We start from the raw sequence: 115,343 nt of genomic DNA on the forward strand, positions 1-115,343 counted from the left end.
GATGGCAACAGCCTGATCGTAAAGAGCGTCTGCTTCGCCGCCACCAGCACCACCTTCAGCGCCGAGAGTCAAATCACCATCTTCTACAACGCCTCCTTCTAGGATGCCTTCAATGTAGTTTGGTTCACCTTGCGCCTTCAGATGATCGACCACGCGATGCACTTCTTCGTCAGAAACAAACGCACCGTGCACACGTACCGGCAAGCCAGTACCTGGTGGCATGTACAACATGTCACCCATACCCAGCAATGCTTCCGCGCCCATTTGATCCAGAATCGTACGGGAGTCGATTTTGCTGCTGACCTGGAACGCAATACGCGTTGGAATATTTGCCTTGATCAAACCTGTAATCACATCTACAGATGGGCGCTGTGTCGCGAGAATCAAGTGGATACCAGCTGCACGTGCTTTTTGAGCAATACGTGCAATCAACTCTTCCACCTTCTTGCCGACGACCATCATCAGATCGGCCAACTCGTCGATGATGATGACGATGGTAGGCAATTTCTCCAACGGTTCCGGCGCATCCGGCGTCAGGCTGAATGGATTCGGAATCTTCTGTTCGTTCTTTTCTGCTTCTGCGATCTTGGTGTTGTAACCAGCCAGATTACGCACGCCCAATTTACTCATCAGCTTGTAGCGGCGTTCCATCTCGTTGACGCCCCAGTTCAGCGCGTGACCGGCTTGACGCATATCGGTTACAACTGGTGCCAATAGATGTGGAATACCTTCGTAGATCGACAGTTCCAGCATCTTCGGATCGATCAGAATCAGACGCACTTGATGCGGATCGGATTTGTACAACAACGATAGGATCGTCGCGTTAATACCGACTGATTTACCGGAACCAGTCGTACCAGCTACCAGCAAATGCGGCATCTTCGCCAAATCGGCGACTACCGGATTACCGGCGATATCCTTACCAAGCGCAATGGTCAGACTCGATGAACTGTCGTTGTAAACCTTGGAACTGACGATCTCGGTCAAACGCACAATCTGGCGCTTCGGATTAGGCAGTTCCAGTGCCATGTAATTTTTACCGGGAATCGTCTCGACCACGCGGATCGACGTCAGCGACAGAGAACGCGCCAAGTCACGTGCTAGGCCAACAATCTGGCTACCTTTAACGCCAGTGGCCGGCTCGATTTCATAACGCGTCACAACCGGTCCTGGATACGCCGCGACCACTTTGACCACGATGCCGAAGTCCGAGAGTTTTTTCTCGATCAGACGGCTGGTGAATTCCAGCGTTTCTATGCTGACAGTTTCCTGCGATTGCGGTGCTTCATCCAGCAAAGACAATGGCGGCAGATTCGTATCCGGCATATCGTTGAAGAGGGAAACTTGACGTTCTTTTTCTACGCGTTCCGATTTCGGTACAGCGACGATTTGCGGCTCGATACGGATAGGCGGCGCATCGACGATTTTTGCACGTTCGTTGACGACCACTTCTTCGCGCTTGACGGCAGCAACAACGCCGACCTTGCGATCTTCGCGTGCACCGTACAGATTACGGATAGCCTGGAATACAAACTCGATAGATCCACCGATACGTTCAGCCACGCCTAGCCACGAAACATGAAAGAACAGGCTGAAGCCAAGACCGAACACCAGCAGCAGCAACAAAGTTGCGCCCATGAAGCCAAATGCATTTTGTGCGGCATTACCGATCAATTCGCCCAGTACGCCGCCAGGTGCACGCGGCAATTCTGCTTTCATAGAATGCATGCGTAGATATTCCAGCGCCACGCTGCCTATCATCAACAGGAAGAAGCCTATGCCGCGAATCAAACCTTCCTGATGATGCTCAGGCTCTGGTTCTTTTTTCAGTAAAAACCGTTGCGACAGACGGCGATAACCGACCCATACCAAGCGCAGCAAAAATACGCATAGCCACCATGCAGACAAGCCAAAAATAAACAGCAGCAAATCAGCCAGCCACGCGCCAGCACGACCGCCGACATTATTCAATTTCGATACGACATTGGCATGTGACCAACCCGGATCAACTGGGGAATAAGTAAGGAAAATCAGGATCAGGTAAAGGGTGACGGCCGCAAGAATCAACCAGCGCGCTTCGGACAAAAGCCGCACTAGTCTGCCCGGTAATGGAGGGGCTTTTGTGGCGTCGGTCTTGCGAGTATAGGCTTGGCTTGTTTTTGTCATAAATCCAGACGCGGTAGCGTCAATAGTCAACATGCACGAAGCACCGCGGATAGCGCGGCAATCGGCGTAAATACAGAATAAAAGCTGAAGTAATCGCCGTTTCTGGCTGCCGCCCCTGCTGGAACGGCTGGTTCGTCTATAATCTTAACCAGTTTTTCCCTGTTACACCGAATAATTCAAGAACAGGTTGAAATTTGATGCTGTGGCGACATATATAAGCGACCAGCAACAGGTTTTACTGTTACAGATAGCATTTTTACTCACTCTTTTTACGATTACTTATCTCAATGTCCAGCGCAAAACATGCCCACGTTTTAATTCTCGGCTCCGGCCCTGCCGGTTACAGTGCTGCAGTCTATGCCGCACGTGCCAATCTCAAACCGGTATTGATTACCGGCGTCGAGCAAGGCGGTCAATTGATGACCACAACCGATGTTGAAAACTGGCCAGGTGATCCGATGGGCGTGCAAGGCCCGGAACTGATGCAGCGCTTGTTGCAGCACGCCGAGCGCTTCAACACTGAAGTTATTTTCGATCACATCCACACCACTAAACTGGATGAAAAACCAATACGCCTGATTGGCGACGCTGGCGAATATACCTGTGACTCACTGATCATTGCAACTGGTGCTTCAGCGCAATATCTTGGTCTACCGTCTGAGCAAGCCTTCATGGGCAAAGGCGTATCCGCTTGCGCTACCTGCGACGGCTTCTTCTATCGCAACCAGGAAGTCGCCGTCATCGGTGGCGGCAATACGGCTGTGGAAGAAGCGCTGTATCTGTCGAATATCGCCACCAAGGTGACCGTTGTGCATCGTCGCGACAAATTCCGTGCAGAAGCCATTCTGATCGACCGCCTGATGGCCAAAGTCGCTGAAGGCAAGATTGAAGTCAAATGGAATTCCACACTGGAAGAAGTCACAGGCGACGACAGTGGTGTAACCGGTATGACCATCAAATCAACCGCGGATGGCAGCATCACGCCTATCAAATTGCACGGCGTCTTCGTCGCGATCGGCCACAAACCGAACACCAGCATTTTTGAAGGTCAGCTGGATATGAAGAACGGTTACATCAAGACAAAAACCGGACTCGAAGGCATGGCGACAGCGACCAGCGTACCCGGCGTATTTGCTGCGGGCGATGTACAGGATCACGTCTATCGCCAGGCCATCACCAGCGCCGGTACCGGCTGTATGGCTGCACTGGATGCGCAACGCTATCTGGAAGGCCAGGAGTAAGCATTTCGTTTGCCGCATGCACATGGCGTGAGCCTGTTCATGCGGCAAATTGCTTAGTTTAGCGATCAGCCACATCATTCAGGAAGTAATGTCATGCCTGCCTCAATCAAGGATTTTGCTGCACTCAAATCTTTGCAGAAGGATTTGAAGAAGCAGGAAGAAGCCCGCAAAATCGCAGAAGCAGAACGTCTGCAAGCAGAAAAAACTGCACAGCTGGAAGCCGACTTATTCCGCCGCAGCATAGGCGACGTCGCACCACTAACACCATCTGATAAATTAACCGCAAGCAGCCCTCGCCCACTTCCCATCGCACGCCACCGTATCGCGGACGAGCAAGCAGCATTGCGCGAATCGCTGTCCGACGACTTCACCGTCGAAACCCTGCTCGATACCGATGATGCTCTGAGTTATGCCCGTAATGGCATCGGGCCGGATGTCATACGCAAGCTTAGACGCGGACACTGGGTGATCCAGAGTCAACTTGATCTGCATGGCTTGCGCACCGATGAAGCACGCGAAGCATTAGGTGAGTATTTACGGAATGCCGTCAAACGCGGCGTACGTTGTGTACGCGTCATACACGGCAAGGGACTAGGTTCTATTAATAAAGAACCCGTATTGAAGAATAAAGTGCGGAATTGGCTTACACAGAAAGACGAAGTCATCGCCTTTTGCCAGGCCAAGGCGGCCGATGGCGGCGCAGGCGCTTTGATTGTGCTGCTCAGGGCTAGCTAAGGCTTAGCCCCATCACTCCGAACCGATGTTCGGAGTCGACATTCACAGCAATAATTTCCCTACTTAGACGGCATCAGCGCCTGTTTCGCCGGTACGGATGCGGATTACCTGCTCAACTGCCTGCACGAAGATCTTGCCGTCGCCGATTTTGCCGGTGCGCGCAGCCTTGATGATCGCTTCGATTGCCTGCTCTACGCCAGCATCGTCTACCACTGCTTCAACTTTTACCTTAGGCAGGAAATCGACTACGTATTCCGCACCGCGGTACAACTCGGTATGACCTTTTTGACGACCGAAGCCTTTGACTTCGGTGACGGTCAAGCCGGTTACGCCTACTTCGGCCAGTGCCTCGCGCACTTCATCCAGTTTGAATGGCTTGATAATTGCGGTAACTTGTTTCATCGATACTCCCATTAAATTAATTGTGCACTTGCATTAGTCTACGCCGGAGAGCCCATAGCCCGAAAGCTTTTTGTGCTGTCATTCGCGGAATTTGGATGTAATCGGATAACGCCAGTCGCGCCCGAATGCCCGGTGCGTGACACGGATACCGACTGGCGACTGACGCCGTTTGTATTCGTTGATCTTGATCAAGTGAGTGATACGCGCCACATCCTCCTGGCGATAACCGGCCGCGATGATATCTGCACCACTTTGGTTCTCTTCCATATACATTTGCATGATCGCATCCAGCACGTCGTATGGCGGCAGCGAATCCTGATCGGTTTGATCCGGCCGCAATTCAGCCGATGGTGCACGCGTCAAGATACGATCCGGAATCACGTCGGAGACCGTATTGCGATAGGTGCACAAGCGATAGACCAGCGTTTTGGCAATATCCTTGAGCACCGCAAAACCACCCGCCATGTCGCCGTACAAGGTGCAATAGCCAACCGCCATCTCGCTCTTGTTACCAGTCGTCAGCACGATAGAACCATGCTTGTTCGACAAAGCCATCAAAATGGTGCCACGTATGCGCGCCTGAATATTTTCTTCCGTCGTGTCCTGCTTCAAGCCTTTGAACTCATCGGCCAGCGTACGATTGAATGCCTCGAAACAATCGTTGATGCCGATCTCGTCGTAACGGACGCCGACGCGCTTGACCATATCGCGTGAATCGACCCAGGAAATTTCAGCCGTGTATGGCGATGGCATCATGATGGCGCGTACTTTGTCCGCACCTAACGCATCCACTGCAACCGCCAACGTCAATGCAGAATCGACACCGCCAGACATACCGATCAAGGCACCCGGGAATCCATTTTTACCGATGTAATCACGTACGCCGAGTACCAAGGCTTTGTAGACTTGCGCCTCAACCGACAGCTCTTCCACGATCGTGCCATCAACTGGCTGCCCACCTTCGAATTCGATGATCTGCAAATCTTCCACGCAATGCTGCAATTGCGCACGCGTCTCACCAGACTGGTCCAGCACAAACGAATTACCGTCAAAAATCAGTTCATCCTGTCCACCAACCAGATTCGCATACACCAGACTCATGCCGTGCACGGTGACATTCGCATGCATGACATCGATGCGCAGATGCTGCTTGTTCATGTGGTACGGTGAACCGTTAGGCACCAGCAGCACTTGTGCGCCCGCTTCTGCCGCACGTGCAGGTGCATGCGGGAACCATGTGTCTTCACAGATATTGATACCGAAGCGCACACCTTTTACATCGAATACCAAAGGCTGATCGGCAGAAGCGAAGTAGCGTTTTTCATCGAACACTGTCGCATTCGGCAAATCGTGCTTGCAGTAAGTACCGCTAATCTTGCCGTTGAGCAGAACCGATGCGGCATTGAAGCGTTGTCCCTCTTTTTCGAATGGATGACCGACGACTACGTGTACATCTTTCAACGATGCCAGATCGCTTGCAAGCGCGGCCAACGTTTCCGAGGTTTTTGCGTAGAATGACTGACGCAGCAATAAATCTTCTGGCGGATAACCGACCAACGATAATTCTGGTGTTAATACGATGTCTGCGCCTTGTTCAGCGGCGCGACGAGAGAATTCAGCAATCTTCGCACGGTTACCGGCGAGATCGCCGACGGTGCTGTTGATTTGAGCGATAGCAACTTTGACTGTCATGACATGAATAACGATAAATGAATGAACGTGAATCTGCGGATCTAGCTAAACCACTTGTGAACTTATCTACTAATTATCGCACGCGTATCGTTTCTTCTCTTTCAGAAATTGGCCAGCCCGTATGGGATGCGCTGGTGCAACTGCAAGCCGACGCCAATCCCTTCCTGTCATTCGCCTTTCTCGATGCGCTGCATGAGAGCGGATGCGCCTCGGCAAAGTCCGGCTGGCAACCACAATTCCTGACAATCTGGCGCGAAGAAAAGGATCAAGACGAAGAATTGGTCGCCGCGCTGCCTTTGTATGCCAAGACGCACTCCTACGGTGAATATGTGTTCGACTGGGCATGGGCGGATGCTTACGAGCGTAATGGCCTCGACTATTATCCCAAGCTGCTGTCGGCCATTCCTTTCACACCAGTGACTGGCAGTCGCCTACTAGCACGCGATGCAGAAGCCAGAATCGCGCTCATCGCAGCCATCACGTCCATACAGGAAAACAATGCGTTCTCGTCTACCCACATCCTGTATCCGCCACAGGAACAGGCTGAATTGCTGCGCGAAGCGGGGTTTATGCTGCGCGCTGGCGTGCAATTTCACTGGCTGAATGCCGGTTACCGGGATTTTGAAGATTTCCTGAATACGCTGGAACGCAAGAAGCGCAAGAACATCCGCAGCGAACGCCGCAAGGTACAGGAAGCTGGCGTCAACTTCCGCCACATTTCAGGCCATGACGCGACCGAAGAAGACTGGATATTTTTCAAGCGCTGCTACGACCATACCTACGCCGCGCATCACTCAACACCGTATCTGAATCTGGATTTCTTTCTGCGCATAGGCGCGACGATGCCACAGAATATTTTGCTGATCGTTGCAGAACAAAACGGCCAGCCTGTCGCCTCATCGTTACTGATCCATGACAAACAAACCGTGTTCGGGCGCTACTGGGGTGCGTTGACGTATATCGATTGCCTGCATTTCGAGACTGCCTACTATCAACCGCTGGAATTCTGCATCACCAACAAAATGGCTTGTTTTGAAGGCGGCGCGCAAGGTGAACACAAGATGGCTCGTGGCTTCCTGCCGCAAAAAACCTGGTCAGCACATTGGCTGGCGCATCCATCCTTTTCCAATGCAATTGAAGAATTTCTGAAAAGAGAAACCGGCGGTATCGAATCCTATATGGGCGAATTAAACGAGCGGAATCCATTTAAGTTATAAATAGTGTTAATTCTGAGCAACTTTTCATGGTGAGTGCTTGTCAGTCTCTCAAGCTCAAGGCATGCTAGCTGCACAATGACACCCAGCACACCTCTTCCAAACGACAGCACGCAAACCAGATTGATCCGCATCGGACGTTTTGCCATCAAACATGAGCTGGGACGAGGTTCCATCGGCGTGGTCTATCTGGCGCACGATCCGATTATCGACCGCGAAGTGGCTATCAAAACCTTCCGCAGCCGCTTGTCACTGGTGGAAAAGAAACAGCACGAACAGCACTTCATCAACGAAGCACGCGCCGCCGGACGACTCGCTCACCCCAATATCGTCACCGTTTACGAAGCCTCCAGCGAAGGTGACTCGACCTATATTGCGATGGAATATCTACAAGGTCGCGAGCTGAACAAACTGCTCGATGCAGGCCATCGCTTTACAGCTGAGGATGTTGCCTCCATCAGTTGGAAGATCGCCGATGCACTGGATCACGCACACAAGAACGGCGTCGTGCATAGAGACATCAAACCTGCCAATATTTTTCTGGTAGCGGATCATCAACCGAAAGTTGTCGACTTCGGCATCGCGCGTGCACCCAATAGAGTCTCGGATCAGGCGCACAAAGCCGAAGAGCCTTACACGCTGTTCCACGACAATATTCTGGGAACGCCCAATTACATGTCGCCAGAACAGGCAATGGGGCAAGCAGTCGATGCACGTACCGATATCTATTCATTAGGTGCCGTCATGTATGAGATGCTGACTTTCCGCAAACCATTCCAGGCCGCGGATACCGATAAGTTATTGCATCAAATCGCATTCAAGGCGGCACCTGATGTACACACGATACAGTCGAACGTGCCATTGGCTTTATCAAAAATCGTCGCTAAAGCGATGAGTAAAAAGGCTGATAAGCGCTATCAAAATGCAGAGGAAATGGCGCTCGATATCAAGCGTTATCTGACGCGCACGCGACGCGAGCACGAACGCAAACCCAAGGCAGAACGTTCCGAACAACCAGCCAATGCGCCTACATTCCAGCAATCCAGATTATTCTGGCCAGTATGCGGTGTGGTTATTGCGGTCTTGATTGCAGCTTATTCATTCTGGACGCACTGAGCACTTGCCTCGCCTCATATAGATACGATTTCTGTTCTGGCAATTGGCTATCGCCAGTCGTTCATCTCGGCATGCAACTTGTATATTCGAATCGTATTAAACTCTCGGGTTTAGAGAAGTTGTCTTTGCCATGAGTCCCACCGATATTCTGATTGCCCTCGCCATAGTAAGTATTTGGGGGCTCAACTTCGTTGTCATCAAAATCGGTTTGCAAGACTTCTCGCCGATTTCACTCACAGTGCTGCGCTTCTTTTTCGCTGCTTTTCCCTTAGTATTTTTTATCAAGCGCCCCGCCATTCCATGGCGTTTGCTCTGCGCATTCGGCCTGTTCCAATTCACACTGCAATTCACCTTATTATTCTCAGGTATGCAACTTGGATTGACGCCGGGACTGGCCTCACTTGTCATGCAATTGCAGGTATTTTTCACGATAGGATTCGCCATCCTCTTCCTCGGTGAAAGACCACGAATCACACAATTACTGGGTGCGCTCATTGCATTTAGCGGCATGGCTTTGGTTGCCTACAATTTGGAAAGCAAGGCAACCTTGATTGGCTTCCTGCTCGTCATTACGGCCAGTTCATGTTGGGCTACAGCCAACATCGTCACCAAGAAAATCGGCAAGGTGAATCCGCTGGCATTGATGGTCTGGGGTTCGCTGGTAGCGCTACCACCACTGATTGTCGCGTCCTTGCTCATGGAAGGCGCAGGCGTCTGGGTCACGGCTGCACATCACCTCAACTGGCGCGCCATGGCGAGCGTCTTGTATCAAGCCTATCCGAATACCATGTTTGCCTTCGGCGCCTGGGCAGTGTTGATGCGCAAATATCCGACTGCGACCGTCGCACCGTTCACTCTATTGGTTCCGGTCATCGGTATGTTTTGCGCGGCGTTGATATTGGACGAAGCCTTGCAATGGTGGAAAATCGTCGCCTGCATGCTGGTGCTGGGCGGCCTGGCATTCAACCAATTCGGCCAACGTTGGTTGAGCGGCAAAGCGAGTCGCTAAGAAAGAATCAGGCAATAAAAAAGCGCACTTCGCAGTGCGCTTTTTTTATTCACAAACCTGTGAATGCGGTATTTTATTTGCTAGCGTTTTTCTTGTACGCTTCAACGCCAGACATGATTTCTGCCTTGGCTTCATCTGGACCGACCCAGCCTTCAATCTTGACCCATTTGCCTTTTTCCAGATCTTTGTAGTGCTCAAAGAAGTGCTGGATCTGTTGCAAACGCAGATCATTGATGTCTTCAGGTTTTTGCCAGTGGCTGTAGATAGGCAAGATTTTATCGATAGGCACAGCCAGCAATTTTGCATCGCCGCCAGCTTCATCGGTCATCTTCAACATGCCAATCGCGCGGCAACGAACAACTACGCCTGGATACAGTGGAAATGGTGTAATCACCAATACGTCAACCGGGTCACCGTCGTCGGACAGAGTTTGCGGAACGTAGCCGTAGTTACACGGATAGTGCATCGCGGTGCTCATGAAACGGTCAACAAACATCGCGCCCGACTCCTTGTCAACTTCATACTTGACCGGATCGGCGTTCATAGGGATTTCGATAATGACGTTAAAGTCGTTCGGCAAATCTTTGCCGGCAGGAACGTGATTCAGACTCATGTTGTTTTCTCAAAAGTGGGAAGTTGGTGCAGCAAGCCCTAGATTATAGCGGCTTTCAGCGCCTTGCTTGAACCTGCCTTGATGATGATGCTTAGTGGAAAACTACCGAATATCATGCAAATCGTGGCGCAATAAGGCGGGAACAAGGAAGAAACAGGTGCATGCAAGAGCGATGCACCCGTTGACAGAAACTACAAAGTCGTTGCAATCGCACATTGACGGTAATGCGATGCGGCCTCTTCATCGTGATTCAGGGCCTCATGCAATTGCGCCAGTTTCAAATGCACTTCTTGCAACATACGCGGACTGCTTGCATCGGATAGCGCTTGCTCCAGATGACGTTGCGCCTTTCCCCACAAATTTTGTCGTAGGCACAAGGTACCTAGCGTCAATGCCAGATCAGGATCGCTAGGATGTTTTTTCATCCACTCTTCGCAACGCTCAATCTGCGCCAGCAACGCAGGCGAACCTTCAAGTGCTGCCGATGCGCGATATGGACGCAACAAACGATCATCCCATTCTACGGCTATCGCTTTTTCAACAATCGCGCGCGCATCGTCATGCAAGCCGCGCTGATTGAAAGCATCTGCGCCATGCATAGCCACATACGGTTTCACGCGATCTTCTGCTGGAATCGCCCACCATATATTGCGCAGCGATTCCGCATCGTTCGATGGATTTTTCAATAAATCCTGATAAGCCAGTTCACGCAGACGCGTCGACAAGGCTGGATGCAAGGCATTATTCTTGTCCAGCGTACGCACCAGACGCAACACTTCCGGCCAGTTGTTCGCACGTTGGTTGGCCTTCAATGCCATACGCAAGGCGTGGATATGACGCGTGCCGTTGGCGTTCAATTCCTTGACGACATCCAGCGCCAATTCCGGCTGACGTTCATCGACCAGCAATTCGATCGCTGTCATCAAGCGCGCCGTTTTCAGCGTTTGATCTTCTTCCACTGTCGCCAGCCATGTATCGCGACGTTCGGTCTGCTGCATGCGATGCGCTGCGCGTGCAGCAATCAGCGCGGCCAAGCCGGCATTGTCCGGCGATTCCGTTGCACGCATCGCAGCTTTTTCAGCATGGCCGAAGCGACCTTCAAAATACGATTTCAGGGACTCACGCAGGGCTTGATTACCTTTGCGCTCCTGTTTGTCACGACGATAGGCGGCGACCTTGCCTGGCATTTTTTGCGCTACGCGTATGGTCTTCAACAAGGCATAGACCACGAAGAACGACAGAACGGACAGCAGGATGAAAAAATTCAGCGAGAGGTCAATCCGATATGGCGGGTAGAAAAACACCACATTACCGGGATTGAAGCGCGCCACCACCGCCAGTCCGATGGCAGTGGCAAACAGAACGAGAAGCCAGAGAAATATGCGCATATTAAAAACGGTAAGCAATCATTGTTGTTTTAAAAGCCGACCTTGAAACCCAGCTCTATGCTGGATCAAGGCTTCGCTTTGAAGTTACGAACTGCGTTCAAACTTTCTGCCAGCGTCGGCATCTCAATTGCCAGATTGCTCGATTGCACTTGCTTCAACATGGCTTGCACAGTTTGCGTTTGCTTGGCACGGGTATCGAAATACTTGCTGATGCTGTCTTGCGACGCAATCATGTCGCTGCGGAAAGCAGATTCATTACGCGACAATAAAGCCAGACGCGCATTGAGCAAACGCAGCTTCAAATTCTCACGAGCGTAATAAGCTTGGGTTGGTGACAGCAATAAAGCGTCTGAGGTATCAACGCTACGTACGCGTATCAATTGCTGTATCTCGCCCCACATTTCGCTACTCACACTTTCCCATTTGGCTTTGGCAACTGGCCACCAATCATTCGCGGGAGCTGCTTCTTCAGCCGCTGTGGCTTTTGCATTCTTTGCATGCGGCTTGACTGGCACAGGACGATTCTTCGGTTCGCTTGCAGGCAAGGCCGGCTGTTCATCCGACAGCAAAGGCATGGTGTCAATCTGACCGATCACGCTATCCAGACGCAAGGCAATACCGGTCAAGTCCAGACTAGGCAAGGCTTTCAGGCGCGCGATGTCGTGTCCGATGGCACGACGTACATTGACGAATTGTGGCGAATCAGCACGCGACAGACGCGCATCAGCATTTTGCAGAGCGATCAACGCACCTTGTACATTGCCGGCCAATTGCAATTGCTGGCTGGCGGTGGACAACACTTGTTCGATTTCAGCCAAGGCCCAATCATCGCGTTTCTTGAACAGATCCTGATACAGCTGTTCCAGCGCCAGTTGCTGGCTTTGCGCTTCGACCTGCTTGCTTTCCAGTACGTTGACCTTGGCTTGCAGCTCGGTGACTGTTTCCTGCGCCGCTTTGACGATGACCTTGGTTTCGGTATTGATGGCATCGCCGCTCTGGATACGACGAGCAACTTCGGTACGGACGGTAGAAAGCTCTTCGCGCGATACCCACCATTGCGCTGCGAGCAATCCAGCCAGTATGACTAGCGCCAGATAAATCAAGCGCTGACGCCCTGTGCCGGCATTTTTGGAAGATGGCGTATCGCTATTCGAATTCACGCCATTGGATGGTGCCGCAGCCGGATTTGGTTGCGGCGTAGAGTCTGGAGTTGTTGGCATATCGTTCATGAGCAAGATTGTAACGCGGCTAACAGCCCATCGTCGCCTGATCTGGTAAGGGTAATATTGCTGAAACCCAGCAACTGCGCGGTTTCTGCGATGCGAACGTGCGATACGATTATTCTTTGTTGTTGCATTTTTGCGACGCTCCCAGTTTCATCGAGTTGCGCAACCATCTCCGTCAGGAAGCGCAAACCTTCCGAACTGGTCACGATCCAATCGTTCTGACAAGCCAACAGTCGTTTCAGTTCGCCGCGTCGTGCATTATCGAAAATCGGCGCCACACGGCGATATGCCGCCACTGGTGTCACTTGCGCGCCGGCAGCACGCAGCGCATCGCCCAGCAGTTCCCGTCCGGTTTCGCCCCGCACGATCAAAACCTGCTTGCCACGCAGGGCGTCCAGATCGAGCTCGGCCAATAATGTTTGCGAATCGGTACGATCAAGATCGGTGGGGCTGATGATCGTACTGTTATGCGCCGTGGCACCGTGACTGGCCAAGGCAGCACGACTGCCCTCACCAACGACGGCCAGCGGAATATGGCGTGGCCAATCTGGACGTGCGGCGAAAGCCGCATCAATCGCATTAGGACTGACGAAGGCTATCAGCGCGTATTGATCCAAATCGCGCAATACATTCTGCAATGAAGTCGGATCATCCAGAGGCAAGATTTCCAGCAAGGGGAAAATCACTGCCTCCCGCCCCAGCTCAGTCACGCGCTGCGCCAGCGCATCGGCTTGCGCCAATGGTCGTGTAATGACTACAAACTCAGTCATCCCCGGCTGCATCCGTTTTACACAAAGCTAATATCGCTTCAGCATCCTGCTGCTGCAAGGCATCGGCAATCTGACGGCCCAGCACTGCAGGTTCATTGGCTGCGCCACTGAGATCGGCGCTGGCAATTTTGGAACCGTCCGGCGTCGCGATGATGGCGCGCAAACGCATCGTGTCGCCTTCTATCGTCGCAAATGCGGCCAATGGAATCTGGCAGCTACCACCAAAATTCCTGGAAACTGTACGTTCCGCAGTCACAGCCTGCGAAGTCGCTTCATGATTGAGCGGTGCCAGCCATTCTTTCAGGTCGGCACGGTCAGAATGGATTTCAATCGCCATTGCGCCCTGCCCTGGTGCCGGCAGGCTTTGCTCTGGCGGCAGATACGCGCGTATGCGTTCTTGCAAACCCAGACGTTTCAAACCAGCCGCAGCCAGAATAATCGCTGCATATTCGCCTGCATCCAATTTCCCTAGGCGACGGTCCAGATTGCCGCGCAAGGGACGGATTACCAAATGCGGATAACGTGCAGCGATCAGGGCTTGGCGGCGCAGGCTGCTGGTTCCCACGACAGCGCCGTCGGGCAAGGTTTCCAGCGACGCATGGTCGTTGGAGACGAAGGCATCACGTGGATCTTCGCGTTCCAGTACGGCTGCCAGCTCAAAACCTTCCGGTAAAGTCATGGCCACATCCTTGAGCGAATGCACCGCAATATCGGCACGGCGCTCGGCAATCGCGACTTCCAATTCCTTGACGAACAAACCCTTTCCACCCACTTTGGAAAGGGTGCGATCAAGAATTTGATCGCCGCGTGTTGTCATCCCTAGAATCTCTATCACGCACTGCGGATATAATATGGCTAGTTTTTCGCGCACATGCTCGGCTTGCCACATGGCTAAACGACTTTCGCGCGATGCGATGATTAATTTTTTCGGGGGTGGAAATTTCAACACGGCTTCTTTCGATTTTCTGTCGGGAGGCTGGCGAACTTGATGAAGTAATTGATTTTCTACAAGTTCGGCACGCTTTCAATGCCACCACAGTATCGGTGACATCGCAGATTTTTGAATCATGAATTCCTGGAAATTTTAGCATGCGCCTCTGTATAAAACTTCGTACTACTCCACCCTTATCACTCTGAACAAGCTGATTGCACTCTTCCAATATGGCAAAACAATTGAAATCCTCGCCTCGCGCGATCTCTCCATCGGCAAATAAAGACGCACCGCTCAAAGAAGATATTCGTTTGTTGGGACGACTGCTCGGCGACGTATTGCGCGACCAGGAAGGTGATGCAGTATTCGAAGTCGTAGAAACCATCCGTCAAACCGCCGTGCGCTTCCGTCGCGAAGCCGACGTGCAGGCTGGCGCTGACCTGAACAAATTGCTGAAGAAGCTGACGCGCGAACAAACCATTTCCGTGGTGCGTGCGTTCTCTTATTTTTCGCATCTGGCCAATATCGCCGAAGATCAACACCACAACCGTCGCCGTCGCGCGCATTCGCTGGCAGGCTCTGCGCCGCAAGAAGGTAGCGTCGCGTATGCACTGGAGAAACTGCATGGTGCGGGCGTTTCCGGCGCTACGGTACGTAACTTCTTCAAAGATGCGCTGATTTCGCCAGTACTGACGGCACATCCAACCGAAGTGCAACGCAAGAGTATTCTCGATGCGGAACATGACATCGCACGCCTGTTAGCGCAGCGCGATGCCCCGATGACAGCCAAGGAACTGGCTGCCAATACCGAAAGACTGCACGCGCTGGTCACGACTCTGTGGCAAACACGCTTGCTGCGCTATTCCAAATTATCGGTCGAAGACGAGATCAACAATGCGCTGTCTTACTACCGCATTACCTTCCTGCGTGAACTGCCGGCCTTATACGAAGATATCGAATCAGAAATTGCCGAGCAATATCCACAGCGTGCAAGCGCAGCCAATGCACAACGCGAACAACACTCTTACGTACAAATGGGGAGCTGGATCGGCGGCGACCGTGATGGCAATCCAAATGTGAATGCCGACACCATGGAACTGGCACTGGCACGCCAATCGACGACCATACTCGAGTTCTATCTGGAAGAAGTGCATGCGCTGGGCGCAGAGTTACCTGTTTCGACCTTCCTCACTGGCGTGAGCCCTGAAGTGCAGGCACTGGCAGATATCTCACCGGACACTTCCGAACATCGTGCGGATGAACAGTATCGCCGCGCATTGATCGGCATCTACGCACGCTTGGCAGCAACTGCTCGCGCACACGGCGCAACCAATCTGATGCGCAAGGAAGTTGGCCCAGGTGCGCCTTACGAGAGCGCAACTGAATTCTCCAAAGATCTGCAGACACTGGTTGACTCGCTCAAAGCACGTCACGGCGCTGCCTTGATCAAACCGCGTCTGGCACCGTTGCTGCGCGCTGCAGAAATTTTCGGCTTCCATTTGGCAACGCTGGATATGCGCCAAAGCTCAGACGTACATGAACGCGTTTTGTCTGAATTGTTCAACCGCGCACAAGTAGAACAGGCATACGCCAAACTGCCGGAAGAGAAAAAAGTTGAGCTGTTGCTGGCTGAACTGGATAAACCGCGCCTGCTGTATTCACCGTATATCGACTACTCCGACGAAACCAACTCCGAACTGACGATCCTGCGCGCGGCGCACAACATCCGTGAGCGCTACGGTGCACGCGCCATTCGCAACTACATCATTTCGCACACAGAAACTGTATCCGATTTGCTCGAAGTGTTGCTGCTGCAACGCGAGACTGGTTTGCTGCGCTCCAATTCGGACAAAGCCTCCGTCGGCGAAGTGGAATTGATGGTGATTCCTTTGTTCGAAACCATTCCTGATTTGCGCGTAGCTGCAAGCATCATGGAACAAGTGATGGCCATTCCGCGTGTGCGCAAGCTCATCGCCAAGCAAGGTCATCTGCAAGAAGTCATGCTCGGTTATTCCGACTCCAACAAGGATGGCGGCTTCCTGACATCGAACTGGGAACTGTACAAAGCTGAAACCGAGCTGGTGCAAGTTTTCAACCATGCTGGCGTCAAACTGCGTCTGTTCCATGGTCGCGGCGGCACAGTCGGTCGCGGCGGCGGACCAAGCTACGAAGCAATTTTGGCGCAGCCTCCAGGTACCGTGAACGGCCAGATTCGTCTAACCGAACAGGGCGAAATCATTGCGTCAAAATTCTCCAATCCAGAAATTGGTCGCCGCAATCTGGCGCTACTGGTTGCCGCTACGCTGGAAGCCAGCCTGACACCATCACCATCCGATACCAAGTCGGCGAAAAAACTTGCTGAATTTGAAAGCGTGATGGATGAATTGTCCGAACTCGCTTACAAGGGCTATCGCAATCTGGTCTACGAAACACCAGGCTTTACCGACTACTTCTTCTCGGCCACGCCGATTGCAGAAATCGCTGAACTCAATATCGGTTCGCGTCCTGCGTCACGCAAGGCATCACGTAAAATTGAAGACTTGCGCGCGATTCCATGGGGCTTCTCATGGGGACAATGTCGTTTGCTGTTACCGGGTTGGTACGGTTTCGGCAGCGCCATCGAACAATGGCTGGAGCAAGGCGAGAACAAAGCAAAACGCGTTGCCACTCTGCGCGCGATGTTCAAGGAATGGCCGTTCTTCGTCACCTTGTTGTCGAACATGGACATGGTTTTGTCGAAAACCGATCTCGCTGTTGCATCCCGTTATTCGGAAATGGTGGTCGACAAGAAGCTGCGTAACAGCATCTTCAAACGCATCGTTGGCGAGCACGAACGTACTTCGGCATGCCTGACTCTGATCACCGGCAAGAAAGAGCGTTTGGCCAACAATCCATTGCTGGCACGCTCGATCAAGAATCGCTTCGCTTATCTCGATCCGCTGAATCACTTGCAGGTTGAACTGATCAAACGTCACCGTGCAGCAATGCGTGACGGCAAAGTGGATGATCGCGTACGTCGCGGTATTCACTTGTCGATCAACGGTATCGCTGCCGGCTTGCGTAATACTGGCTAAGGATACTCAGCCAAACAAAAAGGGAAGCACATGTGCTTCCCTTTTTTATTCAGAGTCGAAAACTAACGCACCAGCGCTTTGACCCCCGCCCACTGTCGCCGTGAAATCGGCAGACGATCATCGATATGACGCAAGATAACTTGCCATGATTCCTGCGTTTTATCGCCGTCGCTCTCCGCGTCCACAATTTGCGCGCCACGCTCTACACCAACGATGGCATCACGTGCCACCAAGGCATTGCGGTGCACACGTATGAATTGCGCAGCAAACTCCTGTTCCAGCGCGGATAACGATCCCTCAATCAGATACTCGCGTTCTCTGGTGCGCAAGGTAACGTACTTCGCTTCCGCTTTTAAATAGAGCACATCGATCACCGGCACCAGCAACAAACGCCCTCTTTCCTGCACTGAAAAATTCTTGCGTGTTACTTGCATCGTGTTCGCGACTTCGGCGATCACCTTCTTCTGCGCACCTGCATTTTGTTTCAATGCACCAACACGCCGAATCGCATCTGCCAAACGCGTGGCGCGCACTGGTTTCAGCAAATAATCAAAGGCATGTACTTCAAATGCCTTCAGCGCATATTCGTCATACGCCGTCACAAAAATAATCGCCGGCCCAGCCGCATCGTTCTGCGCCAGATGCGCCGCCAGTTCTATACCCGTCATGCCCGGCATTTGCACATCCAATAAAACGATATCCGGCGATAGCTCAACTATCCTATCCAGTGCCTGCTGCGCCTGTGCCGCCTCACCTACCAGTTCATGTGGGCATTCCGCTGCAATATCCGACAACAAAGTAGTCAAGCGTGCACGTGCCGGTGCTTCATCATCGACGATCAGAATACGCGGCATCATGCGCCCGCCTTTTGATACGGCAGATAAAGATGCACTTCAAATTGCCCGTTCGTCACCTGCGTCGTCAATTGCGCCTCCATATCGTATAAAAGCGTCAGGCGTTCGCGTATGTTATCCAATGCCATGTGATTGCCTGTCGATATTACGTCGGCATGAAATGGGTTCGTCATCACGATCTCGATGCGATCACGTATGCGACTGATCGCTATCATGATCAGCGCTGTTTCAGGAGATGGTTCGACGCCATAGTGCACGGCATTTTCCAGCAATGGTTGAAGCAGCAAGGCCGGTGTTTTCGCCTTCTGCAAGGTGTCGCCGGAAATACCATCCATATCCCATTTAACTTGCAGGCGCTCACCCAGTCTGATTTTTTCAATCGACAAATACTGCATGCCTATCCTGACCTCATTGCCCAGCGTCGTGATATCACGCGCATCGCGCATCAAGACGCGGAATAGATCAGCCATATCTTCCAGTGTGCTTTCCGCACGGCGCGGTTCGGTGCGAATCAAGGACAACACGGCATTCAAACTATTGAACAAAAAGTGCGGACGGATACGTGCTTGCAATGCCTGCAAGCGTGCTTCTGCCAACGCAGGTGAAAACGCACGTGTACGCAATTCAAAATAGTGCTGCAAGGCGATACCGAACAAAGCCGCGCACACCACGCCTTCCATTGCCGACAAGCGACTCAAGCTGGTCATAAAAACATCATCGTTGAGCAGATAATGAATAATCAGACCGGTAATTGCGCCCGGCACCAAGGCGCAGGCAAGGCGCTGCCCCCAAGGTGGAATCGAGCGTATTCCTCGCCGCAAGCCGCACAGTGCAAACAAGGACGATAGGCAAGCCAGCTCCACCAGCATCGATGCTTCGACAAAAGCCAGCAAACCAGCTTGCACGCTACTCGCACCTATCAACATAACCGCCAGCACCACACCATTAACGAACAGCAAAGATCTGACCATGATGCCTATATTGCAACAGTCCGGTATCACGTTCTCAATGACGGGGATGGGCGCGGAATCTGGCAAAGGTGGCATGGATGAAGGATTAATCGCGGCTGGAGTGGGATTGCGAGGTTGGCTTGTTCTATAATCGCGTATTCATTAGGACCCAATTATGACAGCACAACTCTCCAAAAAGAGCGAGGCCTGGTCGGCACGCTTTAACGAACCCGTTTCCGATCTGGTCAAACGTTACACCGCCTCGGTATTTTTCGACAAGCGTCTCGCTTATGTCGACATCCAGGGATCACTTGCTCACGCAGAGATGCTGGCGCACCAGCAGATCATCAGCCAAGCAGATCACGCTGAAATCCAGCGCGGCATGGCGCAAATCCAGGAAGAAATCACTTCCGGCAAGTTTGAATGGCTGCTGGATCTGGAAGACGTCCACCTGAATATCGAAAAACGCCTGACCGAACTGGTCGGCGATGCCGGCAAGCGCCTGCACACCGGCCGTTCGCGTAACGATCAAGTCGCAACTGACATCCGCCTCTACGTTCGTAGCGAAATCGACAATATCGTCGGCTTGTTGCGCGATCTGCGCCTGTCTCTGCTTGATCTGGCTGAACAACACGCAGATACCATCCTGCCTGGCTTCACCCACATGCAAGTAGCGCAACCGATCACTTTCGGTCACCACATGCTGGCTTATGTAGAAATGTTCAGCCGTGATGCAGAACGCATGCTGGATTGCCGCAAGCGCGTCAATCGCCTGCCATTGGGCGCTGCTGCTCTGGCTGGCACCACCTTCCCTATCGATCGCGAGCGCGTTGCGCGCACTCTGGATTTCGAAGATGTTTGCCACAACTCGCTGGACGCCGTATCGGATCGCGACTTCGCGATTGAATTCTGCGCCGCTGCTGCATTGATCATGACGCACGTCTCGCGTATGTCGGAAGAATTGGTCATCTGGATGAGCCCGCGCGTCGGCTTCATCGATATCGCTGATCGCTTCTGCACCGGTTCGTCCATCATGCCGCAAAAGAAAAATCCGGACGTTCCAGAGCTGGCGCGCGGCAAGACCGGTCGCGTCAATGGCCATCTGATCGCTTTGCTGACTTTGATGAAAGGCCAGCCACTGGCCTACAACAAAGACAATCAGGAAGACAAAGAACCATTGTTCGATACGGTTGATACTGTGGTTGATACCTTGCGCATCTTCGCTGACATGGCGCGTGGCATTACCGTCAAACCGGAAGCAATGCGCGCCGCCGCTTTGCAAGGTTATGCAACAGCGACCGATCTAGCCGATTATCTGGTGAAAAAAGGTCTGCCTTTCCGTGATGCACATGAAGCAGTTGCTCATGCCGTACGCGCCTGCGTCGATCGCGGTATTGATCTGAGCGATTTGACGCTGGAAGAAATGCACGTCTTCTCAAAATTGATAGAAGCCGACATTTTCGAAGTACTGACACTGGAAGGTTCAGTCGCAGCACGTAACCACATCGGTGGCACCGCACCACAACAAGTGCGTGCAGCCATTGCGCGACACCGTACAAAACTGAGCTGATACCAGGTTCAGCTTTGATCGAGCATGCTAGTTCTCACCGCATGTTCGATCTTTTCAGCAATACATCTACTCGCAAGCTTACAAACATTACAGCGACGCCCCATTTTGGGGTGTCGCTGTAATCGTATTGATGCAGATTTTTATTCGCTAACTCCCCCTGTTTATGCTGTTTTCGTAATGTTCGCGTCAGCTACACGCTGTATCATCTGCGCCTGTAAAAATAGGATATGTGTGTACCCAATAAGAACTCCTTTAGTAAAAAATCGCATACAGGATGTCTTATACTCACCTAGCCTTAAAAATGTTGTCGCAAGCGATAAAAATAAAAAGCATGCGCTTATGTTCTGTCTAATTTCAATCTGGAGACAAAAATAATGTCTTTTTTACTATCGCTATCGCGATTCATTGATAACCTCAATGAAAAAATAGGTCACGGCGTCAGTTGGGCTTTGTTGCTCGCCGTCCTCATCTGCACCGGCAATGCCGTCATGCGCTACGTTTTCAATATCAGCTCCAACGGCTGGCTTGAGATTCAATGGTATTTGTTTGCTGCCATTTTTCTGCTGGCAACCTCTTACACGCTGCGTCGTAACGAGCACGTACGTATCGACGTTATCGTCGGCCGTTTTTCCAAACGTACACAAATCTGGATCGATCTGATTGGCTTCATCCTGTTCTTGATGCCAGCAACGCTGTTGATTCTGTATTACTCCATTCCTTACGCACTGACCTCTATCGAGAATCAGGAAGTCTCCAGCAACGCCGGCGGCTTGATCGTCTGGCCTGCAAAAATCCTGATCCCTATTGGTTTTACCATGTTGGTCTTGCAAGGCGTGTCGGAAATCATCAAACGCATCGGCTTCCTGCAAGGTAAAGTCCCTGCTAGCGTATTCGACAAGCAAGTCGCTACGCCGGAAGAAGAAATCGCGGCGATCAAAGCTGCAAATAAACTTAACTGATCGCCAGGAAAAAACATGACTGAATTTCTTATTGCGAATATGGCGCCGATCATGTTCGGCGCGCTGGTGGTATTTCTACTATCCGGCTTCCCAGTTGCATTCTCATTAGCAGCCAATGGCTTGTTCTTCGGCCTGATGGGCATTGAATTAGGTTTGTTGAAACCTGAACTGCTGCAAGCATTGCCGAATCGTATTTTCGGCATCATGGCTAACGACACACTGCTGGCGATTCCATTCTTTACCTTCATGGGCTTGATTCTGGAACGCTCAGGAATGGCCGAGGATCTACTCGATACGATTGGCCAATTGTTCGGTCCTCTGCGTGGTGGTGTGGCATACGCGGTTATTTTTGTCGGCGCTTTGCTGGCAGCAACAACCGGTGTGGTCGCTGCTTCCGTTATCTCGATGGGCTTGATTTCCCTGCCTGTCATGTTGCGTTACGGTTACGATAAAAAAATCGCTACCGGCGTGATTGCTGCGTCAGGCACTTTGGCGCAGATCATTCCGCCGTCGCTAGTCTTGATCGTCATGGCCGACCAATTGGGTCGTTCCGTCGGCGATATGTACCAAGCTGCTTTCGGTCCAGGTTTGATGCTGACAGCGATGTATGCCGGTTATGTGTTGCTTATCTCGCTGTTCAAGCCTAAATGGGTTCCTGCCTTGCCACTGGAAGCGCGTAATCTGCGTCAACCAAACGGCAACAGCGGCGTAGTCTCTCTGCTCGTTTTGATCGTTGCGACTGTTGCTGCCATTTTTGTCATCGAAGAAATCCTGTTGGCCAGCAATCCTAAATTGCATGCCGACGAAGGCACGATCTATGCAGCAACATTGGGTATCGCTGGCGCATTCCTGATCGCATACATCAACCGCAAAATGAACATTGGCCTGCTGTCGAAAATGGCAGAAAAAGTCGTGTTCGTACTAGTTCCACCGCTTGCGCTGATCTTCCTGGTGCTGGGTACCATTTTCGTCGGTATTGCAACACCGACTGAAGGTGGTGGTATGGGTGCTTTCGGCGCCATCATATTGGCACTGATGAATCGCCGCTTATCGTGGAGCTTGTTGAAACAAGCGATGAATTCGACTTCACGCCTGTCCTGCTTCGTGCTGTTCATTCTGATCGGCTCCAGCGTGTTCGGTCTGATCTTCCGCGGCGTCAATGGAGATCTGTGGGTAGAACATCTGCTGACCTCCTTGCCAGGTGGTACGGCCGGCTTCCTGATCGTGGTCAACATCCTGTTCTTCGGCCTCGCCTTCTTCCTCGACTTCTTTGAGTTGGCCTTCATTCTGGTACCGCTGGTTGGTCCAGTTGCCGACAAGATGGGCATCGATCTGATCTGGTTCGGCGTGCTGTTGAGCGTGAACATGCAAACCTCGTTCATGCATCCACCGTTCGGCTTCGCACTCTTCTATCTACGATCAGTCGCGCCGAAAGAGGTCAAGACCTCGGATATTTACTGGGGCTCGGTACCGTTCGTATTGATCCAGGTAATTATGGTGACCCTGATCATCGCCTTCCCGAAATTGATTTCAGTCGATTCAAAAACCGATATGCATGAAAAGATCGAGTTGAAGATCGATATGGGACAAGACGAATATGAACAAGAGGCTCCAGCCGAATCAACGGATCCAGCACATCCGGCTGCAGAAACAGATGAAACACCGCAGCTAAACTTCTCGACTGAAGAACCAGCCAAGAAGTAACAGAATCTCCCCCTGACAATCCCGCATGATTCTTTATGCGGGATTTTTTTCGTCTATAGAAAAGTGATGTTCTATCGCTCAAGAAAAATGAGCATCACAAATGTTCAGACAATAAAAAACCCGCAGAGCAAGCTCTACGGGTTTTTTATCGAACAACAAGGATTACTTGCGGCCGATCATGAAGTTCTGAATCGGTGCTTCAGCAACCGAGAACCATTGGTTCTCATCTTGACGGAAACGTTTCCACGGTTCGTAAATCTTCTTGAACTTGGCATTTTTCGCTGCTTCTTCATCCATGACTTCGGTTGCTGCCTTGTAGCAAGCTTCCATAATCGGTTTGGAGAAAGTACGCAGTTTGACGCCGTTCTTCAGCAAACGTGCCAATGCGGCTGGATTACGTGCATCGTATTCCGCTTGCATGACAACGTGAGCTTCGTACGAAGCGGCTTCGATAGCTGCCTGATACGACTTAGGCAGTTTTTCCCATTCCTTGATGCCGATGTAGAACGACAGTTGCAAGCTTGGTTCCCACCAGCCTGGTGTGTAGTAGAAAGGCGCGACTTTGTTGAAGCCAAGCTTTTCATCATCGTAAGGACCGATCCATTCTGCTGCATCGATCGTGCCTTTTTCCAGCGCTGGGTAAATGTCGCCACCAGCGATCTGTTGTGGCACCAAGCCGAGGCGTTGCATCACGCGACCAGCGAAACCGCCGATACGCATTTTCAAGCCTTGCAGATCTTTAACTTCTTTGATCTCTTTACGGAACCAGCCACCCATCTGGGTACCGGTATTACCGCCCAGGAAGTTGACAATGCCGTAGTCCTTGAAGAAGTCACGGGTCAATTGACGACCGCCACCTTGGTCGAACCAAGCGGTTTGCTGACGCGATGTCAGACCGAACGGTACAGCGCCGTCGAATGCGAATGTAGGATCTTTACCAAAGTAGTAGTAAGACGCGCTATGGCCCATTTCAACCGTACCGGCTTGTACTGCATCCATCACTTGCAATGCCGGGACGATTTCGCCGCCAGCAAAAGGACGAATGTTGAATTTGCCATCGGTCAATTGGGCAACACGTTTGGTCAATACATCAGCTGCGCCGTAAATCGTGTCTAGCGATTTAGGGAAGCTGGATGCCAGACGCCAGTTGATTGTTGGGTTGGCTTGTGCAAAAGAAGGTACGGCAACCGCGCCTACTGATGCACCAACTGCTGCTTTCTTAAGGAATGAACGACGTTCCATTTTGTCTCCTGAGTGATTAACGACAACACCTGTTTGAAATTTGTTTACCGATAAAATCAGTACTCAAATTTCATTAAAAAAACCAAGTTGTAAGTGTGACGTAAGCTGTTCGAAGTAGAAAAATTCTTCATGCTTTACGCTATAAACAACTGGCATAACCATACTACGAAAACGTCGTATTAACCACCAGCAACCACCATATTTTCAATCAACACCGAACCCGTTTGCTTGGTTCCGCGCACCAAAGTATCTGCGCCAATCGCAACGACCTGCATGAAGATATCTTTCATGTTGCCGGCGATCGTGATTTCTTCCACTGGATATTGGATCACGCCCTTCTCGACCCAGAAACCGGATGCGCCGCGCGAGTAATCGCCGGTCACATAATTCACGCCCTGACCCATCAATTCGGTTACCAGCAAACCGGTATCGAGTTTCTTCAGCATCGCCTTGAAATCGTCAGTCGATTGTGTCAACGAAGATGTCATTGAAAGATTGTGCGAACCGCCTGCATTACCTGTGGTTTGCATACCCAATTTACGCGCCGAATAAGTCGACAGGAAGTAGCCTTGCACCACGCCGTCTTTGACGACATCGCGACGGCTAGTTCTCACACCTTCCTCATCAAATGGCGAAGAACCGACCGCGCCTATCACATGCGGGTCTTCCGTAATTTGCACATGCGAGGCAAAAGCCGATTTGCCGAGTGAATCCAGCAGGAAGGTTGATTTACGATACAAGGCACCACCGGAGACTGCCTGCACGAATGCGCCCAGCAATCCAGCTGCGAGTGGCGCCTCAAACAAGACTGGGCATTTGCGTGTATCGATCTTGCGTGCGTTCAAGCGTGCCAATGCACGCTGCGCTGCGTAAATGCCAACCGCTTCCGGCTTGGCCAGTTTCTTCGGATCGCGCATAGACGTATACCAATCGTCACGCTGCATATTGCTGCCTTTACCAGCGATAGGCGCAACAGAAATCGTGTGACGCGAATACGGATAACCGCCGATAAAGCCGCGCGAGTTGGCCGAAACAAAGTGCGATTGCTGTGCGTAGACGCTGGCACCTTCGCTATTGGTTATGCGTTTATCAACAGCAAACGCAGCCGCTTCGCCACGTTTCGCCAATTCAACCGCTTCTTCGGTCGAAATCAGCCACGGATAGCAGAGTTGCAAATCGCGTGGATTACGCTCCAGCATGTCTTCGTCCGGCAAACCGGCACAATCGTCTTCTGCGGTGAAACGGGCAATGTTGTACGCCGCCTCAACCGTATCCTTCAAGGCTTGCTGCGAAAAATCGGAAGTACTGGCATTACCGCGACGGACATGGCGCTCTTCGCCCAGATAGACCGTGACGCCCATGCCTTTGTCCTTATTCTGTTCTATCGTTTCCACGCCGCCTTTACGCACGGAAACAGACAAACCGCTGCCCTCATTGATCTCTACGGCCGCATTGGATGCGCCTTTTTCTTTCGCATAACGCAACACATCCTGCGCAAGTTGCTTTAATTGATCTTGACTATGTATAAACACTGATTCGCTCATGAGGGTCGTTTTCTTCGGAAATACCTATAAAACAGTTATCATAGCAGTCGTTTACAGAATGGCTTAACGCCTTATCAAATCAGATCATGCCAAATCCTAACCGAGGCTCCTGCGGGTTCCAATCCACCGAATTCGAACAGGAGTACGAGCGCCCGTCCAAATCCGAGCTCAAACGCCAGATGACCGCCCTGCAAAAACTGGGAGCGGAGCTGATTGCAGAGCCGCGCGACCGCGTTAAACGCGTGCCTATGCCGGAAGACGTACGCGATGCCATCCTCGAATGCCAGCTGATCAAGGATCATGAAGGCCGTCGTCGTCAGCTGCAATACGTCGGCAAGAAGATGCGCACGCTGGAAGAGCACGAACTCGCCGCCATACAAAAAATGCTCGATAGCTGGAAAGGCGCCTCGAAGTCCGAGACAGCCTCCCTGCACGCAATCGAACGCAAGCGCGATAAATTGCTGAGCGACGACAAGGTATTAACGCAGTTGTTAGCAGATCATCCACACCTGGATGCGCAACAACTACGCACCTTGATTCGTAACGCGCGCAAAGAACAAGCGGAAAACAAGCCGCCTAAGGCTTATCGCGAAATTTTCCAGATTCTGAAATCATTGCAAGCACCTGCTGAGCAACCTAAGGACGAAGAAGACGATGTCGAAGAAGACTAATCCAGACGAATTAAAAATCGGCCTGGTGTCGATTTCCGACCGTGCCTCTAGCGGTGTATACGAAGACCAAGGCATTCCAGCCTTGCAAACATGGTTTACTTCGGCACTGACCAGCCAGTGGCAGATGGAAACTCGTCTGATTCCAGATGAACAGTTCGCAATCGAACAAGCGCTGATCGAGTTGGTTGATGTGGAACACTGCGATCTGGTTATCACCACTGGTGGTACCGGCCCCGCTCGCCGCGACGTCACACCAGAAGCAACCATTGCCGTCGGTACCAAAGAGATGCCAGGCTTTGGCGAACAAATGCGCCAGATCAGCCTGCACTTCGTACCGACTGCGATTCTGTCGCGTCAGGTAACGGTGATTCGCGAAACGGAAGGTCATGCAGCGCTCATCATGAATCTGCCCGGCCAGCCAAAATCGATCAAGGAAACCCTGGAAGGTTTGAAAGATGCAGACGGCAAGCAAATCGTCGGCGGCATCTTCGCTGCAGTGCCTTACTGCATAGACCTGATGGGCGGCCCGTATATCGAAACCAACGAAGCCATCTGCAAAGCCTGGCGTCCTAAGCACGCCATTCGCCCTGCCAAATAATTTTTACACTCTCCAGCAATCCGCTCATAGACACCATGACCTTAGAAACCGTCGAAATTGAAACTGCACCCAACCCAACCGTTTCCATCATCTGGATGCATGGCCTAGGCGCCGACGGCAACGACTTTGTTCCTATCGTCAGAGAATTGGATTTGAGCGGCTGCCCTGGCATCCGTTTCGTCTTCCCGCATGCGCCTGAAATTCCTGTCACCGTCAACGGCTTCCGTGAAATGCCAGCTTGGTACGACGTCGTCGTTACTGAATTTGGTCGCGAAGAAGACGAAGCAGGCTTGCGCGCATCACAAGTATCCATCAACGAATTGATCGAGCGCGAAAAAGCACGCGGCATTGCTGCTGACAAAATTCTGATTGCTGGTTTTTCGCAAGGTTGTGCAATGACCTTCCAGGTCGGCCTGCGCTATCCGGAACGCCTCGGCGGCCTGCTCTGCCTGTCTGGTTATGTACCTATCGATACCACGCTCGAAGCTGAAGCCAGTACAGCCAACAAAGACATCCCTATCTATTACGGCCATGGCCGCGGTGATCAAGTCATCCCTATCACGCGTGCACAACGCTCGCTCAGCCTGTTGCAAGCACTGGGTTACAACGTTGAGTGGCATGAATACAATATGCCGCACTCGGTCTGCGGTCCGCAGCTTGACGACATCTCCAACTTCCTCAAACGCGTATTGAACTGATACGACTGAATAAGTCGAGATACAAATAAAAAAGCACGCTTGAAGCGTGCTTTTTTATTGTCCTAAGCTGACGTCAGTAGCAAATTTATTTAAACACCACCGTCTTGTGTCCGTTGAGCAAAATGCGATGCTCGACAAAGTATTTGACCGCACGCGCCAACACCACGCACTCCACATCACGACCAATAGCCGTCAAGGTAGCTGGATTCATCGCATGATCGACACGCTCTACGTCTTGCTCAATGATAGGACCTTCATCCAGATCGCCCGTCACGAAGTGTGCAGTAGCGCCTATCAGTTTCACGCCACGTTCATGCGCCTGATAGTAAGGCTTCGCACCTTTGAAGCTAGGCAGGAAGGAGTGATGAATATTGATCGCGCGTCCCTGCAAGGCTTTGCACATTTCGGGCGACAGAATTTGCATGTAACGCGCCAGCACGACCAGATCGATCTCTGCGCCCTTGGCGATTTCCAATACACGCTCTTCTTGCGCACGCTTGGCTGATTCCGGCGCACCGGCGGCCAATGGCAAATGATGGAAGGGAATGTTGTAGCTCGCAGCCAATTGATAAAAATCAGTGTGATTGGAAACGATGGCTGGAATTTCTACCGGCAGCAGACCGCTTTTGTAGCGGAACAGCAAATCGTTCAGGCAATGACCGATCTTGGAAACCATCAGCATCACACGCGGCTTTTTCTGTGCATCGTGTAATTGCCAGTTCATCTGCATCGTATCGGCCAGCGCGGAAAAATTACTGCGCAAGGTTTCATCGCTCAGCGATTTTTCTTCTGCAGAAAAATACACACGCATGAAAAAAAGCTTGGACTGTGCATCGCCAAACTGCGCCGACTCAATGATGTTGCAACCGTGTTCGGCGAGGAAACCCGAGACGCGTTGAACAATGCCGCGTTGATCCAGGCAAGATAAATTAAGGATGTATTCCGGATGCATGATAGTGGTCCGACTGACTAAGGAAGCGCTTGAGCATCAAGCGAGGCCATGCATTGTCGCACGGCTTACTATCAGAGACAAAAACTGGATGGAAATCGAACGGCAACAGCCCATTGTCAGCACCCATGCAGGTGCCGACAACAGGCATCAGGATTACCGTTGAGGATTAAACGCTTTTTGCTACCGCTAATCCTTTAGGTGGCGTCATCGTACCGCCGACTTGCACATCACCTGCAAGTTGTCCGCCTTCTTCGATTACGACATTGCCGTAACGGATTTTGCCGGAGACTCTGCCGGATGCATAAATCACCAGTTTCTGGCGCACAGTCAGTTCACCATCGAAGGTGCCATGAATCTCGGCGATATCGATGCCGGCTGAACCTTTGAACGATCCATCCTTGGCAATCTGGATCACGCGCGAATCCATCGTTGCTTCAACAAAACCTTCTACCACCAAGGTGTCGCAATCGGTGATCTCAACGCCCTTCAGTTTAATGTTCGGGCCAACAATCAGCTTGCTGCCCACTTCATTGATGCTGGCTGCTGGCGCTTGGCTTGGTGTATTGAAACCACCAACAGAAGAAGATGGTTTATTAAAAGCGGAACCGGACGTGCTTGAATTTGACATAGAAGATGATGAGTTAGCGGTGCTCAGCGGTGGGTTTGGCGTATTGGATTCTCGCTTGCCAAAAAGCGTGTCAGATCGAAGCATGAAATCTCCTGAAAATAATTGTCGCAATGACGTAATAAAAATTGAGTGAATACGCTTGCAGCGTCAGCAGACCATCGCGCGTAACGACGTTGCGGCAACTCTGTTTTGCGCTCTGGAAATACAACTTGTAAATGAGCAATGCCCACTACGTCGCATAACCACCGGTTGGTGTGTCAGTCGTTTTTAAAGTTCACATTTGTTACATTTTTATTAAAAAATTTATCTGCTTAAATTTTAGGCAGATAAATTTCCTCATCACATAGCAAAAGAAATACGCATCGACATAAAAAATACGTCACCTCATGACGCATAAAATATTTACACGATGGTGAAAAAATTACACCCTTCAAAAAAACACGTCTCAATAAAAGCTATCTTTACAAACAGCTCGGCCTGTCACACAAGCGTTACATACGCAGTCCATACTCAAAATCGCACTACGCTTGACAATTACCCCTCAACAAGTAATCTAGTGCTGACCAATAAAAATAAATTCTCAGGGAGAGAACATGACTGACACACAGGCCTTCCAGGAAATGCCAGAGGGCAATCCTCAACCATCCAATGCAGCGATACGTTTTTCATTCAGTGGGACAGGCGGTGAATACTTCCGTATCTGGATCGTCAATCTACTGTTTTCCATACTCACACTTGGCATTTATTCCGCCTGGGCCAAGGTGCGCAGAACCAATTACTTCTATAACAGCAGCAGCGTCGCCGGATCGAGTTTTGAATACCATGGCAATCCGGTAGCAATCCTGAAGGGACGCATTATTGCTGTCCTCCTGATCGTGATTTACAACCTGGCATTTGAGATGTCGGACATCATTGGCTTATCAAGCGTTCTTGTGATGATGCTGGTTGCTCCGTGGCTGATATGGAAAAGCCTGCAATTCAAACTGTATAACTCCAGCTATCGTGGTATCCGCTTCGGCTTCCGCGGCCAGTTGAAACACGTATACAGGGTATATTTGCTGTTACCTATCCTGACCATGCTCACGGCCTTCATACTTGCGCCGTTTACACATCAACGCATGAAGAAATTCCAGCATGAAGAAAGCCGATTTGGCACCAGCCATTTCTCTTTTACCGGCCCAGTTGGTAAATTTTACAAAGCCTATCTATTGGTCTTTGCCATCTGGTTGGCTGGCATCATCGTCGTCTTGCTCACAATCGGTAGTTCACTGTTTGCACTCATTACTGCCGATGGCATGGATCGTGACGATGCGGCTAATGTCGGTATGGGAATTGCGGTCATCCTCATACTCGCACTTTATGTATGGACGCTTGTACTTTCTCCGATTTTTTCTGCATTGATCCAAAACCTGATCTGGAACAATACGCAGCTCAGTCAACATCGCTTCCAAAGCGATATGAAATGGGGCCGGATGGCCTTTATCGTCATTACCAACATCATCGGCATCATCTGTACGCTTGGTCTGTTTTTGCCGTTCGCACAGATACGTGCGATGAAGTATCGCGTGGAATCGATGTCGCTCATTCCTGATGGCAGCCTGGAAAATTTCATCGCAGCAACGAAAGAGCAAGTATCAGCAACTGGTGAAGGCCTTACTGATTTACTCGACTTTGATTTGTCGCTGTAATCGGCATTGCCTGCAATGAGCGCCATCACGCAGATTCCCGCACTCTATTACGACGGCAAAACGTCACGCGCACATCACGTGACCTTGTCAGTAGATGCGGGGATTGCTACACTCGCCGGCGATGTCGAGCGTCATTGCGCCATCAGCGATTTACGCGTATCCGAACGTGCACGTAATACCAGTCGTAAAGTCACCTTTCCGGACGACGCTTATCTGGAGATCAATGACGCACATACATTCGACTCCTTGCTTGCCGATACCGGCCATCAAGACTCTCTGGTCGTACGTATGCAGCAAAGTTGGCGCGGGACGATCATTGCCGTTCTCGCCACGCTGGTCGTGCTTACCTTCGGTTATTTATATGCATTGCCGCTTGCCGCCGAAGTCATAGCCAAAGCCTTGCCGGAAAAAGTCGAACGCTCCATAGGCGGCGGTATGCTGGACTTTCTCGACAAACGCATACTCTCGCCCAGCCAGTTACCGATCGCGCGACAGCAAGCGATTACAGAGCAATTCAAGCGACTCATACCACCCAAGGAAGGTGTACCGGATTACACGATCATTTTTCGCAAAAGCGAGATCGGTCCGAACGCATTTGCACTGCCGTCAGGACAAATTATTTTGACCGATGAATTGGTGAAGTTAATGAATGACGATGCGCAAATCATGGGAATACTGGCGCATGAGCTTGGACATTTACACGAACGTCACCTGATGCGACGCCTGGTGCAAAGCTCTGCCATCGGTGTATTGGCAACGGTCATCTTTGGCGATGCCTCCGCGATAGTGGCGAATATTCCAACGCTGCTGCTGGATATGAAGTATTCGCGTGATGCGGAACGTGAGGCAGATGATTATGCGATCGCCATGATGAAGGCGAATGGCATTGCCCTCTCGCACATGGCAGATGGCTTTGAAAAACTGAAGAGTAAAACCAGCGAACCATCCTCGCCTTACTTATCCACACATCCATCAACCACGGAGCGGATAGAGCACATACAGAGCGCACAGTAATCTGTAAGCACTGAGAAATATGAGGACGAAAAAAAAGCTGCCAGATCGGCAGCTTTTTTCATTTCAAGTGATTTAGTTACGAACCACTTTTTTGTACTCGTTGGTACGGGTGTCGATTTCAATGATGTCATCGCTGCTGACAAACAACGGCACTTGAACAGTGTGTTGATATGCTTCAACTGCGTTTTCAATGCGTGCTTCTTTCAACACGTTACCGGAAGTATTGCCCTTGACTGCTGGCTCGGAGTAAACGATCTGACGAGCAACGGTAGTTGGCAATTCGACAGAAATTGCTTTGCCGTCATAGAAAACCGCTTCGCATTCCATGCCGTCTTTCAGGTAATGCAGTGCATCACCCAGGTTTTCTTCTTCGATTTCGAACTGATTGTATTCTTCGTCCATGAACACGAACAATGGATCAGCGAAATAGGAATAAGTCACAGGCTTTTTATCGAGAACAACGACGTCAAACTTGTCGTCACCGCGCATGACGTTTTCTTGCGGGCTGTTCGTCAGAAGATTTTTCATCTTCCATTTGTAGGTAAAGCCAGTGCGGCTCGAACCGTTAACATCGGAGCGCAATACGATCATAGGCTTGCTATCGATCATAATGATATTACCAACGCGAATTTCTTTTGCAGGTTTCATAGTGTACGTAAAAAGTGGGTTGCATAAAAATCAACTGTCGCCTCTTGGCTTAAAGCGCCACAAGCTCACGTTTGATCGAATTCGGTATAAATTAGCCCGATATTATACCGTCTTCTTGGCATATTCTTAGCGTAGCGTACGAGCGAACTGTATCAAATTACTCGTCATATCCCCGTTTTTCAGCATTTCCTGCTGCCATTCAGTGGTTCTGCTCGCAATTTTAGACATATCCGTCTGAAATGACGACCATAGCGCGGACCAATCCGCTGACGTATTGGCACCCTCCGTACTTATGCCATTCCAGACCAAAGCAAGGTCAATCAAGCTTTCAATATCGACGGCATAGCGCTGCAAAAATGCACGTAGTTTCTTGTGATGCAAGTTTTCATCTTGCGGATAGATATGCCAGATGAAGGGCTTGCCTGCCCACTGCGCACGCACCCAGGAATCCTCACCACGCACAAAATTGAGATCGCAAGCCCATAAAAGCTTGTCGTAATCCGGTTGAGGCACAAAGGGCAATACGCGTACAGTAAGCGCGCCACGTGTAAGTACGGCTCCCGCCTTGGCATCCGTCCCAAGAAATGTCTGAACTGCCTCGCTGGCAACGCCTTCCGGCACCAAGCAAGTAATCCCCGTGCCACCACTCTGCCATACATCGAATAATGCCGAGACTGGCGCGTGCGGATAACAAAACAAGGACACCTTGGTCGACGCCATTTCTACTGACGTCACACCAAATTGCGCAAGAAACGCCGCCATCGCCGCCTGATCGGATTGGAATTGCTGACGTTCTTTTTCCAAAGACGACTCGCGCAGCAAACCACCTGTCTTGCTGGTGAAACCAGGGAAGAAGAAATGTTTAGTCAAAGACAAGCGTGGATGTGGCGAAGGCAAAGTATGGCAACCCTCGACCCATTCTTCCGCAGTCAAACCTTCCAGGTTCAGCCACACTGGACGCGGATTGCACTCTGCCATCGCAGCAATATAGCCCGGCGGGATATCGCAGGCGAAAAACTCAATGACGATATCGGCAATATCGCTGGCAGCAAACACGCCGTCTTGATTGCGCCAATGCCGTACCGTCACATCAGCGACCTGCTGCTCTTCTACGTTGAGGACAACGTCTGGGCAGATGCGCTGAAAGCTAGACAAATCATCTACCCACAAGGTCACGGCAATGCCGTGCTCTTGTTGCAGTTGTCGCGCGAAGCGCCAGCAGATACCGATGTCGCCGTAGTTATCGACGACCCGGCAAAACAAATGCAAGGTTTGTGGAAAGCTCATGCAAACAGTCAGAAATTTAATTCACGCATGATAAACGAAGTATCAATGCGCGCCTGCTGCATCCGCCCCACCAGCTGCTTTGCTGCGCTTGGTAATCCAGATAAAACCGATCAGGCACAGGAACATGATGCCGGACATCCAGAACAAATCAGTTGCCGCCAAGGTACTGGCTTGCACCGTCATCTGCCTATCTATCACCGCCCATGCAGCCTGCTCCGACATTCCACGTGCCATCAAGGTACTCACGGCTTGTGTAAAGGCAGGATTATGTACGCCGGTATATTCAGCCAACTGCGCATGATGCAGAATCGTGCGGTTATCCCACATCGTCGACATCACAGAAGTACCGATACCGCCAAACATAATACGCACGAAGTTAGACAAACCTGCTGCTGCCGGAATCTTGTCTGGTGATTGACCGGACAGAATGATGGACGTCAACGGGATAAAGAACATCGCCATCGCCGCGCCTTGAATCACGGTAGGAATCATCAAGGTCATCATGTCCACATCTTGCGTGAACTGTGCCCGCATGAAAAACACCACCGAGAAAATCAAAAAGGCCGTCGTCGCCACCCAGCGCGCATCGATTTTTGGCAATAACTTACCAACGATAGGCGACAAGATAATCGCAAAAATACCAACCGGCGCCATCACCTTGCCTGCCTCCGTCGCGGTGTAACCGATCTGCGTTTGCAACCACAAAGGCAGAATTACCAAGCTACCGAAGAACAAGCCGTAGGCCACCGAAATCGCAATCACACCACCGCTAAAGTTGCGGCCCTGGAACAAGGATAAATCCACCACCGGATGCTCTTCACCGATTTCCCAAATAATGAAATAGATGAAAGACACCACCGCAACCGAAGCAAGAATAATGATTTCGCCAGAATGGAACCAGTCCAGTTCCTTGCCCTTATCCAGCATCAATTGCAAGGAACCTACCCACAACACGAGTAAGACCAGACCGACTTTGTCGATCGGCAGTTTGTATGTTTTCGATTCACGTTCGCGATAGATAGACCACGTTGCCCATGCAGCAAAAATACCGATAGGAATATTAATGTAGAAGATCCACGGCCATGTGTAGTTGTCCGATATCCAGCCGCCCAACAGCGGCCCCATAATCGGCGCCACCAGCGTCGTCATACCCCAGAACGCTAGCGCCATCCCGCTCTTCGCGGGCGGATAACTGGAAAGCAGCAAGGCTTGCGACAACGGAATCATCGGCCCCGCCACCGCACCCTGCAAGACACGCGCAGCAATCAAAATTTCAATGCTAGGCGCAAAGCCACACAGGCAGGAAGCCAGCACAAACAACAAGATGGAACTGATGAACAGGCGCACCTGACCGATACGTTGCGTCAGCCAACCTGTCAGCGGCACCGAAATCGCATTCGCAACCGAGAACGAAGTAATGACCCAAGTACCTTGTTGCGGCGAGACACCCAGATCACCTGAGATCGCTGGGATCGAGACGTTCGCAATCGACGAATCGAGCACGTTCATGAACACCGCCAGCGACAAAGCCAGGGTGCCTATGATAAGTGGCGTGCCGCTCAGTGGCGGCAACGCAGCGCGAGGAGTAGCGCTCATGGTTTAGTGTTTGCCTGTGGTCGCAGTACTGTTGCTGTTCGTTGCAATGATTTGCGCAACGCGCGCAGCAGCTTGATTGCCTGCATCATCGAACACAGCCGTTTGATAAACCGGCTCAGTGCGTGGTGCTGTCGTCGAGGTCAAGGAAGTGCCTTCCGATTTGGCGACATCCACTTCAACCTGCATAGACAAACCTACCCGCAATGGCCGCTCTTCCAAATCTTTAGGATCCAAAGTAATCCGCACTGGAATACGTTGCACTACCTTGATCCAGTTACCACTCGCATTTTGTGTAGGCAACAGGGCGAAGGCTGCGCCTGTCCCTGCTGAAAGACCAGCAACCTTGCCATGATAGGTAACGCTGCTGCCGTAAATATCAGAAGTTAATGTGACCGGTTGACCGATACGCATCTTGGCAACTTGTACTTCCTTGAAGTTGGCATCAACCCACAAGGCATTCAGCGGCACCACCGACAACAAAGGCGTACCCGGTGCAACACGTTGCCCGACTTGCACAGAACGCTTGGCAATATAACCTGTGATAGGTGCCAGCAAGGTATTGCGTGACAAAGCCAGATAAGCAGCTTGTACCTGCGCTGCGGCGCGTTGCACATTAGGATGCTTAGCAACCGTTGTACCTTCGGTCAATGCTTGGTTCGATGTCAATTGATCGCGTGCTGCTTGCAATGCGGATTCAGCCGCAATGAAGGCAACGCGTGCATGCTCCAGATCTTCTTTTGCTACGGCACCGGTACCGCTCAATTCCTGACGGCGTGCCAGATCATCACGTGCACGTGCAACATCTGCTGTGCGTTGTGCTACAGCTGCACTCAGTGCACCGTTGTTGACGAATAAGGTGCGTACTTCACGCACAGTCTGCGCCAATTGTGCTTCAGCTTGATCCAATGCAACTTGCGCATCACTATGATCCAAATCAACCAAGGGCTTACCAGCTTTTACCAACTCTGTATCGTCAGCATGAATCGCGATCACAGTACCGCTCACTTGCGGTGTTACCTGCACCACATTGCCGGCAACATAAGCATCGTCAGTATCTTCAAAGTGACGCGCATAAATTGCCCACCAGATTCCATAGGCAATCAACAAGAGCGCCAGCAGGACCGACACCGCGATGAGGCGGCGACGACGTTTGCCGTTGGTATTAGGAGTTTCGGCTTCTTTTACTTCTGGGCTGGTCGTATTCATGATGCACTTCTCACGGAGGTGGAAACATTCGAGGGATTGGAGTTTTCTTTTTCAAGACCTTGCGTCTGCGCGTCGAAACCGCCGCCCAAGGCCTTGATCAAACCGATACGCAAGTCACTGCGGCGCGCCTGTGAATCGAGATCGATACGGCGCTGCGATAACCATGTCATTTGCGCTGACAGTACGGGCAACATATTGGTGGTACCGACACGCTCACGCTGTTGCGCCAGTTTCAGATTGTTGGCTGATGCTTGTGTTGCCAATTGCTGCTGTTCACTTTGCAGCGCCGCAGCACGTGACGATTGCACTTGATCAGCCACATCATGCAAAGCTTCAGTTAAAGTCTGGTTATACATCGCGACCAAACCATCGTAGGAAGCAACGCGACCTTTCAGATTGGCGCGCAGGGAACCGCCATCCAAAATCGGCAAACGAATGGCGGGGCCGATACCAACGACGCGGCTACCGCTATTCAACAAATTGCTCAAACCCAAACTGGAGAAACCGGCAAAGGCCATGATGTTGACGTTAGGATAGAACTCGGTTTTGGCAGTATCGATATCGCTTTGTGCTGACTCAACATTCCAGCGTGCAGCAACGATGTCAGGACGACGTCCGAGCAAGGTCAGTGGCAATGCATCTGGCAATGCAATCGCTACTTCGGAAGGTAATGAAGGACGTTCAATTTGCAGACCACGATCCGGACCTTTTCCCAGCAGTGCTGCCAATTGATTGCGCGTCAAGGCAATCGCTTCATTCAATTGCGCACGTTCGGCGCGCAGACTAGCGAGTTGCTGATGCGTTTGTTGATTATCTGTTTGGGTATCTAGGCCGACTTTAAAGCGCAGCTTGGTCAGGCGTTCGATGTTTTCACCAACCGCCAATTGCTCCTGATTCAAATCCAGTTGCGCATACTGGCGCGCCAATTGCACCCAGGCACGCGCCACTGCAGTAGAAATCATCAAGCGCGCATTGTATTGCTCGGCCTGCGCGGCCTTCCCTGCTGACAAGGCACTACGCAATTGGGCCGCATGCTTGCCCCAGAAATCGAAATCGTAAGAAAAATTCAGCGACAGTTCATTGTCCGATTTGTACTCGCCACCCAATGGCGGCGGAATGATGCCGTTCTCGGTATAACGCTGATATGTGCTGCTGGCATTGGCAGACCACGATGGACGGGCACTTGCGCTGGCAGCATCAGCAGCTGCCTTTGCACCGGCGACACGCGCTGCGGCAACTTGTAAATTAGGATTACCTGCGATGGCTTCATCGACCAATGCCTGCAAAGGTGCGCCACCGATAGTTTGCGCCCAGGAAGCATCAGGCCATAGACCGCGCTGTTCTGGCAAGGAAGAAGTCGTTGCATAGTCTGCAGGCTGATTCAGATTCGCGCTGGTGTCGATGCCTTTAAAACTGGCGCAGCCGCTAAGCAAGACAGCAGCACAACTGGCTGCGATCATGCCACGGAAAGAATTTTGGTTTAAACCAGCAGAAAAACGTACAAGGTTTTTCATCATTTGCTCCTGTCTTTCACTTCCTTGCTAACGACTTCCGATGCAGCGCCGTATAACAATTTGCGCAGCAAGCTTCTGAGCGTATTCACTTCTTCGCCACTGAACTCGGCAAAGTTTTCATTGAGCACGCCTACATACAAATCAGGTAATTTATCCGCAAGCTCGACACCCTCTTCCGTCAAACGCAGATTGATCACGCGCCTGTCATCACCACGCGGCATGCGTTGAATCAAGCCACGCTTTTCCAATCTGTCGACCATGCGGGTGATAGATGCCGAATCGATATACAACTCTCGCGATAACTCTGCGGCAGTCGAGTAATTCCCTGAATTCAACATCAGCAACATGCTGCCTTGGGCGTGGGTAATGTCATGCTGCGCCAAATCGACATCGACCGCTTTCGCCAGCTTGGTACGAGCACGCGCCAGCAGGTAACCAACGCTTTCTTCTACGCACCAAGACCCAGACGGGAAATTTTTTTCAAATTTATTCATATACATGCTCAATCAATAACTGCTTAAGTCAATAACTGCCTAAGCAGCCAATTTATCAGCGATTTTATTTTGAAGTGCAAAGAAACCGTTAAAACCAGCCGGATTTAGAATAATTTTGCATGTGTGATGCCAAAAAATGATCAGACTGTCATCTCTTTACAGGCAAGTCACAGCGCTGGACATGCACTAATGACATCTTGGACAGCGGTATTTCAGGTTTGCTCGATAAAAGTCGGAGCAATTCGATTTATCCACCGAGTCTGATTCAGCACGCGAGTTGGCATTTGCATCGCGTGCCCTGGAACCATAAAAATCCATCAGGCCAGATCATGTGGAACCCATTTCTGCACTGCGACACACACGCATGAAAAACCCGATATGTTCGGCGACTTCGATAATGATTTGAAAGTGCATGCACCGCTTGATGCAACGCGAATGATGAGCCTCTATCAAGAAAAATCGAGGCTGCCATAAAAAGACGCTGCGGGCTCACAGCAATATTGTGTACGTCTGAAGAAATAGCTTACTGATTAGCGAAGACAAAACGCTAACGAGCAATTGCATCACCTGCCATGAAAACAATTATCTGCAGTTGCGTGACTTAAAGCGTTCGTGAGAGTTTGTGTAGCAATTCGATATTGAATTGAATAACAGCCAAAACGAAAAAAGCCCTGATATTCAGAGCTTTTTTCATGTCAAAAAAAAAAACGCCACGCATAAACGTGGCGTTTTTAACTTGGCGTCCCCAAGGGGATTCGAACCCCTGTACTCACCGTGAAAGGGTGATGTCCTAGGCCTCTAGACGATGGGGACAGAAACCTGTCCTTGATACTGACCTTCGCAAATTTGACAGTGGCGATAAACAGAAGCCCGCGCACTGATTCTTTGCGTTCCAACCTTGAATGAAAAAAGCCCTGAATAATCAGGGCTTTTTTCATACCAGACGAATCTGGAATTTGGCGTCCCCAAGGGGATTCGAACCCCTGTACTCACCGTGAAAGGGTGATGTCCTAGGCCTCTAGACGATGGGGACAGAAACCTGTCCATACTGACCTTGTACTACTCTGCACTTTGCTGGTGGAGGTAAGCGGGATCGAACCGCTGACCTCTTGCATGCCATGCAAGCGCTCTCCCAGCTGAGCTATACCCCCTCTTGCGCAGAAGCGAGATTATAGCAAAGCCTTTCTCTCTCTGTAAATGCCCTTTTGCAAAAATATTAAAGATATTTTGCGAGACGGGCTAATACGACCTCGCGGCCGAACAATTCAACCACCGCATCGATCGATGGTGTTTGTAATTGTCCAGTGATCAGTAAGCGCAAAGGCATAGCCAATTGCGGCATCTTTAACTGATGTGACGCCAGCACTTCTTTCAGTGCGATGGACAATGCTTCCTTGCTCCACGTCACTGTCTTCAGTTGATCTGCATATTGCACCAGCGCCGGTTTGATCGCATCGGTCACGTGTTGCGTCAACAATGCTGCATCAGGTGCAGGCTGACGATAGAACAGCATGGCTGTTACAGCCAGCTCATTCAATGTCTTGACGCGCTCTTTCATTAAGGCGATGACCGCTGGCAGATCAGGCGCATTATCAAACTGCGCACCCAGGCCTTCCATCATCGGCTTGATCAATCCAGCCAGACGTGTGTTGTCTGCTTGCTTGATATAGTGATTGTTGATCCAGTCGAGTTTTTCCGGATCGAATTGCGCAGGCGATTTGGTTAAATGATCTAAGTCGAACCATTGTGTGAATTGCTCCATCGAGAACACTTCATCGTCACCGTGGCTCCAACCCAGACGCGCCAAGTAATTGAGCATCGCTTCCGGCAGATAACCTTGTGCCGGATAATCCATCACGCTGACTGCGCCGTGACGTTTCGATAACTTCGCACCATCGGCACCCAAGATCATAGGCAAGTGACCGTAATGCGGCAACTCAGCGCCTAGCGCTTTCAGAATATTGATCTGACGTGGTGTGTTGTTGACATGATCGTCACCACGAATAACGTGGGTGATCTTCATATCCGAATCATCGACTGCCACGCAGAAATTGTAAGTCGGTGTGCCATCAGGACGCGCAATCACCAGATCGTCCAATTCGCGGTTGGAAATCGTGATTTGACCTTTAACCACATCCAACCAGGTTACATCGCCTTCAGTCGGATTGCGGAAGCGCACAACCGGCTTACGATCAGCAGGAATCACCGGCAAGGTTTTGCCAGCCTCAGGACGCCATGTACCGTCGTAGCGCGGCTTTTCGCCGGCAGCGCGTTGACGCTCGCGCATCGCTTCGACTTCTTCTGGTGACGAATAACAATAGTAAACAGTACCAGCAGTCATCATTTGCGCGATGACTTCGCGATAGCGATCCATGCGCTGCATCTGATAGAACGGACCTTCGTCGTGATGCAGACCTAACCACTCCATACCTTCGATAATCGCCTGTACGGCTTCCGGCGTGGAGCGCTCAAGATCGGTATCTTCGATACGCAAAACAAAGGTGCCGCCGAAGTGGCGAGCATAGGCCCAGGAAAAAAGTGCGGTGCGCGCACCACCAACGTGGAGATAGCCGGTTGGGCTGGGAGCAAAACGTGTACGTACTGTCATGGCAAATGAAAACGGCTTTGGAGTGCCAAAGCCGTCCTGTATAAAAACGCTATTTTACCGCGTCGCCACTGGTATGGAACAGCATCAACAGCAATATCGGATGCCAGTTCATATAGATTACTTCCTGACAATCACATGACTATATATAGAGCATGTCTGCGTCAACCCGCGCGGCACTGCTAAAATTACGTCTTTATTACCTTATTGATCGCAAGCACCGCCTTATGAGTAATCCATCGCCGCGCAAATTGTTCGTTACAACCGCCCTCCCATACGCCAACGGCGCATTCCATATCGGTCACATCATGGAATACATCCAGGCCGATATCTGGGTGCGGTTCCAACGCATGCAAGGCAATCAAATTGATTTCGTCAGTGCCGACGATGCGCATGGCGCGCCTATCATGATCGCGGCAGAAAAAGCCGGACTCACGCCGCAGCAGTTCGTCGCCAAGATCGCCGCCGGTCGCAAACCGTATCTGGACGGCTTTCATATTACTTTCGACAACTGGCACTCGACTGACGGCCCTGAGAATCATCAGCTGGCGAAACAGGTTTATCTGGATCTGAAAAAAGCAGGATTGATCGCGACCAGAACAGTCGAGCAATTCTTCGACCCGGAAAAAAATATGTTCCTGCCGGATCGTTACATCAAGGGCGAATGCCCAAAATGTCACTCCAAGGATCAATACGGCGACAACTGCGAAGTCTGCGCTGCAGTCTACGCACCTACCGATCTGATCAATCCGTACTCGGCATTGACCGGTTCCACACCTGTACTCAAAAGCTCGGAACATTTCTTCTTCTCGCTCTCCGACCCACGTTGCGTCGCGTTTCTGGAAGAGTGGATCACGGGTAACGACGTCGATGGCAAGCCACATCTGCAAGTGGAAGTCGCCAACAAGGTCAAGGAATGGTTCTCCGTTCGCAGCAATCCGGATGGCACGACTAGCGAAGGTTTGGGCGACTGGGATATCTCCAGAGATGCGCCTTATTTCGGTATTGAAATTCCTGATGCACCGGGCAAATACTTCTATGTATGGCTGGATGCACCTATCGGCTACTTGGCATCGTTGAAGAACTTGCTCGACAAGCGTGGCGAAAATTTCGACATCTATATGGCTGATCCTGCGCTTGAGCAAATTCACTTCATCGGCAAGGACATCGTCAACTTCCACACATTGTTCTGGCCAGCCATGTTGAAATTCAGCGGCCGCAAGACACCTAACAAAGTGTTCGTGCACGGCTTCCTGACCGTCAACAACGGCGAGAAGATGAGCAAAAGCCGCGGCACCGGTTTGGATCCACTGAAGTACCTCAGCCTGGGCATGAATCCAGAATGGCTGCGTTATTACCTGGCGAACAAGCTCAATGCACGCAACGAAGACATAGATTTCAACCAGGAAGATTTCATCGCACGCGTCAACAGCGACCTGATCGGCAAGTACGTCAACATCGCCAGCCGCGCTGCCGGTTTTATTGCGAAGAAATTTGATGGCCGTGTTGTCACCGACTGGGCAACTGCTGACGATGCCTTCATCAGCAAATTGCGCAACGTCGCACCAGAAATTCAAGCTTTGTATGACCAGCGCGAATACGGCAAAGCCCTGCGCGCCATCATGGAACAAGCCGATGCCATCAACGCTTACGTCGATGCCAACAAACCGTGGGAACTGGCAAAAGATCCAGCCAAGAGCGCTGCACTGCAAGAAGTGTGCAGCCGTCTGCTGGAAGCCTTCCGCATCCTGACCATTTATTTGAAGCCGGTCTTGCCTGAATTAGCCAAGCAAGTTGAAGCATTGCTCAACATCGCACCGTTGCAATGGGCTGACGTCAACACACCGCTGCCGAATGCGCATCAAGTCAATCCATACACGCATCTGATGACGCGTGTAGAACCGAAGATGCTGGATGCCCTGTTCGATATGCCTGCAGTTGTGAATGCAACCGTAGGCGTACCGACAGCGGCGACCAATGACGAAGAAACAAACAACTCCACCATCGAAGCACTCGCGCCGGAAATCAAGATCGATGATTTTGCAAAGGTCGATCTGCGCATTGCCAAGATCGTCAATTGCGAACACGTTGAAGGCTCAGACAAATTGCTGCGTTTGACTTTGGATGTAGGCGAAGGTCGCTTGCGCAATGTCTTCTCTGGCATCAAGTCGGCCTACAAGCCGGAAGACTTGATCGGCAAACTGACCGTGATGGTCGCCAATCTAGCACCACGCAAGATGAAGTTCGGCATCTCGGAAGGTATGGTGCTCGCTGCATCTGCCGCTGATGAGAAAACCAATCCTGGCATCTACATCCTGAATCCATGGCCAGGTGCTGAGCCGGGCATGCGCGTCGGCTAAGGATCGCGCCTAGGTTGGATGACGCCATGAGTATGCAGATACGTGAAGCAACACTGCAAGATGCGCAACTGATTGCTGATCTGACCCGCGCAACGTGGGCTGGCAAAGTTGCAGCCAGCTCCAGCGGTCATCGCGAAACAGCAGAAGCCGCCACTAATCATTTGCAAGTCGGTGGCGGATTTATTTTGCTGATCAATGATCAAGCTGTCGGTTCGGTACGCTGGTTACCGCTGCCCGATCAACCAGGCACATGGGAAATGCTGCGCATGAGTGTGTTGCCCGCCTATCGCGGCGCAAACTTGTCGCAGCAGTTGATCGAAGCAGTAATACAGCAAGCTTGCCTTGAAGGCGTAACAGAACTCAGGTTGGCAGTACGTGCCGATCAACCACGCTTGCTCGATCTGTATTCCGCATACGAATTTGAAGAAGCGCCGGAGCTTGAATACACACACGCCAATCCGCTGGAAGCCGCACCTACCGTCATGCGGCGCATACTCAAATCCTGAGTCACATATCGAAGGCCAGAATTACTCAAGAGCATAGCTCCCGAACGGCCGTGATCGTCATCTGATGTCACGGCCGTTGACATAGTGAGCCTTACTTTTCCGCTTGCGTTTTATCCAGCCAGGCCAGCGTATCGTCCAATACCTGATCGGACAAATCCTTGTCATCAACCAAACGTGACAGCATCACGGCGCCGACCATCGTAGCCCATGCACCGACCGCAGCCTGCCGACGCTCAAGTGCAGTTTTACCCGACGCGGTCTGACTGAAATTTTCAATTCGATGTTTCACACTATCGGTCAGCGTATGCCGGGTGGCATCTGAAGCGCGCACCGCCTCGGTTCCCAGACTTGAGAACACACAACCAAGACCGGGATTATCACGATGCTCGGTACTCAAGTAGTGCGCGGCAAAATCCATCATATCCAGCACAGGCGCATCTTCCGCACGGAAAGGTGCCAGCGCATGCGCGCAAGTCTGTGCAATCAAATCATCTTTTGAAGCAAAGTGACCATAGAAGGCACCGTGCGTCAGCCCGGCCGCCTTCATGATTTCAGCCACTGTCACGCCCTCAAAGCCGCGCTCGCGAAACAATGTAGCAGCGGCATCGAGTACGGCCTGTCGGTTCTCGGCAACCTGTTCCCGACTGATCTTCATGGCAACTCCTTAATTTTTAAATTCACTTGAAATTAATGCTTGACACTATACATTACAATCATCATGATTACATTCATGATAGTCATCATGATTAAATAATTAGTTGTTTTACCTTCTTCGTAGCCCCACACCAAGGAATCAACATGAACCAGAAGACCCGCGATACCCAAGTAACAACAGCCCTGATCACAGGCGCATCCACCGGCATAGGCGCAGTGTATGCAGACCGCCTCGCGCGCCGTGGCCACAATTTAGTACTAGTGGCACGCAATGGCGCACGCATGGAAGCATTGGCCGCTACCCTGCGTCAGGAAACCGGCGTTAACATCGAAATCATCGTGGCCGACCTGACCAAACCGACCGATCTGGCAAAAGTAGAAGCGCGTCTACGCGAACAACGCGATGTAGGCATCCTCATCAATAATGCCGGTGCTGCCGCACCCGGCGGCTTTGAAACCTCGGACGTCGAAGCACAAGACAATCTGATCAAGCTCAATGTCACCGCCCTGACCCGACTCGGTGCTGCCGTTATTCCACGCTTTCTGGCGCAAGGACAAGGCACGATCGTCAACATTGCTTCGGTAGTCGCTCTGGCGCCGGAATTTCCACTCGGTGTGTATGGCGCGACCAAGGCTTATGTATTGGCTTACTCGCAAGCATTGCAGAACGAACTAGGTGCGCGCGGCGTCTATGTGCAAGCTGTACTGCCAGCAGCTACCCGTACCGAAATCTGGGAGCGCTCGGGACGTGACCTCGCAGAGATACAAGGCTTAATGGAAGTCGATGAATTAGTTGATGCGGCGTTGGTAGGTTTTGATCGTGGTGAATTGATCACGATTCCACCATTGCCAGATGCAGCGCAATGGGAAAGCTTCAATGCAGCGCGTCAGGCGATGCTGCCCAACTTTGCACAAACACATGCCGCGGCACGCTATCAAGCCTGAGTAAGTGAAGTCTCAGTAAAAGGCAACCGTGCCACGCACATTTAGTACGTGACACGGTTGATCATAATGATGATGGCGCTAAGTTAGCTCAAGATTCAAGATTCAAGATTCAAGATTCAAGATTCAAGATTCAAGATTCAAGATTCAAGATTCAAGATTCAAGATTCAAGATTCAAGATTCAAGATTCAAGATTCAAGATTCAAGATTCAAGATTCAAGATTCAAGATTCAAGAACTTACTCGACAGGCAAATGCCGTTAGCCGTAAGTTGGATCGGATACAGAAGTGCTGGTTACCTTGCCACTACCAATATCGAAATGCACATTGAAGAAACGCTCGGTAGCCGGTCCTTCCAGATAGCGCCAATCCCATACTTCTTCACTCTTCAAATTGAACTTGCCAACAGTGCGCGGTCTGCCCAGCTTGCGTCGTACTTCATCCCGACTCATGCCGACTTTGATCGTCGCAAAATTTTCTGCAGTTAATACCTGTGTGTAATCGAGCAACTTGCCTTGTGTATCGATGTCGACCATATAGGTACGATGACCGGCTGGTCCTTTCGGATATTCCAACGTGCGTATACCGCTTTCTTCTTCCCAGGTAATTTCCGGCTCGCCCATCGCGCTGCGCACATCAGCTTCTGTCGATACGCCTTTCGTCAATTTTTCCAAACCAAACTCCGCTCCAGTGTTATCACAACCCAGCATCAGCAAACTACAGAAGAAACCCAATAAGGCACGCATCATTTTTCTCATTCTTGCCTCCTATCAGCGATGAGCCAGGATTTTTATTGCCTAAAACACATTTCAGCACAGAAGTATCGCATTGATGCGAGCAAAATGATGCCGGATTGACATATCTGAGACAGTTGCCTTTTCCTTGAAGGAATCACTGATAGACGATGTAAAATAGCGTCTGAATCCACCTTGTTGCCAATTTATCCATGAAACTTAGCAAACAGCACTCCAATTACCAGTCCGAAGCCACCCAGTTCATCGCCTCCTTGAAAGAGAAGAATCCGAATCTGGAAGCATCCCAGCTCGCCGGTCGTGCTCTGCTGTGGGATAAAAGCCCGATCGATCTGGAGCAGCAAGCACGCAATCTGGCATCGCACGTCGATCAACAAGCTTACCCGTATCAAAACAAAGTTCGGTAAATGAGCAAAGGTCCGAACACGATGCTGGCGCACTTGCCTTCCAGTGCGCCCGATCTTGTAGTCGATGGCAGACCAGATACCACGCCGGATGTCATTGACGGCGTTGCTTATGCACGCTTGTACGGTGAACCCTTGTTCCGCATGCCGACGGATTTGTATATTCCGCCGGATGCACTGGAAGTCTTTCTCGAAGCATTTGAAGGCCCGCTTGATCTCTTGCTGTATTTGATCCGCAAGCAGAACTTCAACATCCTCGACATCCCGATGGCGCAGGTTACCAAGCAGTACCTGCAATACGTCGATCAAATCCGTCTGCACAATCTCGAACTCGCTGCCGAATATCTGCTGATGGCAGCCATGCTGATCGAGATCAAATCGCGCATGCTGCTGCCGGTACGCAAAGCAGATACAGGCGAAGAAGCCAGCGATCCGCGTGCTGAACTGGTACGCCGCCTGCTCGAATACGAACAAATGAAACTCGCGTCGCAACAAATCGATGCCCTGCCACAGCTGGGCCGCGATTATGTGCGCACACAAATTTATATTGAACAAAACACCGTCACACGCTGGCCGGAAGTAGAAGTCGTTGATCTGCAAGCCGCGTGGGCAGACTTGTTGAAGCGCGCGAAACTGACCGCGCATCACATGATCAGCCGTGAAGAATTATCAGTGCGCGAACACATGACGGCCATCCTGCGTCGTTTGCAATCCAGCAAATTCGTTGAATTCGCCGATCTGTTCGACCCAACGCGCGGCGTGCCCGTCGTAGTGGTTAACTTTGTCGCCTTGCTCGAGCTGGCGAAAGAAACGCTGATCGAGATTACGCAAGCCGAACCATTTGCGCCTATCTACGTGCGACTGGCCTACGCGCCGAGCTAGGCTACGCCTCCATTCATTCCAGATTACTTAATCGTTTCGTTACCGCATGCATCAAGCTGCGGCGACCAATTCACTAAGACAGATTTATGAAGATCATCTCTTGTATCGAAGAATTGCGCGACCATTTGCGCGGCCAGTTACGTACTGCTTTCGTCCCGACCATGGGCAATCTGCATGACGGTCATTTGTCTCTGATGCGCCTGGCACGCAAACATGGTGATCCGGTCGTCGCATCGATCTTCGTCAATCGTCTGCAATTCGGCCCTAACGAAGACTTCGACAAGTACCCACGCACATTCCAGGCTGACGTAGAGAAACTGGAAAAAGAAGGCGTCTACATTCTGTTCGCACCAACGGAAAAAGATCTGTATCCAGAACCGCAAGAATTCCGCGTGCAGCCGCCTAACGATCTAGGCAATACGCTGGAAGGTGAATTCCGCCCTGGTTTCTTCACCGGCGTCACAACGGTGGTATTGAAGTTATTCTCATGCGTGCAACCTAGCGTAGCGGTATTCGGCAAGAAGGATTATCAGCAACTGATGATCGTGCGGAATATGTCCAAGCAATTTGCACTGCCTACAGAAATCATCGCAGCCGATACGTATCGCGCGGAAGATGGCTTGGCCTTATCGTCGCGCAATATGTATTTGTCGGCAGAAGAGCGCGCAGAAGCGCCTGCCTTGTTCCAGAGCTTGAATGCAGTAGCCAATGAAGTACGTAGTGGTCATCTGGATATTTTCCAGTTGGAACGACAAGCGATGGCAGACCTCAGTAAGCGTGGCTGGAAGCCTGATTACATCTCCATCCGCAAGCAAAACAATCTGCAACCACCATCGGCAGGCGATATGGCGCAAGGTGAAAAACTGGTGGTACTCGCTGCAGCCAAATTAGGCGCAACGCGCTTGATCGACAATCTGGAAATTTGATTTTTCCTACCTGCAATTGAATGCTCAGCCCAAGTCCCGTACGGCAAGGGCCGAGCATGTGGCAATGATTTTCTGTAATTGCTGCTGATGTGATTCCACACGACCGTCTATGTATAAGCTGGTACGAAATCCTTCGGTACCAGCCAACGTGCAACAGACTGCCGTACAAGAAAATTTGAGCTGAACGACGCGCGCACCAAGCAAGGCGTCAAGTACGACAGAACAAGACTCTCCTGTCTTGATCGGCACAGTGCTCATCACGCCCATGCCGTGCGCAGAGACATCCAGAGTATGAATGGATGTCGTCACCCTCTCGGTTGTCATCAAACCTCGACGACGAAATACGTAACGCCGCTCTTGCCGCCTGGATTCTTGCTGCGTCAATTGCACATTCGTATTCATGACAACACTTTCTCCAAAATGAGTCAGTGCTGCCATGCTACGTAAACTGCATTACTTCTTGATGACAGAGATTGTGCAGCGGAAAGTGACGTTGCGAGGAGATGTGAATTGCTAGTTTTTCGGCATTATCATTAAATCGGTCGCACCGACGTCAATACGCTGCTGCGATAACAGCGTTGTCACCTGTCCGCGATGATGCGTTTGATGATTGAACATGTGGACGACTGAATGCCATGCCGGCCCGTTGTGCACACTCTTGGTCATGCCGCTATACCAGCTGAAATCCTGTGCCAGCCACGCTGCATCCAGATGCGTTGCCCAGACAATCAATGCTTCATCCAGCGCATTACGCGCTGCCTTCAATTCATTCCAGTCGGAATGCACATCAACACCGCCAGGCGTGGTCGGCATCGGCCGTTCCAGTGCCGTACCTTTGGTGAAGCGTCCCAACCACATCGAATCACCCCACACCAAATGATTCAAGGTTGAATGTATGGATTTGAAAAAAGCACCGCGATCGGCTTTGCGATCTTCATCGCTTAACTGCTCACTGGCGGCGTACACTTTTTCGTTCATCCAGCGGTTGTAACGTACCAGCAACTGCGCATAATCCGGTGTAATCATCTTCTTATCTCTTATTAACCCAGGGCAAAATATCCTGCCATTGTTCCAAATCTTTCTCCACGCGTGACGGTGCGATATCCCACAGCGTCGTGCCGTGTGCCGCTAGTTGCACATAGTTCTGCGTATCACGCAAGAAGCCGAGCACCGGCACACCCAAGCCGTTGACGTATTGCGTCAATTGCTCCGCCGCACGCGTGCGTCCATTGACGCGCATGCCGAGCACACCTAATTCAAATTTATCTTTGCGCTGTAGAAGCTTTTGCAGGAATTCCTGCGTCGCCAGAATATCGAACATCGAAGGCTGCAAGGGAACGATGACCTTGTCGGCGATCTGCATGACTTTTTCAAAACGCTTGCCGCTGAAACCGGCCGGCGTATCCAGCACGATGTGCGTGGTTCCCTTAGGCGGTTTGGCAACATGGCCATCGTCAATTTCCCACGCCTGTATCGCCGGTAGCGTATTCGAGCGCAAGTTCAGCCAAGAACGTGACGACTGCTGCGTATCGACATCGCCCAACATCACGCTATGGCCTTGCGCGGCAAAATATCCGGCGAGATTGGTGGCAAACGTGCTTTTCCCAACGCCGCCTTTAGGATTGGCGATGACGATCACTGGCATGGAATTCCCCTTTTGATGTTGTTTTCGGCTTACATCTTGGAATCAGCGCGCCATCCAGCTCCCCGGCGCTGACTTGGGAACAAGAATATCATGCTGCGTTGCAAGGTCAACCTAGCCTCGCCCTATCTGACAAGGCGTAGCGGGAATGCCACAGTTCAGAGGGAATTCGGGTAGTCCGGCAAGGCGCGCAGCGCCTCCAGCAAGGGCCGCGCGGCATCGGCAATACGATCCAGACTGGCTTCGCGCAGACGCGCGGTATCGACCGATACATCACTATCCAAACCTGCCCAGCGCAGCAAGGCCGTACATGCCGATGGCGTATCGAACAAACCGTGCAGATAAGTACCAAGGATTTGATCATCGTCGGAACGTGCACCTTCCGGCCGACCATCGATGATGAAAGCCGCTTGTTGGCGTGCCGCACCTTCCGATATACCCATGTGGATTTCATAACCACTGACACTGGCATCGGCAAAAGCACATAGGCCGCTGACCTGCTCCAGCCGCTTGTCACGCGTCAGTTCAGTGGCGATATCCAGCAAACCCAAACCTTGCGACATGCCAGGCGTACCTTCTATGCCATGTGGATCGGCCACCGTCATACCTAGCATTTGATAGCCGCCGCAGATACCGATGATCTTGCCGCCATAACGCGCGTGACGAACCAGCGCATCGCGCCAACCATTCGCGATCAGCCATTCCAGATCGCCACGCGTATTTTTACTGCCGGGAAGAATAATCAAATCGGCAGCAGGAATCGGTTGCCCCGGTCCTATCAGTTGCAAGTCAACATCAGGATGTGCGCGCAAGGCATCGAAATCGGTGTGATTGCTGATACGCGGCGGCACTGGCACCACCACGCGGAAGGCTCCGCGTTCAGCTTGCGTGTGCTCGACCGCATCTTCTGCATCAAGGAACAAGCCGTGCAGATAAGGCAGCACAGCCAGCACCGGTTTGCCGGTTTGTTCTTCCAGCCATTTCAGCCCCGGTTCCAGCAAACTGATATCACCGCGAAAACGATTGATGACGAAACCAACCGTGCGCTTGCGCTCGCTCTCGGACAGACAAGCCAGCGTACCTATGATGTGGGCGAATACGCCGCCTCTATCAATATCCGCTACCAGAATGACAGGACAATCGACCGCTTCGGCAAAACCCATATTGGCGATATCGCGCTCACGCAGATTCACTTCCGCCGGACTACCTGCACCTTCTACCAACACCGACTCGTATTGTGTTTTCAGGCGTTGATACGACTCCAGCACTGCCTGCATCGCGACTGGTTTATACGCATGGTAATCGCGCGCATTCATATCGCTGCGTGCTTTGCCGTGAATAATGACTTGCGCGCCGGTATCGCTCGATGGCTTGAGCAGTATCGGATTCATATCGGTATGCGGTGGTAAACCGGCTGCATGTGCTTGCAATGCCTGCGCCCGACCAATCTCGCCACCGTCTGCCGTCACTGCACTATTCAATGCCATATTCTGCGGCTTGAATGGCACGACCTTCACGCCTTCTTGCGCCAACAAGCGACAGAGCGCAGCAACCAGCGTGGTTTTGCCGGCGTCCGAGGTGGTGCCTTGCACCATCAGTGTTTGTAGTTTCACGTTCGCTTATGGTTTATTGGTGCGACGGCTGCGCGCCAGCTCCAGCTTTTCGCACACCATGGCTGCACCTTCTATCAGGCGCGGACCGGCACGATTTACCAGATCGGCATCGACTGAAAACAGATTGTCGTTTTTAACGGCGAGCATATTCTTGTATTGCTTCCAGATTTCCAGTCCACCGGATTTTTCTGCCTGGCGATCACCAGTCATCATCACTTCCGGGTTCTCCAACAGTACTGCCTCGGTCGTCACTGTAGGAGCCGGAATCGACAAACCCGCAAATACGTTTTCACCACCGCATAGGCGAATCACGTCACTCATGATATTGCCGCCATTCAGTGTGTATATCGGCTTGCCCCACACTTGATAAAACATGCGCACCGTAGGCCGATTGCGGTATTGCGTCGCCAGACGTGCCAGTTCGTCGCGTTCTGCGGTAGCGACCTTGCTGGCTTGCTGCTCGGTGCCCATCAATATACCGAGACGTTCTATGCTAGTCGGAATATCTACCAACTTCTTCGGTTCGCTGAAATAGAAAGGAATACCCAATTTTCGTATGTGCTCGAGCTGACGCTCGGAATTGCCATGCAGCCACACCACCAGCAAGTCGGGCTTGAGTGCGATGATGCGTTCGACGTCGATCTGCTGATGACTACCGACGCGCGGAATCTTCAATGCAGCCGCAGGATAATCGCTGTAGCCGACTGTGCCAACGATGCGATCGCCGCCACCTGCGGCAAAAATCAATTCAGTCGCATGTGGTGCCAAGGAAATGATGCGTTGCGCCGGCTTACTCAACGTGACGGTATTGCCACCATCGTCCTTGACGCTGATAGCTGCCATCGCACTGCCGGCTACAAACGCCGTACTCAGTGCAAGGACTTGCAAGAAAAATTTGTTCATTTCATTTCCTGTGTAATGGGCGCACTCGCCAGCGCCTGTTGCAATCGCTGCCAACCTGCTTCATCTGGTGGCAAGCCGAGACGTACGCCATGCGAAAAAATCCTGATCCAGATACCGTGCTGCGCCATGTGCTCGGCGAATTCTGCTGAATGCAATGTCGGCCAGTATTGAAACAACTCTGTACCGTTAGCTTGAATCCCGTGCACGGACAACAACTGCTGCAAACGCGTGCCGCTTGCATGCAACTGCAAACGCATCGCGTCCTGCCAATCAGCATCAGACAAAGCCGTACTACCGATTTGTTGCGCCGGACCACTGACGGTCCACGGCCCCAATAAATCCGCCAACTGCTGCAACAAGTCAGCATGTGCAGCGACAAAACCCAGACGCAAACCAGCCAAACCAAAAAACTTGCCGACCGAACGAAATACGATCAAACCTTTTTGCGCAGTGTATGCAGCCACGCTGTGTGTCGGCGTGGTGTCTCCAAACGCTTCATCCACGATCAACCAGCCGCCACGCGCTGCCAATCGCTCTGCCCACTGCAGCAATATTTCAGGAGCGATGCGTTCACCAGTCGGATTATTCGGATTGCAGATGGACATCACATCACAGCTATCCAGCTCAGCTTCCAACTGATCGTAAGCCACTTCACGCACATCATGCCCGGCTTGCCGCCATTGGTAACTGTGTTCCGCATACGAAGGGGCTGCGATCACTACACGGGAATGCGCACGCAAACGCGGCAATGCCTGTATCGCTGCCTGCGTACCTGCCACCGGCAATAACTGCGGTGCACCGTAATAAGCCTGCGCCGCTTCCAGCAAAGCCGTACTCGGCTCAGGCAAGCGATGCCATGCATCAGCCGCCAACTGCGGTACAGGATAGGCTTGCGGATTAATGCCGGTAGACAGATCCAGCCAATCTGAGCGTGGTCGCCCATACCGCAGAATTGCGTCGTGCAGGTTGCCGCCATGCTCAAGCATAGACAACTCCCGCAACGCAAATCAGCACTAACCACAAGGCTGTCGTTAGACGTACCAAACGCCAGGCACGCGCGATATCTTTACCTGCAGCCAAAGGACCTATGCCCAGCGGTGGACGCTGTTCGACTTCACCATCGTAAATCGCCGCACCACCCAGCGATACACCCAAAGCACCCGCACCTGCAGACATCACTGGCCCGGCATTCGGACTGGACCATGCTGGCGCCTGCGCACGCCAACATTGCCAGGCTTGCTTCGTATTCCCTAGCAAAGCGTAAGACAATGCCGTCAGGCGCGCCGGAATGAAATTCAACACATCGTCGATGCGTGCGGCGACACGACCAAATTCATTAAAACGCTGCGTGCGGTAACCCCACATCGCATCCAGAGTATTCGCCAGACGGAACAAGACCACGCCAGGACCACCGGCCACGGCAAACCAGAACAAGGTGCCGAACACTGCATCGTTACCGTTCTCCAGCAGAGACTCGACCCCAGCCTTCGCCAAATCAGCTTCTTCCGACTGGCTCGTATCGCGGCTGACGATGCGCGCTGTCAATAAACGCGCTTGCGACAAATCGCCATCCATCAAGGCATGCGCTATGGGTAAGGTGTGATCACGCAGGCTGCGCAAACCAAGGCTGAAGTACAGCAGCAAAGCATGTACTCCCAATGCAATCAACGCATCGAATTGCGCCAGCCAAAAAGTCAGCGCCCATGCCAGCAATACAAATGGCAAAACGACTAGCGACCACGCCAATGCACCACGTGCAATGCGCGCTTCACCAGTATTAAGTTTCTTTTCGATGCGTATCGCCAGATTGCCGAAGCCAACCAGCGGATGCCAGCGCGTCGCCTCACCCAGACGCATATCCAGCAACACACCTATCAACATCAGGATCGCAATCGCGCCACAAGACAAACCAAACAACATTTCAACCCTTTAGTGTCAACGGCAAACCAGCCACGACCAGCACTGCACGTTCGCAAGCTGCCGCTACCGCCTGATTCAAGCGTCCTGCTTCATCGACAAACCAGCGCGATATCGCACCTTGCGGCACGATGCCTTGCCCTACTTCATTGGTAACCAAGATCACGTCGCCTGGTGCCTGTGCCAGTGCTTGCAGGAAAGCTGCGCGTTGTTCAGTGAAACAGGCTGGAGCATCGATGATGCCGATCTCGGGGAATTCTTTGTCTTCAGAAAATAGTAAATTGGAAAGCCAGACTGTCAGGCAATCAACTAGCAGCACATTGTCTGGCTTACTGTATTTTTGAATCGCAGCACCCAACGCCAGCGTTTCTTCCACTGTCTGCCAGCGGTCATCACGTCGCTCACGATGATGCGTGATACGCGCTTGCATCTCTGCATCACTCGCTTGTGCGGTGGCAATATAGACGAGCGGCTTGCCCGTTGCCATAGCCAAAACTTCTGCATGCATGCTCTTGCCGGACCGTGCACCGCCTATGACCAGAGTACGCGTCATGTTTTTTCCTCAGGTGCAAAAATACGCGCCGTCGCCGCTGGACATGACGAAAAATACGCGTGGAAGTAAGTCGCAGTCAGTGCGCCTTGTTTATACACGGCTTCACCAATCGCGCCATTAGAACGCTTGACTGTTTGTGCCTGCGGCTCGACCAACGTGCTCAGCGTTGAGTAGTGGAAAGCATGACCGCGCAATTCACCGTCTTCAGTCACCAGCGATTGCATGCCCAGACCAGCCAACTTGCCTTGCATCACGACCTCGCCCGGCATCAGGCCAACCATAGGCCATTGCTTGCCCTGTGCATCGGTCAGGCTATCGGCAATCACCATCATGCCGCCGCATTCAGCGAGTATCGGCATATTCTGCGCATGCGCGGCGCGCATCGAGTCTTGCCAGTTCTGTGCTGCTGCCAAAGTCGCGCAATGCAACTCCGGATAACCGCCTGGGATATACACAGCATCCGCTTCAGCAGGTATCGCTTCATCATTCAATGGAGAAAAGAATGTCAGCCTCGCACCAGCAGCGCGCAGGCATTCCAGATTCGCGTGATACACAAAGGCGAAAGCCGCATCGCGTGCAATCGCTATCGTTTTACCAGCCAGTAATTGCGGCGTTGTCGCTGCGGCCAGACTTTCATCCAGCACGACTGGTGCTATCGCATCCCATGCCGCCATATCAATCTCTATCTGATCAGCCATTTGATCCAGCACCTGATCTACCTGTGCAATTTCATCTGGCTGCACCAGACCCAGATGACGCTCCGGCAATGCTTGCGCCTGCTTAGGCAAAGTCGCGAGGAGTGGAACATTGCGTATGCCTTGCGTCACCATTTTTGCGTGTGAGGCACTGGCGATACGATTGACGATCACACCAGCTAGTTCAACCGGACCGTATTGCTGCAAACCAAGCACCACTGCACCTACCGTCTGCGCCATCTTGGCCGCATCCAATACGACCACTACCGGTACACCGAAAGCACGTGCCAAATCTGCCGACGACGGATCGCCATCGTACAAACCCATTACGCCTTCGATCAGAATGACATCGACTTCAGTTGCGGCCTTGGCCAGCAAGCGGCGGCAATCTTCCAGACCTACCATCCACAAATCGAGCGCATATACTTCGGCACCACTGGCACGGTGCAGGATCATTGGATCCAGATAATCCGGTCCGGTCTTGAACACGCGCACGCGCAAACCCTGCCGTATCAACTTGCGGGACAAAGCCGCGGTGACTGTCGTTTTACCCTGGCCGGAAGCAATGCCAGAAATCAGGACAATGCGTGCACTAGCCATCTACCACTCCACACCCTGTTGCGCAGCGATGCCATTCGCAAAAGCATGCTTGATCGGCTGCATCTCAGTGACGGTATCGGCCACTGCTATCAGTTCTGGCGGCGCACCACGACCTGTGATCACGACGTGTTGCATCTCTGGACGCGCCTGCAGATCAGCGATCACTTGCTGCACGTCCAGGTATTTATATTTCAATGCGATATTCAATTCATCCAGCACCACCAAACCAATGGCCGGATCGCTCAGCAAGACTTGCGCACGTTGCCATGCTTTCTCTGCATTGGCGACATCGCGTTCGCGGTTTTGCGTTTCCCAGGTATAGCCTTCACCCATGACATGAAAACTGATTTCATCAGGAAAGCGGCGGAAGAAGTTTTCTTCGCCAGTCATAATCGCGCCCTTGATGAATTGCACGACACCTACCTTCATGCCATGGCCGAGTGCGCGTGCTGCCATGCCGAAGGCGCTGGAGCTTTTACCTTTACCGTTACCGCAAGTAATCACCAACACACCTGCATTGCGTTTCGCTGCATCTATCTTCTTATCGACGACTTCCTTCTTACGCGCCATGCGCGCATTATGCCGTTCGTTCAAACCATCGGCATCCTTGCTTGCGCCATTCAATTCTTCACTCATTGTTCTTCCTCAACTGCCAGGTAAATTGTGCGCTTGCCGTGTTTGACGATCTCAATAGGATGACCCAGACACTCACTCAACAAGGGAGCTTGCATGACTTCATCAACGCTACCTGCGTGCCAGCGTCCATCGCCCATCAACAGCAAAGCATGCGTTGCCACGCTATGCGCGAGATTCAAATCATGGCTAACCATGACCACCGATTTCTTTTGTTCGCGGCATAGCTTGGATAACAAATTCATTACGCTCACCTGATGCCCCAGATCGAGGGCATTGGTAGGTTCATCCAACAACAATAAAGACGTATCCTGTGCCAGCACAGCAGCTATCGCTACGCGCTGGCGTTCACCGCCAGAGAGTGAGCGCACATCGCGTTCAGCCAAGGTATCGACATCCATGATCTGTAAAGCTGCATGTGCCGCCGCATAATCGGCATCCGATTCCCAATACGCAGACTCGTGATAAGGATGACGCGCAGTCAATACGGTTTCTATCACGCGATAACCGAAGGCATCACTTCTACCTTGCGGCAAAAACGCACGCTCGCGCGCCAGATCCTGCAAAGGCCACTTGGCAAGCGCACGGTTCTGTAATTCAACCTGCCCGCCATCTGCTGCACGCAAACCAACCAGCGTACGGAGCAAGGTGCTTTTACCAGCACCGTTACGACCGATGACGCACCAACATTCACCCGGCCCAACTTGCCAGTTCAAGCCCCCGACCAATAAACGGTCAGCGATGCGGAGTTCAAGATTATTCGTCTTCATCCGCGCTTTCTCAATTGATGCAGTTGCAACAGGAAAACCGGCACACCTATCAATGCGGTAATCACGCCAACCGGAAGCTGTTGCGGCGCGACGATGCTACGCGCCAAAGTATCTGCCAAAACTAGAAATGCACCGCCCACCAAAGTTGCAGCGGGAAGCAGCAAGCGATGATCCGGCCCCAAAACAAAACGGCATGCATGCGGCACAATCAAACCCACAAAACCAATGCTGCCCGCATTACTCACGCCACTAGCAGTCAGCAATGCTGCACATAAAAACAGACCAATACGGTATTTACCCACATTGATACCCAATGTCGATGCCGCTTCGGCATGCAAGGCAATCACATTAATCGCACGCGCCGCGCGCGTAGAAAATACCAAAGCACCAGCCAGGACTATCCACGGCAACCAACGGAACTGCGTACCCGACAAATCACCAATCAACCAAAACACCATCCCGCGCAAACGATTATCCGGCGCAATCGACAGCATTAAGGCCACCAAAGCGCTGCAACCAGATGCGAGGATCACGCCCGTCAACAACAGCAAAGGCGCATTTCCATCCGTGTTGGACGTGCCGCGCAAATCACGCTGCGCAAATACATACAACAAGATCGATATCGCAATCGCACCACCAAACGCGGCGACATCCACCATCCACGTCATTGAAAAAAGCAGCATCGCACCAAGCGCACCCACCGCGGCACCACCCGATACACCAAGCACATACGGCTCTGCCAATGGATTGCGTAACAGCGCCTGCATCATCACGCCAGCCAACGCCAAGGTGCCACCAGTTACAAATGCAGAAAGCGCACGACTAAGTCGCAGGTCAACCAAGGTCGCCGCCATCGTCGATGTCGTCCCCGCCACCAATTCACGCACAGCGCCATATATTTCTGAAAACGACAGTGCGACCGAACCAACTACGCACGCAATCAACAAACTCAACACTGCAAGAAAAACCAGCAGAGATAAAACCATCCATGCACGCGTACGCCCCTGCATCGCAGAAATATTCATGCTTTTATGGCTACTCTTACTCATGGGCGAAACAACATCAGGACTTCCTCATAAAATTTGCGCATGCAATACCGGATAAGTCATCCGAGCATGCATGCGCGATAGTGTAACGACTGCTATTTTACAAATGCTTATTTGAATCCGTAACGGATACCGGCAAAAACATTGGACCCTGGAGTTTGGTAAGTGCGTGCAACTTCGTACTTTTTATCCAAAACATTATTCCAACGACCGAACAACTGCCAGTCATCATTCAAATCATAGCTGGCGTGTAGATTCAGCAATGCATAGCCGCCCAAACGATTGACTTGCTTTGCTGCGTCGAAACGGGATCCAGAGAAAATGACATCGGCCCCGGATTTAAACGAACCATATTTATGACTGAAGCCTAAAGTTCCATGCAAACGAGCACGACGCTCAATCAAGGTATTAGTCGCTTTATCACGAGGGTCCTGCCAATCCAAGGTTCCATATATTCTAAAATCGGACACTTTTGTAGAGCCGCCGACCGACACACCTTTTAAAACTGCACTATTAAGGTTATAGGAACAAGAAGTTCCAAGAATGATGTTGGGACAAGGTGTTCTAGAGACAATCAAATCCGTGATCTGATTATGATAATAGGCAATACTAAAATCAGATTTCCCATCATCGTAATAAGCACCGATTTCCGTATTCTTACCTTTCTCAGGTTTGACATCAGGATTGCCAAAGTTAGGCGCAAAGTACAGGTCATTGTAAGTCGGTGCACGGAAACTGGTTCCCACGCTGCCACTAACTCTCAGTGCTTTACTTAAGCGATAACCGTAACCCAAGCTACCTGTCACGTTAGAGCCGTATGCAGAACTGTTATCGTAACGCACGCTGGCACTACCCAGATGCTCATCGCGGTTCAATTGATAAGCAAGTGCTAACGAATTATTGCTACGACTGCGGTTGTTCTGTTTTGCCTGAGTAGGGTTGACGACACTTTCCTCGCGACGCTCAACGAGTAATTGCAATACATCACTGCCAATTTTCAAATCGTTTTGCCAACTGATTTGATCTTGCGTTGAATTGTTTATAGCTGGAACTGCTGACGTGTATTGCTGTTGCTTGGAATAAGAACGAGAAAGCTGCAGCAAACTGCTCCAATTATTCGTGATCTGATTGCGCGAATAGACTGAATATACATCCACCTCGCTCACAATATATGGTTTGAAGGGTGGAATGCCATTACCGTCATACGCCGCATTATTACGGCTATTCAGGAACATAAATCCAAGCTCCTGTCCTTTGGTCAGATTCCAAGAAAATTGTCCGCTCAGATTATTCTTCGTATACGCATCTTTATCTGGATCGAAACCTGCACCAACTCTTGATGAAAAACCGTCAGCTTCCTCTTGAGAGGCATTGATAGAGTAGCGAATAACATGCTCTCCTTCAGTAGAACCTGACACTCCAGCCGTCACAACTCGCTCACCATAGGTGCCAGCACCAGCAGAAAATGTTAGTCGTGGTGCGCCACTTCCTTTTTTAGTAAAGACCTGAATTACACCACCAAGAGCATCAGCGCCATAAAAACTGCTCAATGGCCCTCTCACAATTTCAATTCTCTCAATTTGTGACAGTGGAATAGCCGACCATGCCGGACTTCCCAAAGTGGAAGACACACTACGCACACCATCGATCAAAAGAATCGTCTGTTTTGCATTCGCACCCCGAATGTAAACATCCGCATCACTGCCGGCACCACCATTTCGCTTAATTTCAATACTCCGCTGAGTTTGTAGCAAATCGATAATGGATGTTTGCCCTGATTCCGCAATTTCCTCTGCGGTAATAACAGTACTGTCAGCTAAAACATCACTAGCTTTCTGCGCGGTACGCGAAGCTGTCACCAATACTGGCGCTAACGATTGATCAGTAGGAGTTTGCGCGAAACTCAAAGGAGAAAACGCAGCAGAAACAGAAAGTGCAATGGCAAGCGGTTGGAACGCCAAATTAGCGCGCCGTAAAACGGATGAGGTCATGATTACTTTTCATAGAAACAGCATCCAGCCCACCTCCCCGCAGGCTGAATTGAAAAGAAATACCGGAACAGAATTAACGACCGAAACAAACAGGAAGCAGCACTATGCAGCACATGAGCGAATCGCGTCGCGAACCTCCCCGTTCGCAGCATTTCCACCTGTCCTGGCCGGTATCCGGGCTAGCAAGCACGAGCGCCTCACCTTCCCATGCAACTTGCACAGTGGTTTGAGAGACGATCTGTCATCGATTAAGTGACGCTTGATTACCGTTGCGGGGGCAGCACACGTTAGCCTGAGGCATCGTGTTTCCCGTTTAACTGCAGACATGAACATGTCCGCGAGCACCAAAACTGGCGACATTGTAAGGGCGTACGCTGCAGAGCGGCAACTTTGCAAGCTATTTAGCCTGAGCTTCTGTTCTATTTGTGCAACATGCACAAGGAAGAGCAAGGTTCATGAACTTCAAACAAAAAACGCATGCGATATCGGAGAAACCTCCAATATGCATGCGCTCCGATATTTCTACTTCTTATTTACAGTGAATCAAAAATCCTTACGTGCTGAGAATTTCACCACACGGCCAGCATCTGGATAAATACTGGCAGTATCGCGACATGCCCCAAAAGCCTGAGAGAAATAATTTTTGTCAGCTAAATTTGTACCTGTAACGGCGAATTCCCATGTCCCCACTCGTATCGAGTAGCGCGCATCAAGTGTTGCAAACGAAGGGATTTTCGTGCTGCAAGCATTATTGGAATCACCTGCGTAACGTTGCGAATCAATCCATTGAACACCAACATTTGCGCTTTGCCCATTACCAGGTAACCAATTCAAACGCAGAGTTGCTGTATTTTTAGGTATCAGCGTCATCTCTTTTCCTGCATAAGGGCCTTCAGTAAATTTAGCTTTTACATGCCGTAGAATTCCAGAAACAGTAAATTCTTGAGTAAGGCGAGCATTGGCCTCTATCTCAATTCCCTCATGTTTGGTTGGATCAAGATTTATGTTTGCACCACAAAACGTGCCGAAACATGGTGGACTAAGTAGATCATAATAAATTTCATTTTTTAACTTATGTTGAAACAACTTAGCAGTCAGCTTTTTCGCTTCGTTTCCTAGCGTTGCACCGACCTCCAAATCATTGGAAGTTTGCGGATTCAATGGCAAACCAGTTGATGTTCCAGAATTATCGTCCACATTTGCAATACGGTAGCTGCGACCAACTTTTGCAAAAAAACTCGCTACTGCTGACAGATCATAACTACCCTGCAAATCCCAAGCGTTTAATGAAATTTTTCGATCATAGATATTCGCACCACGTGAACTCTGATTAAATATTTCATGGCGAACGCCGGCTGCGATACGAGACTTTCCGAATCGAATCTCATCACGCACATATAACGCTTGAGCATCTTGAGATGCTTTAGCAGATCCGCTAAAGGTATCAATTGTATTTCTTCCAGATTTTCCAATATCCAGACCAATTACAAATTCGTTAACGAGGTTCCCAGTTTTAAGAATATGACGGGCACGAGGAGAGAATTGTGAGGAGCGACCATCATACGTACTTTGATAAGTTGGGGAAAAATAGTCACCTTGTCGTTCACGATAAGAAAGGTCTGCTGCAAGCTCCCAATTACCAAAACGACGTTCACCAAATAAGGTATAGAGAGTTGAATCTATAGAACCAAAATTAGATAAATCCTTCGCCTGTCTCGGATTTTGTAGAAATTGTTCCCACGTTATGCCACCTGGCAAATCAAATTTCTGATGGGATGCATCAATACGCATACCTATGCGCCCTTGATCTGATGCCCATTGCATGCCACCACTAAAGTTTTCTTGTTTCAGCGCATTGCGATCACGGTAGTTATCGGTTTGCAAAGCACCTACATTTGCATTGATTGAGAAACCATCCCAACCTTTGGACAAAGATGCCCGCACTTCTTTGCTATTACGATTACCGACTTCTGCAAAAAGCGAGCCGTGTGTACCTTTAACTCCTCGCTTAGTAATAATCTGAATCGTACCGCCGGTTGCACCTTGACCATACAAAACGCTACTGCCACCACGTACAATTTCAATACGCTCAACTGACTCGATAGGAATCGAGGACATCAATGTTGAAGCCTGTTCATTTTCGGATATGCGAATGCCGTCAACCATCACCACCATATTGTTTTCACTAGCGCCACCAAACCCACGCAAGTCAAGTACGAAGTCTGATGCGCCATTCAAATCTTGACGACCATACACGCCACCAATCTTGCGAATCGCTTGATTCACATTGCCAATCCCAGCTTCGCGAATTTGTTCGGCAGTAATCACCGTCGCGCCAATAGGAGCTTCTGTACTTTGAAAGCGTGATGCCGAGACCGTAACCGGCGCCAATTGTTGACCGCTTTCCACTTGCGCAACAGCCGGGAAAGTCAGAGTAGCGAGTGCAGAAACCAGTGCGAGCGGTTTCCATGCAGCGGTACGGTGATTTGATGATGCGGATTTCATTTTGTCTTTTCGATAAGGAGCACTCGACCTACCTCCCCGCGGGTCGAGTTCAACAAAAGAATGGGACGAGAACGATCTGAACAGCGTTGTGCAGTTTCCTGCAATTTGCTCGCTGCGACGTTCCCCGTTCGCATTGCTTTCACCTGTTCTGGCCGGTATCCGGGCTGACAAGCAAACCATCTCACCTTCCCGTACAAATAGCACAGTGGTATGAGAGATGATCTGTCACTAAAAACCAGTGACGCTTGTTTACCGTTGCGGGGGCAGCACACGTTTGCAGTAGGAGCATCGTGTTTCCCGTTTAACTGCGGACATGGACATGTCCGCGGGCACCAAAACTGCGCCATTGTACGGCTGGCGCCACTTAGCGGCAACTGCGCCGGGCTTTCTGTTCTTTGCAAACCACAATGCGGAACATGACAAATGCCGTCGGATGGGCGCGCTGATCTATAATCCAGCCTTCTCCGCTCATCCCACTCATCGCATGTTTACTCCTGACCAATTGCACACGATTTCAGCCCAACTGGCGCTCAAGTCTGACCGCACGCAATTGATTGAACTTGATGGCGCACCTATCATCGTCAAGCAACTGGAAGCACCGCTCAAACATTGGGGTTATCCAGTACTGAATACCCTGGCGCGCTTGCTCGGCCAGCCTATGCTGCGTGCTGTTCCCGCTCCGGGTGGTAGCGAGGCGCAGGCGATTGAAATTGCACGCTTGCGCTCCCTTGCTGCTGCAGGTGTTTCTGTGCCTGAAGTGCTGCACGTCACGCCGGAATGGTTTGCTCTCTCTTTCCTCGGCGCGACTTCGGTCGATCAGTTGCTGCGACAACAGCCTGAGCAAGGACAACAACATTGGGAAAATGGATTGCAGGCGATTCTGGATTTGCATCGTCTTGGCCAAACTGCGAGCCAATGTTTTGCGCGCAATATGATTGCGCACGAAGGTCAAATCAGCTTTATCGATTTTGAAGATGATCCAAGCAAGGTCATGCCGCTAGCAGCTGCACAGGCACGCGATTGGCTGCTGTACCTGCACTCGACTGCTTATATCTTGAATATGAAAACGCAAGACATCGCGCAGGTTTTTCTGGGATATGTGCAGCAGGATGATGCCGCTGTTCAGCGCGAAGTAAAACGTGCGGCGCGTGCCTTCGGCTGGCTACGCATCTTGCCGAACAAGCGCAAGCCGTGGGGTCGTGATGTGGTATCGGCTCAGGCTGCGGGACAAGTTCTGCACTTCATCGCCAAGCAGAATACGTAGGCAACACACTCGTCGCGGCCCAGATACAGAGGCGGTTGTAAAAGCAAGGTGGCTAGGCGTGCCGACGCAGGCAGTACGAGTAGTACGACAAGAAGGCACAACAACGCCAAGTTGATTTTACAACCGCCTCTTAGCAATCAACGACCAGCACTTCACCGTAACGAATCTTGTGCGGCTTCTGCGCCGCATACATCGCCATCTCTGGGACGGATAAACCGTGTTCGCACGCTGCCAGCAAGCGGATGATGCCGGCATGGCAAATCACGATGGCGTGTTCAATCTGCAGGCTGCTTAATTCATCGCGGAATGCACGTACACGATGCGCGACTTGCATCACGCTCTCGCCACCACCCGGTTGATAATCGACCATATCGTTAGCCCATGCATCGATGGATGCACGTGGAATATCGTCCCAGGCGCGCATTTCCCAATCACCGAAATGCATTTCTGCCAGACGCTCGTCATAGGTCGGTGTCGGGCAACCCAAGGTTTGTGCCAGACTTTCCGACAACTCCGTACAACGTCGCAGCGGACTGGAAAACAAGGTTGCATTCTTCGGCAGTATCGGCAGCAAGGAAGCATGTGCCGATGCCAACTCTTCCGCGGCCACAGCCAAATCAGTGCGGCCATAGCAAGTATTGGCAGCAACAATAGGCCGTGGATGACGGACGAGATAAAGATGCATGTTGGACCTCAATAGGCAATCACAGCCAATACGCCAAGATAAAACGCCACTTCAGCAACTTGCTGGACAGCGCCCAGACAATCGCCGGTATAGCCTGCGATACGACGTTGGAACATGCGTGCCAGCCAGAACGACGCCAGAGCAGCGAACAGCACGCCAGTGGCAACACTCAGTACAGACAGCAAACCCGTGAGACAAAGTAGCAAAATTGGCAACAATGTAATGCCCGCCGCAATGCCAAACTCACCGTTAGACATCTGTTGTGCAATTGGTTTCGCTTTGCCGTCGGCTTTTACATATTCCATGCGCCAAACCAGACTGATCGCAGCCAGACGCGAGAGCGGATGCGCAACCAGCAAGACCAATACAACTGCCGTTGATGGCAAGCTGGAAAGAGTCATCCACTTCAACGCCAGCATCAAACCTATTCCAATCGCGCCATACGCACCTATGCGCGAATCCTTCATGATCTCCAGCGCACGCTCTGCGGTCGTACCACCACCCAAGCCATCGCAGGTATCGGCAAAACCATCTTCATGGAAAGCGCCCGTCAGATAGATACCGGCAATTGTTGATAACAGAACTGCTATCGATTGCGTCCACAACAAGGAGCCAATCGCATACACAATGATAGTAACCAAGGCCACGACAAGCCCCACTGCCGGGAAGTAGCGCGATGCATGTTGCAACCATTGCGCATCAAAGCCGACCCAGCGTGGAATAGGAATGCGCGTAAAAAACTGCAAGGCAACAAAGAACAGACGCAGTTGATGCATACAACGCGCGCCAAAACTTGTTTGAGGGATGATTTCTAATTCCATAATATGTTTACGCAGTCTGCTTGCTAACGTCTGCCGATTCAAAGGTTGCCATCTCACACAGGAAATTCACCGATGCGTGCAGCAGCGGCAATGCCAACACACTGCCGGTTCCTTCACCCAGACGCAAACCCATTTGCAGTATAGGGCGGCCGCCAAGATGCGCGAGCATTTGTCTATGGCCGTGCTCGTCAGAACAATGTGCGAACACGCAATAATCGAGGATCGCCGGCTGCAAACGCGCAGCAACCAGCAAGGCACTCGTAATGATGAAACCATCGATCAGCAAGACCATACGGCGTTCCGCTGCAGCCAACATCGCACCAGCGATCATCGCAATCTCGAACCCGCCAAACGTAGCCAGAATATCCAGTGGTGCACCGCCCGCAACAATCGCGGCATGATGCGCAACAGCATCTTGCACAACTTTTTGCTTATGCAAGATACCGTCCTGCGCCAAGCCTGTACCTGCACCCACGCATTCCGCAGCGGGTAACTTGGTCATCGCATGCATGATGGCTGCAGCGGCTGTGGTGTTACCGATGCCCATCTCGCCAAAACCAAGTACATTGCCTTTCAATCCTGCAACCAACTCCGCGCCGTACTGCATGGCTTGCGCGCATTGCTCTACGCTCATCGCCGGTTCCTGTGCAAAGTTACGTGTACCGTGCGCCACCTTGCGATCAAGCAAACCATCGCGTTTGCCAAAGTCATGATTCACACCAGCATCAACGATGTGCAGTGCGCAATGATTCTGCCGCGCAAATACATTGATCGCTGCGCCGCCAGCCAGGAAGTTCTCCACCATCTGCCAAGTCACGCTTTGCGGATAAGCAGAAACGTTTTCTGCCACGATGCCGTGATCACCGGCAAAAACGAGCAGCGCCGGAGCTATCAACTTAGGCTGCGTTGTCTGCTGGATCAGACCAATTTGCTTGGCCAGTGTTTCGAGCATGCCGAGGCTGCCCAGCGGTTTGGTTTTGTTATTGATCGCAGCATCAAGTGCAGCGGATAAAACAGGATTCTGTGTTGAATAAAGAGTAGTCATGCTTGATGTGCTGCGTATAGCGCACGATCCTTAGAATAAATGTAATACCTTGACAACAATTTACGGCCTCGATACGGACAAACGTGCACGTTATCGATGCCAAAAAATGCTGGGCGAATAAAAAGTTGTTGCAGTGTAGGCGCGAGGGTAAGCCGCGTCAAACCTCAGCTTTTAAGCCAAACGCAAGCAGCGTACACAAGATCTCTAAAACCGACAGTAGCAAGAAGTGAATAGGATGGCAGTTGGCCATGACAAGGCGATTACAGAATTACAACAAGGACACGGCTATTTAACAAAATTTTGCAAGTGTTGCCAACCGTCTCCAACTTACATTGAATTGCTATGCGCCCCTCTGAAATCTGGGTATTATTGCCCTAGGTCAACGTGCAAAAGTGCGCGTACCAAAATCCATCGCCTGCTGCATAAAAAGCGCCATTCTTTATCAGGTGCAGCGCGTTTTGTTTTGCCGATCAGGCCACATACGCGACAACAAGCAGCAGTGCAAAATGGATAAACGACAGGGAAAGGTATTACATGAGCGGCGACGTAGATGATTTTGATGCACTGTTTGAAGAGATTTCCGCGCAACGTGCAGAAACCGTAGCGGCAGTAGCGCCGGCGGCAGCTCCTCCAGCTCCTGTAGTCGAAGCAGTACAGAACACTGCACACGTTGCAGCGGCAACACCAGCCCCAACATTGGAAGAAGATGGTACTGAGAAGCCGATGTACGAACGCCTGGGTGGCATAGTCCGTTTGTTGCATGACTCGCTGCGTGAGCTCGGTTACGACCGTTCACTGTCTGATGTCGCATCACAGATTACCGATGCACAAGGCCGTCTCGAATACGTCGCCACATTGACCGAACAAGCCGCCAACAAGGTCTTGAATGCCATCGATGTCGGCATGCCGGAACAAGATGCCTTGTCCAAAAGCGCTAAGGATATGGATACGCGCTGGACACAATTATTCGAAGGCAAACTCAGCGTCGATGAATTCAAAACGCTGGCCAACGATTCCCGTCAGTTCAACGCCAAGGTAGTCGAAGTAACCGAAGCAGAAAAAGCTCGCCTGCTGGAAATCATGATGGCGCAGGACTTCCAGGATATTACCGGTCAGTTGATCAAGAAAATTGTCACCATCACGCACAAGGCTGAAACCGAACTGGCTCAGCTTCTGCGCGACAACGCACCACCTGAAGTCAAGGCAGCCGTCGAGCACAAACCAGTTGAATTGATGAACGGTCCATCCGCACCTACCATCGCCATGGTGCAGGATGATGTCGATAGCCTTCTTGCCGATCTGGGGTTCTAATGGATGACATGCTCAAGGATTTCGTCGTTGAAGCGTTGGAGCTGGCGACGAATGTAGAAGAGCACCTGCTCACACTGGAGCGGAATCCGGGCGATCTCAATACGTTGAACGCAGTCTTCCGTTCATTCCACACAATCAAGGGTGGTGCCGGCTTCATGAATTTGCCGGCGATGGTATCGGCATGTCATTTAACTGAAAATCTGTTCGATGCGCTGCGTACTGGTCAAGTGCCGGTCACACCGATTGCGATCGAAGCTGCACTGCAAGCCAGTGGTTTTGTCGCTGATCAATTGGGCGAACTCGCCAACGGTGCACAACCGGAAAGTCTGTCCGCCATGCCAGCATCGCTGGAAGAAATTTTGAACAGCGCAATCGAAGGCGAAGCACAAACAGCTGCTGTTGTTGAGCCCGCAGCAATCGCGCCCCCCGCTTCAGCAACTATGGATAGCGATGGCATCGACTGGAATGCCTTATACCTTGCTGTTGTGCCAGCCGGCACTGCACCAGAGCTTGCTGCCGTGGCAGTGGCACCGCAAGCTGCACCAGCCGAAGCACCTGCAGCTAAAGTATGGGATGGCGTCGACCGCCGTGGTGGCGATGCGAAACAAGCCTCTGCACCTATCAAGGAAGACAGCATCCGTGTTGACGCAGTCAAGCTCGACACCTTGCTGGAAGTTGCCGGCGAGTCGGTACAAGCCGCCAATCAAGCCAGCGTACTGCTGGAAAAACTCGCACAATTCCCGGTGGAAGGACATGCCGCAACCCTGATGGCAGCACTGGCAGAAACATTGAATCGCGCTTCACGCTATTCAACAGAATTGCAGCGCGCCACATTGGCGACACGCATGCAACCAGTCGGCAAACTGTTTCAGAAATTCCCGCGTCTAGTACGTGAGTTGGCCAAGGATTTGGGCAAAGACGTCGAGCTGCAAATCGAAGGTGCAGAAACCGAAGTCGATCGCGTCGTCGTCGACAGTTTGTACGATCCATTAGTACACATGCTGCGCAACTCACTCGATCACGGCATTGAAGACAATGCGACGCGTATTGCCAGCGGCAAATCGACCAAGTCGGTTATTTTGCTGAAAGCATGGCAGGAAGCCAGCAGCGTCATGATCGAAATTTCCGATGATGGCAAAGGGATGAATGGCGAGCAGTTACGCGCCAAGGCAATTTCCAAAGGATTGATTTCCGATACGGCAGCACAAACGCAGGAAGAAATGCTGCAGCTGGTTTTCCTCCCGGGCTTTTCCACCAAAGAAGTCGCCAACAGCGTATCCGGCCGCGGTGTCGGTATGGACGTGGTAAAAACTGCGGTAGAAAAACATCGTGGTGCCATCACCATCGATTCCACACTCGGCGTCGGCACGCGCTTCTCGATTCGTCTACCTATTGAATTGTCCATCGTTCCTACGATGCTGGTACGCAGTTCTGACGCAGCGCTGGCGTTACCTATGGCGATCGTGCAACGCGTAGTGGAACTGCCGGAAGAATTTGAAAAAGTTGGTGGTGCGCCTGTATTGCGCGATCAAGGCAGACCATTGCCAGTACGTTCGCTGGCTGGCGCACTCGGCTACGAACTCGGCGTAGAACGCGTCGGAATTGTTATCGCAGCACCGCAACCTTACATTCTGTCTGTCGGCATAGTCGAAGGTACAGCGGATCTGGTCATCAAACCGATGACTGCCATTAGCGTCTCCGGCATTGCCGGTACTGCGCGTTCGGCAGAAGGTGAACTGGTTCTGGTGATCGGCCTGTCCTTCCTGCTAGACGGCTGCCGTTCAACGCCTAAGCTGGCAGCATAAAACTACAGGCGTGATGCTCAAAAGAGCATCACGCCTGTCAGTTACTACTCAAGCATTACCGCGTTTTCTTACTTCCCTTGGCTTTGCTTGTGGCTTTGACTACCTTCACAGCGGCCTTCGCCTTACCCTTGCCTTTTTCCGCTAGGAATACTTCATAGAATTCAGTCGCCATGTTACGAATCGCGCGGCCTATGTTGGCGTAGTCGTATTCATTGAGATTGGCTAGTGACACACGTCCGGATGGATGAGTAGTGCCAAAGCCGCGCCCCGGCAACAGGATGACCCCAGTCTCTTCCGCCAGACGGAACAAGGCTTCATTCGGTTTCAGTTTCTTCAGTAGCCATTGCGAAAATTCCTTGCCGTGCATTTGTTCGGACAGCGACTCCATATCCAGCAAATGGTAGTAGCGCACCGAATTAGGATCGTGTTGCATAGGCAAGCCCAGTTCACGATACAAGGCTTGCTTGCGTCGCAATACGATGCGCTTCATTTCAGCTTTGTAGCTATCCGCTTCATCCATCAGCGCGAACAGTGAGAACAAATTCATCTGCGCCTGCACAGGTGTCGACAAACCTGCAGTATGGTTAAGTGCCACGGTACGGCTGTCGGCAACCAGACGGTCAATGAATTTCAGTTTGCGTGGCTCGGTAGTAATCGAGTGATAGCGTGCGTCGAGTTCCTTGCGCAGGTTCTCCGGCAACTTGGCAATCTTGGCATCGAGGATATTGTTTTCATGTGTCGCCACCACACCCATGCGCCAGCCTGTTGCACCGAAGTACTTGGAGAACGAATACACCAGGATGGTGTTGTAAGGACATAGTGCAAACAGCGAGACGAAATCATCGGCAAATGTGCCATACACATCGTCCGTCAGGATGATGAGGTCAGGACGTTTCTTGACGATCTCGACGATGTAGGCGAGCATCTTGTCATCGATCTTGACTGAAGGCGGATTGCTTGGATTGACGAGGAAGAAGGCTTTTACTTTTGGATCGAGCAGCTTGTCCAATTCCTTCTTGGTGAATTGCCAGTTATTCGATTGCGGCGCATCGATGGACATTTGCACCAGCTTGTAATCATTAAGCTGTGGAATTTCGATATATGGCGTAAAGATAGGCATACCGAGTGCTATGGTATCGCCTTCCTTGATCAGGTGATTCGCCTTCATGCTGGCGAACAGATACGTCATCGCTGCGGTGCCGCCCTCCACCGCATACATATCAAAGTTACCGACAAACGGATGCGTACCGATCATTTCCTTGTGTATGTACTTGCCAACGATTTTTTCGCCCAGCGTGAGCATGCGATCCGGTACCGGGTAGTTACAACCGAGTATGGCTTCACACATTTCATAAAGGAAATCGCCGGCAGACAGGCCGAGTTGATCGCGTACATATGACACAGCTGCTTCAATAAAGCGTATGCCCTGCACACCAGCATGATGCTTGGCGAATATTTCAAAACGCGCTTCAATTCCATCACGTTGCGGAAAGCCGCCCACATCCTTCATGTAAATATAAGAACGTTCCGCCTCGGTCATCGCGAACAGACCGAACTGGAAGAAGCCGTGACGTGGCGTTGTCGCCAGAAAATTAGGATTACCACGCCCCGCATTCAACATCAGTTGATTGCTTTTCTTGGCCGTTTGAATCAAGGCATCTTTCAATTCAAAAGGGCTTAATAATGCAAGTTTGTCTGGGTTGCTAAAGTCCATTTGCGTTACTCCTTATCAAGAATGAGAAGCCCTGCACGGGCAGCTTCGGAATGTTGCATGCACTACGTTCATCAAACAAAAGCCACGATCAGCGGCCCAAGTAAAGTCAGGAAGACATTTGCCAACGCATAAGTGATGGCGAAAGGAACCGTCGGAATCGAGTTCTCCGCCTTGTCCAGCACTTCACCAAAAGCAGGATTAGCACTGCGTGAGCCACTCAATGCACCGGCGAAGACAGCGGTATTGTCATAGCGCAAAATATAGCGCCCTATCAGCATGGTCAGAATCAAAGGCACGATGGTGACCACGACACCCACACCAAACAGCGTCAAGCCATGTTCCTTGACGGTCTGCACAGCCTGCAAGCCGGAAGTCAAACCAACGACGACGACAAAGCCTGCCAGACCAAGATCCTTGAGTATCTGCACCGCACCACTCGGCATCGCACCAAAGGTTTGACGCTTGGCACGGAACCAACCGAATAGAAGACCAGATAACAATGCCCCGCCACCGCTACCCAATGTCAGCGGTATCGAACCTATACGTGCCGTCAACAAGCCGATAGACAGACCGACGACCAGGCCAGCCCCCAGATATACAAAGTCAGTTTTGACACTAGGAACAATGACATAACCAACCAAGGCAGCAACGCGCTTCACGTCTTGCTCTGAGCCATAAATCGTGATCACGTCGCCCAGTTGCACTACTGTTTCCGGCTGTATCGGCAACACCTTGCCCATACGACTGATCTGCACCACATAAATGCCGTGACGCACACCATTCGCAGTCTGGCTGCGTATCTCACCCACTGTTTTGTTGTCATACTCTTTATTAGTGAGCACCACTTCTCTACGCTGCATGGTGAGCTCCATGCCTTCTACTGCGTATAATTCCTTGCCCAGTTGTGCAGCTACACCGACCATGGCTTCACGCCGACCTACGACAAGAACAATGTCACCCACTTCCAGCATCAACTGCGGTGTCACCTCGATGATTTGTCCGTGACGCTTGATGCGTTCTATCGTGATGGAGACATTTGGATTGGCGCTTTCTATATCAGCCACGGTATGCGCATTACCCTCCGTGATCTGATACATACGACCGACCAGATCAGGTGCAGCAGCATGCTGACCAGGACCGAGAACCTGCACACCTGCCTGCATCGCCGTTTCTGCCTTGACAGCATCTTCCTTGATGCCGCGCCCCATCAGCTTGGGCAGAATATTCACGCAAACAATGATGGCGCCAAAGGAACCGAACACATAGGTCACCGCATAACCCACCGCAACATTACCCTGCAAGCGAGCTACTTCATCTGCGGCTAATCCCAGTTTGGCAATCGCATCGCCAGCTGTGCCGATAATGGCTGATTGCGTCAAACCACCGGCAGCAACACCCGCTGCCAAGCCCTTATCCAGACCGAACAGTTTTGCCATCACTACGACAGTAATCAAGGCCGTAATTGCCAACACTGCGGCAAGAATAATTTCTCTTACCGATTGCTTGCCTAAGGAATTGAAAAACTGCGGTCCGCTTTCATAACCAACGGCATAGATGAACAAGGCGAACAGCACAGCCTTGACGCCAGGATCGATTTGCACGCCGACCTGACTCACGATCACGGCAACTAGCAGAGAACCCGCCACACCACCCAGCTGGAATTTTCCGAATTTTATTTTTCCTATGTAATAACCAATTGCCAGCGATAGAAACAACGCTATCTCGGGCGACCTTTTAAACAATTCATGTAGCCATTCCATGGTGACCACCTTTCGGTTTGATGAAACAAAAAATAGACCGCATATAAAAATCAAGAATCAGGTGTGCCTCTTTTAACCAGCAACTTTGTATTTTTTAAAATAGGAAAAATCACTGTCGATGGAGCAATCCAACGAGCCCCACAATCAACGGCCCCATCAAGGGCAAGACTACGTTGGAAATCGCATAAGTAATGGTGTAACCAAGAAGAGGTGTGGAATTGCCAGCGGCGTTTTGTACCGCACTCAAGGCTGGTGTGCTGCATTGCTGACCGGCGATTGCGCCCAGCAATATCGGTGCTTCCAGCTTGAGAATAAAGTGACCAACCAATAAGGAAATGGATGCAGGCATGACTGCAATCGCGATGCCCAGCAAGGGCAAGGCAATGCCATATTGCTTGATCAAGGTAATGGCCTGTGGCCCTGAAGCCAGACCAACACAGGCAATAAAACTGGCCAAGCCTATGTCTTTCATCAACGCCAATGCATCGGGATGTATACCCTGCAAGGCAGGATGCTTGGATTGATACCAACCGAAAAACAAACCCGTCAGCAAAGCGCCGCCGCCCGTACCAAGCGAGAATGGAATTCCACCCAACTTGATGCTGAAGCTGCCTATCAACACGCCCAATACAATACCTAGTCCGGCGTACACAATATTGCTGCGATCGCCTCTTTCCAGATGCACACCGATCAGCGATATAGCTTCCTCAGTTGCTGATGCTTTTGCGTTAGCTGATCCATACAATTGGATCACGTCATCCAATTGCAATTCCAGATCAGGCAAAGGTGGCAAATGATATTCACCACGCACTACCCCTGCGACATGCATACCAATCGGCAATCCGATATCACGTAAATGCCTGCCGACCAATGCTTTGTTTTCTAGCAGCGCTTCTATGGTTTGCACGGCCATATTCAAGCCGGCAGTATCAGCAAACTCCATCCCCAACAAAGAAGCGGCTGTTACCAATGTGTGTCGATTACCGATCACCAGCACTTCATCTCCGCTATGCAGTACTAAAGTTGGCGCAATCGTTAGTCTATGTCCGGCACGGCGCACACGCTCTATGCTGGCTTGCCCTGCAAACAAATCATGCAATTCTGCGACGCTGCGACCAGCACCAACATCAATCCGGTAAACACGACCGACCATTGCAGGTGTAGCACTCACTTCATCGGTCGAGGTTTCTTTGCCGCCCATCTGCGTCCACAATTTGTCGGCTTCTTCACGCAAATTGATCCGCAACAGCAATGGAAAAATCTGACTCGTTACGATGACTATCGTAATCAGACCAAAGATATAAGTAATGGAATAAGCGGTAACGACATTGGCCTGCAATTGCTGAATTTCTGCCGCAGGCAAAGCCAGTTTGGAAATGGCATCGGTAGCCGTACCAACGACAGCAGATTCGGTGGCAGCCCCTGCCATCATGCCGGCAGCAGTACCCGCATCAAGATTCAGAAAATAAGTCGCCGTCAGCACCAATGCCAACACAACGACCACTTCGATCAGACACAACAAACCGAGGCGCAAGCCTTTGAGATTCAGATTGGAGAAAAACTGAGCGCCACCAGCATAACCAAGGGCGAAGATGAACAACATGAAGAAAACATTTTTGACGCCGGCATCCAGCGCGATGCCTAGCTGCCCGATGAATAGCGCCGCAATCAGCGTGCCGCAAACACCGCCCAATTGAATTGGACCGAATTTGATCTGTCCCACGCCATAGCCAATCGCGAGGGAAAGGAACAAGGCAATTTCGGGAACCTGCCGCAGTGTGTCCGTTATCGAACCGAGCATAGGCACTTCTTTCGAATTCGCAGGGTTGCTACAAAATGACTAGGGAGCATGAAGCTCCCACTGCACTCTATATCGCCCTATCTCCACCAATAGAAAGCTGCACTTAAACGTCTTGGTTCAGGATAGTTCACTGCCTCCAACCCAAACCCGTATTCTCTTGCTCACGTCAACAACAAGTACTGCATACACAGAACTGATTTCGGCAAGCCTATCATATTGCCTTGTTAAAGGTAAATTCGCGAGAATGACTGATATCACATACATTTCATAAATAAAAAAAACGAGCGACCTATACGGCAGCTCGTTTCTCTCTGTACATGCTACTTAAAAGTCTTATGCGATAGCAGAGTTTGGATTCTCAGACAATACGCATTTCATCTAAGACAATTAGTCATCCTTTGCGCCATCTATACCCAGCTCATGAATTTTGCGTGTGATGGTATTACGACCAATACCCAAACGCACGGCCGCATCGTTCTTGCGACCATGTGTATGTTTCAAAGCGGTCTTGATCAAGGTTGATTCAAATTGACGACCCAGAGCATCCATCACTTCCGGCTGCCCGGCAGCCAGCAAAGCAGCTGCTTCAGCTTCCAGCAACGATATCCAGCTACTCGCTTCTACTGGCGCACTACTCGGTACAGCAGCAGCTTGATAGCCATTGCTGGAATTCGTACTCTCGTCCAGCGCGTGATACGTATTGCCAGCAGGTGGACTTGCAGGAAGTGTAGCTAATGTAGATGCCGCAAAGGCCTGGCCTTCCGTCAACTCGTTCGGCAAATCCTTGGCTTCTACTGTTTGACCCGGTGCCATCACCGTGATCCAGTTGCACAAGTTCTCCAACTGACGCACGTTACCTGGCAATTCCAGACTGCTCAGGAATTGCATCGCACCTTCGGACATGCGTTTGACTTCCACGCCCAATTGCTTCGCACTTTGTTGCAGGAAGTGACGCGTCAAGATAGGAATATCTTCGCGACGTTCGCGCAAGCTAGGCAGGCGCAAGCGAATCACATTCAAGCGATGATACAAATCTTCGCGGAACAAACCTTCGCGCACGCGATGTTCCAGATTCTGATGCGTTGCAGCGATCACGCGTACATTCGCCTTCAAAGGTTGGTGACCACCGACGCGATAGAAATGACCATCGGACAGCACACGCAGCAAACGTGTTTGCAAGTCAAAAGGCATATCGCCGATTTCATCCAGGAACAAAGTACCGTTCTCTGCTTGTTCAAAGCGACCACGACGTGTTGCTTGTGCACCGGTAAAAGCACCGCGCTCATGACCAAACAATTCTGATTCCAGCAAATCCTTAGGAATCGCTGCTGTATTCAATGCGATGAAAGGTTGTGATGCGCGTGGGCTGTGTTTATGCAAAGCACGGGCCACCAATTCTTTACCAGAACCGGATTCACCTGTGATCAACACCGTTACATTCGATTGTGACAAACGACCGATGGCGCGGAAGACGTCTTGCATCGCCGGTGCTTGTCCCAAAATTTCTGGCGTCTCGGCCGACACTTGTTCGACGCTGGTTTCGCGCAGACTTTCTTCCAATGCGCGACGTATCAATCCAACTGCATGGTCAATATCAAATGGCTTGGCCAGATATTCAAACGCGCCACCTTGGAATGCTGCAACTGCAGAATCCAGATCGGAGAATGCAGTAATGATGATGACAGGCAAGCCAGGATGTTTGGCTTTAACGGCTTGCAGTAATTCGAGACCAGATTCCCCAGGCATGCGGATATCGGAAACCAATACTTGCGGCGCACCGGTTTTTAAAGCCTCCAGTGCATCACGTGCATTGGAAAAACTTTTGGTTGGAAGATTTTCGCGCGCCAGCGCTTTTTCAAGGACCCAGCGGATCGACTCGTCGTCATCAACAATCCAGATTGGTTTCATATGTTTATAGTGTCCCGCGTCATGTGGCTAGGTTTATAGATCCATCGCCAACTTCGAGCTCAAGCTGCTCATGGCAATGGAATCAAAATTCTGAAATCCGTACATCCCGGCCGGCTCTCGCATTCGATCAAACCCATATGTTGCTGTACGAATGTCTGTGCCAGCGTCAACCCTAACCCACTACCGCCATCCCGGCCCGAGACCAAAGGATAAAAAATACGATCGCGGATGTCAGGCGGGATGCCCGGTCCGTTATCGATGATATGCAAGTCTAATGCCAGCCGGTATCGGACCTTGTTTAGCGTCACTTGTCGCGCAATACGCGTACGCAAAGTCAACTCGGCATCACCGGCTTTCATGCGTGCGGAAAGCACTTGCGCCGCATTGTGTGCAATATTCAATACCGCTTGTATCAGTTGCTCCTTGTCACCACGGAATTCTGGCACCGACAGATCGTAATCACGTTTGATCTTCAAGCCATTCGGGAATTCAGACACAATCAGGCTACGTACGCGCTCACACACTTCATGGATATTCACATCGCCAACGATATGCGGGCTGCGATGCGGTGCCAGCAGTCTATCCACCAGCGTTTGCAGGCGATCTGCTTCCTTGATGATGACTTGCGTATATTCGCGGAATTCTTTTAGATGCCGCTCCGGTAGCTCCAGTTCCAGCAACTGCGCTGCGCCACGTATGCCGCCCAGCGGATTTTTGATCTCATGCGCGAGATTACGAATCAACTCTTTATTGGCCTGACTCTGATCGAGCAAACGCTCTTCTCTATCCAGCTTCAGTTGCTGCACGTTCTCACGCAGCTCTATCAATACCGGCGTCTCCGCACTATCCAGCACAGAGAACACAATATGCACTTGTAAAGGGTCACGTCCCATACGCTCCAGGACCAAATCCAGTCGCTTGTCGGCGAATTGATGCTCTAGAGCTTCCTGGAATACTTGTTCCAGTTCATGACAATTGATGAAGAGTTCATTCAACTTATGATTTGTCAGTGCCTTGCTTGAGCTTTCCAGCAAAATTTCTGCTGCCGGATTGGCATACGCAATCTCGCTATCCGCACGTAGAACAAGAACGGCTGACGCTAATAAATCGAGACCATCTAAAGCTATTAAAGGTTTTTTCACAGGAATCCAAAAAGAAAGGCCGCACTATGCGGCCTGATCCAAGCAAACATCGTACCGATGTTATTTCAGGTTGCCGAGTTCACGCTTCAATGCTTCTACATTCTTCTCTGAACGAGCAAGATCATCCTTCAGCGTAGCTGTGCGCTCCTGGTATTTTGCATAATTACGCTCGTCACCACGACGCTCCGGCTCACCATTATTGTATTCGCGGCGAATATCAGCCAGTTTTTGTTCCTCGGCGCGCATCTCATCCTGCAGAATCTGGCGGCGATCGCTATCACGCGCTTTTTGAATTGTATTGTCTACACGAGGGAAATCGCTAGGAGAGGATGGCTTGGCTACTGCCGTCTGCTGTGTGGCTGGCTTTTTTGCCGCCGGAACTGTACTCACGCCGGGCAAATCGACCTTTTTGCATTTATTGGTAGGGCCGGTATTTTTGTACTCACGGTTGCCATTGCTATCTATACACAGATAGACATCATTTTGCGCATAGGCGGAAAATACGATGGAAGAGAGAAACAGGACTGCGAGTTGACGTTTCATAGACTTTCTTTTTTGAAACTGTTAAATCGGGTTCTTAGTTTAGGGCAACAATTCAAGCCTGACAAACACTGATCGCCAGTTTACTGCGTACTAGCAACAGATCAATAAAAAAGGCGGGAAAAGCTTACGCTCCTCCCGCCTTTTTTCACCTTGCGGTAACAATCAAAAGATTGATTACAGCGAGTAGTACATATCGTATTCGACTGGGTGAGCAGTCATGCGGAAGCGTTGAACTTCTTGCATTTTCAATTCAATGTACGCATCGATCATGCCGTCGCTGAACACGCCGCCACGAGTCAAGAACTCGCGGTCTTTGTTCAACGCGTCCAATGCTTCTTCCAGCGAAGCACAGACTGTTGGGATCAATGCATCTTCTTCTGGTGGCAAGTGGTACAAGTCTTTCGAGGCTGCTTCGCCTGGATGGATCTTGTTCTGTACGCCGTCCAAACCTGCCATCAGCAACGCTGAGAAGCACAGGTATGGGTTAGCCAGTGGATCTGGGAAACGCGCTTCAACGCGGCGACCTTTAGGATTCGATACGTGTGGGATACGGATCGAAGCGGAACGGTTACGTGCCGAGTAAGCCAATTTGACCGGAGCTTCAAAGCCTGGAACCAAACGTTTGTACGAGTTGGTACCTGGATTGGTAATCGCGTTCAATGCTTTAGCATGTTTGATGATGCCGCCGATGTAGTACAGAGCGAAATCGGACAAGCCTGCATAGCCGTCGCCAGCGAACAAGTTTTTGCCGTCTTTCCAGACCGATTGATGCACGTGCATGCCCGAACCGTTGTCGCCAACGATAGGTTTAGGCATGAAAGTCGCTGTTTTGCCGTAGGTATGCGCCACGTTCCAAACAACGTATTTCAGGTTCTGGGTCCAGTCAGCGCGCTCAACCAGAGTCGAGAATTTGCTGCCGATTTCGTTTTGACCAGCGCCAGCAACTTCGTGGTGATGTACTTCAACTGGAATGCCGAGGGATTCCAGGATCAAGCACATTTCCGAACGCATGTCTTGGAAGCTGTCGACTGGTGGCACTGGGAAGTAGCCGCCTTTAACTGTAGGACGGTGACCTGTGTTACCGCCTTCAAGCTTCTCGCCGGTGCTCCACGATGCTTCTTCCGAATCGATCTTGACGAAGCAGCCGTCCATGCCGATTTTCCAGCGGATGCTGTCGAAAATGAAGAATTCTGGTTCTGGACCGAAGTAAGCGGTGTCGCCCAAGCCGGAGGATTTCAAATACGCTTCAGCGCGTTTAGCGATCGAACGTGGGTCACGATCGTAGCCTTTGCCGTCCGATGGTTCGATCACGTCGCACTGCATGAACAGTGTGGTTTCTTCGAAGAATGGGTCGATGTTTGCGGTGTTCGGATCCGGCATCAACAACATGTCGGATGATTCGATACCTTTCCAACCAGCGATGGAGGAACCGTCAAACGCATGACCGGATTCAAATTTATCCATGTCGAAATGCGAAACTGGCACAGTGACGTGCTGTTCTTTACCGCGTGTGTCAGCAAAGCGAAAATCAACGAATTTAACTTCGTTGTCTTTCACCATCTTCAAGACCTCTGCTGCCGTCATTGCCATGCGAATCTCCTAAAATTGAGCAAAGTAATACAGAATTAGTAAATGGGTTGTGAGACGTGCGTGTACTAACAGCATGTGTCCATAACTCGCCCGAAATGATAGCAGATTCCATGCCACCATCTTCAGCAAAAATATATGAGCGCACCTTGCTGGAGCAGCCTGTGTTTACGGGCTAAGCGCTCTTTTGGAGCATGCAGGCGATCTTCTGGCGAGAAAGATGATTCACCATTTTGGTGAATCATCTTAATTAAGCACCTTAAAAGTGCAAATCATTGGAAAAACTGAATGAACGCACTATTTTGATGCAACTAAAGAGCAAGGAAGAAAACGACGGCAACAGCTGTTGGCAAAAGAGCACCAAGCAATAAACCGAGCATGCCGATAGATTGATCTTCGAAGCCTTGACGTAATAAAGCCACACCTGCCGGATTCGGCGCGTTAGCGATCACTGTCAAACCGCCGCCGGCAACTGCACCGGCAACCAGCATGTATTTAGCCGCATCAGACATCCCTTCGATCAGAGAGCCTAAATAGGTCAGCGCAGCATTATCGGTAATTGCCGTCAAACCCAGTGCACCAAAGAACAGTGCCGTCGGCTCAAGGCTGGCAACGATAGGCTGCAACCACCATTGCTGCATGCCACCCAAGACTACCAAACCGGCCAGGAAGAATCCGACCAGCAAGCCTTCTTTCAAAATCAGCGGACTTTGGAACTGTTCATACGCTTTCGTAAATCCGAGGAAAAACAGGAACAGACCAATAAAAATCACCGGGTGATGCGCAAACACCACCACACCGCACAAAAATGCGAGGTGCACCAGACTGACGATCAAAGGCATGCCGGCTTCCGCACTCTGCTCATTACCTTCCGCATCAGCTTTCTTGATATAGGAACGCAACAGGAACGTAATGCCAGTCGCATTGATCAACACTGCAAGCGCGGCCTTCCAACCGAAATTAGCCGCCATGAATGCACTATCCCAGCTCCATGTGGTCGCCACCATCAACACAGGTGGAGCAGCAAACGACGTCAAGGTACCGCCAATCGAGATATTGACGAAGAGCACACCAAGCGCACCGTACTTCAACCACTCAGGAATACCTGGACGAAATACCAGCGGAGCCAGCATCAGGGCAGCCAGCGTCATCGCTGCAGGTTCGGTAATCAATGAGCCTATCAAGGGCACCAGCGCCATGCACAACCACACATGCGCAATGGCTGTATTCAAAGGGGCGACACGCGCAATCGTCGCAATCAGTGATTTGACGATTTCCAGCACTGGTCGCGAAGCGGCGATCACCATGATCACGAAGACAAACAGCGGCTCGGTATATTGTCGAGACTCCGCATAATCCAGCGCAGCCGTGCCACCAGATACCAGCGCCATCACCACGATCAGGACAAAAGCCCAGAAGCCAAAGACGACTTCGATCTCGCCTAATAGATGCAACAAGCCTGCATGTTTGGGATGATGATGCGCGAGACGCTCAAAGGATTTTGCCGCGAAAGTATGTATGAGCGCGATGCCAAAGATAATCGCTGCGATAAACTGGATAGTAGTCATGGGATTACCTGATTGACGTGAACGACGATTATAACAATGCGTAGCTACGGCAAACTTACAAACAAGTGCTCATCTATAATAAGTCGCACCATCAACCCGAATCTACATCATGACAACTTCTGCTGACATTCTCGCTACTGCGCGTGCGCGCGGCGAGGCAAATCAATTACCTTATGCTGGCGCTCTTACGCCACAAGAAGCCTACGCCCTGTTGCAAAACGATCCCAAGGTCAAATTGGTCGATGTGCGCACAACTGCTGAACGCGACTGGATCGGTCGTCCGGACATCGCGGCGGAACAACATACGGCTGTGCAATGGAATCTGTATCCGGGCGGGATACCCAACCCGGATTTTTTGCCGCAACTGGAACAAGTTGCAGATAAAGATACCGTCCTGCTCTTTCTCTGCCGCGGTGCCGTACGTTCACGCCACGCCGCCAAGCTGGCAACAGAAAACGGCTATGCCAATTCCTTCGATGTACTGGAAGGTTTTGAAGGCGATAAAGATGCCGATGGCCATCGCAAAAATGTCAACGGCTGGTGCAAGGCAGGCTTGCCCTGGATAGGCGCTTAAGCCGCTTCGGCTTTAGCTTCACTCAGCCACAAGATACGCTTGCGCACCAGATTGATATGGCTGCGCAAGCGATATAACTCATCCGCGAACGAAAGCGGAATCGAGATCTGATTCACCTTCTCCTCTATCTCTTTCAAACGCTGCAACTGTGCCGGATAAACAGTCGCACGCTGTTCCGGTGGCACATCCTCAATCACTTGTTCGACGGTACGCAATTGCCCATACCAGCGATACACGCGTGAGCGCACCTTCCATACATAGAGCGGCGGTACGATGCGCGACAACGGCAAGATCAATGCACCTAGTGCCACAATCACCACCCACATGCGCTCAAAGAAATTGGCCAGCCAGAACGACATATAGCGTTGCAAAAATGGCGGACCATTGCGATAGAATTTTTCGGCCTCAGGCACAACTGGAATTTCCGTGTAACTCGCATTAGGGAATTCTCCCTGCTTGCGGAACCAACCGGCACCACCGTGTATTGTCGCGGCCGCTTGCACGAATAAATCGATCAAAGCCGGATGCAAATCTTCGCGTGCTACCAAGGTCGCCGTCGGTGCGATCAAGTGATAATTTTTCGGTGGCAAATCCTTGCCCAAATCGACTATCCCGCGCGGCAAAATGACATGCGATAAATAAGGGAAGCGACGCGAATACGCTTCTGCCTGCGTGAAGTCAAAAAGCTTGATGCCCGGTGTCTGCAACAACATCTGTATCAGCAAGGCATCCGGTGCCGAACTAAAAACGAGCGCATCAATACGCCCTGCCAGCAACTCAACCGTAGCGGGCGTATTTTCCAATTGCTTGATCTTTACATCGCTCGGTTCCAAACCGTTGACCGACAGAATGGTCTTGAACAACTTCGGCACACCAGTTCCCTCCGGCCCGACATTGACGCGCAATCCCTTCAATTGCGTCAACTGCGTGATGTGCTTGCTCTCACGATAAAACAACCAGATCGGCTCCGTGAACAAGCTGCCCAACGAGACCAGTCCGGCTTCCTTCGCCGCTTCCTGATCTATCGAACCACTTTGCACAAATGCAATGTCGACATCCGAATCAGGATCCATCAAACGCTGCAGATTTTCCTGCGAACCCAGTGATGGTGCCAACGTCACCTTGATACCGAATTTACCCAAGGCCGCGGCATACTTTTTACCGAATTCTTCATAAGCACTGTTTTCCTGTCCGGTCGCCAACGTTACATGCGTTGGCGGCGTAGGATCGACCAAGCGGTAAGCGACATAACAGAGCGCAATGACCAGAACCGTCATCGGCCCGGCAGTGACGATCAAGTCGCGCAAGGAAAATTGAGTGAATTTGAAAATTTTCGGCATGTCGTTCCTATTACAAACAATTGGCTACACGATGCCAAGAATGCACGAATGAAGCAAGCACAGCATACTGTCTTGCCTATCAGCAGTTATATGGAACGGGAGTAAGAGAATCATCCCATCGCTACGCGGCAACGATGGGATGCGAGACATTCAATCAGGCAAGCTTGACTGCGTGTTCACGTGTTTCGTGGAAAGTAACCGCAGGCCAACGCTCTTGCGTCAGTCGCAGATTGACACCGGAACTGGCCAGATAGGCCAGATTGCCAGCAGCGTCGTGGGCCAGATTATGACCGGCAGATGATTTTTCAAAATCAGCCAGCATCTTCTTGTCGTCGCAAGTAATCCAGCGTGCGCTGCTGATGCTGGTACCTTCAAATACGGCATCGACGCCGTACTCATTCATCAAGCGGCTCGCAACCACTTCAAATTGCAGTACGCCGACGCCACCCAAAATCAGATCGCTGCTGTTGACCGGTTTGAACACTTGAATCGCGCCCTCTTCACCCAACTGCTGCAAACCCTTGTGCAACTGTTTGATCTTCAGCGGATTACGGATGCGTACTGAACGGAAGAAGTCTGGCGCGAAGTAAGGAATACCAGTGAACTGCAGCAATTCGCCTTCGGAAAAACTGTCACCGATCTGCATATTGCCGTGATTCGGCAAGCCGATAATATCGCCGGCGTAAGCTTCTTCAACTTGCTCGCGGCTCGATGCCATGAAGGTCACCACGCTGGACACCTTGATCTCGCGATTGAGGCGCAAATGCTTGATCTTCATGCCACGTTCGAAGCGGCCGGAACATACGCGCAAGAAGGCAATACGATCGCGATGTGCTGGATCCATATTGGCTTGAATCTTGAAGACAAAACCGGAGAACGGCAATTCAGTCGGCTTGACGGCACGCACAGTCGCATCACGCTCACGCGGCGGCTGCGCCCAATCCAGCAAGGCATTCAGAATTTCACGTACACCGAAGTTATTGATCGCGGAGCCGAAGAAGACCGGCGTACGCGTACCGTTCAAGAAGGCGTCCAGTTCAAACGGATGCGAAGCGCCATGCACCAGTTCTACTTCCATCTTCAATTGTTCGATCTCTTGCGGGAACATTTCTGCCAGACGCGGATTGTCGATACCTTTGACGACTTCAAACGTCTGATCCGCCTTCTCGCTGCCCGGTGCGAACAACATGATTTCATCGCGCAACAAGTGATACACGCCGCGGAAATTCTTACCCATACCAATCGGCCAGGTAACCGGCGCGCATTCGATCTTGAGTACCGATTCCAGCTCATCCAGCAATTCCAGCGGATCGCGTGTTTCACGATCCAGCTTGTTCATGAACGTGATGATAGGCGTGTTGCGCATACGGCAAACATTGAGCAACTTGATCGTCTGCGTCTCTACACCTTTGGCGGCATCAATCACCATCAAGGCGGAATCGACCGCCGTCAACACGCGATAGGTATCTTCCGAGAAATCCTGGTGACCTGGGGTGTCGAGCAAATTGACGACGTGATCGCGGTATTCGAACTGCATGACCGAGCTGGCGACAGAAATGCCGCGCTGCTTTTCGATTTCCATCCAGTCGGACGTTGCATGGCGTCCGCTCTTGCGTCCCTTGACGGTACCGGCGAGCTGAATCGCGCCGGAGAACAGCAGCAGTTTTTCAGTCAGCGTGGTTTTACCCGCATCCGGATGCGAGATGATGCCGAAGGTGCGTCGACGCGCAACTTCGCTGGTAATCAATTCAGAAGAAACTGTGCGCGATTCAAACGCTTCTACTTCAGCGGAATCGGAACTTGGTAATTCGGGCGCGGCGGACATGGAGTAGCCCTTGGAAAAAGGCCTAAAGTCTACCGACTCTTGGCCTTGAAGTCTAATGCGTCTATGACTGACGGGGATTTTAAGGAACGACGGGATGCTTCAAATGCAGAATACTTAACGTTTTACCAATCCCGCAGCCTCTAGACGTGCCCATACGGCGGCTTTCTCGTCATCATCGTAAATGATCCAATTGATCACTTCGTCGAAGGTTCTGCCACAGCCTTTGCAGACTTCATCGCCATGCGAAGTCGAGCAATAGCCTGCACAAGGCGAATCGGGCCGCAATGCACTACGCGGCAGGTCGGAAGGATTATCTGCGTTACTCATACTGAAAATATTCGATGACTCTTTATATCGCCGACGCCTGAAGCGTCATGCGCATATTGCTATTGATGCGTCCAGAATCAGTTCGACTGAACGATGTAATCAGTCAACAACACTTCCTGAACGCTGCGTGTCTTGAGGGTTGCATTCGCCACATCGCGCAACATTTCTTGCACGTATGCAGCGCCTTCCGGCGTTCTCACGCGTTGCGAATCGACATTGGCCAGCGCTGCCTGCAAGGCAACATCCAAGGCCGCCTTGTTGCGCTGTACCCATGCAGCGTCTTCCTTATGCGTTTGCAACGCAACGGTAGCCTTGATCGAAAGTTGCGAAGAACGCACCACCATCGGACCAAAATTGGAATACGCGATAGGACTTAACTGCTGCGCACTAGGCTTGAAATAAAACCATGCAATCGCAATCCCGATAGCGACAACCGCTCCGATAGCCAGCGTGCCACCAAGTATCGTGATCAACAGATTGCCGGATTGCTTGGTTTTGACCATAAGAAGATTTCGGGAAGAAAAATGACTAGCTGCTAGTTTAACTGATGTCGCATCCCGAAATCGTGTTCTTGCCTCAGCAATTCACAATCATGACGATTTAACAATGTAACTAGTTATGCAGGCCGACTTGGCGTGATCGTATTACCACCGCGTTCCAGCCGATCTTCCAACTCGCCAATATAAGCGGCCAATGTATTACCGGATTGTTCGACTGCTGCAACGACACCGGTTTCGAGCTTTTCCAATCTTTCTATGAGTGCAGTCTGCTCATCGGCATCCTGCTTCACAACCGTTTGTGTTTTCTCATCTATGAAACGATGCAATTCGCTAAAACGAGAGGCTTCCAGTTCACGGCTGTTTTGCAATTCCTTCGCATGACGCCGTGCTTCCAGCATGACGGAAGATTGCAGGTAAAGGATACAGACCAGGAAGTAAAACGTGAGCAAGGCGGTCAATCCCAACATGACCAAACCCAGCGGCGCCTGTACGGTTGTCACACCAAGCCAGAGTTCGGTTGGTGTATTGAACGTATTCCAATTCAACGCGGCAAGCGCGCCGATGGCTCCAAGGATGATAACGAAAAACAAAGTACGAATCTGCATAGTGGTCTCGCTCCTTTCTTTGTTGGCACATCGAAAAAATAAGCAAACAACCTGACTAACTACTTGCATCGAACAAATACGTACTACTTACATGTGGCACTCATAGCACTATCACATCATGTCGGTCTATCTCAGTCTTGGCGCCATGTATTGATATAAATTAAATAAACTGTTGCGTATTTATATCTAGAGCTACAAGAAACCTATTATCCGACACATTTGTTAATGTAACATTCAGACTACATTTAGTTACCCAATAAAAACAATTCTATACGGAGCGCCGCTTATGAAACTCGCATCTCTTTTGGCAATGACAGTATTGGCGGCGGGCATTAATTCCGCAGCGGCACAAGATCTGGTCCTGGCCATAAACGAAGGTGTGACTTACCAAGATGGCGGCCCAGCCAGTGAGCGTTACAAGCCACTTCTGCAATTGCTGTCAAAAGAGCTGAAACAGAATGTGAAGCTGCAAACCGTCGATAAATACGCGGTATTTGAAAAAGGCTTGGCCGAAGGTAAATACGATCTGGCATTCATACACCCAGCCCATGTCGGTTTGCTGGCAGTGAAAAAGAACGGTTATGAAGGTCTGGTCACCGCCAAAGGCTTTACTGATTACCGCGCCCGCGTGATGGTTGCACAAGCATCACCATTGAAATCCATGCAGGATTTGCGTGGCAAGAAAATCGGCGTGCCATCGGTGGAATCCATCACCACCGTGATGTTCACCGCCAATCTGCACGAATTACGCTTCCCTAATCCGGAAAAAACATACACACCAACTCGCTATCAAGACGCCGTACCGTTCATGATTGAAAACGGCTTTGTCGATGCCGGCGTTACCGGTTCAGCCGGTGTCGCAAAAGCATGGGTTGCCAAAGGCGGCCGCATTCTGGGCGAAACAAAACCGATTCCAATAAAGCAATTCCTGGCCTCGAAAAAACTGAGCGACGCAGAACGCGAAAAAGTCAAAAACCTGTTGCTGAATTTATCGGAAAACGAAGCAGGTAAAAATGCCTTATCCAAAATTGGCATGACCGGCTTTGTCCCATGGAATGCTACTGCTATGGATGAAGCAACTGCACGCCTCGGTCTGTAATTAAAAAGGCCTTCACGATGAGATGATCGTGTAGGCCTTTTTACTAAATGTCAGCTCTTAACATACCTGCTTAATTTCTACATAAATTGACGCGCTGCTCCAGCAAATCCAGCCAGCGCTCGCCGCACTTCTCGTTACTGATACACAGCGCATAATCCGTCACCGTGCGCGCCGCACGTTCCAGTAACTGGATATCCGCTTCATGCTGACGCGCGACATGCGGGTCTTCCAAAAACAAAACACGACGACACTGCTGCCTATCCAGTATCAATTCTGCGATCTGCGCATCACCACCCATCGGGCCACTCAGATAAGGTTTGACCCAGTTACGACCGGCTTCTTCACCTTTGATTTTCTGCGCCAGCTTGTTCAGCAAGCTCCCCGTCGTGCCAGTCGCGCAACGGAATCCGAATTGATCCAGTAATTCAAAATGGCGCTCTGCGATGTCCAGCATGCGATCTTTCATCGCATCGTGGGCAATCATTGCAATACCCTCATTCTTCAAATCGAACGTGGCATCCAGCTCAGGATTTGGCGCTGCGCCGATCGCGATCGATTCCAGCTCCAGCCATTCACGTGCGCTAGCCAGCGTCGATAAAAACGGTTTGCCATGAATCACGCATTGCCGCTTCAAAGCGACCGCCTCCGGGAATGTGGATGAAGGGTCAACCGGATCCATCAAGTAAATGACAGCATCCAATCGACGCTCAGGATCACTATCCACCACGCGCGAGACCAGTTTCATCAAACCACCATGTCGGCCGTAAGGAAAACGTTCGATACGCGGATAATCTTTCAACAAACCGAGATGATCCATCGCATCCAGCGTGCGTCCGACCACGATTAATTCGGGTTGTAAATGTTCTTCAATCGCAACGCGGCTACCATTGAGTAAGAGGGCTAGTGCGGAGTCGCGAGCGTCTTGGTGAGTGCGGCTAGTGGCTAATCCAATGCGGAAATTACGGCGAGAAGCAGGCATATTAAACAGTCAAAAAGGCTAAGCGCTGCAACATTGCAGTGCGTCAACTTAAGTATATCGCCTGTCGATGAATAACTTGTGACATTCCTGATCTGTGATAATATACTGTTCATACATACAGTATTTATGTGTTTTCGTCGGGCCGCTCCCCCTCCCTGTTTTATCGTGCGGCCCGACACTTTCTTCTGCAATTGCTGCAACCATCTTCGCGTCACGCCTACAGGCAAACCACTTCCCCGATACATACAACTTGCCTATCCCTCGTTTTTGGCTCAAAGTAGCGCCCAGTTTGACCTTCTTGGCTCGGGGTCCTGCGCATTTGATGCGTGGGTGAGAGATACCCGTTGAACCTGATTGAGATAATTCTCGCGCAGGAAAGCACACAATCATCGCCGTACACCGGCATCGAATCCGCTTACCTGCCATCTATTTTGAAAGACGATGATGGCTTTACCAAACGCACCTGCGGCAGCAAGCAATGCTGCCTTCACACCTATTCCTGCGGCTGACAGAGTTTTTTCCTTCCGCGATCACGCTGCGCTGTGGTTCAGTCTCGGCGTCGGCTTGCTCGTCATGCAGATCGGCGCATTTCTTGGCACCGCGCTCGGCACGCAAACAGCATTGTTCGCCATTATCGTCGGCTCTCTGCTCGGTGCCGCCCTGCTCGGTCTGGTTGCCTACATAGGATTTGAACGTGGCTTGTCCAGCCCGGTACTGATGTGCCAAACCCTGGGCACATCATTTGCCAAATTGCCAGTGATTCTGAACGTCATTCAATTGATAGGCTGGAGCGCATTTGAATTGGTCGTCATGCGCGACGGCACGACTGCCTTGATCAAGGACATCACAGGCATAGACGCAATCTGGCTGCCATATGTCACGGCGCTGTTCTGGGGCCTGCTACTGGTTGGTCTTGCAACCGGTTCAATGATCGGTTTGGTACGTTGGTTCGTCGGCCGCTTCGGCCTGCCTTTGGTTATTCTTTCGCTGATCTGGCTAACCTATCAATTTGTCTTGAAAGCGCAGGTACAAGGTTTGGATGCGATCTGGAATAGATCCGGTGATGGTTCTATGAGTACGCTGGCCGGGATCGATCTGGTGATGGCGATGCCAGTGTCGTGGTTGCCATTGGTTGCTGATTTTGCGCGTTATGGTAAAGCCGGCGCCAGCACCTTCCGCGGCACATGGCTGGGTTTTGCGGTAGCGAATATCTGGTGTCACGCCTTAGGCGTATTGATCGTCAGCACGTCCAATCCGGGTGCTGATTTGATGACGACTTTGTTGCTGGCACAAGGCGGCTTAATTGCGCTAGGTCTGATTCTGATCGATGAGATGGATAACGCTTACGGCGATGTGTATTCCGGATCGGTCTCGCTCAATTTCCTGAATGGAAAATTCACGATACGCTTCTGGGGTATTACACTCGCCTTGGTCGCAACCGGCTGCGCACTCTTCCTGCCTATGCACGGACTGGAACCTTTCCTGCTCTTGCTCAGTTCGGTCTTCGTGCCCTTGTTCGGCGTCGTTATTTCGCAATTGGCAGCGAAGGGACAAGCGACAGATAAAGGTGTGAATGTTGTACCTGTTGCCATCTGGCTGATCGGCATTGCGGCCTTCCACATCTGCCCACTTCTATGGCCGGTAGTCGGTTCGGCTTTGCCTAGTCTGACAATCACGCTGCTGCTGGGAAGTATTTACCGGATGTCACGTCGCCCGGCATTGCAATCTGCTTGATCCATGGATGATGGATATTCTCCATCATCCATCCCTCATTACTTCACTTCGACTTGCGGCCTGCTCCAGCCACCACCCAATGCTTTGAATACATCGGTGGTACCGGTCAGGCGCAACAACCTCAGTTGTGCCAATGTATCGTCTGCCGTGAACAAGGTACGTTGCGCATCCAGTAATGTATTCAAATCATCTGCGCCTTCGCGATAACGCAGCTCAGATAATTTCAATGCGCGCTCTGCTTCTTTCTTGATTTCGATTTGCGCTTGCTCCTGGGCGAAATTACGACTCGCATTGCTGAGCGCATCATCGACTTCTTTCAACGAGGCATAAACCGTACGGCGATAATTTTCAATCAACTGACGACGTACCGATTCGCTGGTTTCCACTTGCAGACGCAAGCGATTGCCATCGAATAAAGTTTGTACGATGGACGCGGTAAGACCCACGCTATACGCCGGATTACCAAGTGCCAACAGAGCTGCACTGGAATTACCTGCAGCGCCTGTTAATGAAATAGTCGGCAACAATGCGGCACGCGCCGCTGCGACGTTGGCATCAGCCGCATACAGTTGCGCTTCTACACTGGCAATGTCTGGTCGGCGTGTAATCAAGGTCGACGGCAAACCCGGGCTGACCTCCGGCACATTCAACGTAGTCAAATTTTGTGCAGCAACCTGCAAGGCTTGCGGCTGACGTCCGAGCAAAATTGCCAAGGCACTTACTGTTTGCCGTTCCTGCACCTGCAAAGGCAACAAGGTATTGCGCTGCGTAAGTACAGTGCCGCGTTGGCGACTCATATCCAACGCTGAGGCAGAACCATAGCGGTAACGCGCCTCGACTATCGCATACACTTTTTCTGCAATCGCCAGATTGTTCTCTGCAACACGCAAACGCACGCGCAAAGCCAACGTTTGGAAATAAGCATTCGCAACGCCGGTGGTGAGCGTCAGTCTGACTGTTTCCAGATCGTAGCGACTGGCATTCAGCGATGCGTTGGCACCGCTGGCAACCGCCGCAACACGACCCCAGACATCGACCTCGTAGGCCACGCTGAGCGCCACACCGGAGCCTTCTGTTTTGTTCCAACCGGTACTTACGGGGCCCGGCTTGTTAGAACCCACATTGGTATTCGCACTCACAGTCAGCAATGGGAACAAGGATGCGCCGGCACTACGTGCTGTAATCTCTGCTTGCGTCACGCGTTCTGCCGCGATGCTCAAATCCGGATTCGCAGCCAGAGCTTGATCGATCAAACCAGACAACTCATCCGAGCCAAAGCCACGCCACCAGTCGCGCTGCAATTCAATGCCGGCAGGCGATGCTTCGGCCCAGGTCGCAGGCAACTCAAGATTCGGTCGCGTTGCATCGATACGGCTGGCGCAGGCGCTTAGTGTCATCAGCGCTGCAACAGCAAGCGCGAGACGAGTACGACGGAAAATAAAACGTGTAGTCATGGATGTCATTTCATTCTGCCGACAAGGCAACCACAGGATCGAGTTGCGCTGCTTTTTTAGCTGGTAAATAACCGAACACCAATCCCGTCATGAACGCGCAACCAAAAGCGAGCAAGACCGGTGTCGGCGAATATTTAATCGGCGTGCCGAAGGCATCGATCACGGCGGCCGTCGCCAATCCCCCTATCACACCGATGGCACCACCAATTGCTGACACCACCACTGCTTCGATCAGGAACTGCTGCATGATGTTGCTCTCGCGCGCACCAGTCGCCATGCGAATACCAATCTCCCGCGTACGCTCGGTCACGGACACCAGCATGATGTTCATCACGCCAATACCGCCCACCAGCAAGGAAATCGCGGCAATCGAACCGAGCAAGATCGTCAAAGTGTTTTGTGTCTGCTCCATCGCTTCCATGATGGAAGCCATATTGCGGATCTGGTAATCGACGGTGCCGTGGCGTTCCAACAGCAGCTTGTCGACTTCTTCCTGCGTATCGTCGATGTGCTCCACGTTCTCTACCGCTACCGTCACATTGCGCAAATAGCGTTGCCCGGACAAACGCAGACTGCTGGTTGAATAAGGCACGAACACCACATCATCCTGATCCGAACCCATAGGTGATGCGCCGCGCTCGGACATGACGCCTACAACTTGAAACAGCAGATTATTGACCAGTACAAATTCACCGATAGGATTGTCCTCACCGAACAAAGCCGTCGCCGTAGTTTTTCCCAGTACCGCAACAGCGGCGTAATTCGATTCATCTTCTTCACTGAAGAAGGTGCCTTGCGCTACCGGCCATTGTCGCGCCAATGGAAATTTGGCTGAGGTGCCCGTTACGCTGGTAGACGTATCCGAAGTACCAAAACGCAAAGTCACGCTACTGCTTTGTTCCGGCACAGCCGCCAGCACATTCGGCAAGTCATCGATGGCGCGCACATCTTCTACCACCAGTGTTGCCGTACTGTTAAAGCCACGCTGATTCGGCACACCTGGTCGCACCAGCAACAAGTTGGAACCCATCGCACTGATACGTTCCACCACTTCTGCCTTGGCACCATCACCAATCGCCAGCATCGCGATCACCGATGCGACACCGATCACAATACCCAGCAGCGTCAATACCGAACGGAAGAAATTTGCCCGTAGCGAACGCAGCGCCATCTTGGCCGCTTCCAGCATATCGGTCAGACGTGAACCCACACCTGCCACCACCGGCCGTACAAACTCTGCCTGCATCGGCAACTGCTTGGCTGGACCGGGATCGGACAAAATATGACCGTCCTTGATTTCAATCAATCGCTGCGCGTGATCTGCTACTTCTTTTGCATGCGTAATCAGTAGAACTGTGTGTCCACGTGCTGACAAATCAGCCAGCAGCTTCATCACATCCTGCCCGCTCTTGCTATCCAGCGCACCAGTCGGTTCATCGGCGAGAATGATGCGACCACCATTCATCAGCGCGCGCGAAATCGAAACCCGCTGCTGCTGACCACCGGACAATTGATTCGGTCTGTGATGCGAGCGATCAGCCAAACCCAGCTCGGCCAACAAAGCTTGCGCACGTGCATGCCGTTCGGCAGGTGGCAAGCCGGAATACATCGCCGGCACTTCCACGTTTTCTGCTGCGCTGGCAGACGCGATCAAGTTATAACTTTGGAACACGAAGCCGAAATCATCGCGCCGCAACAATGCCAACTCATCTCGATCGAAACCGGAAACATCGCGCCCCATGAAATAGTAACTACCGGTAGTCGGCCTATCCAGACAGCCGAGTATATTCATCAGCGTCGATTTGCCCGAACCGGATGCCCCCATGATGGCGACGAATTCGCCTTCATAGATTTTCAGATCTATGCCATGCAGCACTTCTACTTCAAGCCCACCATTACGGTAAGTCTTGGTCACGCCGCGCAATTCGATCAGCGGCGTCTCGTCATGCGCGCGCTCACCGTTTGCGGCAAGGCCAGAAACAATTTCCTCACTCATTAACGACCTCGTGATGCCGTTGGTCCACCCATGCCAGGTGGCATGCCGCCTTGCTGGTTAGCCGATACAGGGCGCTTGGTTGATGGTGGCAGCTTCATGCCGATCACCACGCTATCGCCCTCTTCCAGACCGCTCAATACCTGCATCTGCACCCGATTGGTTACGCCCAGTTCTACCTTGCGCTGCTCAACCTTGCCATCCTTGGTGATTACTTTCACCGTACCGCTGCGGGATGCACGCGTCGTGCTTTGATCAGCAAAACCACTGGTGGATGCGGAAGAATCAGCAGGAGGGCTACCTATATTGGAAGTAGCTGCAAGCGCCTCGCTTTTCTCTGCAGTAGCAGACTTGCCATTAGCTTTTGGAGCTTGGTTTGTACCCGCAGCGGCTTGTGCCACGTTTGCTGCACCCGATTTATCTTCACCTTCGCGCATTGCACGGCGACGTTCACGCATCGCTTCGCGTTCTTCCGGTGTCATTTTTTCGAATGCTGAGCGGCGCTCTTCTGCCGTCATATTCGCCAATGGTTTGTCGTCGGATTTACCCGCGCTCTCTTTGTTAATTACTGCCGGAGCTTTAGACGTATCTGTTTTGCTACGTGCAGAACTATCTGATGCGTCTTTGCGATCATGCGATTTGGCATCAGCAGTTTCTGTACGATCGCGACGACCGCTTGCACCACTGGAACCGCGGCTAATCGTTACTGCAGCGGTTGGCACCAGCAAGACATCTTTTGCAGTCGCGGCGATAAAGAACACCTGCGTTGTCATACTCGGCATCAATGCCTGATTCTTATTCGGTACGTCGAACAATGCGTTGTACAACACGACGTTATTAGTCACGGTTGGTGTCGGCTCGACTTTACGCAGCGCGCCGTACCAGCGACGTCCCTGGCTACCCAAGGTAGTGAAATAGACTTCCATCCCTTTACGCAACTTGCCAACTTCCGCTTCCGATACCTGTGTCTGCACCGTCATTGTGGATAGATCAGCGATGCGCAAAATCGTCGGTGCAGCTTGATTGGCATTCAGTGTTTGGCCTTGACGCGCAGTCAGAGAAACCACTGTACCGGTCATAGGCGCATAGATTTTTGCGTAGTTGAGATTGGCTTCGTCTGCGCGCAATGTCGATTGCGTTTGTTCGATCTGTGCCTGCAAGGCATCGATCTGCGCTTTGGCTGAACGTAATGCTGCTTCAGCTGTTTGCAGTGAATCGGCAGTCGTCGCATCCGCCGCCATCAAGTTCTTTTGCCGGTTGTATTGCAAGGTCGCCAATGCCAGTTGCGACTCACGATCTTTCATCGTGGCGAGTTGATTACGTAGACCTGCGCGACGTGCATCTACCGTTGCGAGGAAAACAGTTGGATCAATTTCGGCCAACAGATCGCCCTCTTTCACTACCGAGCCGACTTCTATATGGAGCTTCTTCAACTGACCGGATACTTGAGCACCGACGTCCACATACTCGAGCGGCTGCACCGTTCCGGTCGCCGTCACGAGGTCTTGAATATCACCGCGCTGCACTTCCGCAACTTGATAAGTCTCACGCGGATCTTTTTTGCCATAGAACTTGTGCCATCCCCAATAACTAAGGCCGGCTACCAGCACTATCAGCAAGGCGATCAAAGAGTAGCGACTGAAGAGGCGTTGGCGCAGGCCAGCAAGGAAGGATGAAGACTTCATGGGCAGAGACATTCAGTGTGTAAATAATTATTTTAATGAGAGCGAAAGCGCCGCTTACTCTTGCTGACTACGACGCGGGAACAAATCTGGAGCAAGCTGCATGACACGACGACAATCGCAAACTATCGTGTAGCAACGTGGGTACTTCTATGTTTTCCGAATAGTGCAAAACCTATGCGAGCCCTTAGCGGGACGGGCTGGCTATCCGGAAGAATGGAATGGCTGGCGGTATCGTTGATGCATCGACTACAACATCTAACAACGTTGCCTAACGATAACGAGTCTGCCGGTGATTATCAAGACAATCCCTGATTCCATAAGGTAAAGAATTGTGAAGAAGAAACGAAATGACAGCACGTTCTTACGTCCATGCACGACTGATGCACACAAAAAAATAGCGCTGAATGTTCATTCAACATTCAGCGCCATTTCTTCTGCTTAGCCTATTAAGGGCTTCAGCGATATTTCATGAATCTTATTACATCAGCCGCGATCAACAAATGCACGTTCGATCACGTAATCACCCGGCTGACCAATCCCAGGCGACACTTCAAAGCCCAGCTTGTCGAGTTCGCCTGCGGTGTCTTTCAACATATCAGGGCTACCGCAAATCATCGCGCGGTCAGTTAATGGACTCATAGGATCGATGCCAAGATCGATGCACATCTTGCCGGTAGAAATGGCCGTCGTAATACGACCTTCATTGGCAAAAGGCTCGCGCGTCACGGTTGGGTAATACAAAAGCTTGGCCGCGATTTCTTCGCCCAAGCCTTCGATTTGCAGCAATTCATCGGCGACGTATTCACGATAAGCCAGTTCACTCACCAGACGTACACCGTGTACCAAAACGACTTGATCGAAACGCTCGTAAGTATCCGGATCACGAATGATACTCATGAATGGTGCCAAGCCTGTGCCGCTACCGAACAGGAACAAACGTTTTGCCGGCAACAGATCGGAAATTACCAAAGTACCCGTTGGCTTGCGACCAACCAGCATCTCGTCGCCGACTTTCAGATTCTGTAGATGTTTGGTCAAGGCACCGTTCTGCACCTTGATCGACAGGAATTCAAGATGTTCTTCCCACGCCGGGCTGGCGATACTGTATGCGCGCAACACATTTTTGCCGTCGATCGGCAGACCGATCATGACGAAGTGACCGCTTTCGAAGCGGAAGCTTGGCTCACGAGTCGTAGTGAAAGAAAACAGCGTGTCGTTCCAATGATGAACAGACAGAACGCGAACAGTGTCAAAAGCAGCCATAAAATCAATACATCCTAAATATCAAATTGCCGTTATCACGGACAAGCGGGCGAACAAAGCTGTGAACGCATACCAAGAGGCGCTCCTGACTTTTCCTGAGAAAAAGGGAGCGCGTATTTTACCAGCCGGGACTGAACTGTCACAGGCATCAGACAGACCTGCCTGAATACACTGCAATGGTGGGCTTTCGTCAGCGCAAACTACTTGAGAATTGTTCTCATTATAGCGAATACCCGAAAGCGCCGCAAACCTTGGCCATCAGGATACCTTGCGCGCCGTCATTTGATAATGACGGAATTCTCATTTGCTTATAACCAAACGGCTTAAAGACGGTGTGGTCAATTCATCAAATGGTAATAAAACGGTAATCAGCCTGTCATCTGTGCTCCGCATAATCCGGCAATTTATTCGGAGACATAAGAATGCGTTTCAGCCATCCGTTGCGCCCGCTTCCCCTCGTCATCGCTTTGCAGGCAGCCTTGTGCTCACCCTTATGGGCGGCAACCTTCACAATTCCGACCGACTCCGGCACGACAACAAAAACTCTGGCCGCGGGTGATACCGGAACAGTCAATAACGGCGCAAGCTTAAGCCTCGGCGGCTCAACCATCGCTGTGACCGTGACCGGCACAACAGGTACCGCGATGCTAAATAACGCAGGCACAATCGAACAAACCGGCACCGAGCGCACGATTGATGTGACTGGAAACGGAGTCAAACTAATTCTGAATAATACATTCGGCGCGACCATATCCGCCGCCGCCAATGATGTTATCCGCACAAATAAAGCGAGCATCGCGATAGAGATTAATAACCAGGGCACCATCTGGCAAAAGAGCACGGGTAGCGCTGCTGGAGGTCAAGCGATTGATTCTCGCGGCATTACATCATCATCCGGCAATCTAATAACCAATGGTTCCGTGACTAATACCAGCGCAACGATACGTGCCGATGCCGATGACGCAATTCGCGCCGGTGCCAACACCACCATCACAAACTACGGAACCATCATCAGTAATGGCATCGTCAATACTAAATGCCCTGACTATTTGGGCACTGCCGCTTGCGCCAGCTCGATCAGCGCTAGCGATGCAATCGATATAGGCGCTAACCGTGGCGTAGTTATTAATAACTACGGAACGATCAGCGGCCCGCGTCACGGCATTACAGCGGATAACGATGTAGAAGTAACGAATCAACTCGGTGGCCAAATCATCGGCCGTAACGGTTCCGGTGTCGGTAGCGATGGCACAGGCAAAGTGATCAACTACGGCACAATCAGTGGCCGATATGCCGGTGCTGGCAATGTCTTCCAGCAACCGGGAACCGGTGGCATCAGCACCACTAGCAATGGTGATGGTGATGGTGTTGATATTGACGGCGTTGCAGACATAACAAATTACGGCCGCATTGAAGGCTTGGGCGCTGGAGGCTTTGATTCCGGTGGTAGCCCAAATGGTGCTGATGGCATCGCAGCTGGAGGCGGTAGCATCGTCAATTATGCAGGCGCCTCCATCTACGGTCAGTCCAAAGGTATTCTCATTGACAATGGCTCAGATGGGATGATGACCGTAACTGACGTAAATAACGTGAAAACGATAACCAACGAGAGCGAAACGACACTTGGCCGCGGTACCACTAATCCTAATGGCACTGTAGCTGCCATCGGTGGTGCAGCTACCATCGTCAATGAAGGTACCATCACCGGCGACAAAAAAGTCGCCATCGGTTTAGTCGGTCTGTACAACGACACCCTCATCAACCGCGCAAGCGGCATCATCACCGGCGGTGCAGATGCAACGCGCCTCGGCGAAAACAATAGCACCGTAGCTGGTGCAGCAGTACAAATGGGTGCCGGCGACGATGTACTGATCAACTATGGTCGCATCGAAGGCAAGAATGGCTTGGCAATCGATATGGGTTCGGGTAATGACACCTTGCGCCTACTCGGCGGTGTCGTAATCGGCAGCATAGACGGTGGTACTGGCGTTAACCTGCTGGAAACCAATGACACACAAACCTTCAATGCCGGACAGTTAAGCAACTTCCAGAACATCACTGTCCTCGGCGGCAACACCACGTTCAACTACGCACTTGGTACTGTCAATAATCTACAAGTCGATGCTGGCGGCAATCTGCGCATCAATGGCAATTTCGGTACGACAGGCAATTTGACAGTGAACGGTACATTGCAGGCCGCAAGTGGCGATGTCTTCCGCACAGTGACAGTAGCAGGCAATTATGTGCAGGGTGCCAGCGGCGTGCTTGAAACGCGCATAGGTGCAAACGGTGTCAGCGATAAAATCGCCGTTACCGGCAGCGCCACGCTGACGGACGGTGCAACGATACGTCCATTGTTGAGTGGCTACGTCACAGATGGTACGACGTATACCTTGGTCGGTGCCGGCACACTCAATGCAACTGCGGGCAATCTGCATATCGACAGTACATCCAACTTCCTCACCTATAACCTGGTACAGAACGGCAACGATTTGCAGCTCGTCGCACATCGCCAACAAAGCATAGTTGATGTGGTACCGCAAACCATGTCCGGTCTGGCAGGAGGTTTGCAAACCGTATTGAGTTCCGGCTCGCAAGCCAGCATCAATCTGTTGAACGCGCTCGAATCCTCATCCGATGCAGCCGCCTTGTCCAAAGCCACGGCACAACTCGCACCGGAAACCAACGCAGCGGCACGATCCGCAGCTACTGCAGCACAAGGCAGCGTGTTCTCTGCCTTCGACAATCGTATGGATGCTGCACGCAGCGGTGACTCCGTCGCAATGAGTAAGACTGGCTTAGCCGGCGGCGATGCGGCAGGCAATCGTTTCTGGATGCAAGGGTTGGCCTCAATCGCAACGCAAAAAGCGCGCAAAGGTGCCAACGGTTTCGATCTGGATGCGCAAGGTTTGGCAGCTGGCTATGAAACCGATTTGAACGCACGCGATATGCTTGGTGTATCAGGTGGTTATACACAAGCAGGCAGCGATGGTCGCGATAGTGGCGTAGGTGATAACAACAAGGTCAAAGCCATTCACGTCGGTACTTACTTCAGCCGTACCGATAGCAATTACACACTGGATGCCAGCCTGGCAATTTCTGCCAATCGCTATACAAGCCAACGCACAGTCACGATTCCCGGCTTTACCGAAGTCTTGGGTGGCAAATACTCAGGTAATCAAATCGGTGCACGCATGGAATACGGCCTACCGTTTGTACTGGATAGCAAATGGAGCGGTCGCTGGTTAATAGGCGCTCGTCTTGCTCGTCTGAGTAATGGTAACTACACAGAAACCGGTGGTGTCTCTGCACAAAACGTGGCCAGCTCCAGCGCCAACTCTGTACAAAGCGTATTGGGTATGGAATTCACCAACAAGCTGAGCGCATCTTCCAGCGCTACGCTGCGTGCTCGCTATCTGCACGAATTTGCAGATACACCAGCAGTCGAAGCATCCTTCGTCAATGGTGGCCCTGCCTTCAAAATCGACGGCGTGCAACCAGGTCGTGAAGCATTACAACTGGGCGTCGGCTATCGCAAGGTCACCGCAACAGGCACCACCGTTGCATTTGGCTACGATATGGAAGTCAGGGATAAGTATCTCGGCCATCAATTGACGGCAAAAGCGATCTGGAGCTTCTGATCCGGCTCAAATCGATAGGCGTACGCATACGGTGATCGACTCCCGGCAGAATCACAAGTTCTGCCGGGGCATCTGTTGGATAGGCACGCAAGAAATTTTGCAGCAAAACAGGTGGCACAACTTTATCGTCATCCCCTACTACGTGTATCTGCGGCAAGCGAAATAATCTCTCCCGAACCTCCAGCGCATTGAGCGAACCAGTCAACGGTGATACCCGGTGATACGTCGTCCATGCCGCATGATCGAGCGGTGACGCAACAGTAATCAGCATAGCTACATCATCACGTCGCGCAGCAATCAAGGCAGCCATCACGCCACCGCCTGAATAACCAGCCAGCACAATATTTTTGGCTCGCGTAGTGCGCTTGGCCTCGTTGATCGCAGCATTCAAACGCCCTACCCACTTCTCCGCAAAACGTGCACTAGTCCAGTCATCAATCGAACACGCATCCAGTTCAACTTGAGAAATGTATTGGCAAGGCCGTGCAAGATAAAGCACAGTGCTTTTGGAAATACCTTTTGCTAAACGCCAGCCTGCCGCATCGACCGGCGTTGGATCAAATGACGGCTCACGCATATTCAGCCATGCACGACCATCACCTTCGATCACAACCCACAGATTATCGGGAGCATTCTGTGTGCTCTTCTGTGCACGCAACATGCCAACCAACGGCGGTGCCGCACCAAAACTCACAGGCGTAAATCCTTGTGTGCCGCCATCCTGCTTCATCGCAAGAAAGCGCTCTTCCGTCGTCAACGCACATCCGGATAACAACATCGTCGCCAACACAAATGCGATGCAGACAAGGCGATATGTCGCGACTCCACTCAAATGGGACACATTACGCCCTAACGTTTGCTTGATGAGGTTCATTGAGATGAAAGAAAAAATGATTGCGTAATGTCGCCTGCAATCGATGGCAACGTCAAGGCATCCAGCGAAAAATGCCGGGCATATAGGCAAGCGACAAAGAAAACCTTTTCAGCATCAAATGATCAAATAGGGATATCCCGCATCATTCATCAGAAATAGTGTTCATTCGGCGCAAAAATAAGCCCCAGACACCAAGAACTGTCGATATGCGAGGTTTTTCAATTATTCAGACCCCGTAGATGCCATCCCACGGGAAGAAGGGTAAAAATCAGTAAATAAATCCTTCTGCCACTAACCTTGTACGGCATGAGGAATACAATACAGCCATGCACAGTTGCAACCTATTTGAATGGATAACAAGATGGAAAACGCCGTATACAACAGCGCACTCGCCGCATTAAAGACATTGTTCGGCATGCCACGGCCGCTCGCGAACCAAAACGGAGCAAGATTTTTACGTAACGGTACCGTCACGATCTACCACACCGAATTATTTCCCGGTAATGAAGCAGAGATCGCGTTCAACGTGCAGCCTATATCCTCTTCCTACGGGATATCGCCGGCAACGCTGAACAGTCTGTTAGAGGAGTGCAGACAGTTGACCGGGCATCCGACCGAAGTCAATAAATTACAAAACTGGCCGCGCATCGGTTTGGCGACTGAAGAAGAAGTGACACAGGTAATGGCCAAATTGGCTGCCGTACTGAAGAAATAAACAGACGCAATTTGTCCCTCCCAAAATTGCGTATGCGCGTATAAACTATAAGTGCTGACCGCTGGCTCCACAAGCTCACCGATGTAATGTGACAAGGAGGAAATGATGGATAACCTGAACGTACAATTTCATGTCTCCGTTTTGACCGTCCCGCGCTACATCACGACAGATCAATTCCCCGAATGGCTCCACCGTGAAGCGCTGGCCATTCAGGAATTAAGCGAAGACAACAGCCTGACTATTATCAGATTGTTTCTTGCTGCACGTATCAAGGAAGTGTGGACAAGGAAAAAGCTGGATACCCTATTGCAAGGCATCACCGATAAATATCTGCATATTTTTCGGGTGGAGATGGTCGTAATCGACGATACGCTGGATATCGACGAAATAGAACAGATCCAGTCAGATGCCGAGTATGAACTGGCGCAAGTATTGGAGTCGGTTAAACAGTTTCAGGAATTGAAGGTAGCGAGAAGCAAGCTGCATTAATTCAACATTGCATCTATACAGCGCTCGTGTCTGACAAAGATCAAACCATGCTCAGCAATTGCGTCGCTCTTAAGAAAACATAAAAGCGAGCATTGCAGCATCGTCTTCCAACATCACAATGATAGTGACCGCCCATAGCAGAATATGGGCTTGCGTCAGCGCCAGCATATCTTTGGTATTTTTATTAATTATCTTTGCCATCTGCTTAAACGAGCCGGCTCAGTGAAGGTAGAGCACCACACTATACCTTGTTTCTTTTTCTGCAAAACAAAATGCCCGCTTGCGCGGGCATGTGTATTCTGGCGGAGAGACGGGGATTCGAACCCCGGATAGGCTATGAACCTATACACGCTTTCCAGGCGTGCGACTTCAACCACTCATCCATCTCTCCTGATCTGTCTTCGCCGACTGCTTTTTAGCGAAGCCGCCGATTATAGCAAAATTTTCTCCAGAATTGCCGCTTTTCCTCACTATCTAAGATTACTAGACGTAAAAAAGCCGTCGCAGCGAGTAACTGCGACGGCTTTGCATTGAATGCTGGTCAATATTTTTTATTGAGCTTGCTTCAATTGTTCCAGAATTGCCGGATTTTCCAAGGTCGAGATATCTTGCGTAATCACTTCATCTTTCGCCAGTACACGCAACAGACGACGCATGATTTTTCCCGAGCGTGTTTTAGGCAAGTTGTCACCAAAACGGATTTCCTTCGGTTTGGCGATCGGGCCAATTTCTTTCGCTACCCAGTCACGCAATTCCTTGGCGATTTGTTTGGCTTCATCACCGGTCGGGCGGCTACGCTTCAGTACGACAAAAGCGCAAATCGATTCGCCGGTGGTTTCATCCGGTTTGCCGACAACGGCTGCCTCGGCCACGATAGGATTGGCGACCAGTGCGGATTCGATTTCTGCCGTCCCCATGCGATGACCGGAGATGTTCAGCACGTCATCGATACGACCCGTGATAGTGAAATAACCGGTTTCTTCATTGCGGATTGCACCGTCACCTGCAAGGTAGGTTGTACCGCCAAGTTCTGCCGGGAAATAGCTCTTGGTGAAACGTTCTGGATCGTTCCAGATATTACGGATCATCGATGGCCATGGGCGTTTGATGACTAGCAAGCCGCCTTTCCCGTCAGGCAGATCGTGGCCGCCATCATCGACGACCGCAGCAGTAATACCAGGTAACGGCAAGGTGCATGAACCTGGCACCATAGGCGTGGCACCCGGCATAGGCGAGATCACGTGACCGCCGGTTTCTGTCTGCCAGAAAGTATCGGCAATCGGGCAACGTTCGCCGCCAATGTTTTTGTAGTACCACATCCATGCTTCCGGATTAATCGGTTCACCAACGGAGCCAAGCAAGCGCAAGCTGCTTAAGTCGTATTTGCTTGGATGTATCGCAGGATCTGCATCCGCAGCTTTGATCAATGAACGAATTGCCGTTGGTGCCGTGTAGAAAATCGTGACCTTGTGCTTTTGCACCATGTCCCAGAAACGACCAGCGTTCGGGAACATCGGTACGCCTTCGAATACGATTTGTGTCGCACCGCAAGCCAGTGGCCCGTAAGTAACGTAAGTGTGACCAGTGATCCAACCGATATCGGCAGTACACCAATAAACATCATTCGGCTTGATGTCAAAGGTCCACTTCATCGTCAACATCGCCCACAACAGATAACCGGCGGATGAATGCTGCACGCCTTTTGGTTTACCGGTCGAACCGGATGTGTAAAGGATGAACAATGGATGCTCGGCACCAACTGCTACCGGCTCACATTCAGCGGCTTGCTTCTCAACCAAGTCATGCAACCAGATATCGCGACCGGCGACGAAGTTCATGTCTCCGCCTGTGCGTTTGTAGACGACGACATTGCGAATAGTGTTGCAACCACCCAGCGCGAGCGCTTCATCGACGATGGATTTCAGTGGCAGATTTTTACCGCCGCGTACCTGATAGTCAGAAGTCAGCACCGCTACTGCGCCTGCATCGATAATGCGTTCCTGCAGCGACTTGGCAGAGAAACCACCAAATACGACCGAGTGTGTTGCACCGATACGTGCACATGCCTGCATCGCTGCCACGCCTTCGACCGACATCGGCATATAAATAATGACGCGATCGCCTTTCTGGATGCCCAGCTCTTTCAAGCCGTTGGCAAATTTGCAGACGCGTTCGTACAGTTCTTTATAAGTTACCCGTGTAACTTTGCCATCATCTGATTCAAAAATGAGCGCAACTTTGTCGGCGTTGCCATTATGCAGATGGCGATCCAAACAGTTGTAGGAGACGTTTAATTCACCGTCTTCAAACCATTTATAGAATGGCGCATTGGACTCATCCAGTTTTTTGGTGAATGGTTTGGTCCATTGAATATTTTGCTGGGCAAGGCGTGCCCAGAATCCTTCGTAATCTTCTTCTGCCTCGGCACACAGTGCGCGATAGGCATCCATACCACTAATAGCAGCATTTTTAACGAACTCAACAGGCGGATTAAACACCCGCGCCTCTTGCTTGAAGCTTTCAATACTGGACATCGTCCCCTCCGTTACGGATTTTATTTGTTACTCACAATATGCTTTTACACTTACTGAAGCCTTACACAAATCCGGCTTCAGTAAGTTGAAATTGACTAAGTGCTGCCGCACAGAAAAAGCGCATGCACGTGTAAAATGCAGTCTTCCATTTTGTTCCTTGTTACCTCAACGCATCCCATGACATCACCTGTACATACTGACGAATTGCCAACAAAAAAGGCCATTCATCCTCTAGCTGGCTTCATTTTCATGACGCGCTGGCTGCAACTGCCATTGTATCTGGGTCTGATTCTGGCGCAATGCGTCTACGTTTATCATTTTTGGGTAGAACTGTCGGATTTGATCGGTGCCATCCTCGGCAACCCTGAATCCCTGAAACATATTTTAGATGTAGTCACGATTCCCGGCACGCAGCGGGCGGAGAAACTTACCGAAACAACCATCATGTTGGTCGTGCTCGGCCTGATCGACGTGGTCATGATTTCCAACCTCTTGATCATGGTGATTATCGGTGGCTACGAAACCTTCGTCTCACGCATGAACCTGGAAAGCCATCCCGATCAACCAGAATGGTTGTCGCACGTCAATGCGTCGGTACTGAAAGTCAAACTGGCGACAGCAATCATCGGCATCTCGTCCATCCATTTGCTGAAAACATTCATCAACGCATCTGCTTATGATGCAAAAACGCTATACGCGCAAACCGGAATTCATATTGTCTTCCTGTTGTCCGCAATGGCGATTGCCTATGCTGATCGCATCATGGCGGATACCAACGCACTGAATAAATCTTCCCACTAACGCTCACAGCCGACACTGCCATGACCATCATTAAACAAGACGATTTAATCGAATCCGTTGCTGCAGCATTACAGTACATCAGCTACTACCATCCGCAGGATTACATCCAGCACTTGGCTCGCGCATACGAGGCAGAACAAAGTCCGGCAGCAAAAGATGCGATTGCGCAAATCCTAACCAATTCGCGCATGTGCGCAGAAGGCAAGCGTCCTCTTTGTCAGGACACCGGCATCGTCAATGTGTTCTTGAAGATCGGTATGGAAGTCCGCTTTGAAGGATTCGGTAAAGGATCGATCACCGATGCGGTGAATGAAGGTGTGCGTCAGGCATACAACCATCCAGACAACACGCTGCGCGCATCGATTGTGGCTGATCCGCATTTCGAACGTAAAAACACCAAAGACAACACACCTGCTGTTGTGCACATGGAATTGGTTCCTGGCAACACTGTCGATATCCAAGTTGCGGCTAAAGGTGGCGGTTCGGAAAACAAAACCAAATTCGTCATGCTCAACCCTTCCGACTCGCTGGTCGATTGGGTCATGCAAACCGTACCTTTGATGGGCGCTGGCTGGTGTCCACCAGGCATGCTCGGTATTGGTATCGGTGGCACAGCAGAACGTGCAATGCTGATGGCCAAACAAGTGTTGATGGAAGACATCGACATGTACGATTTGAAAAAACGTGGCCCGCAAAACAAAACGGAAGAACTGCGTATTGAATTGTGCGACAAGATCAATTCACTCGGCATAGGCGCACAAGGTCTGGGCGGTTTGACCACTGTGCTCGACGTGAAGATCATGATGCATCCGACGCATGCGGCATCCAAACCAGTCGCCATGATTCCGAACTGTGCCGCGACTCGCCACGCGCACTTCGTACTCGATGGATCTGGCCCGGTTTATCTGGACCCGCCATCACTGTCCGATTGGCCGAACGTGAACTGGACGCCGAATACAGAGCAATCCAAACGCGTCGATCTGAATACGCTGACCAAGGAAGAAGTCGCTTCGTGGAAGCCAGGTCAAACCTTGCTTTTGAACGGCAAGATGCTGACTGGTCGCGATGCTGCACACAAACGCATCCAAGACATGTTGGCCAAAGGCGAAAAGCTGCCAGTCGACTTCACCAATCGCATCATCTATTACGTCGGCCCGGTCGATCCGGTGCGCGACGAGGCAGTTGGTCCAGCTGGTCCAACCACAGCAACTCGCATGGACAAATTTACCGAAATGATGCTGGCGCAAACCGGCTTGATCTCGATGGTCGGTAAAGCTGAACGTGGCCCAACCGCGATTGAAGCAATCAAGAAACATCAATCGGCTTACCTGATGGCGGTTGGTGGTGCCGCGTACTTGGTATCGAAAGCGATCAAGACCGCCAAAGTCCTCGGCTTCGAAGATCTGGGCATGGAAGCGATTTACGAATTCGATGTGACAGATATGCCCGTCACAGTCGCGGTTGACTCAAACGGCACCTCGGTACATACAACCGGGCCGAAGGAATGGAAAGAGAAGATCGAGAAGATTCGTTTGAACGAGATTCCGGTTACCGCGGTCTGACATCACATATCGATCAATTAAACAGCACAAACCGACGTGGCATTCTCCGCATATCCTGATCCTGTTGCAGCCGACGCACCGATAGGTATCTTCGACTCGGGCGTTGGCGCTTTGTCGGTGCTGCGTCATATCCAGGCACGCTTGCCGTCCGAACATTTATTGTGCTTTGCTGATTCCGGCTACGCACCGTACGGTGGCAAATCCGATGCTGAAATCATCGAGCGCACTTTGGCAATTGCGTCCTTTCTTGCAACCAAGAACATCAAGGCCATCGTTGTCGCCTGCAATACTGCGACCGCGGCAGCCATCGATGCCTTGCGCCAGCATTATCCGGAATTGATCATCGTCGGCGTCGAACCAGGTCTCAAACCAGCAGCCGTTTTTAGCAAAAGTGGCAAGGCTGGCGTATTGGCGACAGCCAGTACCATCGCAAGCAGTCGCTTCATCGCCCTGCGCGACCAAATCAGCTCATCAACTGGCGTCACGTTTCTGTCGCAAGCGTGTGTCGGCCTGGTTGAAAAAATTGAAAAAGGTGAGCTGGACTCACCCGAAACAGCCGCCATGCTGGAACGCTACGTCACACCGCTGCTGCGCGGTGGTGCCGATACGCTGGCCCTGGGCTGCACGCACTACCCTTTCGTACAACCGTTGATCGAAGCAATCGCGCAACGTGAAAGCGCCGTACCCGTTACGATCATCGATACCGGCGAAGCTGTGTCGCGTCAGCTCGAGCGACTATTGCAACAACGTGGCCTACAAAGATTTGAAACAACTGCAGGATCACTGCAAGCTTTCACAACAGGCAGCCGCAGCGCCCTTGTTCAAGCCTTCGCACAATTGCTGAATCAGCATCCCTCAGTCACAGAAATGCCTGCAAAAACGGCTGCGTGAGAATAATTTGATTCATTTCTTTATTTGATTTGCCAGCCGCGTATGAATTTTGTATAATGCGCAGCTGTCTAGCAAACATTGTTAGTCAGATAGTTGTAAATCAGTGGTGGCTGTAGCTCAGTTGGTAGAGTCCAGGATTGTGATTCCTGTTGTCGTGGGTTCGAGCCCCATCAGCCACCCCACTGTATTTCAATAAAATCAGCACTTTTTTCCTCGCTGATTTTTCATATTTTAAATCCACAATATTCAAACGATTTCACAACGCGCAATTTGACGCGACGTGCGTACGCCCATTTCCGCCTCATTTAAACGATGCAGGAAAGTTCAGAAGACGGAAAAGCAATCTGCCACGCGAGCAAACGTTTCCCGGCTCAGATTTGGCAAGACGCCATTAAAAGATTTTTTCTCCGCGCAGATAATCGATCACGATGGCATTAACGGCAGATAAGCGTGCCTCTGCGTTGCCACTCTGCGCTGCGACGATCTGACGCAAATAATCCAGCATCAAGGTTTTTGCCTTGCGCGCGACATCGATAGTCACGGCTTCTTCTTCGTAAAGAATGACATACGATCTGGCAAAGCTGGCGATCAGGAAATATGCGGCGGCATTATTCGCATCATTGTCGATAAGGGACAGGCACTGTGTACGCAGCTCAACGTAAGAATCTGTACCCGCTTCACGCGTTTCGAACTGGCTAACGATCTCTGTTAAATTCATTTTCACTTCCAAAATGATGGTCGGTTAAATTCAATTTTTCAAAGCAGTCGTTCATCACGATTTTTTACATCGCCTTGAGGACATATTGTACCTAAGCCGATAGAGATGCATCGTTCACGATCATTTTTGAATATACATCCCCAAAAAATCATTGGCCATTGCTCAACAAAGACGAGCTATTTTCGGTTTTCCCGCCTCACAATGAATCTGGCTTACTATAGACAGTGAACTACGAGCAGCACTCACTCTGACAAAAGGAGACTTTAGATGACTATCAAAAGTAAAAGCGCAGCATTGGTTCTCACAGCAACAGCAGCATTCATGTGCTCCCCGCTAGTAGTGCAAGCACAGTACGTTGGCCCATCAGCACAAATTACCGTCAGCTCAGTAGCCGATATTCTGAAAAATCCCGTCGACGATCAACCTGTCATGCTGCGTGGGCTTCTGATTAAGCAAGTAGGACACGATAAATACATCCTCTCCGATGGAACCGGTGAAATTCGCGTTGAGATCGATGCCAAGCGTTTTGCAGGGCAGCAAGTTGATGCGAATACCAAAGTCGAGTTAAGAGGAAAAGTGGAAAAAGACTTTCTTCAAAGTCCGGAGGTCGACGTAGATACGCTCATCTTATTGAGATAACTCGTCAAATAAATTGATACTCAAATGGGTATCGTAGACATAAAAAAAACCGTCGCATGCGACGGTTTTTTATTTTGCAGACCTGACTAAGATTAATGTCCGGACAATGCAGCTTCAGCAGCAGCATTTTGTTTACGGATTTTTTCTTTTTCAGCTTCAGCTTCCGGGCTCAATGGTGCAGCTGGATCTGTGCTTGTTGCAGCAGGTTCTGCAGGTGTATGGCTTTCAGCGCCACAACCAGCCAATAACATAGCCAACGCAAATGCTGCGAATAATACTTTACTCATTGCTCTTCCTTCTGGATTGATGATTCTATGTATTTTCAAACACTGGTTAATCACCAGCAGTTGATACGCGTACTCTCACGACGAAACAATGCATACGCCACTGAAACCACTGACTGGAATATAAGAGATGTTAAGAAAATGGTAAATTGTGGAATCCACGTACCTGCATGTACTGCAATGCAACATTGCTGCTGTTTCTTTTTTCCGGATATCACTATCGGATAACAATATTGAAAATTTGATGGCACGCGACGACTTGCACACTCTCGATATAGCCGGATGTAGGATCCTGGCCATGCCCGACTGTTGCGCTATCATTGCAGCTCATCGCCATTCAACTTGCACAATTCATGACCAAAACTCTGCTCGACACCAAAGCATTAGAAAACGTATTGGAAGAATTCGCTGATGCGCGCAATTGGCAGCAATTCCATTCACCCAAGAATCTGGCCATGGCCCTGACCGGTGAGGTAGGTGAGTTGGTAGAAATTTTTCAATGGCGTAGCGAAGAAGAATCCTGGCAAGTGGCACAAGCACCGGAAACCGCTGAACACGTACGTCAGGAACTGGCCGATGTTGCGCTGTATCTGATACGTCTGGCTTCAGTCCTCAAGGTTGATTTGAATGCAGCGATTCAAGACAAGCTTGTGATCAACGCAAAAAAATACCCAGCACTGTAAAATTCGTCACTGCCGACTTGATCGGCGCGAATCGAGATGAACGTTTTTTGCAACGTTCATCACTTCTTATATTCCCGTAAAGTTGACGATGGCTACGCGACACGCCATTCGATCATTCTGAAATTGCTCATGACCGATACACAATTCAACGCCAGAAAAAATACTGCCAGTACATTTACGGAATGGCTGCGCGAACAGAATCAAGATAACTGGAATGCCGCGATCAATCATCGCTTCATCGATGAGTTATTTGCCGGCACGGTGGCAGAAGATGTGCTGCAACATTATCTGGTGCAGGATTATCAATTCATCGATCGCTTCGTCGCCCTGCTAGGCGCAGCCATTGCCAGCGCTGATCGCTTTGAGTCACGGGTACGATTGGCACGCTTTGCTGCAATGATTACCAGCGATGAAAATACCTATTTCCTGCGCGCCTTCGATGAACTCGGCACCGCTGCCAAACATCGCACTGCGCCACAATTGACTGCACCAACCAAGGCATTTCAAGACTTGATGGCAGAAGCGGCTGAAAGCAGAATCTATCCTTTGTGCCTGTCTGTCTTGGTCGTGGCGGAATGGCTGTACTTGAGCTGGGCTGACCGTCCAAACGCTACGCTGCCAGAACGCTTTATTCATGCAGAGTGGATTACCTTGCATAACAATCCAGCCTTTGCCGAATTCATTAGCTGGTTACGTTCAGAACTGGATCGCACTGGTGCGGCACTCGATGCCGATGGACAGGCACGCAGCGCGGATATGTTCGGTCGCGCCGTCAAGCTGGAGCGTGAGTTCTTCGATCACGTTTACACTCCGCTCCAATACTCCTGAATCCCTGCCTGTACGCATGCGACGGGCCATCATCCTCGTTAAGGAACACCATGTCTTTTACTGCTGAAATCTGGAAGAAAAATGCGGCCTTGTTTGAAACAATCCGCACCATGCCATTCAATCAGGAACTCGCTGACGGTACATTGAGCAAAGAGCGCTTCCGTCATTACATGATTCAGGACGCGCACTATCTGGTCGCTTTCGGTCGTGCACTGGCTATTGCCGCCGCCAAGGCAGACAATGCCGATGAAGTAGTGCAGTTCGCCAACGCAGCGCACGGCGCAGTGGTGGTCGAGCGCAGCTTGCACAAGGACTTCATGGAGCAATTTGGCGTCAGCCCGGCTACCTTTGCCGCCACGCCACTTTCGCCAACCACACATCATTACAGCAGCTATCTGCTGGCTAATTCGTGGAGCGCATCTTATCCAGTCGCCTTGGCCGGTTTACTGCCCTGCTTCTGGATCTACGCCGAAATCGGCCGCGATATTCTCGGCCGCACAGGCAAGAACAATCCTTACGACTCATGGATAGGCACCTACGGTGGTGAAGAATTCCACGCTGCTGTACGCGCTGTGATCGCAACTGTTGATCGCGTAGCGTCTGTTGCCAGTGAAGAGACACGTCGTGACATGCATATCGCTTATACGCATGCAGCCAAACTGGAATGGATGTTCTGGGATTCTGCTTATCGTCTGGAGCAATGGCCGGTCTAAATAAGCTTTATTGCTGATCGCAATACAAGGCAGCGACTGCATGTGCAAGAGCCCAATTCATAGCTTGAATCGGGCTCTTTTTTATTTCACCTGTTTATTGCAGCATCCGGCATTGCTTCCCGACGATTGTTGTACTTCAGGTAGTAAGCATGCTCCTGCCATGCCAAACGAGTAGTAGACTGTGGAGGTGATTACAGCAATGCCGCATGTTACGCATGGACATATGTATTATTCTGAATGATCGTACCCGCTAGTACCTAGCGACACGTCACTTCCCTACTAATCGACAGGAGTTCATTATGGACGAAGAAAATTTCAACCTCAGCATGCGTAAATTTTTGAAAATGGTGGGAGTGAGCTCACAGCATGAAATTGAAAAAGCAGTGGAAGCAGCGATAGCAAACGGCAGCATTGCCGGTACCGAATCATTCCCTGCAAAGGTCACGCTGGAAATTGAAGGACTCAAATTGAATATCACCTTTGATGGTGAAATTCGTCTTCAATAAATAGGAATTGAATCAAGGTGCCTCTCATTATTATTCGAGCACCATGACTAGAAACCGGATGCACAGTGATGTGCATCCGGTTTTTACTTTATCTTCTCGACCCTGTTACCGGCCTCATCTCACCCGATCTTGATGCAAGAGCTCACCATTTATATGGCGGAATCGCCATCGTGACCAAGGCGCTGATTTGCGTTTGCTCAATAAATTGATCTGGGCTGCTTTCTGCCGCTGCGCGTATTGGATGTGCAATGATGAACAAGCCACCGATCACGGTGATTGCGCATATCAGCAGGGTGTAGTGAAGTTTTCTCATGTTGTGTTCTCGATTCTATAGAAGGTTCTTCAACAGAAAGTATTAAGGAAGCGTGCCCGCAATCAACTCGCTACCAACTGTAATCTGCGGCCCAAAAGGCAAAATATTGGCATGTGGCCCCAGCACCTTATTCGCACTGTCCTTACTCATCTGTTGCTTCATTCCTAACCATGGATTACGTTTCTTACGCTGCAAGAAATTCTCTTCTCCCAGCGCGTGTACAAATTGCGGCGTGAAAATAGATGGCTCGGTTTTGTTATAGGCATAACCTTCCATCCGAATTTTATTTCCTAAATACCTCAGGGCTTCCACACGCTTTCTTTTCAACATCTTTTCAATGCGTTCCGCTTGATGCTCGGCAATTTCATGGCGTGTATTGATATATCCCGGCCATTCAACGTCGCCTAATTTTTCTGCAATCAAATGCTTGAAAATATCTTGTGGTGTTGTTTGGAGTATGGACATGATCACCTCTGATTTATTGCGCCTCTAATCGCTACGTCTTATCCAGGGTGCTTCTACCTTGC

102 protein-coding genes, 5 tRNA genes and 3 riboswitches (1 of these 110 only partly in view) are annotated in these 115,343 nt (G+C 51.1%); of the genes, 38 read left to right on the forward strand and 69 right to left on the reverse strand.

The window, feature by feature from the left end; translation table 11 throughout:
- Positions 1-2,166: the 5' portion of a DNA translocase FtsK gene (locus BQ6873_RS18325; RefSeq protein WP_076591873.1), read on the reverse strand. The gene continues 171 nt to the left of window position 1, outside the view; only the first 2,166 of its 2,337 coding nucleotides appear in the window; it begins with the start codon at positions 2,164-2,166; its stop codon lies off the left edge, out of view.
- A 287-nt stretch (positions 2,167-2,453) separates the two neighbouring features.
- On the opposite strand from BQ6873_RS18325, the gene trxB reads away from it, so the two are divergent.
- The gene (gene trxB / locus BQ6873_RS06240) at positions 2,454-3,407 is read left to right on the forward strand and encodes a thioredoxin-disulfide reductase (protein ID WP_076591874.1); all 954 of its coding nucleotides are present in this window, start codon (positions 2,454-2,456) and stop codon (positions 3,405-3,407) included.
- A 93-nt stretch (positions 3,408-3,500) separates the two neighbouring features.
- Positions 3,501-4,142, forward strand: coding sequence for a Smr/MutS family protein (locus BQ6873_RS06245; RefSeq protein ID WP_076591875.1), 642 nt, complete (start codon positions 3,501-3,503; stop codon positions 4,140-4,142).
- Positions 4,143-4,205: 63 nt separating this feature from the next.
- Here the strand turns inward: BQ6873_RS06245 and BQ6873_RS06250 are convergent, their stop codons facing one another.
- Together BQ6873_RS06250 and BQ6873_RS06255 are read right to left on the reverse strand one after the other, a co-directional pair.
- Complete coding sequence (locus BQ6873_RS06250; protein WP_076591876.1) at positions 4,206-4,544, reverse strand: P-II family nitrogen regulator; 339 nt, start codon at positions 4,542-4,544, stop codon at positions 4,206-4,208.
- Between the two features lie 78 nt (positions 4,545-4,622).
- Complete coding sequence (locus BQ6873_RS06255; RefSeq protein WP_076591877.1) at positions 4,623-6,236, reverse strand: NAD+ synthase; 1,614 nt, start codon at positions 6,234-6,236, stop codon at positions 4,623-4,625.
- 56 nt (positions 6,237-6,292) lie between these two features.
- Here BQ6873_RS06255 and BQ6873_RS06260 point away from each other — a divergent pair, with 56 nt between their 5' ends.
- From BQ6873_RS06260 to BQ6873_RS06270, 3 genes are all read left to right on the forward strand, one after another.
- Positions 6,293-7,453, forward strand: coding sequence for a GNAT family N-acetyltransferase (locus BQ6873_RS06260; RefSeq protein WP_231949291.1), 1,161 nt, complete (start codon positions 6,293-6,295; stop codon positions 7,451-7,453).
- 75 nt (positions 7,454-7,528) lie between these two features.
- Positions 7,529-8,566: a serine/threonine protein kinase gene (locus BQ6873_RS06265; protein WP_076591879.1), complete on the forward strand. Its 1,038-nt coding sequence runs from the start codon at positions 7,529-7,531 to the stop codon at positions 8,564-8,566.
- Between the two features lie 130 nt (positions 8,567-8,696).
- A complete protein-coding gene (locus BQ6873_RS06270; protein WP_076591880.1) occupies positions 8,697-9,575 on the forward strand; it encodes an EamA family transporter in 879 nt (292 codons plus the stop codon).
- A gap of 73 nt (positions 9,576-9,648) precedes the next feature.
- Here BQ6873_RS06270 and ppa read toward each other — a convergent pair whose 3' ends face one another.
- The 5 genes from ppa to hemC all read right to left on the reverse strand — a co-directional run bounded on the left by ppa (position 9,649) and on the right by hemC (position 14,518).
- The gene (ppa, locus tag BQ6873_RS06275; RefSeq protein WP_076591881.1) at positions 9,649-10,188 is read right to left on the reverse strand and encodes an inorganic diphosphatase; all 540 of its coding nucleotides are present in this window, start codon (positions 10,186-10,188) and stop codon (positions 9,649-9,651) included.
- 191 nt (positions 10,189-10,379) lie between these two features.
- Entirely contained in the window at positions 10,380-11,576 is a 1,197-nt protein-coding gene (locus BQ6873_RS06280) for a heme biosynthesis protein HemY (RefSeq protein ID WP_076591882.1), read from the reverse strand.
- Between the two features lie 65 nt (positions 11,577-11,641).
- Positions 11,642-12,805, reverse strand: a complete 1,164-nt coding sequence (locus BQ6873_RS06285; RefSeq protein ID WP_076591883.1) for a uroporphyrinogen-III C-methyltransferase — start codon at positions 12,803-12,805, stop codon at positions 11,642-11,644.
- Complete coding sequence (locus tag BQ6873_RS06290) at positions 12,802-13,572, reverse strand: uroporphyrinogen-III synthase (RefSeq protein ID WP_076591884.1); 771 nt, start codon at positions 13,570-13,572, stop codon at positions 12,802-12,804. The genes BQ6873_RS06285 and BQ6873_RS06290 overlap by 4 nt, the downstream gene beginning before the upstream one ends.
- Entirely contained in the window at positions 13,565-14,518 is a 954-nt protein-coding gene (hemC, locus tag BQ6873_RS06295; protein ID WP_076593977.1) for a hydroxymethylbilane synthase, read from the reverse strand. Before hemC ends, BQ6873_RS06290 begins: the two co-directional genes overlap by 8 nt.
- 215 nt (positions 14,519-14,733) lie before the next feature.
- Between hemC and ppc the strand changes: the two genes are divergently transcribed.
- A complete protein-coding gene (ppc, locus tag BQ6873_RS06300) occupies positions 14,734-17,577 on the forward strand; it encodes a phosphoenolpyruvate carboxylase (RefSeq protein ID WP_076591885.1) in 2,844 nt (947 codons plus the stop codon).
- A gap of 62 nt (positions 17,578-17,639) precedes the next feature.
- Here the strand turns inward: ppc and BQ6873_RS06305 are convergent, their stop codons facing one another.
- Positions 17,640-18,434 (reverse strand): LytR/AlgR family response regulator transcription factor, encoded by a 795-nt coding sequence (locus BQ6873_RS06305; RefSeq protein WP_173830585.1) that lies wholly within the window; start codon positions 18,432-18,434, stop codon positions 17,640-17,642.
- Positions 18,431-19,402, reverse strand: a complete 972-nt coding sequence (locus tag BQ6873_RS06310; RefSeq protein WP_083664403.1) for a sensor histidine kinase — start codon at positions 19,400-19,402, stop codon at positions 18,431-18,433. Before BQ6873_RS06310 ends, BQ6873_RS06305 begins: the two co-directional genes overlap by 4 nt.
- Before the next feature lie 154 nt (positions 19,403-19,556).
- Between BQ6873_RS06310 and argH the strand changes: the two genes are divergently transcribed.
- The 3 genes from argH (at position 19,557) to BQ6873_RS06325 (ending at position 23,614) form a co-directional block, all read left to right on the forward strand.
- Positions 19,557-20,951 carry an argininosuccinate lyase gene (argH, locus tag BQ6873_RS06315; RefSeq protein ID WP_076591887.1) on the forward strand — a complete coding sequence of 465 codons (1,395 nt, stop codon included), beginning with the start codon at positions 19,557-19,559 and terminating at the stop codon, positions 20,949-20,951.
- Between the two features lie 374 nt (positions 20,952-21,325).
- Complete coding sequence (locus tag BQ6873_RS06320; protein ID WP_076591888.1) at positions 21,326-21,910, forward strand: TRAP transporter small permease subunit; 585 nt, start codon at positions 21,326-21,328, stop codon at positions 21,908-21,910.
- Between the two features lie 15 nt (positions 21,911-21,925).
- A complete protein-coding gene (locus BQ6873_RS06325; RefSeq protein WP_076591889.1) occupies positions 21,926-23,614 on the forward strand; it encodes a TRAP transporter large permease in 1,689 nt (562 codons plus the stop codon).
- A gap of 162 nt (positions 23,615-23,776) precedes the next feature.
- Here BQ6873_RS06325 and BQ6873_RS06330 read toward each other — a convergent pair whose 3' ends face one another.
- Positions 23,777-24,856, reverse strand: coding sequence for a TRAP transporter substrate-binding protein (locus BQ6873_RS06330; RefSeq protein WP_076591890.1), 1,080 nt, complete (start codon positions 24,854-24,856; stop codon positions 23,777-23,779).
- Positions 24,857-25,035: 179 nt separating this feature from the next.
- The gene (gene pmbA, locus BQ6873_RS06335; protein ID WP_076591891.1) at positions 25,036-26,400 is read right to left on the reverse strand and encodes a metalloprotease PmbA; all 1,365 of its coding nucleotides are present in this window, start codon (positions 26,398-26,400) and stop codon (positions 25,036-25,038) included.
- Positions 26,401-26,486: 86 nt separating this feature from the next.
- On the opposite strand from pmbA, the gene yjgA reads away from it, so the two are divergent.
- From yjgA to BQ6873_RS06350, 3 genes are read left to right on the forward strand one after another with little or no spacing between them, the layout of a single operon-like run.
- On the forward strand, positions 26,487-27,071 hold the full coding sequence (gene yjgA / locus BQ6873_RS06340) for a ribosome biogenesis factor YjgA (protein ID WP_076591892.1): 585 nt from the start codon (positions 26,487-26,489) through the stop codon (positions 27,069-27,071).
- Positions 27,055-27,669 carry a molybdopterin adenylyltransferase gene (gene mog / locus BQ6873_RS06345; protein WP_076591893.1) on the forward strand — a complete coding sequence of 205 codons (615 nt, stop codon included), beginning with the start codon at positions 27,055-27,057 and terminating at the stop codon, positions 27,667-27,669. The genes yjgA and mog overlap by 17 nt, the downstream gene beginning before the upstream one ends.
- 35 nt (positions 27,670-27,704) lie before the next feature.
- Complete coding sequence (locus tag BQ6873_RS06350; RefSeq protein WP_076591894.1) at positions 27,705-28,367, forward strand: alpha/beta hydrolase; 663 nt, start codon at positions 27,705-27,707, stop codon at positions 28,365-28,367.
- Positions 28,368-28,452: 85 nt separating this feature from the next.
- Here BQ6873_RS06350 and purU read toward each other — a convergent pair whose 3' ends face one another.
- Positions 28,453-29,322: a formyltetrahydrofolate deformylase gene (purU, locus tag BQ6873_RS06355; protein ID WP_076591895.1), complete on the reverse strand. Its 870-nt coding sequence runs from the start codon at positions 29,320-29,322 to the stop codon at positions 28,453-28,455.
- 163 nt (positions 29,323-29,485) lie between these two features.
- Positions 29,486-30,031 (reverse strand): bactofilin family protein, encoded by a 546-nt coding sequence (locus tag BQ6873_RS06360; protein WP_076591896.1) that lies wholly within the window; start codon positions 30,029-30,031, stop codon positions 29,486-29,488.
- 509 nt (positions 30,032-30,540) lie between these two features.
- Between BQ6873_RS06360 and BQ6873_RS06365 the strand changes: the two genes are divergently transcribed.
- Positions 30,541-31,635 carry a YjgN family protein gene (locus BQ6873_RS06365; protein ID WP_083664404.1) on the forward strand — a complete coding sequence of 365 codons (1,095 nt, stop codon included), beginning with the start codon at positions 30,541-30,543 and terminating at the stop codon, positions 31,633-31,635.
- Positions 31,636-31,650: 15 nt separating this feature from the next.
- Positions 31,651-32,649 carry a M48 family metallopeptidase gene (locus BQ6873_RS06370; RefSeq protein WP_076591898.1) on the forward strand — a complete coding sequence of 333 codons (999 nt, stop codon included), beginning with the start codon at positions 31,651-31,653 and terminating at the stop codon, positions 32,647-32,649.
- 72 nt (positions 32,650-32,721) lie between these two features.
- Here the strand turns inward: BQ6873_RS06370 and BQ6873_RS06375 are convergent, their stop codons facing one another.
- The 10 genes from BQ6873_RS06375 to gltX form a co-directional block, all read right to left on the reverse strand.
- Positions 32,722-33,297 (reverse strand): elongation factor P, encoded by a 576-nt coding sequence (locus tag BQ6873_RS06375; RefSeq protein WP_076591899.1) that lies wholly within the window; start codon positions 33,295-33,297, stop codon positions 32,722-32,724.
- Between the two features lie 126 nt (positions 33,298-33,423).
- Complete coding sequence (earP, locus tag BQ6873_RS06380) at positions 33,424-34,584, reverse strand: elongation factor P maturation arginine rhamnosyltransferase EarP (protein WP_076591900.1); 1,161 nt, start codon at positions 34,582-34,584, stop codon at positions 33,424-33,426.
- 42 nt (positions 34,585-34,626) lie between these two features.
- Positions 34,627-36,180 (reverse strand): DHA2 family efflux MFS transporter permease subunit, encoded by a 1,554-nt coding sequence (locus BQ6873_RS06385; protein WP_076591901.1) that lies wholly within the window; start codon positions 36,178-36,180, stop codon positions 34,627-34,629.
- A gap of 3 nt (positions 36,181-36,183) precedes the next feature.
- Positions 36,184-37,386 (reverse strand): HlyD family secretion protein, encoded by a 1,203-nt coding sequence (locus tag BQ6873_RS06390; RefSeq protein WP_076591902.1) that lies wholly within the window; start codon positions 37,384-37,386, stop codon positions 36,184-36,186.
- Complete coding sequence (locus BQ6873_RS06395) at positions 37,383-38,900, reverse strand: efflux transporter outer membrane subunit (RefSeq protein WP_076591903.1); 1,518 nt, start codon at positions 38,898-38,900, stop codon at positions 37,383-37,385. The genes BQ6873_RS06390 and BQ6873_RS06395 overlap by 4 nt, the downstream gene beginning before the upstream one ends.
- On the reverse strand, positions 38,900-39,394 hold the full coding sequence (locus BQ6873_RS06400) for a MarR family winged helix-turn-helix transcriptional regulator (protein ID WP_076591904.1): 495 nt from the start codon (positions 39,392-39,394) through the stop codon (positions 38,900-38,902). The genes BQ6873_RS06395 and BQ6873_RS06400 overlap by 1 nt, the downstream gene beginning before the upstream one ends.
- A gap of 737 nt (positions 39,395-40,131) precedes the next feature.
- Positions 40,132-40,207: transfer RNA gene (locus BQ6873_RS06405), tRNA-Glu, on the reverse strand.
- Positions 40,208-40,351: 144 nt separating this feature from the next.
- Positions 40,352-40,427: transfer RNA gene (locus tag BQ6873_RS06410), tRNA-Glu, on the reverse strand.
- Between the two features lie 42 nt (positions 40,428-40,469).
- A tRNA-Ala gene (locus tag BQ6873_RS06415) sits at positions 40,470-40,545 on the reverse strand.
- Positions 40,546-40,610: 65 nt separating this feature from the next.
- Entirely contained in the window at positions 40,611-42,002 is a 1,392-nt protein-coding gene (gltX, locus tag BQ6873_RS06420; protein ID WP_076591905.1) for a glutamate--tRNA ligase, read from the reverse strand.
- Positions 42,003-42,226: 224 nt separating this feature from the next.
- On the opposite strand from gltX, the gene metG reads away from it, so the two are divergent.
- A complete protein-coding gene (gene metG / locus BQ6873_RS06425) occupies positions 42,227-44,359 on the forward strand; it encodes a methionine--tRNA ligase (RefSeq protein WP_076591906.1) in 2,133 nt (710 codons plus the stop codon).
- Between the two features lie 26 nt (positions 44,360-44,385).
- Positions 44,386-44,865, forward strand: a complete 480-nt coding sequence (locus BQ6873_RS06430) for a GNAT family N-acetyltransferase (RefSeq protein WP_076591907.1) — start codon at positions 44,386-44,388, stop codon at positions 44,863-44,865.
- A 91-nt stretch (positions 44,866-44,956) separates the two neighbouring features.
- Here the strand turns inward: BQ6873_RS06430 and BQ6873_RS06435 are convergent, their stop codons facing one another.
- Positions 44,957-45,520, reverse strand: coding sequence for a TetR/AcrR family transcriptional regulator (locus tag BQ6873_RS06435; protein WP_076591908.1), 564 nt, complete (start codon positions 45,518-45,520; stop codon positions 44,957-44,959).
- A gap of 143 nt (positions 45,521-45,663) precedes the next feature.
- Between BQ6873_RS06435 and BQ6873_RS06440 the strand changes: the two genes are divergently transcribed.
- Entirely contained in the window at positions 45,664-46,464 is an 801-nt protein-coding gene (locus tag BQ6873_RS06440; RefSeq protein WP_076591909.1) for an SDR family NAD(P)-dependent oxidoreductase, read from the forward strand.
- A 257-nt stretch (positions 46,465-46,721) separates the two neighbouring features.
- Here BQ6873_RS06440 and bamE read toward each other — a convergent pair whose 3' ends face one another.
- The gene (gene bamE / locus BQ6873_RS06445; RefSeq protein ID WP_076591910.1) at positions 46,722-47,219 is read right to left on the reverse strand and encodes an outer membrane protein assembly factor BamE domain-containing protein; all 498 of its coding nucleotides are present in this window, start codon (positions 47,217-47,219) and stop codon (positions 46,722-46,724) included.
- Positions 47,220-47,407: 188 nt separating this feature from the next.
- On the opposite strand from bamE, the gene BQ6873_RS06450 reads away from it, so the two are divergent.
- The 3 genes from BQ6873_RS06450 to panC all read left to right on the forward strand — a co-directional run bounded on the left by BQ6873_RS06450 (position 47,408) and on the right by panC (position 49,425).
- Complete coding sequence (locus tag BQ6873_RS06450; RefSeq protein ID WP_076591911.1) at positions 47,408-47,620, forward strand: DUF3460 family protein; 213 nt, start codon at positions 47,408-47,410, stop codon at positions 47,618-47,620.
- A 21-nt stretch (positions 47,621-47,641) separates the two neighbouring features.
- On the forward strand, positions 47,642-48,499 hold the full coding sequence (locus BQ6873_RS06455; RefSeq protein ID WP_076593979.1) for a segregation and condensation protein A: 858 nt from the start codon (positions 47,642-47,644) through the stop codon (positions 48,497-48,499).
- A gap of 86 nt (positions 48,500-48,585) precedes the next feature.
- Positions 48,586-49,425 (forward strand): pantoate--beta-alanine ligase, encoded by an 840-nt coding sequence (panC, locus tag BQ6873_RS06460; protein WP_076591912.1) that lies wholly within the window; start codon positions 48,586-48,588, stop codon positions 49,423-49,425.
- Between the two features lie 24 nt (positions 49,426-49,449).
- Here panC and BQ6873_RS06465 read toward each other — a convergent pair whose 3' ends face one another.
- The 14 genes from BQ6873_RS06465 to BQ6873_RS06530 form a co-directional block, all read right to left on the reverse strand.
- Positions 49,450-49,827, reverse strand: coding sequence for a hypothetical protein (locus BQ6873_RS06465; RefSeq protein ID WP_076591913.1), 378 nt, complete (start codon positions 49,825-49,827; stop codon positions 49,450-49,452).
- A 111-nt stretch (positions 49,828-49,938) separates the two neighbouring features.
- Positions 49,939-50,451, reverse strand: coding sequence for a DinB family protein (locus BQ6873_RS06470; RefSeq protein ID WP_076591914.1), 513 nt, complete (start codon positions 50,449-50,451; stop codon positions 49,939-49,941).
- Between the two features lie 4 nt (positions 50,452-50,455).
- A complete protein-coding gene (locus BQ6873_RS06475) occupies positions 50,456-51,070 on the reverse strand; it encodes a ParA family protein (protein ID WP_076591915.1) in 615 nt (204 codons plus the stop codon).
- 155 nt (positions 51,071-51,225) lie between these two features.
- Complete coding sequence (locus BQ6873_RS06480; protein WP_076591916.1) at positions 51,226-52,662, reverse strand: cobyric acid synthase; 1,437 nt, start codon at positions 52,660-52,662, stop codon at positions 51,226-51,228.
- A 24-nt stretch (positions 52,663-52,686) separates the two neighbouring features.
- Positions 52,687-53,583, reverse strand: coding sequence for a cobalamin-binding protein (locus tag BQ6873_RS06485; protein WP_076591917.1), 897 nt, complete (start codon positions 53,581-53,583; stop codon positions 52,687-52,689).
- On the reverse strand, positions 53,580-54,569 hold the full coding sequence (cobD, locus tag BQ6873_RS06490) for a threonine-phosphate decarboxylase CobD (RefSeq protein WP_076591918.1): 990 nt from the start codon (positions 54,567-54,569) through the stop codon (positions 53,580-53,582). The genes BQ6873_RS06485 and cobD overlap by 4 nt, the downstream gene beginning before the upstream one ends.
- Entirely contained in the window at positions 54,562-55,503 is a 942-nt protein-coding gene (gene cbiB / locus BQ6873_RS06495) for an adenosylcobinamide-phosphate synthase CbiB (protein ID WP_076591919.1), read from the reverse strand. The genes cobD and cbiB overlap by 8 nt, the downstream gene beginning before the upstream one ends.
- 1 nt (position 55,504) lies before the next feature.
- A complete protein-coding gene (cobU, locus tag BQ6873_RS06500) occupies positions 55,505-56,053 on the reverse strand; it encodes a bifunctional adenosylcobinamide kinase/adenosylcobinamide-phosphate guanylyltransferase (protein ID WP_076591920.1) in 549 nt (182 codons plus the stop codon).
- Positions 56,050-57,348 (reverse strand): cobyrinate a,c-diamide synthase, encoded by a 1,299-nt coding sequence (locus BQ6873_RS06505; RefSeq protein ID WP_076591921.1) that lies wholly within the window; start codon positions 57,346-57,348, stop codon positions 56,050-56,052. The genes cobU and BQ6873_RS06505 overlap by 4 nt, the downstream gene beginning before the upstream one ends.
- Positions 57,349-57,984, reverse strand: a complete 636-nt coding sequence (gene cobO / locus BQ6873_RS06510) for a cob(I)yrinic acid a,c-diamide adenosyltransferase (protein ID WP_076591922.1) — start codon at positions 57,982-57,984, stop codon at positions 57,349-57,351.
- Positions 57,981-58,751 carry an ABC transporter ATP-binding protein gene (locus BQ6873_RS06515; protein WP_076591923.1) on the reverse strand — a complete coding sequence of 257 codons (771 nt, stop codon included), beginning with the start codon at positions 58,749-58,751 and terminating at the stop codon, positions 57,981-57,983. The genes cobO and BQ6873_RS06515 overlap by 4 nt, the downstream gene beginning before the upstream one ends.
- A complete protein-coding gene (locus BQ6873_RS06520; RefSeq protein WP_076591924.1) occupies positions 58,748-59,776 on the reverse strand; it encodes a FecCD family ABC transporter permease in 1,029 nt (342 codons plus the stop codon). The genes BQ6873_RS06515 and BQ6873_RS06520 overlap by 4 nt, the downstream gene beginning before the upstream one ends.
- 131 nt (positions 59,777-59,907) lie before the next feature.
- A complete protein-coding gene (locus BQ6873_RS06525; RefSeq protein WP_076591925.1) occupies positions 59,908-61,788 on the reverse strand; it encodes a TonB-dependent receptor domain-containing protein in 1,881 nt (626 codons plus the stop codon).
- A 148-nt stretch (positions 61,789-61,936) separates the two neighbouring features.
- Positions 61,937-62,152, reverse strand: a riboswitch (cobalamin riboswitch).
- A 179-nt stretch (positions 62,153-62,331) separates the two neighbouring features.
- The gene (locus BQ6873_RS06530; protein WP_076591926.1) at positions 62,332-64,293 is read right to left on the reverse strand and encodes a TonB-dependent receptor; all 1,962 of its coding nucleotides are present in this window, start codon (positions 64,291-64,293) and stop codon (positions 62,332-62,334) included.
- A 133-nt stretch (positions 64,294-64,426) separates the two neighbouring features.
- Positions 64,427-64,645, reverse strand: a riboswitch (cobalamin riboswitch).
- Here BQ6873_RS06530 and BQ6873_RS06535 point away from each other — a divergent pair.
- Positions 64,613-65,557, forward strand: coding sequence for a lipopolysaccharide kinase InaA family protein (locus BQ6873_RS06535; RefSeq protein ID WP_231949292.1), 945 nt, complete (start codon positions 64,613-64,615; stop codon positions 65,555-65,557). (Overlaps the previous riboswitch by 33 nt.)
- A 130-nt stretch (positions 65,558-65,687) precedes the next feature.
- On the opposite strand, the gene BQ6873_RS06540 is transcribed toward BQ6873_RS06535, so the two are convergent.
- The 3 genes from BQ6873_RS06540 to cobT are packed head-to-tail and all read right to left on the reverse strand — an operon-like array spanning position 65,688 to position 68,108.
- A complete protein-coding gene (locus tag BQ6873_RS06540; RefSeq protein ID WP_076591927.1) occupies positions 65,688-66,242 on the reverse strand; it encodes a histidine phosphatase family protein in 555 nt (184 codons plus the stop codon).
- 8 nt (positions 66,243-66,250) lie between these two features.
- On the reverse strand, positions 66,251-67,018 hold the full coding sequence (locus tag BQ6873_RS06545; protein WP_076593981.1) for an adenosylcobinamide-GDP ribazoletransferase: 768 nt from the start codon (positions 67,016-67,018) through the stop codon (positions 66,251-66,253).
- 52 nt (positions 67,019-67,070) lie between these two features.
- Positions 67,071-68,108, reverse strand: a complete 1,038-nt coding sequence (gene cobT, locus BQ6873_RS06550; RefSeq protein WP_076591928.1) for a nicotinate-nucleotide--dimethylbenzimidazole phosphoribosyltransferase — start codon at positions 68,106-68,108, stop codon at positions 67,071-67,073.
- A 534-nt stretch (positions 68,109-68,642) separates the two neighbouring features.
- On the opposite strand from cobT, the gene BQ6873_RS06555 reads away from it, so the two are divergent.
- Together BQ6873_RS06555 and BQ6873_RS06560 are read left to right on the forward strand one after the other, a co-directional pair.
- On the forward strand, positions 68,643-69,419 hold the full coding sequence (locus BQ6873_RS06555; RefSeq protein WP_076591929.1) for a protein phosphatase CheZ: 777 nt from the start codon (positions 68,643-68,645) through the stop codon (positions 69,417-69,419).
- Complete coding sequence (locus tag BQ6873_RS06560; RefSeq protein WP_076591930.1) at positions 69,419-71,224, forward strand: chemotaxis protein CheA; 1,806 nt, start codon at positions 69,419-69,421, stop codon at positions 71,222-71,224. Before BQ6873_RS06555 ends, BQ6873_RS06560 begins: the two co-directional genes overlap by 1 nt.
- 55 nt (positions 71,225-71,279) lie before the next feature.
- On the opposite strand, the gene BQ6873_RS06565 is transcribed toward BQ6873_RS06560, so the two are convergent.
- The 8 genes from BQ6873_RS06565 to BQ6873_RS06600 all read right to left on the reverse strand — a co-directional run bounded on the left by BQ6873_RS06565 (position 71,280) and on the right by BQ6873_RS06600 (position 83,247).
- The gene (locus BQ6873_RS06565) at positions 71,280-72,938 is read right to left on the reverse strand and encodes a bifunctional aspartate transaminase/aspartate 4-decarboxylase (RefSeq protein ID WP_076591931.1); all 1,659 of its coding nucleotides are present in this window, start codon (positions 72,936-72,938) and stop codon (positions 71,280-71,282) included.
- Between the two features lie 71 nt (positions 72,939-73,009).
- Positions 73,010-74,698, reverse strand: a complete 1,689-nt coding sequence (gene aspT, locus BQ6873_RS06570; protein ID WP_076591932.1) for an aspartate-alanine antiporter — start codon at positions 74,696-74,698, stop codon at positions 73,010-73,012.
- Positions 74,699-74,807: 109 nt separating this feature from the next.
- Positions 74,808-76,499 (reverse strand): aspartate-alanine antiporter, encoded by a 1,692-nt coding sequence (gene aspT, locus BQ6873_RS06575; RefSeq protein ID WP_076591933.1) that lies wholly within the window; start codon positions 76,497-76,499, stop codon positions 74,808-74,810.
- A 387-nt stretch (positions 76,500-76,886) separates the two neighbouring features.
- Entirely contained in the window at positions 76,887-78,407 is a 1,521-nt protein-coding gene (gene ntrC / locus BQ6873_RS06580) for a nitrogen regulation protein NR(I) (protein ID WP_076591934.1), read from the reverse strand.
- 68 nt (positions 78,408-78,475) lie between these two features.
- Positions 78,476-79,549, reverse strand: coding sequence for a nitrogen regulation protein NR(II) (glnL, locus tag BQ6873_RS06585; protein ID WP_076591935.1), 1,074 nt, complete (start codon positions 79,547-79,549; stop codon positions 78,476-78,478).
- A 60-nt stretch (positions 79,550-79,609) separates the two neighbouring features.
- Positions 79,610-80,092, reverse strand: a complete 483-nt coding sequence (locus BQ6873_RS06590; protein ID WP_076591936.1) for a DUF4124 domain-containing protein — start codon at positions 80,090-80,092, stop codon at positions 79,610-79,612.
- Between the two features lie 174 nt (positions 80,093-80,266).
- On the reverse strand, positions 80,267-81,682 hold the full coding sequence (gene glnA / locus BQ6873_RS06595) for a type I glutamate--ammonia ligase (RefSeq protein ID WP_076591937.1): 1,416 nt from the start codon (positions 81,680-81,682) through the stop codon (positions 80,267-80,269).
- A 308-nt stretch (positions 81,683-81,990) separates the two neighbouring features.
- On the reverse strand, positions 81,991-83,247 hold the full coding sequence (locus BQ6873_RS06600; RefSeq protein ID WP_076591938.1) for a putative Na+/H+ antiporter: 1,257 nt from the start codon (positions 83,245-83,247) through the stop codon (positions 81,991-81,993).
- A gap of 109 nt (positions 83,248-83,356) precedes the next feature.
- Here BQ6873_RS06600 and BQ6873_RS06605 point away from each other — a divergent pair, with 109 nt between their 5' ends.
- Complete coding sequence (locus tag BQ6873_RS06605; protein ID WP_076591939.1) at positions 83,357-83,821, forward strand: rhodanese-like domain-containing protein; 465 nt, start codon at positions 83,357-83,359, stop codon at positions 83,819-83,821.
- Here the strand turns inward: BQ6873_RS06605 and BQ6873_RS06610 are convergent.
- The 5 genes from BQ6873_RS06610 to BQ6873_RS06630 form a co-directional block, all read right to left on the reverse strand.
- Complete coding sequence (locus BQ6873_RS06610) at positions 83,818-85,161, reverse strand: TAXI family TRAP transporter solute-binding subunit (protein WP_076591940.1); 1,344 nt, start codon at positions 85,159-85,161, stop codon at positions 83,818-83,820. The genes BQ6873_RS06605 and BQ6873_RS06610 overlap by 4 nt on opposite strands.
- 154 nt (positions 85,162-85,315) lie before the next feature.
- Positions 85,316-86,986, reverse strand: coding sequence for a peptide chain release factor 3 (locus BQ6873_RS06615; protein ID WP_076591941.1), 1,671 nt, complete (start codon positions 86,984-86,986; stop codon positions 85,316-85,318).
- A gap of 114 nt (positions 86,987-87,100) precedes the next feature.
- The gene (locus tag BQ6873_RS06620) at positions 87,101-87,313 is read right to left on the reverse strand and encodes a DUF1289 domain-containing protein (protein ID WP_076591942.1); all 213 of its coding nucleotides are present in this window, start codon (positions 87,311-87,313) and stop codon (positions 87,101-87,103) included.
- A 77-nt stretch (positions 87,314-87,390) separates the two neighbouring features.
- Positions 87,391-87,816 carry a flagellar basal body-associated FliL family protein gene (locus BQ6873_RS06625; protein ID WP_076591943.1) on the reverse strand — a complete coding sequence of 142 codons (426 nt, stop codon included), beginning with the start codon at positions 87,814-87,816 and terminating at the stop codon, positions 87,391-87,393.
- A 113-nt stretch (positions 87,817-87,929) separates the two neighbouring features.
- Entirely contained in the window at positions 87,930-88,418 is a 489-nt protein-coding gene (locus BQ6873_RS06630; protein ID WP_076591944.1) for a Signal transduction histidine kinase, read from the reverse strand.
- Between the two features lie 286 nt (positions 88,419-88,704).
- On the opposite strand from BQ6873_RS06630, the gene BQ6873_RS06635 reads away from it, so the two are divergent.
- On the forward strand, positions 88,705-89,517 hold the full coding sequence (locus BQ6873_RS06635) for a phosphate/phosphite/phosphonate ABC transporter substrate-binding protein (protein ID WP_076591945.1): 813 nt from the start codon (positions 88,705-88,707) through the stop codon (positions 89,515-89,517).
- Between the two features lie 70 nt (positions 89,518-89,587).
- On the opposite strand, the gene BQ6873_RS06640 is transcribed toward BQ6873_RS06635, so the two are convergent.
- Entirely contained in the window at positions 89,588-90,496 is a 909-nt protein-coding gene (locus BQ6873_RS06640) for a methylglyoxal synthase (RefSeq protein ID WP_076591946.1), read from the reverse strand.
- Positions 90,497-90,790: 294 nt separating this feature from the next.
- A riboswitch (TPP riboswitch) is annotated at positions 90,791-90,890 on the forward strand.
- Positions 90,891-90,940: 50 nt separating this feature from the next.
- Between BQ6873_RS06640 and BQ6873_RS06645 the strand changes: the two genes are divergently transcribed.
- Positions 90,941-92,230, forward strand: coding sequence for a purine-cytosine permease family protein (locus BQ6873_RS06645; RefSeq protein WP_076593982.1), 1,290 nt, complete (start codon positions 90,941-90,943; stop codon positions 92,228-92,230).
- A gap of 38 nt (positions 92,231-92,268) precedes the next feature.
- Here the strand turns inward: BQ6873_RS06645 and BQ6873_RS06650 are convergent, their stop codons facing one another.
- The 4 genes from BQ6873_RS06650 to BQ6873_RS06665 form a co-directional block, all read right to left on the reverse strand.
- The gene (locus BQ6873_RS06650; RefSeq protein WP_076593983.1) at positions 92,269-93,684 is read right to left on the reverse strand and encodes an efflux transporter outer membrane subunit; all 1,416 of its coding nucleotides are present in this window, start codon (positions 93,682-93,684) and stop codon (positions 92,269-92,271) included.
- Positions 93,685-93,694: 10 nt separating this feature from the next.
- Positions 93,695-95,680, reverse strand: a complete 1,986-nt coding sequence (locus tag BQ6873_RS06655) for a MacB family efflux pump subunit (RefSeq protein ID WP_076591947.1) — start codon at positions 95,678-95,680, stop codon at positions 93,695-93,697.
- Positions 95,680-97,362 (reverse strand): efflux RND transporter periplasmic adaptor subunit, encoded by a 1,683-nt coding sequence (locus BQ6873_RS06660; protein ID WP_076591948.1) that lies wholly within the window; start codon positions 97,360-97,362, stop codon positions 95,680-95,682. Before BQ6873_RS06660 ends, BQ6873_RS06655 begins: the two co-directional genes overlap by 1 nt.
- 483 nt (positions 97,363-97,845) lie before the next feature.
- On the reverse strand, positions 97,846-98,625 hold the full coding sequence (locus BQ6873_RS06665) for a ferredoxin--NADP reductase (protein WP_076591949.1): 780 nt from the start codon (positions 98,623-98,625) through the stop codon (positions 97,846-97,848).
- 422 nt (positions 98,626-99,047) lie between these two features.
- Between BQ6873_RS06665 and BQ6873_RS06670 the strand changes: the two genes are divergently transcribed.
- Complete coding sequence (locus BQ6873_RS06670) at positions 99,048-102,266, forward strand: autotransporter outer membrane beta-barrel domain-containing protein (RefSeq protein WP_076591950.1); 3,219 nt, start codon at positions 99,048-99,050, stop codon at positions 102,264-102,266.
- Here the strand turns inward: BQ6873_RS06670 and BQ6873_RS06675 are convergent.
- Positions 102,211-103,140, reverse strand: a complete 930-nt coding sequence (locus tag BQ6873_RS06675) for an alpha/beta hydrolase (protein WP_157889137.1) — start codon at positions 103,138-103,140, stop codon at positions 102,211-102,213. The genes BQ6873_RS06670 and BQ6873_RS06675 overlap by 56 nt on opposite strands.
- Before the next feature lie 361 nt (positions 103,141-103,501).
- Here BQ6873_RS06675 and BQ6873_RS06680 point away from each other — a divergent pair, with 361 nt between their 5' ends.
- Together BQ6873_RS06680 and BQ6873_RS06685 are read left to right on the forward strand one after the other, a co-directional pair.
- A complete protein-coding gene (locus BQ6873_RS06680) occupies positions 103,502-103,855 on the forward strand; it encodes a hypothetical protein (RefSeq protein ID WP_076593984.1) in 354 nt (117 codons plus the stop codon).
- Between the two features lie 105 nt (positions 103,856-103,960).
- The gene (locus BQ6873_RS06685; protein ID WP_076591952.1) at positions 103,961-104,344 is read left to right on the forward strand and encodes a hypothetical protein; all 384 of its coding nucleotides are present in this window, start codon (positions 103,961-103,963) and stop codon (positions 104,342-104,344) included.
- Positions 104,345-104,413: 69 nt separating this feature from the next.
- On the opposite strand, the gene BQ6873_RS18330 is transcribed toward BQ6873_RS06685, so the two are convergent.
- From BQ6873_RS18330 to acs, 3 genes are all read right to left on the reverse strand, one after another.
- Positions 104,414-104,545 (reverse strand): hypothetical protein, encoded by a 132-nt coding sequence (locus BQ6873_RS18330; protein ID WP_269457231.1) that lies wholly within the window; start codon positions 104,543-104,545, stop codon positions 104,414-104,416.
- Positions 104,546-104,644: 99 nt separating this feature from the next.
- A tRNA-Ser gene (locus BQ6873_RS06690) sits at positions 104,645-104,735 on the reverse strand.
- 160 nt (positions 104,736-104,895) lie between these two features.
- On the reverse strand, positions 104,896-106,878 hold the full coding sequence (acs, locus tag BQ6873_RS06695; RefSeq protein ID WP_076591953.1) for an acetate--CoA ligase: 1,983 nt from the start codon (positions 106,876-106,878) through the stop codon (positions 104,896-104,898).
- 177 nt (positions 106,879-107,055) lie between these two features.
- Between acs and BQ6873_RS06700 the strand changes: the two genes are divergently transcribed.
- From BQ6873_RS06700 to BQ6873_RS06715, 4 genes are all read left to right on the forward strand, one after another.
- Entirely contained in the window at positions 107,056-107,679 is a 624-nt protein-coding gene (locus BQ6873_RS06700) for a YqhA family protein (protein WP_076591954.1), read from the forward strand.
- Between the two features lie 20 nt (positions 107,680-107,699).
- Entirely contained in the window at positions 107,700-109,241 is a 1,542-nt protein-coding gene (locus BQ6873_RS06705) for a fumarate hydratase (protein WP_076591955.1), read from the forward strand.
- A gap of 36 nt (positions 109,242-109,277) precedes the next feature.
- Entirely contained in the window at positions 109,278-110,132 is an 855-nt protein-coding gene (gene murI / locus BQ6873_RS06710) for a glutamate racemase (RefSeq protein WP_076591956.1), read from the forward strand.
- 106 nt (positions 110,133-110,238) lie between these two features.
- Positions 110,239-110,314, forward strand: a tRNA-His gene (locus BQ6873_RS06715).
- 209 nt (positions 110,315-110,523) lie between these two features.
- Here BQ6873_RS06715 and BQ6873_RS06720 read toward each other — a convergent pair.
- A complete protein-coding gene (locus BQ6873_RS06720; protein ID WP_076591957.1) occupies positions 110,524-110,850 on the reverse strand; it encodes a hypothetical protein in 327 nt (108 codons plus the stop codon).
- A gap of 267 nt (positions 110,851-111,117) precedes the next feature.
- Here BQ6873_RS06720 and BQ6873_RS06725 point away from each other — a divergent pair, with 267 nt between their 5' ends.
- On the forward strand, positions 111,118-111,489 hold the full coding sequence (locus BQ6873_RS06725) for a YgiW/YdeI family stress tolerance OB fold protein (RefSeq protein WP_076591958.1): 372 nt from the start codon (positions 111,118-111,120) through the stop codon (positions 111,487-111,489).
- A gap of 92 nt (positions 111,490-111,581) precedes the next feature.
- Here BQ6873_RS06725 and BQ6873_RS06730 read toward each other — a convergent pair whose 3' ends face one another.
- Positions 111,582-111,776 carry a hypothetical protein gene (locus tag BQ6873_RS06730; RefSeq protein WP_076591959.1) on the reverse strand — a complete coding sequence of 65 codons (195 nt, stop codon included), beginning with the start codon at positions 111,774-111,776 and terminating at the stop codon, positions 111,582-111,584.
- A 350-nt stretch (positions 111,777-112,126) separates the two neighbouring features.
- On the opposite strand from BQ6873_RS06730, the gene BQ6873_RS06735 reads away from it, so the two are divergent.
- The 4 genes from BQ6873_RS06735 to BQ6873_RS06750 all read left to right on the forward strand — a co-directional run bounded on the left by BQ6873_RS06735 (position 112,127) and on the right by BQ6873_RS06750 (position 114,503).
- Entirely contained in the window at positions 112,127-112,456 is a 330-nt protein-coding gene (locus tag BQ6873_RS06735; RefSeq protein WP_076593985.1) for a nucleotide pyrophosphohydrolase, read from the forward strand.
- Positions 112,457-112,585: 129 nt separating this feature from the next.
- Positions 112,586-113,284, forward strand: a complete 699-nt coding sequence (locus BQ6873_RS06740) for a TenA family protein (RefSeq protein WP_076593986.1) — start codon at positions 112,586-112,588, stop codon at positions 113,282-113,284.
- A gap of 50 nt (positions 113,285-113,334) precedes the next feature.
- Positions 113,335-113,997, forward strand: a complete 663-nt coding sequence (gene tenA / locus BQ6873_RS06745; protein ID WP_076591960.1) for a thiaminase II — start codon at positions 113,335-113,337, stop codon at positions 113,995-113,997.
- Between the two features lie 299 nt (positions 113,998-114,296).
- On the forward strand, positions 114,297-114,503 hold the full coding sequence (locus tag BQ6873_RS06750) for a DUF6494 family protein (protein WP_076591961.1): 207 nt from the start codon (positions 114,297-114,299) through the stop codon (positions 114,501-114,503).
- A 142-nt stretch (positions 114,504-114,645) separates the two neighbouring features.
- Here the strand turns inward: BQ6873_RS06750 and BQ6873_RS18020 are convergent, their stop codons facing one another.
- Together BQ6873_RS18020 and BQ6873_RS06755 are read right to left on the reverse strand one after the other, a co-directional pair.
- On the reverse strand, positions 114,646-114,816 hold the full coding sequence (locus tag BQ6873_RS18020; protein ID WP_157889138.1) for a hypothetical protein: 171 nt from the start codon (positions 114,814-114,816) through the stop codon (positions 114,646-114,648).
- Positions 114,817-114,858: 42 nt separating this feature from the next.
- Entirely contained in the window at positions 114,859-115,281 is a 423-nt protein-coding gene (locus BQ6873_RS06755; protein ID WP_076591962.1) for a hypothetical protein, read from the reverse strand.
- Between the last annotated feature and the right edge of the window lie 62 nt (positions 115,282-115,343).

It is taken from the genome of Herminiimonas arsenitoxidans, from assembly GCF_900130075.1.
In the GTDB taxonomy this organism is placed as follows: Bacteria; Pseudomonadota; Gammaproteobacteria; order Burkholderiales; family Burkholderiaceae_D; genus Oxalicibacterium; species Oxalicibacterium arsenitoxidans.

Excerpts from the sequence above, each read along its gene's own strand:
- BQ6873_RS06610 (WP_076591940.1), bottom strand. The coding sequence starts at position 85,161 with ATGCCGAAAATTTTCAAATTCACTCAATTTTCCTTGCGCGACTTGATC.
- BQ6873_RS06680 (WP_076593984.1), top strand. The coding sequence starts at position 103,502 with ATGGAAAACGCCGTATACAACAGCGCACTCGCCGCATTAAAGACATTG.
- argH (WP_076591887.1), top strand. The coding sequence starts at position 19,557 with ATGACAGCACAACTCTCCAAAAAGAGCGAGGCCTGGTCGGCACGCTTT.
- BQ6873_RS06650 (WP_076593983.1), bottom strand. The coding sequence starts at position 93,684 with ATGACTACACGTTTTATTTTCCGTCGTACTCGTCTCGCGCTTGCTGTT.
- BQ6873_RS06245 (WP_076591875.1), top strand. The coding sequence starts at position 3,501 with ATGCCTGCCTCAATCAAGGATTTTGCTGCACTCAAATCTTTGCAGAAG.
- BQ6873_RS06600 (WP_076591938.1), bottom strand. The coding sequence starts at position 83,247 with ATGACTACTATCCAGTTTATCGCAGCGATTATCTTTGGCATCGCGCTC.
- gltX (WP_076591905.1), bottom strand. The coding sequence starts at position 42,002 with ATGACAGTACGTACACGTTTTGCTCCCAGCCCAACCGGCTATCTCCAC.
- metG (WP_076591906.1), top strand. The coding sequence starts at position 42,227 with ATGAGTAATCCATCGCCGCGCAAATTGTTCGTTACAACCGCCCTCCCA.
- aspT (WP_076591932.1), bottom strand. The coding sequence starts at position 74,698 with ATGGAATGGCTACATGAATTGTTTAAAAGGTCGCCCGAGATAGCGTTG.
- BQ6873_RS06390 (WP_076591902.1), bottom strand. The coding sequence starts at position 37,386 with ATGAATACGACCAGCCCAGAAGTAAAAGAAGCCGAAACTCCTAATACC.
- BQ6873_RS06725 (WP_076591958.1), top strand. The coding sequence starts at position 111,118 with ATGACTATCAAAAGTAAAAGCGCAGCATTGGTTCTCACAGCAACAGCA.
- BQ6873_RS06655 (WP_076591947.1), bottom strand. The coding sequence starts at position 95,680 with ATGAGTGAGGAAATTGTTTCTGGCCTTGCCGCAAACGGTGAGCGCGCG.
- BQ6873_RS06465 (WP_076591913.1), bottom strand. The coding sequence starts at position 49,827 with ATGAATACGAATGTGCAATTGACGCAGCAAGAATCCAGGCGGCAAGAG.
- BQ6873_RS06455 (WP_076593979.1), top strand. The coding sequence starts at position 47,642 with ATGCTGGCGCACTTGCCTTCCAGTGCGCCCGATCTTGTAGTCGATGGC.
- BQ6873_RS06330 (WP_076591890.1), bottom strand. The coding sequence starts at position 24,856 with ATGGAACGTCGTTCATTCCTTAAGAAAGCAGCAGTTGGTGCATCAGTA.
- BQ6873_RS06365 (WP_083664404.1), top strand. The coding sequence starts at position 30,541 with ATGACTGACACACAGGCCTTCCAGGAAATGCCAGAGGGCAATCCTCAA.
- BQ6873_RS06485 (WP_076591917.1), bottom strand. The coding sequence starts at position 53,583 with ATGAACAAATTTTTCTTGCAAGTCCTTGCACTGAGTACGGCGTTTGTA.
- BQ6873_RS06620 (WP_076591942.1), bottom strand. The coding sequence starts at position 87,313 with ATGAGTAACGCAGATAATCCTTCCGACCTGCCGCGTAGTGCATTGCGG.
- cobD (WP_076591918.1), bottom strand. The coding sequence starts at position 54,569 with ATGCTTGAGCATGGCGGCAACCTGCACGACGCAATTCTGCGGTATGGG.
- cobO (WP_076591922.1), bottom strand. The coding sequence starts at position 57,984 with ATGAGTGAAGAATTGAATGGCGCAAGCAAGGATGCCGATGGTTTGAAC.
- BQ6873_RS06290 (WP_076591884.1), bottom strand. The coding sequence starts at position 13,572 with ATGACTGAGTTTGTAGTCATTACACGACCATTGGCGCAAGCCGATGCG.
- ntrC (WP_076591934.1), bottom strand. The coding sequence starts at position 78,407 with ATGAAACCAATCTGGATTGTTGATGACGACGAGTCGATCCGCTGGGTC.
- ppc (WP_076591885.1), top strand. The coding sequence starts at position 14,734 with ATGGCAAAACAATTGAAATCCTCGCCTCGCGCGATCTCTCCATCGGCA.
- BQ6873_RS06615 (WP_076591941.1), bottom strand. The coding sequence starts at position 86,986 with ATGTCCGCCGCGCCCGAATTACCAAGTTCCGATTCCGCTGAAGTAGAA.
- BQ6873_RS06265 (WP_076591879.1), top strand. The coding sequence starts at position 7,529 with ATGACACCCAGCACACCTCTTCCAAACGACAGCACGCAAACCAGATTG.
- BQ6873_RS06730 (WP_076591959.1), bottom strand. The coding sequence starts at position 111,776 with ATGAGTAAAGTATTATTCGCAGCATTTGCGTTGGCTATGTTATTGGCT.
- BQ6873_RS06720 (WP_076591957.1), bottom strand. The coding sequence starts at position 110,850 with ATGAATTTAACAGAGATCGTTAGCCAGTTCGAAACGCGTGAAGCGGGT.
- BQ6873_RS06320 (WP_076591888.1), top strand. The coding sequence starts at position 21,326 with ATGTCTTTTTTACTATCGCTATCGCGATTCATTGATAACCTCAATGAA.
- BQ6873_RS06400 (WP_076591904.1), bottom strand. The coding sequence starts at position 39,394 with ATGAATAAATTTGAAAAAAATTTCCCGTCTGGGTCTTGGTGCGTAGAA.
- BQ6873_RS06395 (WP_076591903.1), bottom strand. The coding sequence starts at position 38,900 with ATGAAAAACCTTGTACGTTTTTCTGCTGGTTTAAACCAAAATTCTTTC.
- BQ6873_RS06735 (WP_076593985.1), top strand. The coding sequence starts at position 112,127 with ATGACCAAAACTCTGCTCGACACCAAAGCATTAGAAAACGTATTGGAA.
- BQ6873_RS06635 (WP_076591945.1), top strand. The coding sequence starts at position 88,705 with ATGAAACTCGCATCTCTTTTGGCAATGACAGTATTGGCGGCGGGCATT.
- pmbA (WP_076591891.1), bottom strand. The coding sequence starts at position 26,400 with ATGAGCGAATCAGTGTTTATACATAGTCAAGATCAATTAAAGCAACTT.
- BQ6873_RS06370 (WP_076591898.1), top strand. The coding sequence starts at position 31,651 with ATGAGCGCCATCACGCAGATTCCCGCACTCTATTACGACGGCAAAACG.
- aspT (WP_076591933.1), bottom strand. The coding sequence starts at position 76,499 with ATGCTCGGTTCGATAACGGACACACTGCGGCAGGTTCCCGAAATTGCC.
- BQ6873_RS06700 (WP_076591954.1), top strand. The coding sequence starts at position 107,056 with ATGACATCACCTGTACATACTGACGAATTGCCAACAAAAAAGGCCATT.
- BQ6873_RS06530 (WP_076591926.1), bottom strand. The coding sequence starts at position 64,293 with ATGAAATCCGCATCATCAAATCACCGTACCGCTGCATGGAAACCGCTC.
- BQ6873_RS06360 (WP_076591896.1), bottom strand. The coding sequence starts at position 30,031 with ATGCTTCGATCTGACACGCTTTTTGGCAAGCGAGAATCCAATACGCCA.
- BQ6873_RS06430 (WP_076591907.1), top strand. The coding sequence starts at position 44,386 with ATGAGTATGCAGATACGTGAAGCAACACTGCAAGATGCGCAACTGATT.
- mog (WP_076591893.1), top strand. The coding sequence starts at position 27,055 with ATGTCGAAGAAGACTAATCCAGACGAATTAAAAATCGGCCTGGTGTCG.
- BQ6873_RS06540 (WP_076591927.1), bottom strand. The coding sequence starts at position 66,242 with ATGCATCTTTATCTCGTCCGTCATCCACGGCCTATTGTTGCTGCCAAT.
- cbiB (WP_076591919.1), bottom strand. The coding sequence starts at position 55,503 with ATGTTGTTTGGTTTGTCTTGTGGCGCGATTGCGATCCTGATGTTGATA.
- BQ6873_RS06385 (WP_076591901.1), bottom strand. The coding sequence starts at position 36,180 with ATGAGCGCTACTCCTCGCGCTGCGTTGCCGCCACTGAGCGGCACGCCA.
- earP (WP_076591900.1), bottom strand. The coding sequence starts at position 34,584 with ATGAGCTTTCCACAAACCTTGCATTTGTTTTGCCGGGTCGTCGATAAC.
- BQ6873_RS06480 (WP_076591916.1), bottom strand. The coding sequence starts at position 52,662 with ATGGTGCAAGGCACCACCTCGGACGCCGGCAAAACCACGCTGGTTGCT.
- BQ6873_RS06440 (WP_076591909.1), top strand. The coding sequence starts at position 45,664 with ATGAACCAGAAGACCCGCGATACCCAAGTAACAACAGCCCTGATCACA.
- BQ6873_RS06525 (WP_076591925.1), bottom strand. The coding sequence starts at position 61,788 with ATGACCTCATCCGTTTTACGGCGCGCTAATTTGGCGTTCCAACCGCTT.
- BQ6873_RS06660 (WP_076591948.1), bottom strand. The coding sequence starts at position 97,362 with ATGAAGTCTTCATCCTTCCTTGCTGGCCTGCGCCAACGCCTCTTCAGT.
- BQ6873_RS06665 (WP_076591949.1), bottom strand. The coding sequence starts at position 98,625 with ATGGCTGCTTTTGACACTGTTCGCGTTCTGTCTGTTCATCATTGGAAC.
- cobT (WP_076591928.1), bottom strand. The coding sequence starts at position 68,108 with ATGACTACTCTTTATTCAACACAGAATCCTGTTTTATCCGCTGCACTT.
- tenA (WP_076591960.1), top strand. The coding sequence starts at position 113,335 with ATGTCTTTTACTGCTGAAATCTGGAAGAAAAATGCGGCCTTGTTTGAA.
- BQ6873_RS06350 (WP_076591894.1), top strand. The coding sequence starts at position 27,705 with ATGACCTTAGAAACCGTCGAAATTGAAACTGCACCCAACCCAACCGTT.
- glnA (WP_076591937.1), bottom strand. The coding sequence starts at position 81,682 with ATGGCAATGACGGCAGCAGAGGTCTTGAAGATGGTGAAAGACAACGAA.
- BQ6873_RS06520 (WP_076591924.1), bottom strand. The coding sequence starts at position 59,776 with ATGAATATTTCTGCGATGCAGGGGCGTACGCGTGCATGGATGGTTTTA.
- BQ6873_RS18330 (WP_269457231.1), bottom strand. The coding sequence starts at position 104,545 with ATGGCAAAGATAATTAATAAAAATACCAAAGATATGCTGGCGCTGACG.
- BQ6873_RS06625 (WP_076591943.1), bottom strand. The coding sequence starts at position 87,816 with ATGGTCAAAACCAAGCAATCCGGCAATCTGTTGATCACGATACTTGGT.
- BQ6873_RS18020 (WP_157889138.1), bottom strand. The coding sequence starts at position 114,816 with ATGAGAAAACTTCACTACACCCTGCTGATATGCGCAATCACCGTGATC.
- BQ6873_RS06670 (WP_076591950.1), top strand. The coding sequence starts at position 99,048 with ATGCGTTTCAGCCATCCGTTGCGCCCGCTTCCCCTCGTCATCGCTTTG.
- BQ6873_RS06685 (WP_076591952.1), top strand. The coding sequence starts at position 103,961 with ATGGATAACCTGAACGTACAATTTCATGTCTCCGTTTTGACCGTCCCG.
- BQ6873_RS06450 (WP_076591911.1), top strand. The coding sequence starts at position 47,408 with ATGAAACTTAGCAAACAGCACTCCAATTACCAGTCCGAAGCCACCCAG.
- panC (WP_076591912.1), top strand. The coding sequence starts at position 48,586 with ATGAAGATCATCTCTTGTATCGAAGAATTGCGCGACCATTTGCGCGGC.
- BQ6873_RS06305 (WP_173830585.1), bottom strand. The coding sequence starts at position 18,434 with ATGATGCCGCGTATTCTGATCGTCGATGATGAAGCACCGGCACGTGCA.
- trxB (WP_076591874.1), top strand. The coding sequence starts at position 2,454 with ATGTCCAGCGCAAAACATGCCCACGTTTTAATTCTCGGCTCCGGCCCT.
- BQ6873_RS06250 (WP_076591876.1), bottom strand. The coding sequence starts at position 4,544 with ATGAAACAAGTTACCGCAATTATCAAGCCATTCAAACTGGATGAAGTG.
- BQ6873_RS06270 (WP_076591880.1), top strand. The coding sequence starts at position 8,697 with ATGAGTCCCACCGATATTCTGATTGCCCTCGCCATAGTAAGTATTTGG.
- BQ6873_RS06470 (WP_076591914.1), bottom strand. The coding sequence starts at position 50,451 with ATGATTACACCGGATTATGCGCAGTTGCTGGTACGTTACAACCGCTGG.
- BQ6873_RS06750 (WP_076591961.1), top strand. The coding sequence starts at position 114,297 with ATGGACGAAGAAAATTTCAACCTCAGCATGCGTAAATTTTTGAAAATG.
- BQ6873_RS06545 (WP_076593981.1), bottom strand. The coding sequence starts at position 67,018 with ATGCATCAACTGCGTCTGTTCTTTGTTGCCTTGCAGTTTTTTACGCGC.
- BQ6873_RS06560 (WP_076591930.1), top strand. The coding sequence starts at position 69,419 with ATGGATGACATGCTCAAGGATTTCGTCGTTGAAGCGTTGGAGCTGGCG.
- BQ6873_RS06640 (WP_076591946.1), bottom strand. The coding sequence starts at position 90,496 with ATGCCTGCTTCTCGCCGTAATTTCCGCATTGGATTAGCCACTAGCCGC.
- BQ6873_RS06675 (WP_157889137.1), bottom strand. The coding sequence starts at position 103,140 with ATGAACCTCATCAAGCAAACGTTAGGGCGTAATGTGTCCCATTTGAGT.
- BQ6873_RS06555 (WP_076591929.1), top strand. The coding sequence starts at position 68,643 with ATGAGCGGCGACGTAGATGATTTTGATGCACTGTTTGAAGAGATTTCC.
- BQ6873_RS06475 (WP_076591915.1), bottom strand. The coding sequence starts at position 51,070 with ATGCCAGTGATCGTCATCGCCAATCCTAAAGGCGGCGTTGGGAAAAGC.
- BQ6873_RS06285 (WP_076591883.1), bottom strand. The coding sequence starts at position 12,805 with ATGAACGATATGCCAACAACTCCAGACTCTACGCCGCAACCAAATCCG.
- BQ6873_RS06705 (WP_076591955.1), top strand. The coding sequence starts at position 107,700 with ATGACCATCATTAAACAAGACGATTTAATCGAATCCGTTGCTGCAGCA.
- BQ6873_RS06590 (WP_076591936.1), bottom strand. The coding sequence starts at position 80,092 with ATGAAACGTCAACTCGCAGTCCTGTTTCTCTCTTCCATCGTATTTTCC.
- ppa (WP_076591881.1), bottom strand. The coding sequence starts at position 10,188 with ATGAGTCTGAATCACGTTCCTGCCGGCAAAGATTTGCCGAACGACTTT.
- BQ6873_RS06325 (WP_076591889.1), top strand. The coding sequence starts at position 21,926 with ATGACTGAATTTCTTATTGCGAATATGGCGCCGATCATGTTCGGCGCG.
- bamE (WP_076591910.1), bottom strand. The coding sequence starts at position 47,219 with ATGAGAAAAATGATGCGTGCCTTATTGGGTTTCTTCTGTAGTTTGCTG.
- BQ6873_RS06755 (WP_076591962.1), bottom strand. The coding sequence starts at position 115,281 with ATGTCCATACTCCAAACAACACCACAAGATATTTTCAAGCATTTGATT.
- BQ6873_RS06605 (WP_076591939.1), top strand. The coding sequence starts at position 83,357 with ATGACAACTTCTGCTGACATTCTCGCTACTGCGCGTGCGCGCGGCGAG.
- BQ6873_RS06255 (WP_076591877.1), bottom strand. The coding sequence starts at position 6,236 with ATGACAGTCAAAGTTGCTATCGCTCAAATCAACAGCACCGTCGGCGAT.
- BQ6873_RS06280 (WP_076591882.1), bottom strand. The coding sequence starts at position 11,576 with ATGCGCATATTTCTCTGGCTTCTCGTTCTGTTTGCCACTGCCATCGGA.
- BQ6873_RS06310 (WP_083664403.1), bottom strand. The coding sequence starts at position 19,402 with ATGGTCAGATCTTTGCTGTTCGTTAATGGTGTGGTGCTGGCGGTTATG.
- BQ6873_RS06630 (WP_076591944.1), bottom strand. The coding sequence starts at position 88,418 with ATGCAGATTCGTACTTTGTTTTTCGTTATCATCCTTGGAGCCATCGGC.
- BQ6873_RS06505 (WP_076591921.1), bottom strand. The coding sequence starts at position 57,348 with ATGGCTAGTGCACGCATTGTCCTGATTTCTGGCATTGCTTCCGGCCAG.
- BQ6873_RS06565 (WP_076591931.1), bottom strand. The coding sequence starts at position 72,938 with ATGGACTTTAGCAACCCAGACAAACTTGCATTATTAAGCCCTTTTGAA.
- cobU (WP_076591920.1), bottom strand. The coding sequence starts at position 56,053 with ATGACGCGTACTCTGGTCATAGGCGGTGCACGGTCCGGCAAGAGCATG.
- BQ6873_RS06375 (WP_076591899.1), bottom strand. The coding sequence starts at position 33,297 with ATGAAACCTGCAAAAGAAATTCGCGTTGGTAATATCATTATGATCGAT.
- BQ6873_RS06535 (WP_231949292.1), top strand. The coding sequence starts at position 64,613 with ATGTCCGCGGGCACCAAAACTGCGCCATTGTACGGCTGGCGCCACTTA.
- BQ6873_RS06740 (WP_076593986.1), top strand. The coding sequence starts at position 112,586 with ATGACCGATACACAATTCAACGCCAGAAAAAATACTGCCAGTACATTT.
- BQ6873_RS06515 (WP_076591923.1), bottom strand. The coding sequence starts at position 58,751 with ATGAAGACGAATAATCTTGAACTCCGCATCGCTGACCGTTTATTGGTC.
- acs (WP_076591953.1), bottom strand. The coding sequence starts at position 106,878 with ATGTCCAGTATTGAAAGCTTCAAGCAAGAGGCGCGGGTGTTTAATCCG.
- yjgA (WP_076591892.1), top strand. The coding sequence starts at position 26,487 with ATGCCAAATCCTAACCGAGGCTCCTGCGGGTTCCAATCCACCGAATTC.
- BQ6873_RS06645 (WP_076593982.1), top strand. The coding sequence starts at position 90,941 with ATGGCTTTACCAAACGCACCTGCGGCAGCAAGCAATGCTGCCTTCACA.
- BQ6873_RS06435 (WP_076591908.1), bottom strand. The coding sequence starts at position 45,520 with ATGAAGATCAGTCGGGAACAGGTTGCCGAGAACCGACAGGCCGTACTC.